Origin of the sequence: Enterobacter sp. AN-K1 (assembly GCF_020971765.1) — a bacterium.
Classification (GTDB): Bacteria; Pseudomonadota; Gammaproteobacteria; order Enterobacterales; family Enterobacteriaceae; genus Enterobacter; species Enterobacter hormaechei_C.
The window spans coordinates 2,288,184-2,402,773 of sequence record NZ_CP087390.1; the positions used below are offsets into that span (position 1 = coordinate 2,288,184).

The 114,590-nt window shown below is 54.9% G+C and carries 111 protein-coding genes and 1 tRNA gene (2 of these 112 cut by a window edge); 52 read left to right on the forward strand and 60 right to left on the reverse strand.

Annotation, left to right across the window (positions count from 1 at the left end):
- The 3 genes from LOC22_RS10960 to LOC22_RS10970 all read left to right on the forward strand — a co-directional run.
- Nucleotides 1–347 carry the 3' end of an MFS transporter gene (locus LOC22_RS10960; protein ID WP_048973083.1) on the forward strand. It extends 964 nt beyond the left edge of the window, so only the last 347 of its 1,311 coding nucleotides appear in the window; its start codon lies off the left edge, out of view; it ends in the stop codon at nt 345–347.
- A 132-nt stretch (nt 348–479) separates the two neighbouring features.
- Nucleotides 480–1,871, forward strand: coding sequence for a hexose-6-phosphate:phosphate antiporter (gene uhpT, locus LOC22_RS10965; RefSeq protein WP_006808805.1), 1,392 nt, complete (start codon nt 480–482; stop codon nt 1,869–1,871).
- Nucleotides 1,872–2,041: 170 nt separating this feature from the next.
- Nucleotides 2,042–3,034, forward strand: a complete 993-nt coding sequence (locus tag LOC22_RS10970) for an alpha/beta fold hydrolase (protein ID WP_230239536.1) — start codon at nt 2,042–2,044, stop codon at nt 3,032–3,034.
- On the opposite strand, the gene LOC22_RS10975 is transcribed toward LOC22_RS10970, so the two are convergent.
- On the reverse strand, nt 3,022–3,924 hold the full coding sequence (locus tag LOC22_RS10975) for a LysR family transcriptional regulator (RefSeq protein ID WP_230239537.1): 903 nt from the start codon (nt 3,922–3,924) through the stop codon (nt 3,022–3,024). The genes LOC22_RS10970 and LOC22_RS10975 overlap by 13 nt on opposite strands.
- Before the next feature lie 99 nt (nt 3,925–4,023).
- Between LOC22_RS10975 and LOC22_RS10980 the strand changes: the two genes are divergently transcribed.
- The 3 genes from LOC22_RS10980 to nepI all read left to right on the forward strand — a co-directional run bounded on the left by LOC22_RS10980 (nt 4,024) and on the right by nepI (nt 6,452).
- On the forward strand, nt 4,024–4,476 hold the full coding sequence (locus LOC22_RS10980) for a DUF1198 domain-containing protein (protein ID WP_045333531.1): 453 nt from the start codon (nt 4,024–4,026) through the stop codon (nt 4,474–4,476).
- Nucleotides 4,477–4,573: 97 nt separating this feature from the next.
- Complete coding sequence (locus tag LOC22_RS10985; protein ID WP_017694007.1) at nt 4,574–5,092, forward strand: SRPBCC domain-containing protein; 519 nt, start codon at nt 4,574–4,576, stop codon at nt 5,090–5,092.
- Between the two features lie 169 nt (nt 5,093–5,261).
- A complete protein-coding gene (gene nepI, locus LOC22_RS10990; protein WP_032672175.1) occupies nt 5,262–6,452 on the forward strand; it encodes a purine ribonucleoside efflux pump NepI in 1,191 nt (396 codons plus the stop codon).
- 48 nt (nt 6,453–6,500) lie between these two features.
- Here the strand turns inward: nepI and LOC22_RS10995 are convergent, their stop codons facing one another.
- The 6 genes from LOC22_RS10995 to LOC22_RS11020 form a co-directional block, all read right to left on the reverse strand.
- Nucleotides 6,501–7,406: an EamA family transporter gene (locus tag LOC22_RS10995; RefSeq protein WP_032103766.1), complete on the reverse strand. Its 906-nt coding sequence runs from the start codon at nt 7,404–7,406 to the stop codon at nt 6,501–6,503.
- Between the two features lie 134 nt (nt 7,407–7,540).
- Complete coding sequence (locus tag LOC22_RS11000; protein ID WP_017694006.1) at nt 7,541–8,920, reverse strand: carbohydrate porin; 1,380 nt, start codon at nt 8,918–8,920, stop codon at nt 7,541–7,543.
- A gap of 136 nt (nt 8,921–9,056) precedes the next feature.
- On the reverse strand, nt 9,057–9,359 hold the full coding sequence (locus LOC22_RS11005) for a PTS lactose/cellobiose transporter subunit IIA (protein ID WP_014168006.1): 303 nt from the start codon (nt 9,357–9,359) through the stop codon (nt 9,057–9,059).
- 5 nt (nt 9,360–9,364) lie between these two features.
- A complete protein-coding gene (locus LOC22_RS11010) occupies nt 9,365–10,741 on the reverse strand; it encodes a glycoside hydrolase family 1 protein (protein ID WP_017383670.1) in 1,377 nt (458 codons plus the stop codon).
- Nucleotides 10,742–10,758: 17 nt separating this feature from the next.
- Nucleotides 10,759–12,084, reverse strand: a complete 1,326-nt coding sequence (locus LOC22_RS11015; RefSeq protein ID WP_023302832.1) for a PTS sugar transporter subunit IIC — start codon at nt 12,082–12,084, stop codon at nt 10,759–10,761.
- An 11-nt stretch (nt 12,085–12,095) separates the two neighbouring features.
- The gene (locus tag LOC22_RS11020; RefSeq protein WP_032668892.1) at nt 12,096–12,410 is read right to left on the reverse strand and encodes a PTS sugar transporter subunit IIB; all 315 of its coding nucleotides are present in this window, start codon (nt 12,408–12,410) and stop codon (nt 12,096–12,098) included.
- A 293-nt stretch (nt 12,411–12,703) separates the two neighbouring features.
- Here LOC22_RS11020 and LOC22_RS11025 point away from each other — a divergent pair, with 293 nt between their 5' ends.
- Nucleotides 12,704–13,654, forward strand: coding sequence for a LacI family DNA-binding transcriptional regulator (locus LOC22_RS11025; protein WP_003861033.1), 951 nt, complete (start codon nt 12,704–12,706; stop codon nt 13,652–13,654).
- Between the two features lie 48 nt (nt 13,655–13,702).
- On the opposite strand, the gene LOC22_RS11030 is transcribed toward LOC22_RS11025, so the two are convergent.
- From LOC22_RS11030 to LOC22_RS11055, 6 genes are all read right to left on the reverse strand, one after another.
- On the reverse strand, nt 13,703–13,999 hold the full coding sequence (locus tag LOC22_RS11030; RefSeq protein ID WP_003861030.1) for a YicS family protein: 297 nt from the start codon (nt 13,997–13,999) through the stop codon (nt 13,703–13,705).
- Nucleotides 14,000–14,081: 82 nt separating this feature from the next.
- The gene (locus tag LOC22_RS11035) at nt 14,082–15,239 is read right to left on the reverse strand and encodes a multidrug effflux MFS transporter (RefSeq protein WP_017383668.1); all 1,158 of its coding nucleotides are present in this window, start codon (nt 15,237–15,239) and stop codon (nt 14,082–14,084) included.
- Between the two features lie 49 nt (nt 15,240–15,288).
- Entirely contained in the window at nt 15,289–16,653 is a 1,365-nt protein-coding gene (locus tag LOC22_RS11040; RefSeq protein ID WP_017694001.1) for an efflux transporter outer membrane subunit, read from the reverse strand.
- Entirely contained in the window at nt 16,653–19,763 is a 3,111-nt protein-coding gene (locus LOC22_RS11045; RefSeq protein WP_230239538.1) for an efflux RND transporter permease subunit, read from the reverse strand. The genes LOC22_RS11040 and LOC22_RS11045 overlap by 1 nt, the downstream gene beginning before the upstream one ends.
- Nucleotides 19,763–20,884: an efflux RND transporter periplasmic adaptor subunit gene (locus LOC22_RS11050; protein WP_017383665.1), complete on the reverse strand. Its 1,122-nt coding sequence runs from the start codon at nt 20,882–20,884 to the stop codon at nt 19,763–19,765. The genes LOC22_RS11045 and LOC22_RS11050 overlap by 1 nt, the downstream gene beginning before the upstream one ends.
- 147 nt (nt 20,885–21,031) lie before the next feature.
- The gene (locus tag LOC22_RS11055; protein ID WP_230239539.1) at nt 21,032–21,601 is read right to left on the reverse strand and encodes a TetR/AcrR family transcriptional regulator; all 570 of its coding nucleotides are present in this window, start codon (nt 21,599–21,601) and stop codon (nt 21,032–21,034) included.
- Nucleotides 21,602–21,786: 185 nt separating this feature from the next.
- Between LOC22_RS11055 and LOC22_RS11060 the strand changes: the two genes are divergently transcribed.
- The gene (locus LOC22_RS11060) at nt 21,787–22,206 is read left to right on the forward strand and encodes a GNAT family N-acetyltransferase (protein WP_017383664.1); all 420 of its coding nucleotides are present in this window, start codon (nt 21,787–21,789) and stop codon (nt 22,204–22,206) included.
- Here the strand turns inward: LOC22_RS11060 and LOC22_RS11065 are convergent.
- Nucleotides 22,203–22,850, reverse strand: coding sequence for a TetR/AcrR family transcriptional regulator (locus LOC22_RS11065; RefSeq protein ID WP_045339536.1), 648 nt, complete (start codon nt 22,848–22,850; stop codon nt 22,203–22,205). The two genes, LOC22_RS11060 and LOC22_RS11065, sit on opposite strands and share 4 nt — an antisense overlap.
- Before the next feature lie 78 nt (nt 22,851–22,928).
- Here LOC22_RS11065 and LOC22_RS11070 point away from each other — a divergent pair, with 78 nt between their 5' ends.
- Together LOC22_RS11070 and nlpA are read left to right on the forward strand one after the other, a co-directional pair.
- Nucleotides 22,929–24,428: an MDR family MFS transporter gene (locus LOC22_RS11070; RefSeq protein ID WP_015570095.1), complete on the forward strand. Its 1,500-nt coding sequence runs from the start codon at nt 22,929–22,931 to the stop codon at nt 24,426–24,428.
- A 228-nt stretch (nt 24,429–24,656) separates the two neighbouring features.
- Nucleotides 24,657–25,457 (forward strand): lipoprotein NlpA, encoded by an 801-nt coding sequence (gene nlpA / locus LOC22_RS11075; protein WP_023302839.1) that lies wholly within the window; start codon nt 24,657–24,659, stop codon nt 25,455–25,457.
- A gap of 33 nt (nt 25,458–25,490) precedes the next feature.
- On the opposite strand, the gene LOC22_RS11080 is transcribed toward nlpA, so the two are convergent.
- Both LOC22_RS11080 and LOC22_RS11085 read right to left on the reverse strand, forming a co-directional pair.
- Nucleotides 25,491–26,171 carry an EAL domain-containing protein gene (locus LOC22_RS11080; RefSeq protein WP_196348369.1) on the reverse strand — a complete coding sequence of 227 codons (681 nt, stop codon included), beginning with the start codon at nt 26,169–26,171 and terminating at the stop codon, nt 25,491–25,493.
- Between the two features lie 75 nt (nt 26,172–26,246).
- Entirely contained in the window at nt 26,247–26,867 is a 621-nt protein-coding gene (locus LOC22_RS11085; protein ID WP_040117023.1) for a LuxR C-terminal-related transcriptional regulator, read from the reverse strand.
- Between the two features lie 569 nt (nt 26,868–27,436).
- Between LOC22_RS11085 and LOC22_RS11090 the strand changes: the two genes are divergently transcribed.
- On the forward strand, nt 27,437–28,072 hold the full coding sequence (locus LOC22_RS11090) for a LuxR C-terminal-related transcriptional regulator (protein WP_015570092.1): 636 nt from the start codon (nt 27,437–27,439) through the stop codon (nt 28,070–28,072).
- A 6-nt stretch (nt 28,073–28,078) separates the two neighbouring features.
- Here LOC22_RS11090 and LOC22_RS11095 read toward each other — a convergent pair whose 3' ends face one another.
- From LOC22_RS11095 to LOC22_RS11110, 4 genes are read right to left on the reverse strand one after another with little or no spacing between them, the layout of a single operon-like run.
- A complete protein-coding gene (locus LOC22_RS11095) occupies nt 28,079–29,143 on the reverse strand; it encodes a fimbrial protein (protein WP_032103777.1) in 1,065 nt (354 codons plus the stop codon).
- Between the two features lie 15 nt (nt 29,144–29,158).
- A complete protein-coding gene (locus tag LOC22_RS11100; RefSeq protein WP_032668887.1) occupies nt 29,159–31,651 on the reverse strand; it encodes a fimbria/pilus outer membrane usher protein in 2,493 nt (830 codons plus the stop codon).
- A gap of 15 nt (nt 31,652–31,666) precedes the next feature.
- A complete protein-coding gene (locus LOC22_RS11105; RefSeq protein WP_015570089.1) occupies nt 31,667–32,359 on the reverse strand; it encodes a molecular chaperone in 693 nt (230 codons plus the stop codon).
- A 52-nt stretch (nt 32,360–32,411) separates the two neighbouring features.
- On the reverse strand, nt 32,412–32,996 hold the full coding sequence (locus LOC22_RS11110; protein ID WP_017383657.1) for a fimbrial protein: 585 nt from the start codon (nt 32,994–32,996) through the stop codon (nt 32,412–32,414).
- 375 nt (nt 32,997–33,371) lie between these two features.
- Here LOC22_RS11110 and LOC22_RS11115 point away from each other — a divergent pair, with 375 nt between their 5' ends.
- The 14 genes from LOC22_RS11115 to LOC22_RS11180 all read left to right on the forward strand — a co-directional run bounded on the left by LOC22_RS11115 (nt 33,372) and on the right by LOC22_RS11180 (nt 47,576).
- Complete coding sequence (locus LOC22_RS11115) at nt 33,372–34,184, forward strand: winged helix-turn-helix domain-containing protein (protein ID WP_015570087.1); 813 nt, start codon at nt 33,372–33,374, stop codon at nt 34,182–34,184.
- A gap of 18 nt (nt 34,185–34,202) precedes the next feature.
- Nucleotides 34,203–34,673 carry a hypothetical protein gene (locus LOC22_RS11120; RefSeq protein ID WP_017383656.1) on the forward strand — a complete coding sequence of 157 codons (471 nt, stop codon included), beginning with the start codon at nt 34,203–34,205 and terminating at the stop codon, nt 34,671–34,673.
- Nucleotides 34,674–34,900: 227 nt separating this feature from the next.
- Complete coding sequence (locus LOC22_RS11125) at nt 34,901–35,524, forward strand: common pilus major fimbrillin subunit EcpA (protein ID WP_003860995.1); 624 nt, start codon at nt 34,901–34,903, stop codon at nt 35,522–35,524.
- Between the two features lie 45 nt (nt 35,525–35,569).
- A complete protein-coding gene (locus tag LOC22_RS11130; RefSeq protein WP_015570085.1) occupies nt 35,570–36,247 on the forward strand; it encodes a pilus assembly protein in 678 nt (225 codons plus the stop codon).
- Between the two features lie 6 nt (nt 36,248–36,253).
- A complete protein-coding gene (locus tag LOC22_RS11135; RefSeq protein ID WP_015570084.1) occupies nt 36,254–38,848 on the forward strand; it encodes a CS1-pili formation C-terminal domain-containing protein in 2,595 nt (864 codons plus the stop codon).
- Nucleotides 38,826–40,424, forward strand: a complete 1,599-nt coding sequence (locus LOC22_RS11140; RefSeq protein ID WP_015570083.1) for a hypothetical protein — start codon at nt 38,826–38,828, stop codon at nt 40,422–40,424. Before LOC22_RS11135 ends, LOC22_RS11140 begins: the two co-directional genes overlap by 23 nt.
- A gap of 6 nt (nt 40,425–40,430) precedes the next feature.
- Nucleotides 40,431–41,084, forward strand: coding sequence for a hypothetical protein (locus LOC22_RS11145; RefSeq protein WP_006812468.1), 654 nt, complete (start codon nt 40,431–40,433; stop codon nt 41,082–41,084).
- A gap of 73 nt (nt 41,085–41,157) precedes the next feature.
- Nucleotides 41,158–41,352 carry a hypothetical protein gene (locus tag LOC22_RS11150; RefSeq protein WP_013094846.1) on the forward strand — a complete coding sequence of 65 codons (195 nt, stop codon included), beginning with the start codon at nt 41,158–41,160 and terminating at the stop codon, nt 41,350–41,352.
- A 23-nt stretch (nt 41,353–41,375) separates the two neighbouring features.
- Nucleotides 41,376–41,561, forward strand: a complete 186-nt coding sequence (locus tag LOC22_RS11155; RefSeq protein WP_001196016.1) for a hypothetical protein — start codon at nt 41,376–41,378, stop codon at nt 41,559–41,561.
- 67 nt (nt 41,562–41,628) lie between these two features.
- Nucleotides 41,629–43,725 (forward strand): peptidase domain-containing ABC transporter, encoded by a 2,097-nt coding sequence (locus LOC22_RS11160; RefSeq protein WP_048973064.1) that lies wholly within the window; start codon nt 41,629–41,631, stop codon nt 43,723–43,725.
- Nucleotides 43,722–44,471: a hypothetical protein gene (locus LOC22_RS11165; protein ID WP_045348449.1), complete on the forward strand. Its 750-nt coding sequence runs from the start codon at nt 43,722–43,724 to the stop codon at nt 44,469–44,471. Before LOC22_RS11160 ends, LOC22_RS11165 begins: the two co-directional genes overlap by 4 nt.
- A 6-nt stretch (nt 44,472–44,477) precedes the next feature.
- On the forward strand, nt 44,478–45,728 hold the full coding sequence (locus LOC22_RS11170) for an HlyD family secretion protein (RefSeq protein WP_126805097.1): 1,251 nt from the start codon (nt 44,478–44,480) through the stop codon (nt 45,726–45,728).
- A gap of 89 nt (nt 45,729–45,817) precedes the next feature.
- Entirely contained in the window at nt 45,818–46,597 is a 780-nt protein-coding gene (locus LOC22_RS11175; RefSeq protein WP_017693987.1) for an MBL fold metallo-hydrolase, read from the forward strand.
- Between the two features lie 25 nt (nt 46,598–46,622).
- The gene (locus LOC22_RS11180) at nt 46,623–47,576 is read left to right on the forward strand and encodes a GlxA family transcriptional regulator (RefSeq protein ID WP_213774920.1); all 954 of its coding nucleotides are present in this window, start codon (nt 46,623–46,625) and stop codon (nt 47,574–47,576) included.
- A gap of 28 nt (nt 47,577–47,604) precedes the next feature.
- Here the strand turns inward: LOC22_RS11180 and LOC22_RS11185 are convergent, their stop codons facing one another.
- The 4 genes from LOC22_RS11185 to LOC22_RS11200 all read right to left on the reverse strand — a co-directional run bounded on the left by LOC22_RS11185 (nt 47,605) and on the right by LOC22_RS11200 (nt 51,137).
- Nucleotides 47,605–48,693: an AAA family ATPase gene (locus LOC22_RS11185; RefSeq protein WP_023295682.1), complete on the reverse strand. Its 1,089-nt coding sequence runs from the start codon at nt 48,691–48,693 to the stop codon at nt 47,605–47,607.
- Between the two features lie 146 nt (nt 48,694–48,839).
- Nucleotides 48,840–49,799, reverse strand: a complete 960-nt coding sequence (locus LOC22_RS11190) for a YbgA family protein (protein WP_032646730.1) — start codon at nt 49,797–49,799, stop codon at nt 48,840–48,842.
- 102 nt (nt 49,800–49,901) lie between these two features.
- Nucleotides 49,902–50,312, reverse strand: coding sequence for a hydroxyisourate hydrolase (uraH, locus tag LOC22_RS11195; protein WP_017693985.1), 411 nt, complete (start codon nt 50,310–50,312; stop codon nt 49,902–49,904).
- A gap of 99 nt (nt 50,313–50,411) precedes the next feature.
- Nucleotides 50,412–51,137, reverse strand: a complete 726-nt coding sequence (locus tag LOC22_RS11200) for a MerR family transcriptional regulator (RefSeq protein ID WP_032103799.1) — start codon at nt 51,135–51,137, stop codon at nt 50,412–50,414.
- 117 nt (nt 51,138–51,254) lie between these two features.
- On the opposite strand from LOC22_RS11200, the gene LOC22_RS11205 reads away from it, so the two are divergent.
- Complete coding sequence (locus tag LOC22_RS11205) at nt 51,255–51,779, forward strand: lipocalin family protein (protein WP_015570073.1); 525 nt, start codon at nt 51,255–51,257, stop codon at nt 51,777–51,779.
- Between the two features lies 1 nt (nt 51,780).
- Here LOC22_RS11205 and LOC22_RS11210 read toward each other — a convergent pair whose 3' ends face one another.
- From LOC22_RS11210 to LOC22_RS11235, 6 genes are read right to left on the reverse strand one after another with little or no spacing between them, the layout of a single operon-like run.
- Nucleotides 51,781–52,788 carry a fimbrial protein gene (locus tag LOC22_RS11210; RefSeq protein WP_017383645.1) on the reverse strand — a complete coding sequence of 336 codons (1,008 nt, stop codon included), beginning with the start codon at nt 52,786–52,788 and terminating at the stop codon, nt 51,781–51,783.
- Complete coding sequence (locus tag LOC22_RS11215; RefSeq protein WP_023295683.1) at nt 52,788–53,306, reverse strand: fimbrial protein; 519 nt, start codon at nt 53,304–53,306, stop codon at nt 52,788–52,790. Before LOC22_RS11215 ends, LOC22_RS11210 begins: the two co-directional genes overlap by 1 nt.
- Nucleotides 53,297–55,822 carry a fimbria/pilus outer membrane usher protein gene (locus LOC22_RS11220; RefSeq protein ID WP_015570070.1) on the reverse strand — a complete coding sequence of 842 codons (2,526 nt, stop codon included), beginning with the start codon at nt 55,820–55,822 and terminating at the stop codon, nt 53,297–53,299. Before LOC22_RS11220 ends, LOC22_RS11215 begins: the two co-directional genes overlap by 10 nt.
- A 23-nt stretch (nt 55,823–55,845) precedes the next feature.
- The gene (locus LOC22_RS11225) at nt 55,846–56,523 is read right to left on the reverse strand and encodes a molecular chaperone (protein WP_032104018.1); all 678 of its coding nucleotides are present in this window, start codon (nt 56,521–56,523) and stop codon (nt 55,846–55,848) included.
- Nucleotides 56,524–56,576: 53 nt separating this feature from the next.
- On the reverse strand, nt 56,577–57,161 hold the full coding sequence (locus LOC22_RS11230) for a fimbrial protein (protein WP_015570069.1): 585 nt from the start codon (nt 57,159–57,161) through the stop codon (nt 56,577–56,579).
- 52 nt (nt 57,162–57,213) lie between these two features.
- The gene (locus LOC22_RS11235) at nt 57,214–57,816 is read right to left on the reverse strand and encodes a helix-turn-helix domain-containing protein (protein ID WP_015570068.1); all 603 of its coding nucleotides are present in this window, start codon (nt 57,814–57,816) and stop codon (nt 57,214–57,216) included.
- A gap of 834 nt (nt 57,817–58,650) precedes the next feature.
- Between LOC22_RS11235 and LOC22_RS11240 the strand changes: the two genes are divergently transcribed.
- The 4 genes from LOC22_RS11240 to LOC22_RS11255 all read left to right on the forward strand — a co-directional run bounded on the left by LOC22_RS11240 (nt 58,651) and on the right by LOC22_RS11255 (nt 61,547).
- The gene (locus LOC22_RS11240) at nt 58,651–59,439 is read left to right on the forward strand and encodes a winged helix-turn-helix domain-containing protein (protein ID WP_230238895.1); all 789 of its coding nucleotides are present in this window, start codon (nt 58,651–58,653) and stop codon (nt 59,437–59,439) included.
- Between the two features lies 1 nt (nt 59,440).
- The gene (locus LOC22_RS11245; RefSeq protein WP_023302856.1) at nt 59,441–59,920 is read left to right on the forward strand and encodes a hypothetical protein; all 480 of its coding nucleotides are present in this window, start codon (nt 59,441–59,443) and stop codon (nt 59,918–59,920) included.
- A 353-nt stretch (nt 59,921–60,273) separates the two neighbouring features.
- Entirely contained in the window at nt 60,274–61,044 is a 771-nt protein-coding gene (locus tag LOC22_RS11250; protein ID WP_223230145.1) for a GlxA family transcriptional regulator, read from the forward strand.
- A gap of 47 nt (nt 61,045–61,091) precedes the next feature.
- Entirely contained in the window at nt 61,092–61,547 is a 456-nt protein-coding gene (locus LOC22_RS11255) for a GNAT family N-acetyltransferase (RefSeq protein ID WP_015570066.1), read from the forward strand.
- Here the strand turns inward: LOC22_RS11255 and LOC22_RS11260 are convergent.
- Nucleotides 61,537–62,574 carry a virulence RhuM family protein gene (locus LOC22_RS11260; RefSeq protein WP_230238896.1) on the reverse strand — a complete coding sequence of 346 codons (1,038 nt, stop codon included), beginning with the start codon at nt 62,572–62,574 and terminating at the stop codon, nt 61,537–61,539. The genes LOC22_RS11255 and LOC22_RS11260 overlap by 11 nt on opposite strands.
- A 50-nt stretch (nt 62,575–62,624) precedes the next feature.
- On the reverse strand, nt 62,625–62,966 hold the full coding sequence (locus LOC22_RS11265; RefSeq protein ID WP_015570064.1) for a SymE family type I addiction module toxin: 342 nt from the start codon (nt 62,964–62,966) through the stop codon (nt 62,625–62,627).
- Between the two features lie 136 nt (nt 62,967–63,102).
- Between LOC22_RS11265 and LOC22_RS11270 the strand changes: the two genes are divergently transcribed.
- Entirely contained in the window at nt 63,103–63,285 is a 183-nt protein-coding gene (locus LOC22_RS11270; RefSeq protein ID WP_072202563.1) for a toxin-antitoxin system HicB family antitoxin, read from the forward strand.
- 485 nt (nt 63,286–63,770) lie between these two features.
- Nucleotides 63,771–65,273, forward strand: a complete 1,503-nt coding sequence (locus LOC22_RS11275; protein WP_058646794.1) for an anti-phage dCTP deaminase — start codon at nt 63,771–63,773, stop codon at nt 65,271–65,273.
- A 358-nt stretch (nt 65,274–65,631) separates the two neighbouring features.
- Here LOC22_RS11275 and LOC22_RS11280 read toward each other — a convergent pair whose 3' ends face one another.
- From LOC22_RS11280 to LOC22_RS11305, 6 genes are all read right to left on the reverse strand, one after another.
- The gene (locus LOC22_RS11280) at nt 65,632–66,330 is read right to left on the reverse strand and encodes a hypothetical protein (RefSeq protein WP_230238897.1); all 699 of its coding nucleotides are present in this window, start codon (nt 66,328–66,330) and stop codon (nt 65,632–65,634) included.
- Between the two features lie 378 nt (nt 66,331–66,708).
- Complete coding sequence (locus tag LOC22_RS11285; RefSeq protein ID WP_230238898.1) at nt 66,709–69,042, reverse strand: primase-helicase zinc-binding domain-containing protein; 2,334 nt, start codon at nt 69,040–69,042, stop codon at nt 66,709–66,711.
- Nucleotides 69,043–69,055: 13 nt separating this feature from the next.
- Entirely contained in the window at nt 69,056–69,376 is a 321-nt protein-coding gene (locus LOC22_RS11290) for a DUF5375 domain-containing protein (protein ID WP_230238899.1), read from the reverse strand.
- Nucleotides 69,373–69,600, reverse strand: coding sequence for a hypothetical protein (locus LOC22_RS11295; protein ID WP_047352670.1), 228 nt, complete (start codon nt 69,598–69,600; stop codon nt 69,373–69,375). The genes LOC22_RS11290 and LOC22_RS11295 overlap by 4 nt, the downstream gene beginning before the upstream one ends.
- Nucleotides 69,597–70,148 carry a host cell division inhibitor Icd-like protein gene (locus LOC22_RS11300; protein WP_230238900.1) on the reverse strand — a complete coding sequence of 184 codons (552 nt, stop codon included), beginning with the start codon at nt 70,146–70,148 and terminating at the stop codon, nt 69,597–69,599. Before LOC22_RS11300 ends, LOC22_RS11295 begins: the two co-directional genes overlap by 4 nt.
- Entirely contained in the window at nt 70,145–70,411 is a 267-nt protein-coding gene (locus tag LOC22_RS11305) for a helix-turn-helix transcriptional regulator (RefSeq protein ID WP_230238901.1), read from the reverse strand. The genes LOC22_RS11300 and LOC22_RS11305 overlap by 4 nt, the downstream gene beginning before the upstream one ends.
- A 537-nt stretch (nt 70,412–70,948) precedes the next feature.
- Between LOC22_RS11305 and LOC22_RS11310 the strand changes: the two genes are divergently transcribed.
- Genes LOC22_RS11310 through LOC22_RS11320 form a run of 3 tightly spaced genes read left to right on the forward strand, consistent with a single transcriptional unit; the run spans nt 70,949 to nt 72,494 of the window.
- Nucleotides 70,949–71,686, forward strand: coding sequence for a glycoprotein 3 (locus LOC22_RS11310; protein WP_230238902.1), 738 nt, complete (start codon nt 70,949–70,951; stop codon nt 71,684–71,686).
- On the forward strand, nt 71,683–71,913 hold the full coding sequence (locus LOC22_RS11315) for an ogr/Delta-like zinc finger family protein (protein ID WP_045352807.1): 231 nt from the start codon (nt 71,683–71,685) through the stop codon (nt 71,911–71,913). Before LOC22_RS11310 ends, LOC22_RS11315 begins: the two co-directional genes overlap by 4 nt.
- Before the next feature lie 14 nt (nt 71,914–71,927).
- Nucleotides 71,928–72,494, forward strand: a complete 567-nt coding sequence (locus LOC22_RS11320) for a phage polarity suppression protein (protein WP_230238903.1) — start codon at nt 71,928–71,930, stop codon at nt 72,492–72,494.
- 455 nt (nt 72,495–72,949) lie between these two features.
- Here LOC22_RS11320 and LOC22_RS11325 read toward each other — a convergent pair whose 3' ends face one another.
- The 4 genes from LOC22_RS11325 to LOC22_RS11340 form a co-directional block, all read right to left on the reverse strand.
- Nucleotides 72,950–74,437, reverse strand: a complete 1,488-nt coding sequence (locus tag LOC22_RS11325; protein WP_230238904.1) for a reverse transcriptase domain-containing protein — start codon at nt 74,435–74,437, stop codon at nt 72,950–72,952.
- Nucleotides 74,438–75,169 (reverse strand): hypothetical protein, encoded by a 732-nt coding sequence (locus LOC22_RS11330; protein WP_202048122.1) that lies wholly within the window; start codon nt 75,167–75,169, stop codon nt 74,438–74,440. It abuts the gene before it with no gap.
- 110 nt (nt 75,170–75,279) lie between these two features.
- Nucleotides 75,280–76,452 (reverse strand): tyrosine-type recombinase/integrase, encoded by a 1,173-nt coding sequence (locus LOC22_RS11335; protein ID WP_230238905.1) that lies wholly within the window; start codon nt 76,450–76,452, stop codon nt 75,280–75,282.
- Nucleotides 76,453–76,614: 162 nt separating this feature from the next.
- Nucleotides 76,615–76,709 (reverse strand) — tRNA-Sec (locus LOC22_RS11340).
- A gap of 288 nt (nt 76,710–76,997) precedes the next feature.
- Between LOC22_RS11340 and LOC22_RS11345 the strand changes: the two genes are divergently transcribed.
- A complete protein-coding gene (locus LOC22_RS11345) occupies nt 76,998–78,389 on the forward strand; it encodes a glycoside-pentoside-hexuronide family transporter (RefSeq protein WP_015570055.1) in 1,392 nt (463 codons plus the stop codon).
- A gap of 12 nt (nt 78,390–78,401) precedes the next feature.
- Entirely contained in the window at nt 78,402–80,720 is a 2,319-nt protein-coding gene (yicI, locus tag LOC22_RS11350) for an alpha-xylosidase (protein WP_230238906.1), read from the forward strand.
- 128 nt (nt 80,721–80,848) lie between these two features.
- Here the strand turns inward: yicI and LOC22_RS11355 are convergent, their stop codons facing one another.
- Nucleotides 80,849–82,543 (reverse strand): AsmA family protein, encoded by a 1,695-nt coding sequence (locus tag LOC22_RS11355; protein ID WP_230238907.1) that lies wholly within the window; start codon nt 82,541–82,543, stop codon nt 80,849–80,851.
- Between the two features lie 118 nt (nt 82,544–82,661).
- Nucleotides 82,662–84,053, reverse strand: a complete 1,392-nt coding sequence (xanP, locus tag LOC22_RS11360; protein ID WP_015570053.1) for a xanthine/proton symporter XanP — start codon at nt 84,051–84,053, stop codon at nt 82,662–82,664.
- A gap of 225 nt (nt 84,054–84,278) precedes the next feature.
- On the opposite strand from xanP, the gene gltS reads away from it, so the two are divergent.
- Nucleotides 84,279–85,481 carry a sodium/glutamate symporter gene (gene gltS / locus LOC22_RS11365; protein WP_006812438.1) on the forward strand — a complete coding sequence of 401 codons (1,203 nt, stop codon included), beginning with the start codon at nt 84,279–84,281 and terminating at the stop codon, nt 85,479–85,481.
- Nucleotides 85,482–85,484: 3 nt separating this feature from the next.
- Here gltS and recG read toward each other — a convergent pair whose 3' ends face one another.
- Genes recG through gmk form a run of 5 tightly spaced genes read right to left on the reverse strand, consistent with a single transcriptional unit; the run spans nt 85,485 to nt 91,351 of the window.
- The gene (gene recG / locus LOC22_RS11370; protein ID WP_230238908.1) at nt 85,485–87,566 is read right to left on the reverse strand and encodes an ATP-dependent DNA helicase RecG; all 2,082 of its coding nucleotides are present in this window, start codon (nt 87,564–87,566) and stop codon (nt 85,485–85,487) included.
- Between the two features lie 3 nt (nt 87,567–87,569).
- Nucleotides 87,570–88,259 carry a tRNA (guanosine(18)-2'-O)-methyltransferase TrmH gene (trmH, locus tag LOC22_RS11375; RefSeq protein WP_003860922.1) on the reverse strand — a complete coding sequence of 230 codons (690 nt, stop codon included), beginning with the start codon at nt 88,257–88,259 and terminating at the stop codon, nt 87,570–87,572.
- Nucleotides 88,260–88,263: 4 nt separating this feature from the next.
- A complete protein-coding gene (gene spoT, locus LOC22_RS11380; protein WP_003860921.1) occupies nt 88,264–90,378 on the reverse strand; it encodes a bifunctional GTP diphosphokinase/guanosine-3',5'-bis pyrophosphate 3'-pyrophosphohydrolase in 2,115 nt (704 codons plus the stop codon).
- A 19-nt stretch (nt 90,379–90,397) separates the two neighbouring features.
- Nucleotides 90,398–90,673: a DNA-directed RNA polymerase subunit omega gene (gene rpoZ, locus LOC22_RS11385; protein ID WP_000135058.1), complete on the reverse strand. Its 276-nt coding sequence runs from the start codon at nt 90,671–90,673 to the stop codon at nt 90,398–90,400.
- Between the two features lie 54 nt (nt 90,674–90,727).
- Nucleotides 90,728–91,351 (reverse strand): guanylate kinase, encoded by a 624-nt coding sequence (gene gmk / locus LOC22_RS11390; RefSeq protein WP_006177710.1) that lies wholly within the window; start codon nt 91,349–91,351, stop codon nt 90,728–90,730.
- Nucleotides 91,352–91,601: 250 nt separating this feature from the next.
- Between gmk and ligB the strand changes: the two genes are divergently transcribed.
- The 8 genes from ligB to etk all read left to right on the forward strand — a co-directional run bounded on the left by ligB (nt 91,602) and on the right by etk (nt 101,668).
- Nucleotides 91,602–93,272 carry an NAD-dependent DNA ligase LigB gene (gene ligB, locus LOC22_RS11395; protein ID WP_230238909.1) on the forward strand — a complete coding sequence of 557 codons (1,671 nt, stop codon included), beginning with the start codon at nt 91,602–91,604 and terminating at the stop codon, nt 93,270–93,272.
- Nucleotides 93,273–93,976: 704 nt separating this feature from the next.
- Nucleotides 93,977–94,273, forward strand: coding sequence for a hypothetical protein (locus LOC22_RS11400; protein ID WP_017693971.1), 297 nt, complete (start codon nt 93,977–93,979; stop codon nt 94,271–94,273).
- Between the two features lie 115 nt (nt 94,274–94,388).
- Complete coding sequence (locus LOC22_RS11405; protein ID WP_023295702.1) at nt 94,389–95,033, forward strand: YjbF family lipoprotein; 645 nt, start codon at nt 94,389–94,391, stop codon at nt 95,031–95,033.
- Nucleotides 95,030–95,767 (forward strand): capsule biosynthesis GfcC family protein, encoded by a 738-nt coding sequence (locus LOC22_RS11410; RefSeq protein WP_039269351.1) that lies wholly within the window; start codon nt 95,030–95,032, stop codon nt 95,765–95,767. Before LOC22_RS11405 ends, LOC22_RS11410 begins: the two co-directional genes overlap by 4 nt.
- Nucleotides 95,767–97,860, forward strand: coding sequence for a YjbH domain-containing protein (locus tag LOC22_RS11415; protein WP_230238910.1), 2,094 nt, complete (start codon nt 95,767–95,769; stop codon nt 97,858–97,860). The genes LOC22_RS11410 and LOC22_RS11415 overlap by 1 nt, the downstream gene beginning before the upstream one ends.
- Before the next feature lie 43 nt (nt 97,861–97,903).
- Nucleotides 97,904–99,037, forward strand: coding sequence for a polysaccharide export protein (locus LOC22_RS11420; RefSeq protein ID WP_032646765.1), 1,134 nt, complete (start codon nt 97,904–97,906; stop codon nt 99,035–99,037).
- A complete protein-coding gene (locus LOC22_RS11425) occupies nt 99,025–99,468 on the forward strand; it encodes a protein-tyrosine-phosphatase (protein ID WP_017693967.1) in 444 nt (147 codons plus the stop codon). The genes LOC22_RS11420 and LOC22_RS11425 overlap by 13 nt, the downstream gene beginning before the upstream one ends.
- Before the next feature lie 22 nt (nt 99,469–99,490).
- Nucleotides 99,491–101,668: a tyrosine-protein kinase gene (etk, locus tag LOC22_RS11430; RefSeq protein WP_017693966.1), complete on the forward strand. Its 2,178-nt coding sequence runs from the start codon at nt 99,491–99,493 to the stop codon at nt 101,666–101,668.
- 26 nt (nt 101,669–101,694) lie between these two features.
- Here the strand turns inward: etk and LOC22_RS11435 are convergent, their stop codons facing one another.
- Together LOC22_RS11435 and LOC22_RS11440 are read right to left on the reverse strand one after the other, a co-directional pair.
- Nucleotides 101,695–102,312 (reverse strand): trimeric intracellular cation channel family protein, encoded by a 618-nt coding sequence (locus LOC22_RS11435; protein ID WP_015570045.1) that lies wholly within the window; start codon nt 102,310–102,312, stop codon nt 101,695–101,697.
- Nucleotides 102,313–102,520: 208 nt separating this feature from the next.
- Nucleotides 102,521–103,384: a YicC/YloC family endoribonuclease gene (locus tag LOC22_RS11440; RefSeq protein ID WP_003860907.1), complete on the reverse strand. Its 864-nt coding sequence runs from the start codon at nt 103,382–103,384 to the stop codon at nt 102,521–102,523.
- 125 nt (nt 103,385–103,509) lie between these two features.
- Here LOC22_RS11440 and rph point away from each other — a divergent pair, with 125 nt between their 5' ends.
- Together rph and pyrE are read left to right on the forward strand one after the other, a co-directional pair.
- Nucleotides 103,510–104,226 carry a ribonuclease PH gene (gene rph / locus LOC22_RS11445; RefSeq protein WP_015570044.1) on the forward strand — a complete coding sequence of 239 codons (717 nt, stop codon included), beginning with the start codon at nt 103,510–103,512 and terminating at the stop codon, nt 104,224–104,226.
- 66 nt (nt 104,227–104,292) lie between these two features.
- A complete protein-coding gene (gene pyrE, locus LOC22_RS11450) occupies nt 104,293–104,934 on the forward strand; it encodes an orotate phosphoribosyltransferase (protein WP_015570043.1) in 642 nt (213 codons plus the stop codon).
- Nucleotides 104,935–105,016: 82 nt separating this feature from the next.
- Here pyrE and slmA read toward each other — a convergent pair whose 3' ends face one another.
- The 3 genes from slmA to coaBC form a co-directional block, all read right to left on the reverse strand.
- Entirely contained in the window at nt 105,017–105,613 is a 597-nt protein-coding gene (gene slmA / locus LOC22_RS11455) for a nucleoid occlusion factor SlmA (RefSeq protein WP_003860901.1), read from the reverse strand.
- A gap of 121 nt (nt 105,614–105,734) precedes the next feature.
- Entirely contained in the window at nt 105,735–106,193 is a 459-nt protein-coding gene (dut, locus tag LOC22_RS11460) for a dUTP diphosphatase (protein WP_015570042.1), read from the reverse strand.
- Nucleotides 106,171–107,382, reverse strand: coding sequence for a bifunctional phosphopantothenoylcysteine decarboxylase/phosphopantothenate--cysteine ligase CoaBC (coaBC, locus tag LOC22_RS11465; protein ID WP_168728665.1), 1,212 nt, complete (start codon nt 107,380–107,382; stop codon nt 106,171–106,173). Before coaBC ends, dut begins: the two co-directional genes overlap by 23 nt.
- 173 nt (nt 107,383–107,555) lie before the next feature.
- Here coaBC and radC point away from each other — a divergent pair, with 173 nt between their 5' ends.
- From radC to mutM, 4 genes are all read left to right on the forward strand, one after another.
- Complete coding sequence (radC, locus tag LOC22_RS11470) at nt 107,556–108,221, forward strand: RadC family protein (protein ID WP_006812419.1); 666 nt, start codon at nt 107,556–107,558, stop codon at nt 108,219–108,221.
- A 217-nt stretch (nt 108,222–108,438) separates the two neighbouring features.
- Nucleotides 108,439–108,675 carry a 50S ribosomal protein L28 gene (gene rpmB / locus LOC22_RS11475; RefSeq protein WP_002436699.1) on the forward strand — a complete coding sequence of 79 codons (237 nt, stop codon included), beginning with the start codon at nt 108,439–108,441 and terminating at the stop codon, nt 108,673–108,675.
- Nucleotides 108,676–108,697: 22 nt separating this feature from the next.
- Complete coding sequence (gene rpmG, locus LOC22_RS11480) at nt 108,698–108,865, forward strand: 50S ribosomal protein L33 (RefSeq protein WP_003024094.1); 168 nt, start codon at nt 108,698–108,700, stop codon at nt 108,863–108,865.
- A 72-nt stretch (nt 108,866–108,937) separates the two neighbouring features.
- Nucleotides 108,938–109,747, forward strand: a complete 810-nt coding sequence (gene mutM / locus LOC22_RS11485; RefSeq protein ID WP_003860879.1) for a bifunctional DNA-formamidopyrimidine glycosylase/DNA-(apurinic or apyrimidinic site) lyase — start codon at nt 108,938–108,940, stop codon at nt 109,745–109,747.
- Between the two features lie 2 nt (nt 109,748–109,749).
- Here mutM and coaD read toward each other — a convergent pair whose 3' ends face one another.
- From coaD to LOC22_RS11515, 6 genes are all read right to left on the reverse strand, one after another.
- On the reverse strand, nt 109,750–110,229 hold the full coding sequence (gene coaD / locus LOC22_RS11490) for a pantetheine-phosphate adenylyltransferase (protein ID WP_015570040.1): 480 nt from the start codon (nt 110,227–110,229) through the stop codon (nt 109,750–109,752).
- Between the two features lie 3 nt (nt 110,230–110,232).
- Nucleotides 110,233–111,003, reverse strand: a complete 771-nt coding sequence (locus LOC22_RS11495) for a glycosyltransferase family 2 protein (RefSeq protein ID WP_015570039.1) — start codon at nt 111,001–111,003, stop codon at nt 110,233–110,235.
- Nucleotides 111,003–112,277, reverse strand: coding sequence for a lipid IV(A) 3-deoxy-D-manno-octulosonic acid transferase (gene waaA, locus LOC22_RS11500; RefSeq protein ID WP_003860874.1), 1,275 nt, complete (start codon nt 112,275–112,277; stop codon nt 111,003–111,005). The genes LOC22_RS11495 and waaA overlap by 1 nt, the downstream gene beginning before the upstream one ends.
- A gap of 66 nt (nt 112,278–112,343) precedes the next feature.
- Entirely contained in the window at nt 112,344–113,333 is a 990-nt protein-coding gene (locus LOC22_RS11505) for a glycosyltransferase (protein ID WP_015570038.1), read from the reverse strand.
- 11 nt (nt 113,334–113,344) lie between these two features.
- Nucleotides 113,345–114,445 carry a glycosyltransferase gene (locus LOC22_RS11510; RefSeq protein ID WP_230238911.1) on the reverse strand — a complete coding sequence of 367 codons (1,101 nt, stop codon included), beginning with the start codon at nt 114,443–114,445 and terminating at the stop codon, nt 113,345–113,347.
- A gap of 2 nt (nt 114,446–114,447) precedes the next feature.
- Nucleotides 114,448–114,590, reverse strand: the final stretch of a protein-coding gene (locus LOC22_RS11515; RefSeq protein WP_015570036.1) for a glycosyltransferase family 4 protein. The gene runs 985 nt beyond the window's last position; 143 of the gene's 1,128 nt are visible here — the last part of the coding sequence; its start codon lies beyond the right edge, outside the window; its stop codon occupies nt 114,448–114,450.

Sequence of the window (114,590 nt, forward strand, 5' to 3'; positions counted from 1 at the left end):
TTGCCGCCGGGATTTTGCTCTCCGTCGGGTCGCTGTGGTTGATGCCGTTCGCCAGCTACGTGATGCAGGCGGCGTGCTTCTTCACCATCGGCTTCTTCGTCTTTGGCCCGCAAATGCTGATCGGCATGGCGGCGGCGGAGTGTTCCCACAAAGAGGCGGCAGGTGCGGCGACGGGCTTTGTCGGGCTGTTTGCCTACCTCGGCGCATCGCTCTCCGGCTGGCCGCTGGCGCGGGTGATCGACATCTGGCACTGGAGCGGGTTCTTCGCGGTGATCGCCATCGCGGCGGGCATCTCCGCCCTGCTGCTGCTGCCGTTTTTGCACGCGCAGGCACCGCGCGAAGCGTGACGCGCCTCACCTTTTGCTGCCGAGACGCGCAAAACTAAGAAATTTTCCCGGTTTCACCTGGACGCTGTCTCAGGCATCTCTCCTGGCTGGTTTTTACAATGCTGCAAAAATCAGCTCAGGAGTAACTCAGTCATGCTGGCCTTCTTAAATCAGGTGCGCAAGCCGACCCTGGATCTGCCGCTCGACGTGCGGCGCAAGATGTGGTTCAAACCGTTCATGCAGTCCTATCTGGTGGTCTTCATCGGCTACCTGACCATGTACCTGATCCGCAAAAACTTTAACATCGCGCAGAACGACATGATCTCCACCTACGGGCTGAGCATGACGCAGCTGGGGATGATTGGCCTGGGCTTTTCCATCACCTACGGCGTGGGGAAAACGGTTGTGTCCTACTACGCGGACGGCAAAAACACCAAACAGTTCCTGCCGTTTATGCTGATCCTCTCCGCCATCTGTATGCTCGGCTTCAGCGCCAGCATGGGCGCGGGCTCCGTCAGCCTGTTCCTGATGATCGCCTTCTACGCCCTGAGCGGATTCTTCCAGAGTACCGGCGGGTCGTGCAGCTACTCCACCATCACCAAATGGACCCCGCGCCGCAAGCGTGGTTCCTACCTCGGCATGTGGAACATCTCACACAACCTCGGCGGAGCGGGTGCGGCAGGCGTGGCGCTGTTCGGCGCGAACTACCTGTTCGACGGCCACGTGATCGGCATGTTTATCTTCCCGTCGATTATCGCCCTGATTGTCGGCTTTATCGGCCTGCGCTACGGCAGCGATTCCCCGGAATCCTACGGCCTCGGCAAAGCTGAAGAGCTGTTCGGGGAGGAGATCAGCGAGGAGGACAAAGAGACCGAAGAAAACGAGATGTCCAAATGGCAGATCTTTGTTGAGTACGTGCTGAAAAACAAAGTGATCTGGCTGCTCTGCTTCTCGAACATCTTCCTGTACGTGGTGCGTATCGGTATCGACCAGTGGTCCACCGTGTATGCCTTCCAGGAGCTGAAGCTCTCGAAAGAGGTGGCGATTCAGGGCTTCACCCTGTTCGAAGTAGGCGCGCTGGTCGGTACCCTGCTGTGGGGCTGGCTCTCGGACCTCGCCAACGGTCGTCGCGCGCTGGTGGCCTGCGTCGCGCTGGCGCTGATTATCGCCACGCTCGGCGTTTACCAGCACGCCAGCAACCAGTACGTTTACCTGGCGTCGCTGTTTGCGCTCGGCTTCCTGGTGTTCGGTCCGCAGCTGCTGATCGGCGTGGCGGCGGTTGGCTTTGTGCCGAAAAAAGCGATCGGCGCAGCCGATGGGATTAAGGGCACCTTCGCTTACCTGATCGGCGACAGCTTCGCCAAGCTCGGTCTGGGCATGATCGCCGACGGCACGCCAATTTTCGGCCTCACCGGCTGGGCGGGCACCTTTGCCGCGCTGGATGCGGCAGCGATTGGCTGTATCGTCCTGATGGCGATGGTTGCGGTGCTGGAAGAGCGTAAGATCCGCCGCGAGAATCGTGCGCAGAAATTAAAAGTAGCCTGAGTGTGCAGGTAACTTCTTTGCCCGGTGTGTGATGCCGGGCTTTTTTATTTTTCACGGCCTGCCTTTTACCTTTACCCCGCTTTACACACCCGCTCCCCCGTATGCTCTACAGTTTTTTTTGCTGCCGCCTTTCGTGCAGCCTTAGCCCCTTTTGCTAACGGAGAGCTTGCATGTTGACCCGACGATTGTCCTGCCTGGCGCTGTTGATGGCGCTGGCCTCCCCCGCAATGGCCGCGAATGCCCCCACCTACGGCGAGAAGCTGGAAGGTTTTGACTACGGCTGGCCGGTAAAACACTTTGCCTTTACCTCGCAGAACCAGCCTCTGGATATGGCTTACCTGGACGTGAAGCCGGAAAAACCCAACGGCCGCACCGTGGTGCTGATGCACGGCAAAAACTTCTGCGCCGGTACCTGGGACGGCACGATCCGCGCGCTTTCAGCCAGCGGGTATCGCGTGATCGCACCCGACCAGATCGGCTTCTACAAATCCACCAAGCCGGAGCATTATCAGTACACCTTCCAGCAGCTGGCGGATAACACCCACGCGCTGCTGAAAACGCTGGGCGTCGATCGCGTGACGGTCATCGGCCATTCGACCGGCGGCATGCTGGCGACCCGCTACGCGCTGATGTGGCCGCAGCAGGTGATGGTGAACCCAATAGGGCTTGAAGACTGGAAAGCGCGCGGCGTGCCGCATATTACGGTCGACCAGTGGTACCAGCGTGAGCTGAAGGTCAGTGCCGACGGTGTTCGTCAGTACGAGAAAAACACCTACTACGCCGGGGAGTGGAAGCCGGAGTACGAGCGCTGGGTCACCATGCTTGCCGGGTTAAACAACGGGCCGGGCAAAGCGCGCGTGGCGTGGAACTCGGCGCTGCTCTACGACATGATTTATACTCAGCCGGTCGTCTATGAATTTAGCGAGCTGAAGATGCCGGTATTATTGATGATCGGCACGAAGGACAACACCGCCATCGGGAAGGATCTCGCCCCACCGGAGATCCGCAAGACGCTCGGCAATTACGCGGTGCTGGGTAAAGAGACGGCGAAGCGCATTCCGCACGCGACGCTGGTTGAATTTAACGACATGGGCCACGCGCCGCAGATGCAGGATCCTGCCCGCTTCCACGAGGCGCTGCTGAAAGGGCTTCAGGCGCGCTGACTGGTCTCCAGCAACAGCCCGCGCAGCCACGCCTGCGCGAGGTTGCGGTGCGTTCTGCCGTGCCAGGCCATGCTTTTGGTAAAACCGGGCACGGGAACCGGCGTCTCGCAGACGAACATCCCCGTCTGCTTTTCCGCTATGCGTGATGGCACAACGGCAATCATATCGCTGAGGGCCAGCACGTCCGGCAGGACTAAAAAGTTACTCACTGATAAGCCAACATGCCGCGTTCGGCCAGTTTTCTCCAGCGCGCCATCCGTTACGCCGCGAAAACCGTCGCCCTCGTAAGAGACCAGCACATGCTCCAGGGCGCAAAACCGGTCTAACGTCATGGGCTGTCCGGCATCCGGATGGTCGGCACGCATCATGCAAACGTACCGTTCATCATAAAGCGCCCGGCTGTGAAGCTCATCTGGCGTGGTGTGCGGGGTGATCAGCGCCACGTCGACAGAGCCTTGTTCGAGCTGGCTGACCAGACGGTCAGATTCCACAGGCACCACGCGCACGCGAATACCCGGCGCCTGTACCTTAAGCGCAGCGATAAACGGCACGACGACCGCGCGCAGGGCGTAGTCGGTCGCGGCAAGCGTGAAGGTGAACGTTGCGGTGAGCGGATCAAAGGCGATCGGCTGAAGCAGCTCGTCGATATCTGCCAGAATGCGTTTGACGGGAGCCGCCATTGCTTCCGCCCGGGTGGTAGGCACGATGCCGTGCGGCGCGCGGATAAACAGCGGGTCTTCAAAGTAATCCCGCAGGCGGTTAAGCATGCCGCTTACCGCTGGCTGGGTCAGGGCAAGACGCGCCGCCGCGCGGGTGACGCTGCGTTCGTCCAGCAGGGCATCCAGCGTTTTCAGCAGGTTAAGATCCAGCGTGTGCAGATCCGCTTTCATGACGTTTTTCCACCTCTTTTCCGTTTACTATTATGGCGCTGCCCGCTGTTGACGCGCTGCGTTTCCCGCTATGATGGGCGGCTAGTCTAAGGAGAACGCATGGTCTGGATAATGCTGGCAACGCTTGCCGTGGTGTTTGTGGTTGGATTTCGTGTCCTGACCTCAGACTCCCGCCGCGCCATCAAACGTTTAAGCGAGCGGCTGGGGATCACCCCGATGCCGGTCGAGTCGATGATTGACCAGTTCGGTAAAACGCCGGGCAATGAGTTTATCCGCTATCTTGAACGCCCCGACGAGGCGCATCTGCTAAATGCCGCTCAGGTGCTGCTGATCTGGCAGGTCTGCATCGTCGACGCCAGCGAAGAGAATCTGCATACCTGGCACCGCATGCTGCGTAAAGCCCGTCTGGCCGCGCCGATCACCGACGCGCAAATCCGCCTCGCGCTCGGCTTTATGCGCGAGATAGAGCCTGACCCGCAGGAGCTTAACGCCTTCCAGCTGCGCTACAACCAGCTTTTCCTGCCGGAAGAGGGCGTGTTTTACCTGCACTGATATCACGAAACGTGATGAAGAGTATAAAGCATCGTCATTAGATTTATATCACCCGCAGGCGCACCATCACCTTATCAACTAACCGATGAGGTGAACCATGAAACAATCCGCCATTATCTGGCCGAACGACTACCTGCCCGGCACCACCGATAACTTTGCCTCCAACGAAATCATCGTCGCCGGGCTGAGCGCAAAAGAGATTTGGGCGCAGCTTAACGACACCACCCTGTGGCCGAACTACTACAGCAACGCCGAAGATATCCGTTTTCACGACGGCAGCGGCCCGGCGCTGAGCGCCAACGCCCGCTTCCGCTTCACCACCTTTGGCTTTCCGGTTGAGGCGCAGGTGACTGAGTATGTTCCGCCCGTGGAGGGCGAAGCCGCGCGTATCGCGTGGCACGGCTGGGTAGAAGGGGATGCAAATTCGCGTCTGGACGTGATCCACGCCTGGCTGTTTGAAGACCTGCCGGGAAACCGCGTGCGCATTCTGACTCAGGAGTCGCAGAAAGGCGTGCCGGCGCAGGAATTAGCGCGCACGGTGCCAAACCCAATGATTAACGGGCATCAGGAGTGGATCGTGGGATTAGCGAATGCCGCTCTTAAGGCTCGCGGGTAATTTTGCCCGGTGGCGCTTTGCTTACCGGGCCTACAAGCCCGTAGGCCGGCGCAAGCGCAGCGCCGCCCGGCATTAAAAAACGACAAAAGTTGTCGAAACGTTAAATTCGTCACACTTTTGATGATAAACTGCGCGACTTTTCCGCACGTTTTTATCTTCAGGTGATGCCATGACAGAACATATCCAGCCCACGACTACACCGCAGGCCAAAGAGGTTTCACGCCCCAACTGGTCGGCGGTTTTCTCCGTGGCATTTTGCGTCGCCTGTCTGATTACCGTCGAGTTCCTGCCGGTCAGCCTGCTGACGCCGATGGCGCAGGATCTGGGCATTTCCGAGGGCGTGGCGGGGCAGTCCGTGACCGTCACCGCGTTTGTGGCGATGTTCGCCAGCCTGTTTATCACGCAGGCGATCGGCACCATTGACCGTCGCAAGGTGGTTATTCTGTTCAGCGTGCTGCTGACGCTCTCCTGCCTGCTGGTCTCTTTCGCTGAAAGCTTCACCCTGCTGCTGCTTGGCCGTGCCTGCCTGGGGCTGGGATTAGGCGGCTTCTGGGCGATGTCCGCCTCGCTGACCATGCGCCTGGTGCCCGCGCGTACGGTGCCAAAAGCCTTGTCCGTTATCTTCGGTGCGGTCTCGATCGCGCTGGTGATCGCCGCGCCGCTGGGCAGTTTCCTCGGTGGAATTATCGGCTGGCGCAACGTCTTTAACGCGGCGGCGGTGATGGGCGTGCTGTGCATAATCTGGGTGTGGAAGGCGCTGCCGTCCCTTCCGGGGGAAGCGGCGCACCACAAACAAAACATGTTCGCGCTGCTGAAGCGCCCGGGCGTGCTGGCGGGGATGACCGCCATCTTCATGGCCTTTGCCGGGCAGTTTGCTTTCTTCACCTATATCCGCCCGGTGTATATGACCATGGCGGGCTTTGACGTGGACGGCCTGACGCTGGTGCTCCTGAGCTTCGGGATCGCCAGTTTTGTCGGCACCTCGCTGTCGTCCCAGTTCCTGAAGCGCTCCCTGAAGGTGGCGCTGGCGGGTGCCCCGCTGGTGCTGGCGATCAGCGCCGCGGTGCTGGTGTTGTGGGGCAGCGATAAGTGGGTGGCTTCGGCGATCGCGATTATCTGGGGCTTTGCCTTTGCGCTGGTGCCGGTGGGCTGGTCGACGTGGATCACCCGCTCGCTTGCCGATCAGGCGGAAAAAGCCGGGTCGATTCAGGTGGCGGTGATCCAGCTGGCGAATACCTGCGGCGCGGCGGTGGGCGGCGTAGCGCTCGACCACCTGGGGCTGACCTCGCCGCTGGTAATTTCCGGCACGCTGATGCTGCTGACCGCGCTGCTGGTGGCGGGGAAGGTTAAGGCGAAGTAGTGCTTTTCTCCCTCTCCCGTGGGAGAGGGTTGGGGTGAGGGCATCAGGCTACGCCGATGTCTGAACCCGTCTTCTCGAATCCATCGAAATCAACACCACCGACGACACAATCAGCAGCGTCCCCAGCCAGTCCGGCAGGGTGAATGCCACCCCCAGCAACACCACCGACAGCAGCGCGCTGCTCAGCGGCTCGGCGCAGCTCAGAATGCTCGCCTTCGGCCCGCCGATCATCTGTGCGCCTTTCAGATACAGGCTGAACGTCAGCGCGGTGCCAATCACCACCAGGTAGAAAAACGCCAGCAGCAGGCCGCCGTCGATCACGAAGGTGGTGCCGCGTCCGGCGTAGAACGGCGTCAGCATTAGTCCCGCAATCAACATACTCCAGCCGACAATCGGCAGCGTGCCGTAGCGGGCGATAAGCGTCGACGGGTACGTCGTATAAAACGCCGCGGCAAACGCCGAGGCGATACCGAAGAACAGCGCGGCCGGCGAGATGGAGAGCGACGTCGGGTCGCCGTGGGTTACCAGCAGGAAGGTACCCACAAGCGACGTGAAAATCGCGGATAAGACAAATATGCCGGGACGCGTTTTCCGCGCCAGCGCAAACCATGCCACGATAATGGTCGGCGACAGAAACTGGAGCACGGTGGCCGTCGCGGCGTTGGATTTTTCAATTGTCAGCAGGAAGGTGAGCTGCACGGTAAGCGCGCCAGCCAGCGAGAAAAACAGCAGGCTGAGGGCGTCTTTGCGGTTTTTGATGACCGAGAAAATCTTGTCGCCGTGAACGAAGGAGAGCGTCAGCAGGATCACGCCGGTAAACAGCAGACGAACCATGGTCAGGTAAGGCGAAGAAATGTGGCTTTTCTCCATGATGTACTGCGCGCAAACCCCGGAACTGCCCCATAAAACGGCGGCGATCAGGACGTTGAGCATCCCTTTGCGTGTGGAACCCATGTTCTCCCCTGTTATGTTGGTTTTTTTGTAGCATAACATGGGATCTTGCCGGGTGGCGCTACGCTTACCCGGCCTACAAAACCTTGTAGGCCCGTGCAAGCGCAGCGCAGCCGGGCGAAACAAACGACGCTCTACTAGAACCACGCCTCCCACATCGCGCCGACGTTGAAGTCGTCCAGCGTTTCATCTTTGGTGTTGTTCACGCGCGCGGTACGTTCGTTATCCACCTTGCCGCCGGTCACGTAGAAGCGCAGCATCGGACGGAACTCCGGCCCCATGGCGATAGACATGTTCTGCGACAGGGTCAGCTTCCAGCCCTTGTTGTCGCCGCCGTTGTCGTAATCCACGTGCTGCCAGCCCGCTTCCAGCCAGGTGGAGTGAACGTCGTTCCACCAGTGCATCGGGCGCACGATGGCGTTGTAGTTCTTGCGGTTGTCGGTCTTATCGCGGCTGTTGTCGTAGTCGTGGAAGGCGAGGAGGTACTCCACCTGCGTCGCCTGGGTGAATTTGTACAGCCCTTCGAAGCTGGCGTAGACCGTGGTCAGATCCTCGGTTTTGTTGAACACGCTGTTGTCCGCGTTATCGGAGTAGCGGGCAATCACCTTGTTCACGCCGCTGTCGTTGGTGTGGCTCAGCACCACGCCGCCCTGCCAGGCGTTCAGACGCTCGTCGCTCTCCACCGCCTTGGAGTCAAAGCCGTAGTTGGCGTACAGCTCCAGATCCAGCGGACCGAGCTTCATACCGTGGATTTTAGACGTCGCGGCGTAGTTGCCTTTGTCGCCCGTGCCGGACCCGCCGGTACAGGTGATGCGCGACGGGTTCGCTTCGTCCTCCATCACTTCCGGGCTACAGGATTCCACCGCTGCCACGGCGGCCACGTCAAACTGCACGCCGCCGATGTCGAAGTTCTTCACCCCGGCGCCCTGACCGTCGTGGTTCATCCAGAAGTAATCGTTGATGCCCTGCTGCGGACGCTGGTGGAAGTCGCGACCCGCCCAGAAGTAGGCGTTCGGGTTGGAGGCCATAATGTTGGTCACGCCGGCGTAGGCTTTCTTGAGGTTAACTTCGTCGCCCCAGTGGTCGATCATCACGTTGATGTCCCAGATGGCGCCGTTTTCGCCCTTGAAGGCTTTAGAGAGCTGGAACTCGCCGCCGTTGCCTTCGTTGCCCAGACGACCAATGGCGGACGCGCCGTTGTAGGAGCCGTCCACCGCCACGTATTTCTGATCGGCGGCCTGGAAGTGCGCGCCGTAGCGGGCGTAGCCGGTAAATTTAACCCCGAACGGGATCGCCATATCCGGAGATTGCGCCGCGCTCTGCGGCTCGGTCACCACGTCCGCTTTTTTCGCGACCGCAGCATCCATTTTGGCCTGACGCTCGGCCAGGGCTTTATCCACCGCTTTCGCCACAATGGCGTCGATTTGCTCCTGAGTGAATTCCTGAGCGAGGACGGAAATTGGGCAAAGCGCGGCGATAACCGCCATGGTTACTGGAAGTTTTTTAATCGTATTCATGGTTATCTCAATATAGTTTAATTTTATTCAGACAATAACCATCCCGCTCCGATCTGACAGAGTATGTCGCTATCATCAGAACAAGTGGATCTCTATTTAGGGTACAGAGGTATTACAGTAATTATTTCGCCATAGACTATCTCTGATATAAATGAATAATTTCTTCGGATAACTCGCGCGCTAATAAGGAATTCATTAAATGATCCTGGGCGTGCACCATAATTAAGGTCATCGGCTGGCGGGCTTCTCCCGCATCCTGCTCGATCAGTTTGGTCTGCATCTTGTGCGCCTGGCGCGCGTAGCCGTCGGCTTCGCGCAGCAGGCTTTTGGCCTCGTCAAGGTTGCCCTGACGCGCCGCGTGCAGGGCTTCAAAGCACAGGCTGCGGGACTGGCCGGCGTTGACGATAATTTCCATTACGGCTTCTTCTAGTGCGATCATCATCATTACTCTTTATCAAAACTATTATTTAAGGCGGTGGCGGCAAACCACTCTCCGCTTTTTTTAATGGTGCGCTGCTGCGTCTCTACATCGAGCTGAATAAAACCGTAGCGATTTTTATACGCGTTACACCACGACCAGTTATCAATAAACGTCCACATATGATAGCCAAGGCAATTGCAGCCTTCGCTAATACCTTTGTGCAGCCACGATAAATGCTCAGAAATAAAATCGATGCGGTATTGATCGTTAATCTGGCCATTTTCAATAAAGCGCTGCTCGTTTTCGACGCCCATGCCGTTTTCCGAAATAAAGCAGCGAGGGTTGCCGTAATTATCGCGCAGGTTAACCAGAATATCGTAAATACCCGGCGCGTAGATTTCCCAGCCGCGGTACGGGTTCATCTTGCGGCCCGGCATCTCGTAATTATCAAAGAACCACTCCGGCATAAACGGCGCCTGCGGGTTCACCGCGCTGTCGCGACACTTCACGCGACGCGGCTGATAGTAGTTAACGCCGAGCAGGTCGATTTTCCCTTCCGCAATCAGGAAACCGTCTTCCGGCTTGCAGGCGGGCAGCTGATCGTAAGATTTCAGCAATGCCACCAGGTCCGCCGGATACTCCCCGCGCAGCACCGGGTCGAGGAAGCTGCGGTTAAACATCAGGTCCGCTATGTGCGCCGCCTTCACGTCCGCCGGGTTCCGGGAGCGCGGGTACGACGGCGTCAGGTTGAGCACGATGCCGATCTCACCCGCGTAGTGTCCGGCGCGGTAAGCCTGAACGGCCTTCGCATGGGCCAGCACGGTGTGATACGCCACGGTGGCTGCCCGACGAAAATCCACCACGTTCGGGTAGTGGAAGTCGTACAGATAACCGCCTTCCACCGGAACAATCGGCTCGTTGAAGGTAAACCAGTGCAGCACGCGGTCGCCGAACAGCTCGAAGCAAATCTGCGCATAGCGGGCGTACGCGTCCACCACGTCACGGTTTTCCCAGCCGCCAATCTCCTGCATCGCCATCGGCATGTCGAAATGGAACAGGGTGATAAACGGCGTGATGCCCTGTTCATTCAGCTCATCAATGACCTGATTGTAAAAATCGACCGCGTCCGGGTTCACTTCACCGATACCGTCAGGGATCAGGCGCGCCCAGCTAATCGAGGTACGAAAGCTGTTGTGGTTCAGCTGCTTTAACAGCTGAATGTCCGTTTTCCAGTGCTGATAAAACGTGGAGGTGTGCTGCGGCCCCACGCCGTTGTGAAAACGGTTCGGCTCGCGGGCAAACCAGTAATCCCACGTGGTTTCACCCTCTCGTGTCCCTTCCGTCTGGAGAGCGGAGCTTGCGCTGCCCCACCAGAAGTTATCGGGAAATGCGTATTTCATGACTCTTCCTCTTTGACTTAATTGCTGGCGGCTTCAGCGTTACCGACGGTCGCCTGAGCTTTCTGCTCTTCGTTTTTGATGAGCGTACGCTCATAGGCACGCAGGAACGGCAGGTACATCAGCGCGGACATCACCATACAGACCAGGCACATCACCACCGGGCTGAGCGCCCAGTTCGCCGCCCACGACGCACCAATCGGCGCGGGGGTGGTCCACGGGGTTAACGAAACCACCTGAGCCAGCCAGCCGAGTTTGGTTGCGCCGTACGCCAGGCAGGCGTTGACCAGCGGAACAAACACGAACGGGATAAACAGCATCGGGTTCATGATGATCGGTGCGCCGAACAAAATCGGTTCGTTGATGTTAAAGAAGCTTGGCACCACGCCCATTTTGCCGATGGTGCGCAGGTGGGTAACGCGGCTACGCAGCAGCAGGAACGCCAGCGGCAGGGTGGAGCCTACGCCGCCAATCAGCAGGTAGTGATCCCAGAAACCTTGCAGATAAACGTGCGGCAGCGCCGCGCCCGCCGCCAGCGCCGCCTGGTTTGCAGAGAGGTTCGCCATCCAGAACGGGTTCATGATGCCGGTGACAATCAGCGACCCGTGGATACCAGCGAACCAGAAGATCTGGCACAGCAGGACGGAGAGCAGAATGGCGGGCAGCGAGTCAGACGCCGACACCAGCGGCTCCAGCAGGTGCATAATCGCCTGCGGGATGATCATCCCGGTCTGCGCTTCAATGAACAGGTTCAGCGGGTGCAGCGTTCCGATCACCACCATCACCGGGATCAGGATCTCAAACGAACGCGCCACGCCGGTCGGCACTTCCTTCGGCAGGCGGATGGTGACGTTGTTCTGTTTCAGCCACGCATAGACGCGAGTGGAGTAGATCGCGGTGATAAGCGCAGTGAAGATCCCCTGACCGGAGAGATACTGGGTCGAAATTTTGCCATCGGCATAGGGCGCGGCGACCAGCAGGAAGGCCATAAAGGCCAGCAGGCCGGACATCACCGGATCGAGGTTAAACTGACGCCCCAGGCTTGCCCCAATCCCTACCGAGATGAAGAAGGTCATCACGCCCATGCTGAGGTTAAACGGCAGCATCAGCTGTTCGCGGTAGGTCTCGGAGAAATCCAGCCAGCCGCGGGCGAAGCTGTTGGTGGTATCCGCCGAAAACGGCGGGAAGATAAACACCAGCATAAACGAGCCGATGATCATAAACGGCAGCGCAGCGGTAAAGCCGTCGCGGATGGCAATCACATACTTTTGCTGACCGAGCTTCGCGGCCAGCGGCGTAATTGACTGCTCAATCACCGCGACCATGGATTGATATAACGAACTCATGTGAACACCTTTTAGTGTGCCGCTTCGATGAGCGACAGAGCATAGTCCAGTACTTTATCGCCACGCTGCATGCCGTAATCCATCATGTCGATGGGCTGCACCGGAATGCCTTGCGTCGCTGCCTTGTCTGAGAGCGTCTTTAACATGTATTTCACTTGCGGTCCGAGAAGCACCACCTGATAGTACGGAAACTGCGTATCAAATTCGGATACGCCATACGCATCTATCTTCACGGGCAAGCCCCGTTCTTTTGCAACATCGATCATTTTGCTGACCAGCAGGCTGGTGGACATCCCGGCAGAGCAGCACAGCATAATCTTGAACATCGACAACCATCCTCAAAATGTAAAAAGTTATTGCGAGGATGATTGGACATGATACGGAAACCGGTTTCCATTTATAAAAGACAGAAGTGTGATAACCATCAAGATCCAATACTTATGAGGCTAATTAACCGGATGTGGGTCACATAATTTGGCTGTTTTGGCATCAAATTGAGTGGAAACGGAAAATCGGTTTCCATGGAAAACGGAAACGGATATACTCCGTTCTGGCTATAATGTGAGCCGTAGCGGTGATGGAAATTACAGACGCCAGTTGCGTCTGACAGGGGAGAGAGATGTCTACAATCAACGATGTATCGCGTCTGGCCGGGGTGTCCAAAGCCACGGTATCACGGGTGTTGAGCGGGTCGCGTGGCGTTAAAGAAGCCAGCCGCCAGGCTGTTCTGAAAGCGGTGGATGAGCTGAACTATCGTCCCAACGTGATCGCCCAGTCGCTGCTCAGCCAGTCGACGGGCTGCATTGGGGTGATTTGCGCGCAGGAAAACATTAACCAGACCACCGGTTACCTGTACGCGCTGGAAAAACACCTCAGCCAGCATCAAAAACATCTGCTGCTGCGTTTCGCACACACAAAAACAGAAGTGATGAACGCCCTTGAAGAACTCTCCTGCGGCTTATGTGATGACATTCTGGTGATTGGCGCGCGTTTCCCGCTGGACGTGGACATGGACAACGTGATTCTGGTCGACTGTATGGAAGCCGATAACGCCAACAGCATTCAGTTCGATCACGCGTTCGCGGCCGAAACGGCCTGTAACTATCTCACCAGCCAGGGGCGTCGCCAGATAGCGCTGATCCACCCGCACGGCAGCGGCTTTGCCGATCAGGTGCTGCTGGGCTACAAACACGCGCTGGAGAAAAACTTCCTGCCCTTTAATCGCAACCTCGTGTTTATGGACGCGACTTCATCGTCCGTTGCGCTTCAGGAATTACTCAACAACGCGTCCACGCTGAACTTCAACGCGCTGCTGGTGGCGGATGAGCAGGAAGCCCAGCGGGTGATCCCGCAGTTACAGGCGTTTAATAAATCGGTACCGGAAGACATCATGGTTTTCAGCCTCGGCGGTTCGCTGCATCTGCCGGGTATTCCGGTGATCCCGGCCATTGAGTATTCCATGGACGCCATGGCGGCGCGCATCGTGAGCTGGCTGACAGAGAAAACGCAGATGCTCGGGTCCTACGTTCTGCGCGGTGATTTGATTATTCCGGATGTGCGGAAGCGTTAAACGTGTGATGTAGGCCGGGTAAGCGCAGCGCCACCCGGCGCTCAACCCTCAGTAATCTTCCATACAATCCACCTGACTTACTGCATCCCAGTAGGCGTCCAGGTTGTCACGCTTCACGGCGGTGATGGCGTTTTTGATCAGCAGCTGATTGGCCTCAGACGACAAAATCATCGCCTGCCAGGCCTTATCGCTCTGCTTTTTCTGCGGGGTACAGGTTTTCTTAACATCTTTCAGGACCTGCTGTTTTATCTGGGCCTCTTTCTCCGGAGCGCTCTTCTCCTGCGCGTGAACAAACGCAGCGAAAATCAGGCAAACGAGCAGGCAAACCAGGTGTGCAGATTTCATCGAAACCTCCTTTGAAAGTCACATGCTTCCCCTGAAATATATCGTTACATTCATCAACGCGATTCAAGCCAAAAGTATGAATTTACGCATTCTGCGTGCGAGATCCGATCGCCAGTGCAATGCCATAGCTTACTAACACCGCGAGACTCATTTTCAGCATCGTTTCTCCGCCGATACCGGCGAGAGGCGCTGCGATCCCGCCGAATAAAAACATCAGCATGCCCAGAATGGCTGACGCTGTGCCGGACTCCTTCGCGTCGACTGCGCTCATCGCTTCTGAACCCGCAATGGTGCTGATCCCGCTGTTAAATGCGACGGTGAAAAAGAGTGCAATCAGTGCCGGAACGGAAAGCTGCATCCACGCAAAGAGCAACGTCAGCCCCGCGCAGGTTAAGGCCAAAACCAGACCTATTTGCATTAACCCTTCCGCCGGGTGTCGGCGTGCCAGACGGGAGAAAATCAGCGCTGAGACGATTAGGCCGATACCGTTCACACCGAACAGCAGGCTGAACTGCATGGCGCTCAGGCCATACTCGTTTTGCATCACAAAGGAGGATGCCCCGATATAGGCGAACAGCCCCGCCAGCATGAAGGCCTGGATCAGGCAGTAGCGCATAAAGCGACGATTTTTAAGTACCGTCCTGGCGGTTTGCGTCAGCGATCCCCCGCCCTGTTTCTCTGTGAGGGACTCGCGGATAAAAAGCTGGCTGGCGATCAGCAGCGCCAGACCCGCCCCTGCCATTACCCAGAACAGCATCCGCCAGTCGAAATGCGACGCGATATAGCCACCGAGTACCGGGGACACCACGGGCGCGATGCCGTTGACCGTCATCAGTAGGGCAAAAAACTGCGTTAGCATCGTGCCATGATAGTTATCACGGGCGATGGAGCGGGCAAGTACGGAGCCGCCCGCCCCGGCAACGCCCTGCACAAATCGCCAGCCGATCAGGGCGTAAATATTCTGCGTGCTGGCACAAAGCACTGAAGCCAGTACAAACAGCAAAAGTGAGAACAGCAGCGGCGTTTTACGTCCGATGCGATCGCTTAGCGGGCCGAAAAAGAGTTGTCCCAGCCCCAGGCCAATCAGCGCCGAGGTAAGAGAAAGCTGCGTCAGCGTTGTGGAGGTGTTGAGCTGGGTGGCGATCTCCGGCAGCGCCGGAAGATAAAAATCGGAACACAGCGGCCCGATAGCCGTCAGCAGGCCAAGGATGGCCGCGAAAGAAAAAGAGAGTTTTGCCATAGGTATTTACTCTGATGGCCGGGCAACGTTGCGCCGCCCGGCAGTGATGTTACTGAATCCCGCCGCCCAGCGACTGCCACAGCGTGATGCGGTTTTCCAGGTCGGTTTGCTGCAAGGCAATCAGTGATTCCTGCGCCGACCACAGCGACCGCTGCGCGGTGAGCACCGTCAGATAATCGCCCGCGCCAGCCTTGTAACTGCGCGTCGCCACATCCAGCGTTTTTTGCTCCGCCGCCACGTATTCACGCTGGGCATCAAGCTGTTCACTCAACGTTTCGCGCCGGGCCAGCGCGTCGGCCACGTCCTTGAACGCGCTCTGGATGGTTTTCTCATAGGTCGCAATTAACCCTTTTTTCTCGGCTTCCGCATAGCGCAGCTGCGCCATATTGTTGCCGCCGCTGAACAGCGGCAGGGTGATGGAAGGTGCAAACGACCAGACCTTCATCCCGTGGCTGAACAGGGACGACAGCGAATCGCTGCCGACACCCGCGCTGGCGGTGAGCGAGATGGTCGGGAAGAAGTTGGCGCGCGCCGCGCCGATGTTGGCGTTGGCGCTCAGCAGGTTATGCTCGGCCTCCTGAATGTCCGGACGACGCAGCAGCGCGCTGGAGCTGACGCCCGCCGGGATCAGCGTGATGGCGTTGTCGCTCAGGCTCTCCAGCGTGCCGGGCAGCAGGTTCTCGGGCACCGTATCGCCCGCCAGCAGGTTGAGAGCGTTTTTGTCCTGCATCACCAGCGTCTGGTAGCTCGCCACGCTGGCGCGCGCCTGCTGGTAAACCGCCATCGCTTCACTGACGTCCGTTGCCGCTGCCACACCCACTTCCTGCTGGCGCTTCACAATCTTGAGTGAGTTTGCGGCGCTCTCCAGGGTGGACTTCGCCAGCGCCAGATTGCTGTTATCCGCCGCCAGCGTCACCCAGGCCGTGGTCAGCTCGCTGACCATCGTCAGGCGCGTGTTCTGCGCGGTGAATTCGCTGGCAAGCCAGGTTTCACGCGCGGCACGCGACAGGCTCTGGTTGCGGCCAAACAGATCCAGTTCGAAGCTGGAGACCGCGCCGTTGGCTTCGTCACTTGTCGCGACGCCGCTCGCCAGCGTGCGGCTGCGGGTGTGGCTCAGTTCCGCGTCCACCGTCGGGAACAGGGACGAGCGCGTTTCGCCATACTGGGCACGGGCGGCGTCGATATCCGCAATCGCTTTTTGCACGTCGCGGTTGCTGTTGAGCGCCATCGTCACCACGCTTTTCAACCGCGCATCATTCATCACCTGCTGCCACTGGCTCACCACGGCGTTGGCTTCGCCATGGGCGCCCGGCAACGTCGCCGGGACGGGGGCGTCCGGGCGCTGATACGTGGGATCTAATGACACACAGCCCGCGCTCAGCAGCGCTAACGTTAATACGGTTACACGAAACATTATGACCTCCGGTTTGCGTGCTTACCGGAGAACAGACGTTTCACCAGTACAAAGAATAAAGGAACAAAGAAGATGGCCAGCAGCGTCGCGGCCAGCGTCCCGCCGATAATACCGGTACCGATCGCCACGCGGCTGTTGGCCCCGGCGCCGGTGGCAATCGCCAGCGGCGTCACGCCTGCGATAAACGCCAGCGAGGTCATGATGATCGGACGCAGACGCGTCTGGGCGGCCCGCAGGGCGGCGCGCGTCAGGGAGTAGCCTTCGGCCACTTTGGCTTCGGCAAACTCGACAATCAGAATGGCGTTCTTCGACGACAGACCGATGGTGGTCAGCAGCGCCACCTGGAAATAGACGTCGTTGTTCAGGCCGCGCAGGGAGGCGGCAACCGCCGCACCCAGCACCCCTAGCGGGATCACCATGATGACCGAAATCGGCACCGACCAGCTCTCATACAGCGCCGCCAGGCACAGGAACACCACCAGGATCGAGAGGGCATAGAGGCTCATTGCCTGACCGCTCGCCAGTTTTTCCTGCAACGACAAACCGCTCCATGCCCAGGTGCTGCTGGACGGCAGGTTATTCGCCAGCTGCTCCATTTTGCTCATCGCCGTACCGGAGCTGGCGCCGCTGGCGTTTTCGCCCTGAATCTCATACGCCGCCGAGCCGTTGTAGCGCACCAGGCTTTCCGGGCCATACTCCCAGCGGGTGGTGGCGAAGGCGGAGAACGGGGTCATGGTGCTGTCGCTGCCGCGCACATACCATTTGTTAAGATCCGATGGCACCGCGCGATAGTCGCTGTCGCCCTGGATGTAGACCTTTTTCACGCGGCCACGGTCAATGAAGTCGTTCACGTAGGTGCCGCCCCAGGCGCTGGAGAGGGTGTCGGTAACATCGCTCAGGGAGAGCCCCAGCGACACGGCTTTGTTGTTATCGATATCCACCTGAAGCTGCGGCATCTGCGGCAGATCGTTGGCGCGCACGGCGTGCAGCGAGTTGTCCTGGTTGGCTTCACCAATCAGCTGGTTACGCAGTTTCAGCAGCGCGTCGCGGTCGGTGCCGCCGCTGGCCATCAGCTCAAAGGTAAAGCCGTTGCTCTGGCCTAAACCATCCACCGCCGGGGGCGTCATGGCGAAAATTGTGGCATCCCGAATGGTGCTCAGCTCCTGCGTGGCGCGCAGGGCAATGGCCTGGGCGGTATTCTCATCGCCTTTGCGCTCTGACCAGTTTTTCAGGGAGACGAACGCCATCCCGGCGTTCTGGCCGCTGCCGCTGAAGCTGAAGCCTTCAATGGTGAAGATCACGTCGGTATTGGCTTTCTCTTTGGTGAGGAACCACTCGCGTACCTGGCGGCTTACCTCGGCGGTACGCACCGCGGTTGCGCCGGCGGGCAGGGTGTACTGCACCATGATTTCACCCTGGTCTTCGGTTGGCAGGAAGCTGCCCGGCAGTTTTAGCATGGCGAACCCCATCGCGCCGCAGAGCAGGGCGTAGATCACCAGCATGCCACCGGAACGGCGCAGGGCGCGCAGCACCTTGTTCTGATAGCCGTGCTCGGTCTTACTGTAGAAGCGGTTAAACGCGCCGAAGAAGCCCTTTTTGTGCGGAGCGGTGTGATTCAGGATCGAGCCGCACAGCGCGGGCGTCAGGGTCAGCGCCACCACCACGGAGAGGAACATCGCCGAAATAATGGTGACCGAGAACTGGCGGTAAATGACCCCGGTAGAGCCGCCGAAGAAGGCCATCGGCAGGAATACCGCAGAGAGCACCAGCGCAATGGCGATCAGCGCGCCGGAAATTTCGCCCATCGATTTTTCGGTCGCTTCCCGGGCGGGCAGCCCTTCGTCGCGCATAATACGCTCGACGTTTTCCACCACCACGATGGCGTCATCCACCAAAAGCCCTATAGCCAGCACCATCGCAAACAGCGTCAGGGTGTTGATGGAGTAACCGAACAGCGCCAGCACGCCGAAGGTGCCCAGCAGCACCACCGGCACCGCCAGCGCCGGGATCAGCGTCGCGCGGATGTTTTGCAGGAACAGGTACATCACCACCACCACGAGGATAATGGCTTCGAACAGGGTCTGAATCACGTCCTCAACGGAGATCTTGATGAACTCGGTGCTGTCTTTCGGATAGGCCACGTCGTAGCCTTCCGGCATCGACTTTTTGAACTCGGCGATCTTATCTTTTACCGCCGTGGCGGTGTTAAGCGCGTTGGCGCCCGGTGAGAGCATCACTGCCATACCCGCCGCCGGGTGGCCGTTCAGCTTCGCGGTGGCGGTGTAATCTTCGCTGCCCATCTCCACGCGCGCGACGTCGCTGATGCGCACCACCGCACCGTTGGACTGGCTCTTGACGATGATCTTTTTGAACTCATCGACCGTTTGCAGACGCGACTGAGCGCGGACGGTGGCGGTCAGCTGTTGGGCGTTCGACGAGGGCAGCGCGCCGATTTTACCGGCGGAAACCTGCACGTTCTGCGCTTCAATCGCGCTCTGCACGTCGGAGGGCATCAGCGAGTACGACGCCAGCTTCGCCGGGTCGAGCCAGATGCGCATCGCGTATTCTGCACCGAACACCTGTAGGCTACCGACGCCATCCACGCGCGCCAGCGGATCCTGCATATTACTCACCAGCCAGTCGGCGATATCCGAGCTGCTGGCGGTGTCGGTTTTGTCATATACGCCCATGATCAGCAGGAAGTTGCTCTGGGATTTTTCGACGGTGATCCCGGACTGCTGCACCTCGGTCGGCAGGCGCGATTCCGCCTGCTGGACTTTGTTCTGCACCTGTACCTGAGCGGTGTCCGGATCGGTTCCCTGTTCAAACGTGACGTTAATACTCACCGACCCGTCCGAGCTGCTGGTGGAGGTGAAGTAGAGCAGGTTATCCAGCCCGGTGAGCTGCTGCTCGATCACCTGCGTCACGCTGTTTTCCAGCGTCTGTGCGGAGGCACCGGTATAGGTGGCGGAGATTTTGATCGACGGCGGAGCCACGTCCGGGTACTGCGCAACGGGCAGCGTGCGGATCGCCAGCATTCCGGCGAGCATGATGAGAATGGCGATAACCCAGGCAAAGACCGGGCGACGCACGAAGAAACGGGAAAACATCAGGCGTTTCCTCCGTTGGTTTTCATCTCTTCAGCTTTCACTTCCTGCCCGGCGGTGACTTTATCGGTGCCTTCCACAATCAGCTTATCGCCCGCCTTCAAACCGCTCAGCACCAGCCATTTGTCGCCGTAGGTGTCACCCGTCTCCAGCTGACGCTGTTCGACCTTGTTGCTGGCGTTCACCACCAGCGCGGTGGCGGTGCCTTTGGCGTCGCGGGTGATGCCCTGCTGCGGGGCGAGGATCGCGTCATTCATGATGCCTTCATCCACTCTGGCGCGGACGAACATGCCCGGCAGAAGCTGATGCTGCGGGTTCGGGAAGACGGCGCGCAGGGTGACTGAGCCGGTAGACTCATCCACCGCCACTTCGGTCAGCGCCAGGCGGCCTTTTTCGCTGTAGCTGCTGCCGTCTTCGAGAATCAACGACACGTTCAGCGTATCGCTGTTGCTGGCGAGGGTTTGCTTGCGTAAACGCAGCAGATCGGCGCTGGAACGGGTTAAATCGACGTACATACTGTCCAGCCCGCGAATGGTGGCCAGCGCGGTATCCTGCTGGGCGGTCACCAGCGCGCCGGGGGTCACAGAGGAGATGCCGATACGTCCGGCAATCGGCGCGGTGACGGTGGTCCAGTTGAGGTTAATGCGGGCGCTTTCCAGCGCGGCTTTCTTTGACTCGACGCTGGCCTTGTCCTGCGCGCAGGTGGACTTCGCGTCTTCCGCATCCTGACGTGATACGCCGTCGTCCTTCACCAGCTGCGCATAACGCCGGGCTTTCTGGCAGTCGGCCTGCACCAGCGCCTGCGCCTGTTTCAGTGCGGCGGCGGCTTCATCATACGCGGCGCGGTAGCTGGAAGGATCGATCTGATACAGCGCCTGCCCGGCCTTGACCGTATCGCCTTCGGTGAACAGGCGCTTCTGGATAATGCCACCTACCTGGGGGCGCACTTCGGCGCTCATTGCGGCGGCGGTGCGGCCGGTCAGCTCGCTGACGACGGACACCGGCTGGCTCATGAGGGTGACAATCCCCACTTCCGGAAGAGGACGTTGAGGAGCAGATGTTTGCGCATTATCGCACCCTGTCAGGAGGAGTAATGCCGCGATGGAGGTTGTTATGGTTTTCATAATCTTTTTCCAGGGTGAACGAAGCCTGCCCTGTTAATCGCTTAACAGGGAGGAGGGCTAATTAAAAGCACAGCGATCCCGCATCTCTGGCTGAGCCAGAAATGAAAAAAGGGAAATTACTTATTTCCGCTAATTATTCACATGCGATTACTTCGCAGAGAAAATCATATTTAAAATATTCTGGTATATAGGCTCTAATTGTTCTGATGGTACTTTTAAAGGCGTGAGTCGACGGTAAATCGTGCCTTCGATCATCACGGCGGTAATCTCCACGCAGCAGCGAATATGCTCATTGCTCAGGTGAGGGAACTGCTTTTTCAGGTGCTCACAGGCGTTGGCGAACATGCGGGCTTCGGCTTCGATCAGCATGTTTGCCACCAGCGGATTGCGCGTGGCCTCTGCGGACATTTCGAGCATCAGCGCGTCATCGTCTTCGTTAAGCGTCTGGCGCCAGGCAAGCGCCTGCGGCATCCCTTCAACCAGGGTTTTGCCCTGCATCTCTTCAATACGTGAGTCGATAATGCGCCGGATCATCTCTTCAATAATCGCGTCTTTGTTACTGAAATAGCGATAGATTTGTCCGACGCTGAGCCTGGCTTCGCTGGCGATCTGCGACATGCTGGCAGCGTGAAATCCACTGGCGCGAAAGCAGCGGCGCGCGGCGGTAATGATTTCGTCCTGCCGCAGTTTTTGTCGTTCTTCCAGCTTTGTACTCATTGTCGGCTACCGTAAAAAGTGAGAATGATCGTTCTCATTATACGTTTTCGGAGACTATTGGAAAGGCTTTTTTTATTTACATATTGAATGAATATTTCCAGGTATAAACAATGGAGAAAATAAGGAGTTTTTATGAAGGTTAAGCTGTGAGATATTCAGATTGCGCTGAAAATAAGGAGAGAATTATGCATCTGAGCATTACAGATAATGTCACAGCCGAAGAAAAAGAAGAATTATTAACGGGGCTAAGAGCCTATAACGCGCAGTTTTTAGATCTGTCGACGTTTGGCGGCGATATTGGCGTATATATGCGAGACGACAATGGCGTCATGCTGGGCGGGTTAATCGGCGTACGGAAAGGCGACTGGCTGAACATCGACTATCTGTGGGTCAGCGACAGCGTGCGGGGAACGGGCGTGGGAAGCCAGCTTATCAAAACGGCTGAAGAGGAGGCCCGTCGCAAAGGCTGTCGTCACGCGCTGGTGGATACGGTCAGCTTCCAGGCGCGTCCGTTCTATGAAAAACAGGGTTATCAGGTGCAGATGTCCTTGCAGGACTACCCTTATCAGGGAATGCAGAGACACTATCTGTCCAAAAATCTTTAACCGCCGATCCCGGTGCCTGTCACGGCTAACACGTGGCGCACCACGATCTCCGGCGAGAGGGCGCTAAGCCTCTCGTCATTGCGCATGCGGGAGAACGGCACCAGCACCAGGCTCAGCAGCGTAGTGAACAGCAGTTCGGGGGCCAGCGCCGGATTCAGCTTTCCTTCCTGCTGCCAGCCTTTGATGGTTGCCAGCGTGGTGTGATATTTCTCATCGCCAAAGCGTGCCTGCAAATGGGTGCGCAGTATCGGCATCTCGCCAATCACCTCCTGCATCCACAGCGGGGCAAACCAGCGATACTTTTCCGCCAGTTCGGCCAGCACCCTGACCATTTCCGTCAGGGCATCCACCGGCGAATCCCGGTTGTCGGCGAAAATCGCCCCGATCCGCTCGCGTAACGGCAGGAAGCGCTCCTCAATCATCGCATCCAGTAACTGTTCTCTGGAGTTGAAGTAGTAGTGCAGCATGGCGGGCGTCACGCCTGCTTCGCGGGCAATAGCGTTCAACGACGTATTGGCGATCCCCTGGCGGGAAAAGAGGTTCAGGGCGATGTCCAGCAGCTGTTCACGGCTGGCGGTAACGCGCTTGCCGCCGCGTGGCCGACCGGGGCGGCGGGGTTCAGAATTGTCCTTTTGTGCTGGCATGGTCACCGTATCTCTTGATCTTATTCATCACTTCCACAAATATTAATTATACGATTAATTAATTTCAAGTGATGTCTTATGGAGTCCGACGTAATGACTCAACCTGCGAAAAAGGCGCCGTCGATTAAGCTGCTGTTCAGCGCACTCCTGCTGGTGATGCTGCTCTCGGCGCTGGATCAGACCATTGTCTCCACCGCGCTGCCGACCATCGTCGGTGAGCTGGGCGGGCTGGATAAGCTCTCGTGGGTGGTAACGGCCTATATCCTCAGTTCGACCATCGTGGTGCCGCTGTACGGCAAATTCGGCGATCTGTTTGGCCGAAAAATCGTTCTGCAAATCGCGATTGTGCTGTTTCTTGTAGGGTCCGCGCTGTGCGGTCTGGCGCAGAACATGACCCAGCTGGTGCTGATGCGCGCCCTGCAAGGGCTGGGGGGCGGCGGTCTGATGGTGATCAGCATGGCTGCCGTGGCGGACGTGATCCCGCCTGCCGATCGGGGTCGCTATCAGGGGTTGTTTGGCGGCGTGTTTGGCCTGGCGACGGTGATAGGGCCGCTGATCGGCGGGTTTATCGTTCAGCACGCATCCTGGCGCTGGATTTTCTACATCAACCTGCCGCTGGGGCTGTTTGCCCTGCTGGTGATTGGCGCGGTTTTCCACGGCAGCGCGCGGCGCAGCAAGCATGAGATTGACTACCTGGGGGCGATTTACCTCAGCATGGCGTTGCTGTGCATCATTCTGTTTACCACCGAGGGTGGGACTATCCGCCAATGGAGCGACCCGCAGCTGTGGTGCATTCTGGCCTTCGGCCTGACGGGGATCGCCGGGTTTATCTACGAAGAGCGGCTGGCGTGGGAGCCGATTATCCCGCTGTCGCTCTTCCGCGACCGCAGCTTCCTGCTCTGTAGCCTGATCGGTTTTATTATCGGCATGTCGCTGTTTGGCTCCGTCACTTTCCTGCCGCTCTATTTACAGGTGGTAAAAGACGCCACGCCGACGCAGGCCGGTTTGCAGCTGATCCCCCTGATGGGGGGGCTGTTGCTCACCTCCATTATCAGCGGGCGCATCATCAGCCGTACCGGGAAATATCGTCTGTTCCCGATCCTCGGCACGCTGCTCGGCGTGGTGGGGATGGTATTACTGACGCGCATTTCAATCACCTCCCCAACCTGGCAGCTGTACCTGTTTACCGGCGTGCTGGGCATGGGGCTGGGACTGGTGATGCAGGTGCTGGTGCTGGCGGTGCAGAACAGCGTGTCAGCCGATCAATACGGCGTCGCGACGTCTGGGGTGACGCTGTTCCGTTCCATTGGCGGGGCGATTGGCGTTGCGCTGTTTGGCGCGGTGTTCACCCATATTCTGCAATCAGGCCTGATCGACAGGCTGCCGGAAGGGGCGGAACTGCCGCGCGAACTTAATCCCGTTGCCATACACCATCTGCCTGATGCCCTGCGTCTGGACTATCTGGATGCGTTCGGCTCGGCGATCCATGCGGTATTCATGCTGGCGGCGGGGATTATGGTGCTGGCGTTTGTGCTGTCGTGGTTTTTGCGCGAAGCGCCGCTGCGTCGGCAGGCGTGAGGGAAGCGGTTCTGCTTGCGCCTGGACTACCGTAGCCTGATGCCCATCGCCCGTGGCGCTACGCTTACCGGGCCTACACTTCGCCCGTTACGTAGGCCGGGTAAGCGCAGCGCCACCCGGCAACAGGCCGCATATAACTTAACCGTCTTACTGATTCCTTTTCGTTTTTTAGCCTGCCGTCTCGTTGTCGATATAGTCTTCAAAACGTCTATCAAAAGGAACTGTCTCGTGAAACTTCGATTGGGTGCGCTTCTCCTGACTGGCCTGCTGCTCGCGGGCTGTGATCAGGGCGGCAATGATGCCAGACACATTAAAGTCGGCGTGATCAATGGCGCTGAGCAGGACGTGGCGGAAGTCGCCAAAAAGGTGGCAAAGGAGAAATACGGTCTGGATGTTGAGCTGGTGGGTTTTAGCGGCTCGCTGCTGCCCAACGATGCCACCAACCAGGGCGAACTGGACGCCAACGTCTTCCAGCATCGCCCGTTCCTCGCAGAAGATAACAAGGCGCACAATTACAAGCTGGTCGCCGTGGCCAATACCTTCGTCTTCCCGATGGCGGGTTACTCCCGAAAGATTAAATCGGTCTCTGAGCTGAAGGACGGCGCAACCATTGCGATTCCAAACGATCCCACCAACCTTGGCCGCGCGCTGTTGCTGCTGCAAAAAGAGAAGCTGATTACCCTTAAACCGGATGTTGGGCTGCTGCCAACGGCGCTGGATATTACCGCGAACCCGAAAAACTTACAGATTATGGAGCTGGAAGGGGCGCAGCTGCCGCGCGTGCTGGACGATCCGAAAGTGGATGTGGCCATCATCAGTACCACCTATCTCCAGCAAACGGGGCTTTCTCCGGTACACGACAGCGTCTTTATCGAAGACAAAAACTCACCCTACGTGAATATTGTGGTCACGCGTGAAGAGAACAAAGACGCCGAAAACGTGAAGGAATTTATCCAGTCCTATCAGTCGCCGGAAGTGGCGAAAGCGGCGGAGACCCTTTTTAACGGTGGCGCGGTGCCGGGCTGGTAAGCCCCGGTAAAAAGGCCAGCGCTCCGCTGGCCGTCAAAGCGTTACGCGGGCATCGGTTCGGCTTTCGGGCCACAGAAAACCCTGACCAGACTGTGCGCCGGACGCGCGGGCGCGCGCCAGATCCCGCGAGTTTTCGATGCCTTCTATAAGAATTGATTGCGCGATACCTGCCCTGACCTCCTGTACAAACGGGGCAAGCGGCGCGCGCTCGCGCAGCGCTGAGCGGTCAATTTTCACCCCATCCAGCGGCAGCGCAAGCCGCGCGAACGCCTCCGCCAACTCCCGGGTTAAATCGTCCAGCCAGATTTGCCATCCCGCCTCTTTTAAACGAACAAGCGTGGCATGAAGACGACGTTGCTCATCCTCGCCCAGCCGTGTGATGGTGAGGGGATCCTGAATTTCAATCGTTAACCGCTGCTGATGGCGTAACGCCAGCAACAACCGGATAGCGCGTTCGTTGAGAAGGTGTTCTGCCGGAAGGTTTAGCCAGTAAGCGTCCCGGGCGGGTATCTGTAACAGGGTGTTGGCCTGCCAGAAGAAGATTTGCAGCGCGCTGCGCGAGGGCAGCGAGGCAAACAGCACCTCAAGATTGACGTTATGGATCTCCACGAGAACTTCATGCGCGAACACCTGGCCCGAATGAAGATCGACAAGAGGCTGGAATCGCAGCCCTGAGATACGTTGCAACAGGGGAGAGGGAAGAACGATATACATGGAACAGCCTTCAGGAAATGAAAAAAGGTTCCCGCGGACACGGGAACAAAAGGCAAACGACACACGGTCAAATTCTTAATTCAGGATCCAGCGAATGCTCTGGTAAAACGAGGGGCCACGCACGGCCTTAAGCTTGTTCATGGCGTTGTTCTTATAAAAGTAAACCAGCCTGACGTTACACCCCAGCTGACGGGCGATTTGCTTGGTTTTGAGATTACAGGAATAGCCGCGCAATACGCTGGCCTCCTCGCTGGACAACCTCGCCGGGGTGCGTAAGCGGGTCGTCATGCCTACGTTGTAACGGCCAGACTCTTGCGGCGTCTGGCTCATCAGTATTTGCCACAGCGCTTTGATATCCCCCAGGGAGACTCTTTTGCTGATGACTCCATCAACATGTTTGAATTTCAAATAGCCGGCGGATAACGAATAGATATAGATCTTCGCCGTCACTTGTTTCTGTTTAATACAGAGAATGTCGTCATTCGTCGTCACCCGGAAATGACGCGTATTCAACGGATCATAAATGATGATATCAAAGAGTTGTTCACTCAGAGCAAGTTCTTCGATATGGGTAAATCCATGGAAAATAACGTCGTGTTTTTCATCAGGCTCACGCTTTCCAAGCGATTGCAGGCCAATCATCGTGAATTCGCAGCTGTCAACAACGGCAACGTGAATTGTTTTTTTATTTTGCATTGGCATTCTCCTTTCGCTGAGTAAACAGTCCATATAAGAGAAAATGGCGGTTCGCACTCTCTTATTAAAAGAATAGCGAGCACTTTTTAAATAACGCGATGCGATGGCATCAATGTAAGCCAATACAAACCGTCGAGTAAAGCTGAAGCCAATTATTAGCGGAAGATAAAATTGAAAAATGGTTTTAATGGTATATGCAATTGTTTTAATCTTCTAATAATATTCATGCCAGATTTTTATTCTGTAAATGAGCGGATAATAAGCATCAGAAGGTTGATTAATGGGGTTAATCCACCGTTTTTTCAGTGATTTACTGCTGTTCCTGTAAGAAAAATTGTGATCGTGGCAGGATTATCGACAGGGCTTTATCTGCGAGGGGAAACGGCGTGCAGAATAAAATAGAATTTTTTCTATGAATTTAATGTCCTTGTTCAGATTTTTAAGCCTGAGAAGGATAAAATCCTGGCGCGAAGAGGTTGTGAGTGGTGAGTACATAAACTATTATCATTTTCCTCCGGTCACGAGAATTTAGAAAAGACATGAATAATACTGAACGTATCGTAAGGGTAATGGTGTTTTACAAAATAAATATATTTAAAGAGATAATATTCCGGGCGCTCCAGGATCTTTTACCCGATTACGTACTGAACATTACTCAGGTCGATTCCACAGAACAGGCGCTGGCGGCGGTGGCGGATAATAACGTGGATGTTTTCTTCACTGAATTTAATTATCTGCTTAATCATAAAGAGTGGAGTGCGGAGGTCAGCAGCCGTTTTACATCTTTATGTAAAACCCATCACGTCAGGCGTGTTCTGTTGGTGCCCGAGCTGCCTTACGGGCTGTTAAAAAAAGTTCTGGAGATGAAATTTGAATTAACCATCAGTCAGCAGGATGAATTGACTGAACTGAAAAAGGAATTACCCGCGTTGCTCATGGCGGACGGGCAAAAACCGTCGATCTCTTCGTGGCTCAGGCGGGTAATGCGGTCCGGCTCCCGGGCGCGTTCCATCCTCTCGGCCAGAGAGTGGGAGGTGCTTCATCTTATCGTGGAAGGATTTTCAACGACGGAGATTGCCCGTCATCGAAACCGTTCGGTCAGTACCATTGCGACACAGAAACACAATGCAATGAAAAAGCTGAATCTTTCCAACCACAGCGAACTGATTAAGTATGTGCAAGCGGTTGGAAAGATGGAGGAATAGTTCACATCAGGGATAGATAATATTCAGCGTAGCCGATGTATTGATCTTACCCTGGCTCACCTGGGCGGGCGCCCACACGTAATAGTACGCCGCCATCGGAAGGGTGAAATGTTCGTCCAGCGCCGCGCCAGCCGCCACGCTGAAAATCATCGTGGCGTTGCCACGGCTGGTGGTTGAGGTAGAGAAGGTCACCGGCGTTTGCGGGGCGTCACGTTTTATCAGGCGGAGCCCCACGCCCTGCGCCGCGCTACTGCTGCTGTCGATCAGCACCGAGCTGTCGGTTGAGAGCAGCTGCGTGCTGGACAGAAACATCTCAATTGCCCGATCGGAATTGCCATTAACCCCGACGTTCTGACAGCTCATGTTCAGTGAAAAAGGCGTCAGCCCCGGCTGTGAGGATGCACTGAGCTGGGGAATGCCGAGCGTCGGCAGCGCCACGGTCAGCCCCGCATTATCAAAGGAACAGGTAGTCAGTTTCGGCGCGTATTTGATGATCATCGGTTGACCAAACATATCTCGGTTGTCGTAAGGCCACTTGAACCCGCTGAATAACCACTGCGCTATCTTGATGACCTGATTGATTGGCCAGGTGATGATTTCCCAGATGGATAACCCGCTCATATCGCTGACGAACAGAACGTCGCTCATGTTCGCCGTATCCCCCGTCAGGGTGGTACCGCTCTGGTTAACGAGGGTGAAGCGAACCGTAAACGGTGTGTTCAGCTCAGACGCCGTATGGCTACCGCTGGCAGACAGGGTTTTATTGGCCGGGGGATCGGTGATCTCCGCCCGCACCATATACTTGTTATTGCTGAACCCGAGGATGGTCGCGTATTTGCTGTCGGTCGAGAGGATCGGCGTGTAAGAAAATTCACTGTTACCCGTCGTACAGTTGAACGAACCGCTGTACTGGGTGCTGAAGCTGCCGGTCCATGTGGGCGTGGCCGGGCTCAGCTTATCCGATAAATCAATGGTAATCGGTGTGCCATAAACGATGCTGCTGCCGGAGCAGGTGGCATAGCTCATCCCGCTAATGCTGGTGAGGAGCAGGAACATGAATGATCGTAACATTTTGATAATCCGTAATTAATGGCAAACCGATGAGGGGCTGTTCAGCCCCCAGGTCGGGGAGGAGATTTCGCACTTTCCGCTGCGGAGATGCACGTTGAGCGCGCGTGGCGGCTGTTCAGCACGGATATACAGTACGCTGGCCTGGCCGACATACCCGACAGATCCACCGTGTTCATCCAGCACTTCAGTGCCAAAGGGCAGCGGTTTGCCGTCGGTGCGCGTCGCATGAAGTACCCATGACTGGCGCTTATCGGTGTCGAAGCGGATATAACTCACCGCCCCGTCGTAAGGAGCCACGTTAGCCATATTGCCGATCACCTCCGCGCCAGCGCTGTTTTCCGTTTCAGTTAACGTAATGGCGTTTTTGCGATACGGGGTGGCGTAAGGGACCAGCGCCACGCCATCGCGGTTCGTCATAATGCTTTCATCGCCGTTCACCATCAGTCCCTCCGCCTTTGGCGCATCGACGATAGTCATGGTTGTGCCGGTTTCGTTTGAGGCGAGAACGTGCCACGGGTAGGCCACCAGGCTTCCGCGCCCGCTGAGCCCGGTCTGGCGGTAGTCGGAGGATTCGCTGTAAGAGCCACCGAGTGTCGCGAAGTTCGAACGGTACGCGGCGTTAACGCTTGCCGCATTTTTACCCCCACGCGCATTACTGCCGGAGAGGGTATAGCTCAGGCGGTTCGACGCCAGCGCGTTCCCGCTCATGCTGATATTGCTCTGTTCGTAATGCGAATCGCTGGCCGTCAGGCTGGAGGTGATCCACGCATTATTATCAAACAGCGAGAACGGCAGGCTGAGGGAGAGGTAAAGGCGCGTCTCTTCTTCACTGTCCCTGTTCCGTACCCGGCTGGCCGACAGGGTATAGCTGGCGCGACCGATGGCGTTGGAATAGCCCATCTGATATTCGCGCGTGGTTTGCTGTGAGTTCCAGTAATCGCGCTGTGTGCCGGAGACAAACACCGTGCCCCAGTTATTGAGCAGGCGCTGATTAAGGTTAAGCGTAAAGGTATTCTTGGGCTGCGCCGCGCGCAGGGCGTCCCAGGTGCTTAGCGACATGTCGGGCGCAACGCCAAACCGATCTTCATAGTCGTCGTACTGCGCTCTCAGGCGCTGATACCCTTCGCGCGAATAGAGCGCGTCGCTGAAGCTGTAATAGCCTTTAGTGGAATAGCGATAGGCCGCCAGGGTGAAGTTGGTGGCGGTGGTATCGATAAATTTGCTGTACGACACGCGATAACTCTGACCGCTGCTGGTGCGATCCTGTAGGGTGGTTTTGGCGTGGGTGACATCAAACGAAACCGCGCCAAAAGGAAGGTTCCACCCGGTACCGACAAGCCCGGCCTGGTAGTTATCGCTAATAATCGTCCCGGTATACCCGGTGATGAGGTTATTAAACCCGTAGCGCAGCGTGGCCTGCATGAATGCGGGTTCGGCATCGAGCGTGTTCTGATGCACTTTACCCGCCACTACGCTGTACTGGCTCACCCCTTCTTTTAGCATCCCGGGCACGGCGGAAAACGGCACCGTGAAGGACTGCTGTGAACCGTCCGCTTCACGCACCACCACCAGCAAATCGCCCGCGGACCCGGTAGGTTGAATGCTGTCGAGGGTAAACTGGCCCGGCGGCACGTTCTCCTGATAGATCACGTTGCCATTCTGGATAACTTTCACCAGGGCGTTCGTCCGTGCCACGCCGTGAACCACCGGTGAAAAACCCTGCTGTGAATTTGGGCGCATCTTCATATCCGACGCCAGCGACACGCCGCGCACGCGCAGGGAATCAAACAGATCGCCAGGAATATAAAAGTCACCCAGCGTCAGGTTGGATTTCAGCGAGGCCAGGGGACGGCGCAGGTAGCGGGTATTATTCTGCCAGCTACTCTCTCCGCTGGCGGTTTTCCGCCAGGCGCTGCTGTCGCGAAACTGCCAGCCGAACAGATTGGCGCCGGAATCCAGCCCGGCATAAAAATCATCATTTGTGTCTTTCGCAGTGCCTTTCGCGCGGGTGTTGTACCAGGTCGTGTTCCACGAGAGCATCAGCGCCGGTATCCCCTCGTCCCAGAACTGGGGGGCAATGTAACCTTCTTCAGTACGCTGCACGGCCGCCTGCGGAACGGTAAGCGCCAGACTCAGGGTGCTGGTATCGGTTTTGACTTCACCGCCCTGAACCAGATCGCGCAGCTGGACCTGCCCGTGCGCAATGGCGGGCGCAGGCACGGATGTGGTGTTGATGCCCAGCGACCGGGCATCTTTCCAGGCAAGGCGGATGTCGTCACGCTGCTCGCCGTAGATGACGGTATAACGTCCCTTCCAGCTGCCGTTTACGTAGATATCCATCTCCTGACTGCCGGCAGGCATGGCGTTGTTTTCGGAAAAGCGAGACAGATCGGACTCACCGGATGCGCCAGCAAGCAGGGAGGGATCAAACGAGACGGCCCCTGATTTATGCGAAAGCAGAAGCGTGCAGACTGCCAGCAGACAGAGTCTGTTTTGTTTCATTTTCATGGTGAGTCTTTCCGATCACTGACTGGTGAAAGTCCGGGTTTTATACGCGCCAAGATCGTCCACATACATCAGCTGGAAGGTCTGTCCGCGCTTAACCGTATTTTTGGCGGCGACCGTCAGCTGCCCAAACGGGGAAACCATCGGGGACTCCTGGAGCAATTTCGTTTTACCCAGCGAAATATTGGCGACCGTAATATGGAACGGACTGTTATTTGTAATGCGAAAGCGATCGCCGTCGGCGGCGAGCGTCAGTTTCGCCACCGCGTCATCCAGCGTGCCTTTCAGCGCAGCGGGCCGATAAAAAAGTTTGATACGGGATTTAATCGCCAGCTGAACGGTATTCTGGTTTTGCAGATTTTCAGGTCTGGGCGGAATGTCGAGGACATTCAGGAAAAAGACGGATTCGCGATCCGCAGGCAAGCTGGACGGCAGCTTTTTAATACGAAGCTGTTGACCATTATGTTCGTTAACCTTTATCACCGGCGGCGACAACAGAAACGGCACATTGGCTGTTTCCGGCGTGGAATTAATATCACCGTCATCTATCCAGGATTGTACCAGAGCCGGCGCATCGCCCGTATTCATTAACTGGACGATCACCTCTTTGTTATTTTCAGGATAAAGGACACGGGTGCCATTAATGACAATATTGGCCCATGAGTGACCCGTGCTTAGCAGTAAGCCTGCCAGCAAAATTGCCTTGCGCATGATTGCAACCTTAAATACAGGCTCTGCGAAAACAGAGCCTGAATAATCACTATTACAGGTAGGAAATGGTATACGTTACGTTGGAGCTTAACTCGCCCACGGTGGCGGCAGCGGCGTTTGTTTTATAGTAATAAACGTCCAGCGTCAGCGTTTCGGAATCTGGCGCGGTCGCTGTACCCATAATATTTGTCGTGTAAGGCTGGTTCAGGGTAATAGGCGTAGACGAACCTGGCTCCACTAACGCAAAGCCGACATTACGTGCCACGCTGGCATCGCTTTCGTTCACGCTGTTATTCAGCAGGTATTTACCGTCAGTGGAAATATTATCCGCGCTGGAGAAATAAACTTTCAGCGGGGTACCGGTCGTTCCGGCTGCTGGTGAGCAACCAGAGAATGTCAGCGCAATAGATTTTTTATTTCGGGTGATCAGGCCAACCGTTGTGCCCGCATCTTTTACCGAAATAGGGGAAAGCGCAACGGTAAAGTCCGCGCTTTTACCGCCGTTAATGGTACAGGTTGTATCGGTAATAGCGCCGGTAAAGTTAATGATACCACCCGCCGAATTGTCTGCGGCCACTGCGCTGGTAGAGGCAATAGCGGCGGCCAGCAGTGATACGGTCATGATCGATTTGAACATGATAAACTCCATGAAGATTTGTGTTATTTAAAATGAATGTTAATCGGCTACACATGTCCCTGATGTACCGGCTAGACGCATGGCGACTCGGGAGAATGCTTTGACGATATTATGTTGCACTAAAAAAGTACATAACAAAACATTATTCCAACAACTTCTAAAGTTTAAGATTATAATCTTGTCAGTATGTTTTTTTTTAATGTTTTAACCTAAATGCGTTGGTTCGAAGATTTTTATTAATGCTTTAATAATCGTTAATTAATGAAGCTTTATGAATTCATCTCTCAATTAATATCACGCGACTTGACCACACAAACTTTAGACTTATTATTGCCTGGCAAATGCACAAAAATTTAACAATGGCGTAATAATAATATGAAGTATCTCATTGATCTTACAATGCTTTATGAAGTCGACACCGGTATGATCATGATTAATGGAGAGGAAGAGTCATCCATTAAGTTATCTAACCAGGCGGGTCGTCTGCTTTATGAACTTATCATCAATAATGGTAAAACACTCGACAGAGACGACCTGATAAAGAAGGTCTGGGAGGATCATGGTTTCTCTGGTTCTTCGGTGAGTCTGAATGTTGCCATAAGTGAAATCAGAAAAGCATTTCGTACATTAGGATGCGACCCTTTACTGATAAAAACGATACGTGGCAAGGGATTTAGCCTTGCCGCGCATATTGAACACCACACGGTCAGGCCGCCGGTTATTTCAACGCTTAGCGAAGAATCTGCCTCTGAAGCATTCGATACGCTAGCGCATAAGAAAGATGCCGATCCGCCTAAACAAATAATATCGCTGCACAGACTCTTTATTTCTCTCTGCACGTTATTACTGATTATTGTTACCGGCACCGCTGTTTTACTGTTGCACCAACGGGATTCCTATGCCGAGAGCCTGAAAGATTCTGATATGCATCTGCTCGGTAAAGTGGACAGGTGTACGATATACCTGATCGATAAGAATATGTATCAGCCGCGACAGCACTACTTTAATCACGTAAAAGAGGTCATCGCCAGTCAACATATCGACTGTCAGCATCAGGTTGCAGATGCTTACTATTCCAGGTTTAAAAAGTCGCAGATAGAAAATTATTTCCTGGCCATCTGTTATCAGCAGGACAGTATCGACGATTATAAGAACTGCATTTCTTACAGAAGCCTGACCGGGAGTTAAAATATGTCAAGGACTAAAATGAGTGTACTGTTCAGTATCGTACTGGCGCTGTCTGTCATCGCGTTGTTATGGGTCTATTTTACCAGAACGCAGGATGAGGGGTTTGGCTGCCAGTCAGATACCATTTCCTGGAAAACCTATTCCACGGGTGAGTCAACCGATATGTCGCTAACCACGCTTTTCCTGTTTAACAACAAAGATGTTGTGACGGTTATTCATAAAGGCGTACTCAAGAAAGAGGGCAAAAGCTACCTGATTGACAGAAATTACACGCTCAGCGTGGAAAAAGTCGACGGCAGCAATATCTTTTATATTAAGGATAAAAAGCTGAATAAATCTGAAGATGATGCGGCGCCGGATGGCGTTGTAAACGAAATGTTACTTGATAATATCAACTTCTTCTATATTACCAGCGTAAAAAAACATGCGTGGTTAATTAAGGGGCTGGTGTTGCCTGTAATGATGTGTGTGGCTGTCCCGACGTCCTGATATTTCTCTTTATTGAAAAATCGATATTTATCTATTACTCGGGAAATTGAGTAATTTACTCAATACGTAACAATAAGATACGAGAAATTTATTTATATTTTTATTGTTACTCTCCGTCGAGTGAATTTTTCTGTATTGCCTCGTTATTTTGCGGCTGTCTATACTCCGCCTCGAAAAAGGGGCTCCCCTTTTTATACACGTGGATTCTTTTTTGAAGGACTAAATAAATGAACAAACTGAACGCTATCGTTCTGGGCTCCCTGCTGTCTGTTTCTGCCCTGAGCGCAGTTAATGCAGCTGAAACGACGGCTTCTGCCACCTGGCAGGCAACCGCGACCAAAGACAGCGAATCCGATCTGGTTGTTACGCCAACGCGTGCTTTGAACTTCGTTTACAGCGCCAATACCAAATCTTTCAACACCGATACCGGTCTGTTTGATGTGGCTATCCGTGGCGATCACTCTACGGCGACCAGCTTCAAACTCGAAGCTATCCTCGACGATTCAAACAACACGCTGTTCAGCGTGGGTGGTGAAGCGACCAAGCTGAAAGTGGGTGCGCGTTGGGGCGGTAACGACCTGGGCTCTATCGGTGGCACCGTGGGGGCGAAATCGACCGCATGGACCACGCTGGTTGATTCTTCTTCTAACACCGGCGTCTCTTCTGGCCTGTGGAACCTGACCACCAGCGCAGGCGCGGCGGCAGATACCGAAATTACCGGCCAGGACAAATTCGTCTTCTACGTTGACTCCGCTCAGGACAACGCGGGTACTGCGAAAGAGTTCAAAGACCTGACCAACAGCCTGTGGGAAGGGACCGTGTCTGTTGCGTTCCGCGCAACCTGGGGCTAAGGCCTGATCGATCCAGGGGCGCAAGCCCCTGTTTAGGGAAATAGCATGTTTAACCTCAAATCCACCTTCTTATTTTTATTATTTATCTCTTCCTCCGCGCTGGCCATTAATGTGGGAAAAGTCACCACCATTATTTCTGCGGATGCTGACTCCACCGCCAAGGAAATAAAAAACGAAGCAGACAGCGTGCGTATTGTTTCTGTTCGCGCACAGCGGATCAGCAGCCCAATGGATGAAGGGATCGTCATTAATCCGGAGAAAGTGGACGAACTGTTGCTGACGCCCACGCGCATGGTAATGCCCGCCGGTACCAGCAATATCGTCAAATTTTACTATCACGGGAACGCCGATAACAAAGAGCGTTACTACCGCATTACCTTCACGGATGAAGGGGTAAGCGAAGAGGTGGACAGCGGTTCGCCAAAAAACGGCACCGGGATGACGCGTGCGGTGGTGAGCACCATTCTGGTGGTTCAGCCCCGGGATAAGAAGATTGATTTCGTCTATGTGGCGGGAAAAATAACCAATAAAGGGAACACCTCGTTTCGCGTCAATGCGACCGGGACCTGCCTGAAGCCGAATCCGGAATCCCCCGGCACGCCGTGTAGCAAAAACTTCTACCTGATGCCAGAGACCTCGCGCGCTATCGAGGATATCAACGTTACGGATAACCATTTTCATCTCGGAATATGGGACCTGAAACAGTTCATTCCTGTTAAGTAAGGATGCATGGTGAAAAATAAATTAGTGTTGCCGGTGATGATGGCTTGCGCATCCGGCACGCTGCCCGCGCTTGCGCATGCAGCCTCAAGCTCCGTGGTTATCGCTAATTACCGTTTTCCCGACTCGCTTTATGCACTGCTGGAGCAGGGGATCAAAATTCCCGTCTATCTGGTGAATACGCGTCCACACTCAGCACAACAAGGGAACCACGAAGGCACGGCGAACGAATATGTTCGTATCGGTGACGTGACGCTCTTTGCAAAAGATCTGAAGCTGGGGCTGAGGGATGTTCAGGTCCAGGAGTCTGATAACGGCATTCGTCTGTCAAAAGAGATGCGGGCGTTACTGCAAAGCATTAACGATAAGCAGTTTGATGACCAGATGCGTATTCCGGTTAGCGCGGGTTCGGCGTTCGAACTGGATCAGAAAAAAATGCGCCTGTTGCTGAATCTTTCGCAGAGTGACTACGGGGTGAATATTCGCCCGCGTGAGGTGGACATTGATGCGCCGGAGTCTGACGACCTGAGCGGCACGTTCTCCTACAACCTCGGAGCGTATCACACCGAGAGCGGCTACGGTGACAGCTGGTCGTCGGGCTATCTGAACGCGAGAAACTGGATCTCAATGGGCGTCGATCATGTGCTGATCGACGGCTCTGGCTACGTCAACGAGAACAGCAGCGATACCCAGATGAACGCGGTTATGTGGGAGCGCGACTATCAGGGGATGCGCTACGCCGCGGGCATGCTGAACGGCTGGGCGATGCAGTCTCTGGCGAGCGTCAGCGGGATTTCCGGCGGTGAAGTCTACGGCGTTTCCATGGGCAACCAGGCCAACTCCCGCAAGCGCGATAACACGCTCTCTCTGACGCCGGTGGTGGTCTATTTTCCCACGGCGGGCGAGGCCCGTATTCGTCGTGACGGGCAGCTTATCGGCATTCAGCGCTTTGACGTCGGCAACCATGAAATTGACACCAGCAGCCTGCCCTACGGGATCTACAGCGTCGAAGTTGAAGTGGTGAGCGGAAGCCGCACCGTGTCGCGCAGCATGTACACCGTAAATAAACCGTTCTCCAGCAACGTGTCGGAAACGCTGCGCTGGCAGATGTGGGGCGGGATGTATAGCCGCGATAAATCCGTCGTCAATTATAAAAAATACGCGAAACGCAAAAACGAGCAGGATAACACCTACTACTACGATTACGACACCAAACATAAAGACACCATGTCGCTGGTGGGAGCCTCGTTCAGCAAGCGCAGCGGGATGGTCGACTGGAACGCCTCTACCTACATGATGCGGGAACACATCGTCAGCGAGCTGTGGGCCTCCCTGAACCTGACGGGCTATTTCTCGGTGAATACCCAGACCATGGCCGCCTCCGACGGAACGTATCGCGCCAACTATGGGGCGAATCTCAGCCTGCCGTGGCAGATCGGCTCGGTGTGGTACTCCCATGAACAGCTCTCCAGCGGCAAGTTCCTGGATATCTATGAGAGCAAGGGCAACACCTGGGGCGCTTCCTTTAGCCTGCCGTCATTCGGCCTGCCCTCGGCAGGCAACCTGAGCCTGATGCGTCAGGAAGACGACCTCTATCGCTATAAACGCTATCAGCTGGACTACTCCCAGGGGTTATACGCCGGTCGCTACGGTACGGCGCGCCTGCGGGTGGGGATGTCGCGCAACAAATACGACGGGTATTACGAAGAGAAAGATCGTTACGTAATGCTCGATTTCGCCATACCGCTCGGCAATACCGTGTCGGTTGGCGTTTCCCACAATCGCGATACCGGCACGGCGTTGAACGTCAGCGCCAGCCGCCAGTTTGAGGGCGATTACCTGAAATCGGCTACCGCCAACGTCTCGAAAGCCTTTAACAGCCGCCAGGATCGCAGCGTAAGCGGCGGCGGCAGCGTGAACTTCGACACGCCGTGGAACAGCAACATCCTCAGCGTCCAGAGCGGCATGAGTAAAGGCTGGAACTCCACGCTGACCAGTGACGGCAGCGTGGGCTGGTCCAAAGAGGCCATCGCCGCCGGGAAAGGCACCGAAAGCGCAGGGGTGATTGTCAGTACCGGTCTCAAATCTGATGAAGCGCTGACCCTGAAGCTTAACGGCCGGGCAGAACGCATCAAAGGGGATAAAACCTGGCTGTCGCTGCCGGCATACCAGGCTTATGACCTGGAAGTGATGAACAGTGAAACCGGTACGGAAAGCTATGAGATTGGCGCGAATGCGCGTCGCCATATCACGGTTTATCCGGGTAATACCGTGGTGATGAAGCCGCAGGTGAAGAAAATCGTCACCCTGTTTGGTCGTCTTGTGGATGCAAACGGGGCCCCGGTTGGCGCCATGCAGATCAAAAACCATGTCGGGCTGACCCGGACGGAAAACGACGGACGCTTCGTGATCGACGTTGATAAGAACAACCCTGTCCTGAGTATCGCCACGCCGGACGACAGCGTCTGCGAAGTGCGCCTGGACATCGAGTCTAACCGCGGTGCGCTGTGGCTCGGGGACATCTCCTGCGACAAAGGCGATTTCGTCTGGCAGGAAGCAAAAGGAACGCAGGAACGTGACGATGAAAAAGATATTCGCTCTTAATTTACTGCTGATGAGCGCGGCGGCCCAGGCGCAGGAGCTGCCCTATTTAGCCATTAATAACCCGGACAATAACGGTACGGGAAACAGCGCGGGGCTGTTTAGTCTGAACAGCACGTCGACCGCGTTTTTACACGGTTCGCGCGAGTGGCCGACCCTGAGTGCGAAAACGAATAACGGTATCGCCACTTACATCCCGGACAACAGCTACAGCGGTCCGGCAGGCAGCGCGCTGACCATCGACTTTTCGGTGACCGGTTCCAGCGCCTCTCCGTTCTTCAAAGGGACGGCGTGTTCCTCGTCCTGCGGCAACACGGGGTACACCCCGACGACCAGCTATACCGACACGTCGATGGTGGTTAAGCCGCCGGTGATGGAGCCCGGCACGTCATACGGGCGCTGGGTACTGGGCGATCCGTTCTTTAACTATCTGCTCAACGCCGCGCCAGGGGATGAAGTGACCATCACCTCCACGCCGCAAATCAGCTCCATCAACAAAGTGACCACCACCAATACGCTTCACAAGGTGGGCACGCTGACCATGACCAACGCCAGGGCGCTTAACCTGGGGATTGATCCGATCAGCGGTGAGGTGACGATTGTCGATGGATCAACGGGGGCCACCTGCACCAAATACACCCGCAACACGGTCTCTGGCGTCCTGTGCGACCTGCTCGAATACACGTTTGTTGGGGAGGACATCTCCGGTTACAATGGGGGGCTGGCGCTCACCTCTTCCCGCGTCAACAGCGTGCTGCAATCGCACATGAGCGGCGGCACCGGGCTTGCCGCCGAGCTGACCTTCGATGAAAACACCTGGTACAGTATCTCCGGCGGTATCCTGAGCGATACGCGTGTCCTGGCGAACACCTTCCTTGCAGCGCCGCAGAAAAACGGCGGCAAAGCGTCCCTTAAAATCTTTTTGCCGAAAGCGTTAATTCTGAGCGTGGCGCAGGCGGGGGACGGCAGCAACATTGGCAATATCGTCAGCCTGTGTCTGACGCCCGGCAACAGCTCGCTGGCGGCGGATTTCTGCTTCCAGCCGGGGGGCGGCCTGGTGATTAACCCTATCGAGCCCGGGCTGGAGATTGTGCCAGACAACCCGGATTACACCCTCGATCCTGACGGTCTGGGCGGCTCCGGGAAAGGCATTATCGGCGAAGCGCCCATTGAGATCCCCTACACCATCACCTACAGCGGGGCGCAAAAAGATGCGGCGATTGCGGTCACGGTAAAAGTCACCGGGCCTACCCAAAGCCTGAATGGGGTGGACTACTGCGCCTTTAGCGGCAACGGCTTCACGGTTCCCATTCCGGGCAACGTGCTGGTGGGGAAAAGCCAGACGCTTATGGCGCACAACTGTAAAGGCGAAGTACTGTCGATCCCGGCGCCGGCCACCCATGCGGAAGAGTGGGACAAAATGAGTTCCGGCGTGACCGATATGTGGCTCTGGAAAACACCGCTGGTCCTCCAGTTCGTTATGGATAATCCGGTATCGAAAACCACCTATGACGGAAATAGCTGGTTTGGCGAAGTGACCGCGCAGGGAAGAATAGATGTTAGCGCATCCTGGAATTAATCAACCATGACTGGAAAATTCCTGGCTATTTTTGCAATAAATTGCTTCATTTCCACAGGGGCAAATGCTTTAATTATCGAAAGTCTGAATATTGATTTTCTTCCCGAAAGAGAAGTTGTTTTTCAGCCGATAAAAAACGATACCAGCGAGCGTCAGAATTATACCGTTTCGCTTATTCAGGTAGACGTTCCTAAAGAGAAGGGAAAAGAAACCGAAATAAAAGATGGCGAAGTCATGTATTCGCCTAAGCAATTAACGCTGGGGAGCGGTGAACGCGCGGGTTTTAAATTTTATTATACCGGCCCGCATGACAACAAAGAGCGATACTATCGCGTAAAATTCACCGAGACGCCGCTCCAGGCAAAGGTTATCACGCGCAAAGGCCAGCGCATCCAGTCGGATGTGGTGGTCTCGCTTGAGGCTATTTTGATTGTCCGTCCATGGACACGACATTTTGATTATGCGTTTAGCAACGGGGTGGTGAGTAATACCGGGAATACCTATTTTAAATATGTTTCCTCGGTCGGGTGCAGTACGCAATACAACAATTCAAAATATATTCCGCCGGGGCAACGGCTGGAAATAGATAATGCCGGGCAGGCTGCAAGGCGGATGATTATTTATGGCAATAAAATCATTCCGCTTACCACCTGCCCGTAGCAACCGCTTTCCTTCATAAAAGGAAATTAGCCTTTAGCATCATGCTAAAGATCCATCACTACAGGAGATAAAAATGAAAGCGATTTCATTCGTAGAAGCGAAAGACATTATCGGTGGCGCGTTAAACCCGTTCGCTGGTCTGGTTAAAGGTGCACAGCTGGGTTACGACACCGGCGCAAGCATCATGGGCATGGTTGGCGGTGTGGTTGGCGGAATTCTGGGTGGCGCAATGGGCTTCCTGGGTGCGCTGGTTGGTAGCTACAACTAATTCACGTTAACAGGAAAAGACTCATGCAAGTTATCGATTTCAAAAAAGCACAGGCCATCATCGGTGGTTGGGATCCGTTTGCTGCCGCTATTCAGGGCGCAAGCGCGGGCTATAACGCGGGCAGCCAGATGTTAGGCGCGCTGGGCGGCACCATCGGCGGCGTGTTCGGCCTGGTGGGCGGCTTCATCGGCGGTTTCTTCAGCGCCTAAGCGAGAAGCACGTTGTACGCATGGCCCGCATTGCCGGGCCATTTTTTTATTTCAGCCACGGATCATTATGTTTTCGCTCTTTCAGTATAAAAAACAGGGTAAGACCCCTGTTATTCGCCAGCATGAATTTACCGAATGTGGACTGGCCTGCCTGGCGATGGTGTTGGGGCACTACGACCACCATGTCTCCGTCAGCCAGCTGCGCCGGGAGATTTCCGTTTCCGCCGATGCGGGAACCTCAATGGCGGAATTGATGACCCTTGCCAGCGATAAAAATATGTCTGGCCGGGTGCTTAAAGGCGAAATCACTGAAATAGAAACGTCTGAGCTGCCGCTCATCGCCTTCTGGCGCGGCAACCATTTCGTGGTCATCGTGAAGATCGACAGCCGCAGCGTGACCGTTCACGACCCCGCCAGCGGCGTGCGTCGTTACCGTCTGAAAGAGGCGGAAAAACTCTTTTCCGGCTATGTTCTTGAGCTTAAGCCCACGCCGTGCTTCAAAAAGAAATCCCCGGATGAAAAGCTCACGCTTGGCCGGTTAGCCAATAAATCCCCGAGCCTGTTCCAGCGCCAGCTGCTGCTGTTTGTGCTCTGTATTTTTACCCTCATCACCATGCTGGCAAGCCCCACCTACGTGCAGCTGATTATGGATGAGGCCATTTCCCGAAGCGACAGCGATCTGGTGATCCTGCTCACCGCGATCTTCGCTATTGTCTTTATCTTTGAAGTCATCGGTAAATTCCTCAAGCAGCTGCTTGAGATCCTGATGCGTAACATTGCCTATGACGATTTAAGCCAGTCCGTGCGCCACTACATGCTGCGCACCCAGACCAGCTGGTTCCGCTCGCGCCCGCCGGGCATCGTGCTGGCCATTGAAAAATCGCTCCACGCCTGCGCAGAGTTCATCAGCAATGGTTACGTGCAAATTCTCTTTTCCAGCCTGATCGCCGTCACCAGCCTGCTGTTTATGCTGCTGTATAACGTCAAAATTGCGCTGCTGACGATGCTGCTGATGGGCGTGTTTTTCCTGATCCGCTTTTCGCTGATCGGCCCCTATCAACGCGCGGTGGATGACTCCATCGAGCGCACCGCCCAGTATGAATCCCTGCTGGTGGAGACGCAGAAAGGGATCATTACGCTCAAAGCGAACAATATGGAGCAGGCCCGGGATGCGGTGATGGATAAATCCCAGCGCGAACACATCGCCGGGCTGATGCGTAAAGAGCGGCTGCTGGCCCGCTTTGACGTGGCTTCGCTGCTGGTGATCAATGCCGAGCAGCTGCTGGTGGTCTGCTTTGGCGCGTGGCTGATCCTGGAAGGGCAGATGAGCATCGGGATGCTTTACGCCTATATCAGCTATAAGCGCTATTTTTCCGATGCCATGGTGCAGGTGGCGCAGAAGCTGCTGGACAAAAATGCCCTCAAGGGGCCGCTGGATCGCGTGGGCGACCTGCTGTTTGCCCCCTCTGAAACCAGCCAGTTTGGGAAGCGGATTGTCACCTCGCCGGTCTGTCTGCAATTTGAGGATGTCTCATTTGCCTATCCTGGCCGGGAGGCCACGCTACAGCATATCAATATGACCCTGAAGCAGGGCGAAGAAGCGGTGATTGTGGGCCAGAGCGGGTCGGGAAAAACCACGCTGCTGCGTCTGATCTCCGGCATGTTGCTGGCATCGTCTGGCACGCTGCGGATCAATAAGATCCCCATTGAGGAGTGCGATCTTTCCTCGCTGCGTCAGCACATCCGCATCGTCCATGCGGACGATATTCTCTTCACCGGCTCGATTCTGGACAACATCGCCTGCTTTGACAGCGCACCGGATAAAGAGCAGGTCATTGCCGCGTGTCGGCTGGCGGAGGTGGACCACGTTGTCGCCAGGCTGCCGCACGGCTACGAAACGGAGATGCTGCCGGGGAACACTTTTTTCTCTGCCGGGGAGATGCAGCGTCTGGTTCTGGCGCGCGCCCTGTACAGCCAGCCTAAGCTTCTGCTCTGTGACGAAGTGACGGCGAACCTGGATAAAACGACCGCGCAGAAAGTGCTGGCGAACCTGCGTAGCCTGGGGATTGGCCTGGTGTTTGTTACCCACTCGCCGGACGTGGTGGGCTGTCAGGGGCGTCTCTATACCATGGAAAACGGCACCCTGCGGGAGAATGAGCAATGATGTTTCTGCCGCGTCTCTATGCGCGCCTGTGCGCGCGCCAGGCCGGGCGCACGCTGCTGGCAAACCGGATCACGCAAAACTACAGCCAGTTTATGCGCTGCCCGGAGGCCGATGTCCCGGCTGATTTTCTGCATCAGAACGCCCATGAGCTGAGCGGGTTTAACTTCGTGGAGCAGATCTTCCCGCCCGCGCTTTGGGCGCGCAACGTCCGCTTCGATCTGCACGCGTACGTGGCGCAGTGGACGCAGGAGCAGGCGTTTTACAGTTCATCTCGCACCCTGCTTCTGGGAATGCGCTGGGCGGGCTTTGGTCTGATCGTGGATGCGCTGCTCGCCACCGCGCCAGCCGATGTGCGCTTTCAGTTTATTACCCGTCACCCTGCGCTGCATAAGCTAATGGCCGCGCACGAAGGCCGACGCGCCAGCTCGTTTTTCGCCCCTCACCGCCTGGTGACGGTGCTGCTGATGGACGAACGCCTGCCGGATGCGCCGCTGTTCTCCACCCAGGCTGGGGATCAAAAGGCGTGGTTAACGGACGTCTCAACGCGGTTTTTATCGCGCTATGGCTACAGCGTCCGAACGCTGCTGCCGATCTGTTCGCTGCACACGGCGGAGTTTGGGCTGGAGAGTCAGGCGTATGCGCCAGAGGATTACCGTCAGGCCGCCGCCGACACGCTGAACGCGCTGCGCAAAACCCCCACGCTCTGGAGTGCATGGGACGATCTTTCAGTGATTTATCATGGATGACATATCGTGAAATTAAAAAACCGAAGCCGACAGCGGCGGGCGCTGATCCCGCATCATTTCTCAAAAAGCTATCACATCAACGCGCCACGGCTGAAAGCCGTGCTGACCTTGTTCATCACCTTTTTTCTCTGCCTGCTGGTCTTTGCGATTGTCTTTAACTTTTCGGAAACCACCCTGGCGCGCGGGGTGCTGATCCCGGCGCAGGGCGATGTGGAAGTCCGCGCCCGGGAGTCCGGTACGCTTGTGGATTTTGCCGTACGGCCAGGTCAGTACGTGAAGGAAAACGATCCGCTGTTCACCGTGTCACAGGACTATGGCGGCAAGCAGGGCTCGGTGGTGCAGTTTGACCGCCAGCAGATGGAAGCGGAGAAGAAGCGCAGCGAGCAGCGCATCCAGGCCATTGAGGACTCGATTGCGTCGTATCGCAAAAATCTGGCGCAGCAGCTGGCTCTCACTGACAAGCAGATCGCCGTTTCCCGCGATAAGGTGAAGAAGCTGCGCGCGTTGTTAAAAAACAGCACCGACACCTACGAGGCGTGGAAATCCGTCTCCGGGAAGGGCTATGTCTCCAAAGTGGATCTCGATAAAAGCCACAACGATGTGCTCAATGCGCAGCTCAACCTGACGCTGGAGGAGAGCACTATTCTTGAGCTTGAGGCACGAAAAACCAGCCTGACCGACAGCACCCAGTCGCAAATTGACTCTCTGAGCGAAGAGCAGCTGTATGTGAAAAACCGCATCAGCGAAATTGACCGCAACCTGTCCAGCCGGGGAAGTTCCACCATGGCGATGCTGGCCCCTTCCGACGGTTACGTGGTGGCGATTAACTTCCCGCCTGGCCGGGCCATTACGCAAAATAGCGAGGTGGTGGTGGTGATCCGTAAAAATACCGCGGCGACGATGGAGGGGTACCTGTATGTTCCGGCAACGGGGGTGGGGCGCGTGGCGAAAGGCGATAAGGTCAAGCTGCGCTTCGACTCCTGGCCCGTAGACAAATACGGTTCCGTGGAGGCGACGCTGTCCGATTTCTATGAGGTAAACATTGATGCCCATTCGGCGCTGATCCCGCTCCAGGAAGGGCAGAACTACTACCTGGCTAAAGTGCGCGTCCCCTCCTGGTTTACCGACCCGGACAAGCAAAAGCGCATGCTGATGGGCGGAATGACGGTGAACGCCGATATCGTTATCGATCGTAAGCCGCTTATCAATCTGCTGATTGCGCCGCTGGAAAGGGTGCGCAAGCGGTTTATCGATTGACCCGATTTCATCGATCATCGCCCTTTAGCCCACATTCTTCACGGTACCCTGGGGCTATTCTCCTTCTCATACCAACCGGAGGATAGCCCATGAACATTACGCAAATTCGCAATGCCACCCAGCTGATCACTTACGCGGGAAAACGCTTTTTAATCGACCCAATGCTGGCGCCAAAAGGCACTTATCCGGGTTTTCCCGGCACGGCGCGGGCTGATATTCGCAACCCGATGGTCGATCTTCCCGTTGACGTTCAAACGCTTCTGGATGCTGACGCGGTGATCGTCACCCATACCCATGCCGATCACTGGGATCAGTACGCCGTTGAGCTGATCGCCAAAGGCAAGCCGATCTACGTGCAAAATGATAGCGATGCCGCGCTGCTGCGCAGCCAGGGATTTACCAACCTGACGATCATGACCGGGGAAACAACGTACGGCGATATCCGGATAGTGAAAACCCACGGCGGCCAGCACGGTACTGACCGCGCTTACGCCGTGCCGGAGCTGGCAGAGTTTCTGGGGGAAGCCTGCGGCGTGGTGTTCCGTCATCCCGATGAGAAGACGCTTTATATCGCAGGGGATACCATCTGGCGCGATGCGGTGGCGGCCGATCTGCAAAAGCACCAGCCGGATATCGTCGTGCTCAACGCCGGTTACGCTCATGTCATTGGGTTTGGGCCGATTATCATGGGGGAAGAAGATCTGCTTAACGTGCATTTCCTGCTGCCGCAGGCGAAAATCGTGGCGACCCATATGGAAGCTCTCAACCACTGCCTGCTGACCCGCCGCGCGCTGCGCGAGTATGTTGATGCCAACGAGGCAGGTGACGCGGTGAGCATTCCCCAGGACGGCGAAACCGTTATATTCTGACTGTTAAAGGGGACAGGAGAGACAGATGCCGCTTATTAACGTTGCCATTGTCGCGGTGGACGGGTTTAGCCCGTTCCACTACTCCGTTCCCTGCATCCTGTTTGGCGACACGGTATCCGGGGAAAAGCGCTTTAACGTCACGATCTGCGCTGAAAAACCGGGATTCCTGAACTCGAAAGACGGTTTTGCCCTGCATGCGACGCAGGATTTTTCCGCGATCGCATCGGCTGAAATTGTGGTTGTACCCTACTGGCAGCACGTTCTGGAGCGCCCGCCTCAGACGCTGCTCGACAGCCTGGTTCAGGCCAGAGACAACGGGGCGGAAATTGTTGGGCTGTGTCTGGGATCGTTTGTGCTGGGCTATGCGGGCATACTCAGCGGCAAACGGGCCGCCACTCACTGGGAGTTTGAACGCCAGTTCCAGTCGCTATTTCCGGACGTCCGACTGGATATCAACGCCCTCTACGTAGATGACGGCAATGTGATCACTTCAGCAGGTACCGCCGCCGCGCTCGACTGCTGTTTGTATATCATCCGCCAGCGCTTTGGCAGCGTCGTCGCCAATCAGATTGCCCGCCGGATGATCGTCCCGCCGCACCGAGAGGGCGGGCAGGCGCAGTTTATTGCGCAACCTGTGCCGAAAGATACCCGTGATGGGCGGATTAACTGTCTGATTGACTACCTTCAGCAGCATATTTCCGAACCGCATAACCTGGACTCTCTTGCGGAAGTGGTGTCGATGAGCCGGCGCACGCTGACCCGCCATTTTATCAAGGCGACGGGCATGAGCGTTGCCGACTGGCTTACCGCCGAGCGCCTGCGGCGCAGCCAGATCCTGCTGGAGTCCGGCAACCTGCCAATCGAAAACGTCGCCGGGCAGGTGGGGTTTTTATCAGCGGTGACGTATCGGCAGCAGTTTAAGGCGCGCTTTGGCGTCAGCCCGGCGGAGTGGCGCAAGACGTTTCGTACTCGCCAGTAGGCCAGGTAAGCGTAGCGCCACCTGGCAATTACCCCAGCCTCTCCATCCTCGTCTCCCCCTCCGCCATCGACAGCTGATACAGCGAAAACGATCGGTGCTTCTCAATCAAATGCGCCAGCTCCGGCGAATGGCTGGTGAGCCAGATCTGCGAATAGCGGCTGGCCTCGGCAATGAGGCTTGCCAGGGCGGGCAGCATCTGCGGATGCAGGCTGTTTTCCGGTTCGTTGAGGGCGATGAATGCGGGAGGGCGCGGGCTTAACAGCGCCACCGCCAGGCACAAAAAACGCAGCGTGCCGTCGGAGAACTCTGCCGGTTCCAGCGGTCTGCTCAGCCCCTCGCGCTGCATCATCATGCGGAAGCGCCCGCCGGTGTTGTCGCTGTAAAACACGCAGCCGGGGAAGGCCTGGTCGAGAATGCGCATCAGCAGCAGCTCGTCGCCAATTTCGACAATGGTCTGAAACGCGGCGGCCAGGTTCGCGCCGTCGCTGGCCAGCACCGGGGAACGAAAGCCCACCTGCGGGGCACGGATCGCCGAGCCGGATGAGACGGAAAACTCGTGATAAAATCGCCAGTTACGCAGTGACTCGCGCATCTGCGACACTTCGGGGTAGAGGTGCGGTTCACCGAGCTGACCGAACACCGACTCGTTCTCATACAGCGTACCGCTGTGGGTCACTTTTTCGTGATGCACGTTGTTCAGGAATACCGCCTGATTCTTACGCTTCATCAGCTGTGACGACGGGCGACGGTGCTGTCCGCCGAGCCAGATAGATTCCTCTTTGATCACCGGATCGAGCTGAAACTGTGAGGGGTAGGGCAGCTTTTCCACGAACCCGACCTGAAGCTCATATTCATAGGTTTCCGTTTCCACCGCCAGGTTCATGCGTCGTAGCTGGTCGCTGCGGGTTTTGCCCGCCCAGAACACTTTCAAAATTCCCCCCTCGTTCGCCAGCGCCTGGGAGAATTGCCCCTGCGCCGCGCTGTGCATCAGGTAAATCGCTTTATAAATATTGGATTTTCCGGTGCCGTTGGGGCCGAACACGATATTGAGCTGTTCCAGCTCAAGCGACATATCGCGAATTGAGCGGTAGTTCTGAATATGCAAATTTTTGATCATCGGGGTACTCCGCTGTGCACGCTTAACCTGTACAGAATCACAGTATTTTACGCTGAGCGCAAAAAAAAGACGACAGTGAGGGTGTCGTCTAAACGGGGTACTGCTTTGGGCCTCTGTGGGTCAACAGGGCCTTCGCTTCTTTCTTATCAGGTAACGGCCAGACGCAGACCCAAATCATCAGGATAGGGATCAAAGTAGTTTTGCGTCATCAGATACCGGTCAGGGTATTCAGCCAGATAATGCTTCAGCAGCGTCAGCGGCGCGAGGATCGGCAGCAGCCCGTCCCGGTAATGCAGGATCACATCCCGCAGTTCTCCACGCTGGCGGCTGTTCAGCTGGTTACGGAAATAGCCCTGAATGTGCATCAGCACGTTAGTGTGATTCTTCCGCGAAGCGGGTTTTTTCAGAATGGTCATCAGCTTGTCGCGATAGGCCACGAAAAACGCGTCCAGATCGTCCCACTCGTGCAGTGATGCCACGAACGGGCCAATTTCACGGTAGCCTGCCTGATGGTGCGCCAGAAGCTGAAGCTTATAGCGGCTGTGAAAGTCCAGCAGGGCACGGCGCGTCAGGCCATTTTTACGCATTACGTTCAGTTCGTGGAGAGCGAAAACGCGCTCAACAAAGTTTTCCCGTAGTACCGGATCGTGCAGGCGACCGTCTTCTTCGACGGGCAGCCAGGGGAAAGTTTCAAGGAGGGCGGCGGTGAACAGCCCGACACCCTCCTTGCGGCCCCGGTTGCCGTTTTCGTCGTACAGCCGCACGCGCTCCATGCCGCAGCTGGGGGATTTTGCACAGACGATAAAACCCGCCAGATCGCCGATTTTCGGCAGATAATCTGCCGTAAATGCGGCCATCTTCTGCGTGACGTCATCGTGCGGCGCTTTGCTGAACCGCATTTCTGTCTCGCCGCCGGTGGTCATCACCAGACGCAGCGCCGGACGAGGCGTGGGCAGGCCGATAGCCATTTCAGGGCATACCGGACGGAAAGCGACCCACTGCGCCAGCTCATCCATCACAAAGCCCATACGCTTATGCCCGCCGTCAAAGCGAACGGCGGAACCGGTCAAACATCCGCTAATACCCAGCACAGGTTTTGTTGTCATGGTGTGCACCTCCCGATCTCATACCTAAAAGTTACACAACAATGCGTATTTGTCCAAGTATTGGCGGGGTTATTTTTAAATCGTCTTTAAAATCAAGAGCAATCAGCTGCCCTTGTAGGTTGAGTAACCGTACTGGCTGAGCAGAAGCGGGATGTGCAGTTTTTCATTGGTGCGGGTGACGGTGAACAGCACCGGCACTTCCGGGAAGAAGGAGTCCAGCTTTTTACCGTGGAAGTAATCGGCGGTTTTGAAGGTCACTTTATACACGCCAGGCGCCATATCCTGATCCTGCGGATAGAGCGATTTGATGCGCCCGTCGTGGTCGGTTTTACCGCTGGCAATCGGGGTCCACTTGTCCTGCTCCTGCTTCTCCAGCGTGACGGCCACATCCGCTGGCGGCATACCGGTTTGCTGGTCCAGAACGTGAACGCTCAGGGTGCCTGCCGGGGCGCTGAACGCGGCAGGCGCGAAAGCCATTGCAGCGAGCATCATCAGAGGGAGTGTCTTTTTCATCGTGTTTTCCTGTTGAGTTGTCGGTGACAGGAAAACGTTAGCACTCGCTGTGCGAAAAAATATTCAACTTTTCGTGAAGATTGCCTCAGCAGAAAATAATCAGAGGATAATCACCTCAAGGGAAACCTGCTGCTGCCACTGCGCAACCTGCTTTTTCCGCACGGCGGTAAGTTTACCGCTGGTGACCAGCAGCCATTTGCGGTCCGGGAAAATTTCCGGGGCCAGCGCGGCAGGGGGAACCGGCAGTATGTCGATGCGGTGGCCCTGGCCGGTGCGCGTCAGAGCTTCTAGCCAGATCTCACAGGGGTCGTTCAGATGCCAGCCGCTGATGAGGATGTTATCGCCCGGCGCTTTTTTATCGCCCTCAAGGCAAAACGAGGTATAGGCGATGAGGATGCCGTCGAGGATCTCACGCAGCGTCATGGCGGCGGCGACGTTGGCCGATATCTGGCTGCGCAACGGACGCAGCACGTTAGTGACCAGCTCTGGCCTTGGGTATTCGCGTCCGGCGTCGTAAATCATCTGACGCAGGGACTCAATTTTCCCCTCCTGCAACTTTTGCAGCATGGCCTGTTGCAGGGTTTGCCAGTTATTGGCGCGGCGCGGCGCAGGGCGTTCCAGCAGTGATTTTACCTGACCGATGGGTACGCCTTTTTTTACCCAGTCGAGGATTTTCAGCGCCTGCTGAACGTCCTCATCGCTGTACAGGCGGTGACCGCCGTCCGTACGCTCGGGTTTGAGCAAGCCATAGCGTCGCTGCCACGCCCGCAGCGTGGTGGCGGTGATGCCGCTGAGTCTGGCGAATTCGCCGATGGAGTAAGCCATGTCTGCATCCGAAGAGAAGGAGTTGTCTCAATATACTACGAATATTCCCCGACGGGATGAAGCGCCGCACGGGTGCGCTACACTTAACGTCCAACCGCGTAAATGAAAGGAGTTCTCATGAGGCTATGGCCTGTCGTTACCGGTGTCGCCATTGCGCTGACGCTGGTTGCCTGTAAATCTCCCACGCCGCCGAAAGGCGTGCAGCCCATTACCGGCTTTGATGCCAGCCGCTATCTCGGCAAATGGTATGAAGTCGCCCGACTGGAAAATCGCTTCGAGCGCGGTCTGGAACAGGTCACCGCGACGTACGGCAAGCGCAGCGATGGCGGTATCAGCGTACTGAACCGCGGCTACGATCCGGTGAAGAAAAAATGGAATGAGAGCGAAGGAAAGGCGTACTTTACCGGCGAACCGACCACGGCTGCGCTGAAGGTATCGTTCTTCGGCCCGTTCTACGGCGGCTATAACGTGATCAAGCTGGATGATAAGTACCAGTACGCGCTGGTCAGCGGCCCGAACCGCGACTATCTGTGGATTTTATCGCGCACCCCGACCATTCCGGATGCGGTAAAACAGGACTACCTGAACACCGCACGCGAGCTGGGCTTCCGGGTCGATCAGCTGGTGTGGGTGAAGCACTAACCTACTGATACGAAAAGGTGATGCTTGCCAGGGCGTTGGCCGAGCCGGGGACCAGTTCACCGGTTCGGATGTACTGCGCCTGGAACGGCAGGGACAGCGTTTGTGCCGAGCTGGTGGTCTGGATGAAAAACTGTCCCGTCGTACCTGCGGACGAGCTGTCCGGCCCCATCATCAGCGGCCCGGTACCGTTATAGAAAAACTGTACGCCAATGCCGGAGGCCGTGGAGTCCCCGGTCAGCGTCACGACCGACGAGGTATTTGACGGTGTGGTCTGATCGGTCATCACTGCGTTAACCGCCACGTTCTCATCGCAGGTCAGGCTGACGTTAAACTCCCCCGACGGCGAGGTGCTGCCTACGCTGGGCAGCGTGTGAATATCAATGGTGCCCAGGTCGACGTTGGCGCTTTTTGTGCCTACCGTGCAGCCGCTTGCCGTCACCGTGATGGTGGTGGGGTTGATGATCACCTGCGCGGTTTTCACTTCGTTGTTATAGGCCGTCAGGATCGCCGCGTTAATGGTCGGGGTCTGGTATACGCCGGATTTCAGCGGAACGCCGGTCTTGATAAACGTCACTTTTGCCGACCAGCCCAGTGCGGTGGCGTAACCGTTAGTCCCATCGGCCGGATAGCTCTGCGTAATGCCCGTCTGCATCGGGACATAGGTGGTGCCGTTATAATCTTTAAGCCCAAGAATGAAGCCGATGCCGGGCACGCCCGTTTCAAATACCATGTAATTTGCGCCATCAAGAATAACCGTGATGCCGGTGGCGGTTATACTGCTGCTCGGCTCCAGCGTCCCTTTGGAGCAGGTAAATACCAGGCCGCACCAGAACACTTCCGAGACGCTCGCAGAGGCGCTCCATTCAGAGCCGATCGTCTTTCCAGGCACGATGGAGTCTGCCGGGCCGGACCACGACATGGGCGTTGGCGAAAGGGTGATATCCGATGTCCAGGAGAGGGCAAGTGCCTGAGAGGACATGAAAAACAGGGCTAAAAACAGTAAACGCATTATTGATACTCCGTCGTCCAGGTCGCCACTGCCGAAACGTCTCCGGCATTGACCGGCGCACCCGTGGCGGCCAGTCGCGCATAGAAGGTCATTTTTACGCTGTCATCCCCCGCCGCGCCGTAAGCAGCGGTTTGGGTGTCCAGCGGGATAAGTACGCTGTCTTTATCCAGAATCTGCACCGCCACGCCGGTCGCGCCGCTGTCAGCGACTTTCAGAAGCTGCGGGTTCTCGTCATCCGGCGTACCGCTGAAGCGGATTTTCACGCCAGCAAAGGTGGGGCCGCATGCTTCAAGGGTGAGCGTGAAGGGCGTTTTGATATTGCTGACCGCGCCCGCCTCGCTAAATTGCTTCACGCCGAGGGTGCCCAGCGGCACGTTTTGCTCCTTCGAATCTTCCGAGACAATGCAGGTATTGCCGATCACGTTGCCGGTCACGGAAACCAGCACGTCATAGCCGCGCGCGGGAACGGTGATGAACATCAGCAGGATCAGGGGGAGGAACCGGATGGTTACTGACATATGACCTCCTGGGAATAAAGCCCGGTGCGGGCGTGATAATTCTGCGGGTTCAACGCATAGCGGATCGTGCAGCGCTGGGCGCTGTTGCGCCCCCATACGGCATGCAAGGTTCCCTCCGCTGACAGGCCGGTCAGATACACGCTGCCGCCGTCGCCGACGATACCGCTGGCTTTGTCATCCTCTGACGAGACCAGCGTGCCGAAGGGGAGCACGTCTTTAGCGTGACGTACGATAAACATCGCTTTTGCCCCCTGACGCGTGGTGAGGGTGGCGCGAACCAGTGCCCCGTCGGTGGGGATTTTATTGGCGATGGCGTTCTCAAGTTCCACGTCATTGCCCACGGTGGTGACATCCAGCGCAACCTGATTAACGCGATACGGCGTGGCGTACGGGATCACCGCATAGCCCCGGCTGTCGGTTTTGATGCCCTTGTGGTTGAGCACGGCGACATGGCTGGCGCCCGGGGCTTTCACCAAAATATTGGTGTTCCCGAGCGGCTGGCTCAGCGTCAGACCATCCTCATGCAGCACCGCACCGCCGCTCATCCCGTAACTGAGGTTGCGGGAGTCACCGGCGTAGCTGTAGCCCAGGTTATAGTCTCCCCACGCGCCCTCGTATTGCAGCGCGGCATCGCCGCCGTAGTGCTGCTGCGCGCTGTAGCGCTGGTTGACGCTATAGAAAAGATTCTCCTGCCCCGGCAGATAACCACTGACACCGGTACTGGCGGTGGTGCCAGCGGGATCCGCATGGGTAGCGGTAAAACGGAGACGGGTCGACAGCGCCGGGTTACCCAGCGGCACCGACAGGGACAACGCGAGGATATTGTCTTTCTTGTTGTCGTACAGGCCAGAGCTACGCTGGGCGCTGATGCCAAGCGACAGGTTACGAAACGTCGCGTTCCACGCGAACTGCAAACTTTGCGTGGTTTTTGACGTATTCCAGTAGGTTTGTTGATCCCAGGACAGCGACAGCGCGCCGTATTCGCCCATCGGCTGCGACAACAGAAGCTGATTTTTTGCCTTACGCGACATATGCAGGTTGTAAACCGTGTCGTAGTGAGTGGTGACGGTGCCATCGTCTTCCACGGTCTGTTTTGGCGCTCCGCCCGCCATGCCTTTGTAAGTGGTATCGCTGAGGGTATAAAACCCTGCCGTTGAGTAACGCAGCGAGAAGAAATTGACTCGCGTACCGATATCGTTCAGCAGCTTGCTGTACCGCAGGCGCACCGAATCACCGGTGTAGTGCTGATTATCAGCCAGCTGGCTGCGGGCATGGGTGAGGTCGAGGGAGTAGGCGCCAAAGCGGCCGAGATTCTGCCCGATACCGAAGGCCAGGCCGTTGTAGCGATCGGAAAACTGCGCCCCGCCATAAAACGTGAGGCCGTATCGCCAGCCCAGGAACAGCTCGCCCTGCGCGAAGGAGGGCGAGATCTGATTGCCCGCAGGGCGGTATTTCCCCGCCCCCAGAGCATATTTGACCTGACCGTTACGCACCAGATTCGGCACGCTGGCAAAGGGCAGGGTGTATTGCGTCTGGCTACCGTCGCTCTCCTGAATGGTGACCGCGAGATCGCCGCCGGAAGAGGTCGGATAGAGATCTTTCAGCACAAACGCCCCCGGCGGAACGGAGGTTTGATAGATGACGTTACCGTTCTGGCGAACCGTCACCGTGGCATTGCCGCGCGCGATGCCACGCACTTCGGGCGCGTAACCGCTCAGGCTGGCGGGCAACATATTGTCATCGGTCTTCAGGGCAACCCCACGCAGGCCAACGGCGTCAAACACCTGCGATGAGGTGAACGTTTCACCGGCATAAACCTGGGCACGCAGGGCGCGGATATCCCGCTGTAGCCAGGTCTGGACGTGGGTGAGCTCGTTACTCTCTTTGGTCCACGTGGTGAAATCACGCAGCCGCCATGCGCCCAGGTTGGCGCCGCTGTTGAGGCTCACAAACAGCTGTTGTTCCCGCGTGCGCGTCTCGCCCCGGTAGTCATTATTCGCGCCATTGACCACATAGTTCAGCCAAGCGGCAGGGATGCCGGACTCCCAGCTCTCCGGGCTGACGTACCCGCGCGGCAGAGCGCGCATCGCGCTTTGCGGTACGGTGAAGTTGAGGGTAAGCGTCCTCTGGTCAAAATCAAACCGGGTATCGGCGAATGACTGGGTTAAAAAAATGCAGCGCTGCGCAGGCGGCAGCTCACCCCCTTTAGCCTGACGGCTGTCGATGCCAAGTGCGGCGAATTGCGCAGGCGTAAGGCACGGCAGGGCTTCACCGGCGGTGTTTTCAGCGACGCGAAACGTGACGTTACCTGTGAACGCGAACTGGGTGTTGATATACACGTTAAGATTGTACTCGCCCGGCGGCAACGCGCTCCCGGCGTTGACCCAGGCGAGATCGGCGCTGTTGGCGCGCTCGCCGTTGAGAAACGCAGGATTAAATTGCAGCTCGCTTTCGGCAGCCACGGCTTGCCGAATCACCAGGGCGATCGCCGTGGCGCACAGGATTTTAATTTTCATGTGGTCACGCCTTACTGTTTTTATTATTGGGACAATGACGTGCGGGTAACGGGCGTCCAGGCGCCATAATCGTTAATCGTCTGGTAGCTTAAGCTGCTCGCATGGCTGAAGGTGTCTGCCAGCGTCACGCTGGATTTCGGCGGCACCATGACGGGCGACACCGGCCTGCCATCAATTTTCACGTTAATGGTGGTGAGGTAATACGGCGTTGGGTTGGTCAGCGTGACCTTGCCCGCGCGGTAGGCGCCGGCAAGGTTTTTCCATGCCTCCCCTGCACCTTCCCTGAGCCGCTCCGGGCGATAAAAGACCTTGATGCGGTTGGCAGAGGCGAATTGCAGCGAATTGCCGGAACCGTTTTTAACCTGCTGTGGGATAGCTTTGACCGTCATCCAGTACAGCGTCTCGCGATCGGCTGGCAGGGCGTCGCCGCTGAACATGATTTTCACCGCGCTTTCGCTGGCGGGCTTCATGACGTACAGCGGCGGCGTGATGACGAAGTCGTTGGTACGGCTCCCTTTCTCGTCTTCCATCCAGGACTGGATCAGAAACGTGGCATCAGGGTGGGTATTTCTTACCTGCATCATCGTCTGCGTAGCCGCGCCGGTGTAGATCAGCCGCGTTGCGCCTAACCCCACGCCGCCTGCGTACACGGCGGATGAACATAACGTGCCAGCCAGACAAATCCATGTGTTTACGCGCATAGTGCGTCTCCTGAAAGCTGAGTCAGACCCGGCCAGCAGACCGGGCCTGAAGATTACGAATAGGTCACGGTGTAGGTGGCGACCGCGCTGGCATCACCCGCCGTGGCGTTGCCCAGTGGGGAGTAATATTTCGCGCTGAAGTTCAGGATGTTCGCCCCCGCACGCAGGGGGATCGCTGCTGCCGGCTCACCCAGCCTGACGACGTTGCCCTGTTCGTCATAAAGACGGATAGCGACATGCTGCGCCGAGCCCGCGCCGCCGTTTACTCCCGCGGCCAGGCTATTCACATCGGTACTGTCCGGTGTACCGGTGAAGGTGATAGCCACGGTCGTTGCGGCAATAGGGTTATCTTCCGTGGACGCCGAGGTATCGGCGATTTCGCAATCTTCCAGGGTGATGGAGAAGGCTTTTGCGGTACTGGCTTCACTGCCTGCGGCAGCCAGCGTGGCGGTACGCACTTCACCCATGTCGACGTCGATATTGGCGCTACCGGCGCTGATGGCACAGGCGGAGGTCACCACTTTACCGCTGAAGTTAACCGTGCCGCCGCTGGTGGTGGCGGCCAGTGCTGAGCCCGCTGGCAGCAGGGCGGCAATGCTTAATGCCAGCAGAGAATGGCAAGTAAGGCGTGCTTTCATTTCATAGTTCCTTGATTTTTTTATTACGAGATTTGCTCTGAAAGCGGCAGGTCTAACTGGTTAAAAAGACCAGCAAATCTGTCTTATTCCTGAGCCCGAGTTTCCTTATCGCTGAGCTTTTTAAGGCGCTCACGCGGCGATAAGAAAGTTTCTCCAGTTCTGCGATGTAACGTATATCCAGTCCGTTCCTGAGTTCCTTTAATACCCTCCTTTCTCCAGGCGTCAGCGATAACGCCGCTGGCTGCTTTTGGGGCCGATAATGGCTATCGACCATTTTTGCTAGCTTTATCCGCCACTGATAAACCGTGTTCTGTAGCGAGATATAGGCATCAATATCTTCCCGGACCCATAACAGGGAATGGGCAGAGGTTGAGTACAGGCAGATAATCACTTCAGGCTGCGTGACTTTGATTTTTTTTAAATATTTCAGTGAGTCATACCCTGTATGGTATTTCTCTGCGCCGGATATAAATAAGATATCGATACGAATCGACGACAGCGCCTTATCCAGTTCCTGATAACCTCCTTCGATGATAATGATGTGAAGGTCGTCGCGGATGCTGCTTAATAACGTTTTAATGCCGTTTCTTGCATAATGATCGCCGCCCATCAGTGCAACAGTTATATGCTGTGTTATTTGGCTATTGTTCGTCATGTTATTCCTCGATTTATAATAGTAATCAGGCGAATTATTTATAAGGTTATCGCCAGTATTCTCGAAGCAATGACGTATTGCATACTGTAGGCCTACTATACGTCGGCCAATAAAGAGGTAATCTGAATTAATCTAAAATTGTATTAATTACTAAGATCGAGACCGGTTACGACGCTTCCCTCTGATTGGTCTTATTCCGCTTCGCTTTCTGTAAATTATGATAGCCGCTATTTTTAATGAAAATTTAGCTTTGATAAATGTTTTGTAAGGAGTTTGTCGTCTGGTGTCAGTGCGGGTGTGAAGTTGCTGACGGGGAATAACAATTTACGAATGTTATCATCGATAAAAACTGATAGAAAGGTGGCTTAAAAGCATACAAAAACCATGTAAGTTATTGATATTGGTCAGATTGAGAAAACTTAAGGCTTAAGGATGCTGAATATTTCAGACACGCATGTCCGTGGCGTACAATGTTTTTTTATGTAGATATTTGTCAATGTCAAGAGGCGAGGAGCGCACCAAAAGATGAGGCCCTGATAAATGAGATGCTGCCGGTAGTCAGATACTTCTGTGGAGCAGAAATTCACTTCACAAAACATCATAATGAGGATGATCGCGGATGAAGCGGCTCTGCAAGCCGCATTCTACAAGGGTTGAGTTCTTATGCAGGTTCAGTGAAGCTTAAGGGATGAAATATAAATTAAGATTTTTCGCCAATGGCGAAGATATACAGCATGACGTTAATCAGTCACATTAATCCCGACGTGAATGTCATCCCATACATGCGGTGACCCAGGTTCAACATCTGTTAACCGGAGAATTCATACTGCCCCTATGCATAAGCATTACATTATAAATAATATCGTCGAATTTCATCCTGCGGCCAGCACGTTACGTGATATCAACAATCCTGACCGTGTGGTTGTGTTAAATTCGCCAGCAGGCCGATGCCTGTTGTTATTAATCGACAGAGCGGGGTCGATTGTCACTCAGCAAGAGTTCCTTGATATTGTCTGGCAAAGCCGCGGCATGCTTGTCTCCTCCAATACCTATTACCAGAACATCTCCATCCTGCGCAAAGGGCTCAAAAAGATTGGTTTTGAAACTGACCCTATCGTTACCATTCCGCGGATTGGGTTGACGCTGGCAAGCGACACGCAAATAACCGTCAGAGAGTCTTCACCCGTCGCGCCTCAACCCGCAGAGGGACAATGTGTAGAGGCGCCAGCGATCGAGGAGGTCTCTGCACCCTCCGAGCCAGCAACGCCCGTTGCCAGGAAGCCCACGCGCTGGCTGGCTGTTGTCATGGGGCTGTTGATCATCCTGGCCGGGGCAGGCGTGACGGGATATATGAACGCCTCAGAAAACCGTTTTGTTGAGGATTACCGTTTTGCGGCATCCGTCGGAGCCTGTCGCGTTTATCTTGCGAACGACATTCAGACCCACGCTGAACGCGCTTCCGCGCTGACCTATGTGGAACAATTCAAGGCTGAATGCGCGCAATATCCCTGGGTTTACATCAGCTGGTACGCTCTGCTTCCTCGTGCGTCGGTTATTCGCTGCGACCAGCCAATGAAAGAACCGAACCGCTGTATATCTGATTATTTCCTGAAGGATAGCTAGCATGACTCGTTTTCGGCAGATGCTGTATATCATCGTGACGGGCCTCGTCACGGCAGGCGTGCTGACGGGCTATTACCTGTGGCACCGAACTTACGTTCAGCCTTTTTCATGCCAGGCTAATCTGGTCCAGCACCATCCGGATGAGACGCTGACGGTCTGGCTGAATTACACCTTCGACGGGAAATTCGGCACCCTGAGCATGAATGGCCGGGCAAAGAGCGATCCGGGTAAAACCATCGACAGGAAAATTTCCTTTCGGGTGGATAGACAGGATCATCTCTATTTGCTGACGTCAGAAAAAAATATGACGTTCCCGGACGATAATGTCGACGACAGCTGGCTGGAAAAATATGAACCGCAATTCTTTGTCTATCCGGGCAAGAGTATTTATATGCGGATCAATGAACAACATAATGGTAACTATATCTTTACCTTAGGAACATTACCGACATATGTGTGTCGTGGCTCAAAAAAAGAATGATATAAACGAGAAAAACATTATATTTTCCTCCCGTCTCATTTATGCTTGATTTAAAATATCAGGATTACCTTAGAAATAAAAAGTGCGACAGATCATGTTGCGATAATGTAATTAATTTTAAATTTGGCAAGTAAATGAAAAGTGTATTTGACTCCTCCGATGGGGGGAAATCAGTACCGGAAAAGTGTCTGCATATTGGGTTGATATTATGGCCCCGTTATTCACTCCTGGCCGTCTCCGGGTTGCTGGAGGCGCTGCGTTATGCAGCGAAAGCTCAGGATAAATTAGCATTTAAAATCAGCCTGATAAGTGAATTTCCTGATATCCCGATTATCAGCAATGCGGGGATTATCATGAGACCGGATTCTCCCCATGCGCCGCCGGACAGTTTTAACTACCTTGCTGTTATCGGCGGTGAATTGCAGTATCTGGACTTAGGGTATCAGGGGGATAAAGCGTATCTGGCACATGCCCACCATGCCGGGGTTCCGCTCATTGGCATTGGCACCGGCAGTTTTGTCCTCGCACAGGAAGGATTGCTGAATGAACGACGAGCGTCCATCCATCCTTTCCACCTTGATGCATTTCGGCAGGCTTTCCCGCTGGTTTATGCTGAGCAAGGGTATGATTTCATCGACGATGGCGATGTGCTGACCTGCCCGGGCGGTATTTCCACCCTGACGCTGGCAACTGAGCTTATCCGCGCCCATGCCGGGGATGATATCGCCAGCACCACCTGTCAGCGTTTGTCGCTCGTTCCGCATGAAATTGCCACCCCGCGTCCGGCGAATTTTGCGCTTATCCCTGACTCGCGGTTGCGCCGCGCCGTCATGCTGATAGAACAGTTCCTGACCCGGCCGCTCACCACCGCCGGGCTTGCGCGAGAAGTGGCATTGAGTGAACGCCAGCTCAACCGTCTGTTCCACGCAGAATTCGGCAAAACGGCCCGCGAATTTATCCGCAGTGCCAGACTGCGCTATGCTTGCTGGCTGCTGAAGAACTCACAGCAAAGCGTGACGGATATTGCGCAGCGGATGGGGTTCAGCGACTGCGCGCACTTTATTCGTCATTTTCAGACGGAGTATGGTTGTACGCCTGGCGTGTGGCGCACGTCGCAGAGCTGAATATCATTACATGCTGCCCTGAAACTTTACTCAACCGGAATATCATCATGAAAATAGAAGCCGCACACCCCTCACAATTTGAACGCCTCGTCGCAGTCTGGGAGTCGTCCGTTCGCGCCACGCACCGCTTTTTGCAGGAAAGCGATATCGCGGCGCTGCGTCCGTTATTGCTCAACGCATATTTGCCTAATCTCAGGGTTGTGATTGCCCGGGATGACGTGGGTATTATTCACGGCTTTTTGGGCGTGGATAAAAATCGCATTGAAATGCTGTTTGTGGATGATGCGAGCCGGGGGAAGGGTATCGGGAAAATGCTGCTGCAATATGCCATTGCAGAATTCGGCGTAAATGAAGTGGATGTGAACGAGCAGAATCCGCAGGGGGTGGCGTTTTATCGCCATATGGGGTTTGAGCAGGTCGGGCGCTCGGAGCTGGACGGGCAGGGGAATCCGTTTCCTCTGTTGCATATGAAGCTGAGCAGAAATACCGGGATTAGCGCTTAGCCCGCTTATCCCATTTTAATAAGCCGACAATATCTTTCTCACCTTCGGCCTCTTTCAGCAGGCGCTGCTTTTTTTCATATTCGATGTATTCTGAGCACGCCTTTTCATCAGCCGCTTTCTTGCTGCTTTTTCCTGCGCCTTCTAAAACGTCCCGGTCGTTGAATTGCAGGAACTGATCGAGCTTGGTTTGCCAGTCTCGTAAAAATACCTGCTTGCGGCGTTTGGCCTGATCTTCGGCAAAATCGAGCCACATATTAACGACGCGATTAAGCTCGCTCACCTCATCCTGAGACAGATAATTTTTTGCGGTGGTGACATCGCTTTTACGGACTTCTTCGCCTTTATAGCTGGTCAGCCCCATATGCGGTTGAGTGGCGTCCGCACGTTGGTGAATCAACTCAGCAGCGGTGTGCCCAGTGCAGGCAAAATGCAGTTTATTCTGGATGGTCTGAAAGAATTGCGTGGTTTCTTTGAGCGACGGCTGATAGTCAGCAGCTAATGCGAAAATCTCCCTCACGCGAAGATAGACCCGGCGTTCGCTGGCACGTATATCGCGAATGCGTTCCAGCATTTCATCGAAATAGTCAGGGACGGCGGAAGATCCCACAGGCGGATTTTTCAGGCGCTCGTCGTCCATAACGAAGCCTTTAACCAGGTATTCCTGGAGCGTTTGGGTGGCCCACTGGCGGAACTGCGTACCTCGCGTGGATCGGACGCGATAGCCGATGGCGAGAATGACGGGCAGGCTATAGTGAAGTGTGTTGCGATTGACCTTGCGCTGACCTTCTTGCTGAACTTGTAAGTAAGCCTTACAAGTTGCTTTTTGTTCAAGCTCACCTTCTTCGTAAATAGCTTTAATATGCTGAGTAATAGCTTGAGGGGTGACCTGGTAAAGAGACGCAATGGCTGCTTGCGACAGCCAGAGTGTTTCATGTTCAAAGCGACATGTGATGCGAACCGTTCCATCATCACTGGCAAACATAACAAATTCGCCTGCCGGGGATTGGATTACGTCTTTATCTGCCATGTCGCCTCCACATCTAATGCACCAGGCAGGTAGTATGCCAGAAACAGCCGCTAAGCCAGGTGGTTTGTATTTGATTTTGCGAGGCGCTTTCCAGCATGTGGAATTTGGATCGCTGCAAGCGCGTTCTCTATCTCAATAAGCTTTGCTTTCGTCCGTTTATAATCATCCTGCAACCTCTGCTCCTGCTCGTTATACGCCATCAGAACGATACACCCTTTCATGATCTTTACCGTGACCTGCTGCCCGGTATCAAACCCCGCCGCGCGCAGCCACTTGCCGGAAAGGATGATTTTCGGCGTGGATTTGTCGAAAACATTCGGGCGGTATCCCACAATTAACGAACGCTCGGTTCCGGATTGGTCGGTGTCTGGGGTAGAATGCGAATCAGCCATAATCAACTCCTTGATAGTTGGTGAGGTTAGCTCTCGTCCGGTATTGCGAGTACCCGACGAGGGCGTTTCAATTTGAGGTTTTTGTATGATAAGGTACGTACCTCAGTGAAGATATCTTGCTCTTGTAGGTACGTACATGTCAACAGCTAAACGCGACCCTAATCAGTCAAAATCCGGAAAAGCACCGACGTTTCAAATTCGTATTACGCCGGAGTTGAAGGAACAGTTTGAGGCTGCGGCAAAATCTGAGGGAATGAGTTTGGGGAATTGGCTTAAGTCTTTGGGTAGGAAGGAAATCGAGCGAAGAAAATTGTCGTAGTCCTTGATAATAAATTTCTTTTTTTGCATGAAATCTTAAAAATTTGAATCCAAAACCAAGTATCTATATGTAGGCCTTAAGGTTCGATAAATTACTACATATTGATTTTTACAAAAAAAACACCCATATTTTCTTGCCCAAACGTTTTTTGTGATGTAAAGCATAAGGTGAGCATTGAAAAAAAATGCTGCAACTGTATAATTGTGCAGTTTTTATGTTCCGGGGTATAAGGAAAAAAATGACTAACATTGTGCGTATAACGGAAGAAAATAGAAACGATAAAGAATCTAACGATTCCGTCGCTCGCCGTTCGTCATATGTTAATAATATTGAAAGTATCACTGAGCGTCGAATTAAAAAGACGTCCTCTTCTGTAAGAAATAAAATACTCAAAGCAGCTTCAAAAATCAATTGGTAAGTTCTAGCTAATTAAATTCAGTTTAAATATATTCGCCTTGATTTTTTAACTATTTCGGAGTAATGTCATGGCTGATACAGCAGAAAATATTATACCTGTCCATTGGGAAAAAAATAACTCGGACAGTATTAATGATATTAAAGGCCGTCGTTCTCAAGAGCTAATTGTAGGTTTGTGTGGAGCAATGGGTTCTGGAATAAAAACATTAAAAGAACAAATGGTTTTATGTTTGAAACAGAATGGCTACCATGTAGAACATATTAGGATTAGTGATTTAATAGCAGCATATAGCAAGAGTAAAACGCACCATTTAGATAACTATGAACGTTACAATACTCTCCAAGATTTAGGTGATGGATTACGTGGAAAGCATGGCCATTTTATATGTGCAGAATTGGCAGTTCTATCTATACAAGAAAAGAGAGAGATTATATATGGTAGCGATACTTCAGAACTTACAAAAAATACGAAAAAGACTGCTTATATTATAGACCAAATCAAGCATCCTTCAGAAGTTGAACTTTTTAATCAAGTTTATAAAAATAATTTTTACCTTGTAGGGCTTTTAAGGACTGTTTCTGAAAGAATACAGAATTTGAAAGATGAGGGAATTAATCCAGAAAGCATAGCTAAAATTATAGAGCGAGATAGAAAGTCAAAAAACAAGAACGGCCAGCAAGTCGAAGAAACCCTTCAGTTAGCTGATTATTTCATCAAAAATTTAGATACAGATGTGATGAAAAAATCAGTTTCAAGGTTTATAGATTTAATTCATGGTGTTAGCCATATTACGCCATCTAAAGATGAATCAGGAATGTATAGCGCATATTCCGCATCATTAGGTTCTGCATGTTTATCTCGTCAAGTTGGCGCTTCTATAATGGATACTGAGGGGAATATAATTGCAACGGGTCGTAACGATGTTCCCGCATTTGGTGGTGGATTATATACTGCAGAGAGTAATAAAGATAAAAGATGTTTTAACAAAAATGGTTGTCATAATGATAAACATAAAGCCTTGTTAAAAAATGAAATTAAAACTATTCTCTCAAAATATAGCTTAAATGAAGCCGATGTCTTGGCTGATGAAATAATGAATGAGACAAAAGCAAAATATCTCATTGAATATTCTAGGGCTGTACATGCCGAGATGGATGCAATTGTTTCTTTAGCACGTAATACAAACATTGGTACAATAGGGAATACTTTATATTGTACTACGTATCCTTGCCACGTTTGTGCGAGACATATCGTTGCCGCTGGGATCAAGAGAGTCGTCTACATAGAGCCCTATGAAAAAAGCCTCGCTCTACAATTGCATGATGATACCATCTGTCAACCAGATCATTCGCCATCCCCAGAGAAAGTTTTATTTGAAAACTTCGAAGGTGTTGCACCTAAGCGGTATGCTAAATTCTTTGCCTATAACAGGAAAAGAAAAGATGAACAGGGTAAACCAATAAACTATAGCATCGAAGAATCTTATCATGTAGATACGCAATATCTCGATAGCTATGGTGATTATGAGTCTAAAGTCATCAGCAATTTAAGAACTAAGTTCGATCTTTAGTTAGACTATGGTAGATGTTATACCATCAAAACAGGCAATACGAATAATTCGTGTTGCCTTTTTTATTAAGTGAAATTCAATGATATACACCCCTTATCTATAAACTTAATATAAAACTAATACGAACAGCTAAGAGAGAAATAAATTACTTCAATGAAAAAATAGGATCACAAATAGATAATACAAAGGGTGCCTAAAAAATTTTAAAAACAAAAGAAAATTTTTGGCGGAGATCACAGGAGTTCTGATTCAGATGTAACTTTATGTTTTTATTGTGTTTTGTTTTGAGGTGGTATTTTAGTTATACACATCGCTATACACATTGTTCCAAGTGTATGGTTCAATCTGACGGATAAAGCTAAAGTCCCTTCATCATCTCTAGAGCTGTTTCAATTAACTCTTCTGAAGGTTTAAATCTAGACATATGACGGACACATATTACAGGGATTTTCACATCATTTAGTACGGCTGAGAAAGCGAAAGTTGTGTAATAACCCTTCTGCTGCGTATAGATGAGAGTGCTTGGATCACCGAAGTGTTTTAGCAAAATATTTGCTGCTGAAAGGGATTGTAGACTGTTGCTATAAGCGATAATCAGTTCAGGCTTACACAGAGGGATTGTGACATTCTCAAAAAATCTTGCGGAGTATTTTACGAGTTGTTCGACAGTTAGTTTGTGTCGACTCGCCTCCTGTTTGAGTGCTGAGGCATTGGTTGAGCACATCATTAGAGCATTCGTAAATACTACGTCTTCCCATCTGTAACCGAGGCTGATAGGTATCTGTTGTAGTCGCTTAGCTAGGTGAGTAATTCCCCATTCCCCCTGCGTCCCTAAATGGACATTCGAGACAAGAGGCTTTGAATGATCCTGAATAATAGACTGGCTGTTGGTCATATGGGAATCAGCTGACGAACCATTGAAGCCCATCACAATGAGGCGTTTGCGTATAGGTGGGGAGGCTATTAATTCAAAAGCAGAATCGTAAGGTCTGCCGGGCAAATCAGCCAAGCCAAAGCGAGAAAGCCCTCCAAGAATAAAGTCTCTAGTCTTATCCATTATTCAAATTCTCTTGTGAAGCCTCATACCGACATCATACGCAAAAAAACTTTTTTTGCATTTAACTGTTCACACTGTTCACCTCGCAATTTTATCTTTTTAAATCATAATGTTAAGTGGTGATTAGTTGGTGAAGAGTGAACAGTCGACTCTTCACCTTTGTGATTTTTGCTCGCTCAGGTTTCGCCGGGTCAGACAATGAGGGGGGGGGTAAAAAAGTTTTTTTAGGTTTTACTGTTCACACTGTTCACCTTTCATTTTTATACAGTAATTTCATGGCGTTAAGTGGTGAACAGATGGTGAAGGGTGAACAGTCGATTGTTCACCTCAGGGGGCAATCAGACATAAAAAGACCGGCGGTTGCCGGTCTGAGGTAGGTTATGTCGCTGCGGTTTCGTCGCATTTCGGCAGCCAGTCGCCGTTGCTGTCTTCCCTTAGCGTCAGGTTGGTCTGTGTCCCCTGCTTGGTGTGCCGCTTGTCATAATTCAGCCCGTACTCTTTCAGCATCATCGGCAGCCCCAGTCCGAACATTTTCAGGCTCAGCACATGCTTGTAACCGTTCGCCTCCATATAGACCAGATAGGCGTGATAGAGATAGTTACGGGGTTGTCGCGGGATAATATTGGCGTTCCCCATAAACATCCCGTTCGTCTGCGGCAGTGCTTCCAGATAGCCGCAAAAATCAAATGTCGGGTCAGCATCGCGCTTGATGCTGAGTGCCTCGTCGGAGTTCTGCTGTGACTGGAGCAGTGCGCGGGCGCTCATCGGGTCGCTGAACTGCTGCATAAGCTGGCGCACGATGACGGCCAGCTCCTGTGCGATTTTGTCCTTAAGCTGCGGGTCACGCTCCTCCGGGGCGATTTGTTCGGGGAAGTGGATGATTACCCGACGACGGGACACGCCGCCGCTGCGGTCGGTGAAACGCATCGGGTTATTATTCACGGCCAGAATCACCGCCGGGATATAGGCCGAATACGCATCGCGGTATTTCGGGTCGACTGACACTGCATCGCCGCCGGTGATGGCCTTAAGTCCCGCGCCATCCCCGCTCCATTTCTCCTGGTCAGGCAGGCGTATCAGCGAGAAGCCAATCAGCGCCGCGCGTTCGCGTGGTGATTCCAGCGTCTCAATGGTCGCTGACGTGGCGTTATCCTCCCCGGCGAGCAGGGTCGCAATTTCGGCCAGAATACTTTTACCGCTGCCACCCGGCCCGGTCACTTCGAGAAAGAGCTGCCAGTCGTAGCGGTTCGCCAGCACCATAAACAGCGCAGCCAGAATAACGTCCCGCTTTTCAGCGTTGCCGCTGGCCGCCCGGTCAAGCCAGCGCCAGAAATTTGGTGCATGGGTTTCCAGCGTTTCACCCTCCACCGGCGGCGTAAAGTCCACATCGCACAGCGTGCGCAGCCAGTGTGATTTGCTGTGTGGGCTGAATACGCCGGTGAGGGTATCGAGCACGCCGTTGCGAAAACCAATCAGACGGCGCGCCGGGGCGGCCTGCTGCGGGATAATCAGTTTCAGGGTATCCACCACCGAGGCAATGCTCCCCGACGAGAACGGGGCGCGCAGGCGCTGGAACAGCCCGGCCACATCGCGTGCAAAGTCCGATGGCGGGATGATTTTCCATGTCCCGGCTTCATACCGGGACAGGAGCTGGCCGTTGGCGTCCACGGCCAGCGCTTCACCGTAATGCTCGTGCACCCGCATGGCCTTTTCACTGGTACTCATGGCGGTAAATTCCGCCTCGCTCATGGTGTCGAACGGGCTTTGCGCCGGTGGCCGGATGGCACCATAAATCGCCTTACGCGTGACGTCCTCGCCCTGCTGCATAAACGCATCATTCCAGTCACCGAACACCGGCGGGAGGGCAACCGTGCCCTCGCAGGCCTGTGCCGCCGCTGCGGCTTTTGTCTGGCCGTTCCCGCTGAGGTCGCGGTCGGCGGCGAGCACAATCTGACAGGCCGGGTGTTTCTGTCGGGCAAGGCTCGCCAGAGAAAGGAGGTTCACGGACGAGAGCGCGACCATGACGGTTTCACCGGTCAGGTGATGCACGGTGAGCGCGGTCGCATAACCTTCCGCTATCCACAGCCGTTTCCCTGCCTCTTTTTTCCCTTCGAGGGTGTGGCATGTCCCTTTTACCGCGCCGCCTTTCAGGGTGCGTTTGAGGCCGTCAGCATTGATGAGCTGCACGTTAACCAGCACGCCGGTATCGTCATACAACGGCACCGCCACATCGCCGGCGTGGAACGTCACGCCGCCGGTTTTGTGTGTACCGGTCAGCATGACACACTCATGACCGGGGAAGCCCTTGCGGGTCAGGTAGGCGTTGCCGGTGGCCGTGCGGGTTTTCTCCAGAAGCTTTGCAGCAAGCGTGGCTGCCGCCTTGCGGTCGGCATCAGTTTCAGCCTCAGCGGCGGCAATAATGTCCTCAGCAACCGGCGGCAGGCTGCCGGTCAGGGCGTTCACCTTTCCGGCGGCCTCGGAGGCCGACACACCGAACACCTTCTCAACCAGTTTCAGTCCGTCACCCGCGCCGCACTGGTTGCAGAACCACGTCCCGCGCCCCTCTTTATCATCAAAGCGAAAGCGGTCAGAGCCGCCGCACACCGGGCAGGCCTGATGCCGGTTTTTCATCACTGTCACACCCAGCGCCGGGAGAATGCGCGGCCAGTGACCGCACGCCTGTTGTACGGTGTCCGTTACGTTCATTTTCATCGTTATTTTTCCCTCAGTGCAGTACAGGCGATGTGATATGGCGGGTGCAAAGCTCATCCATTACGGCGAGCCCCAGAAAGGACAGCGACGGCGCGGCTTTAAGTGGCCCGGCTTCCATTAAATCCTCCAGCAGCGCACAGGCAATCAGACGGCCTTTTTCCTCTCCGTGCTGGTGCAGGTAGAAGCCCTCCAGCTCGTCGGCAATGGCGCTTTCCAGCGCGTCGAGGGTGAGGTGCGGGTGGCGGTGCTGACGTTCGCACACCGACAGCCAGGCACAGGCCACAGCGCGGCGATACAGGGCGGCGCGTAATACAGGCGATAATGGCTTTTTCATGCGTTAGCCTCCCCGGTCAGCCAGCGCTGATTACAGCGTTCGACCACGCCGTCGAGCTGGGCGGTCATCAGGTAAATCACGGAGGTGAGCTGCGACTGTTGTGCCGGGTCGCGGCGAAGGGTGGTGCAGTCCTGCTCCTGCATCAGGGCATTCACGAAGTGGCCGACATTGCGCAGATGTTCCAGGCATTCGAGTTCCTGAATGGTGATGGTGGTGTGTTTCATGCGCGCACCTCCGCCACCGGCAGACGGCCAGCAAACGAAAGGACGTAATCGCGAACGAGGGAAAGGCGTGCAGCGTGCTCGTCACCGGCAACGGTGCGGAGCATACAGATACGGGGCTTGCGGTCTGCGCGGCGAACGGCAGCAAACACGAAGACAAACTGCGGGTGTGACGGGGTGAGGATCGTAGCCATAAGGGCAACCTCCATAGTTAGCTGGTTACAGCCACCACCGGAGTTCCTACGCTCATTGGTGGTAGCCCAGACGGGGGTAGGAATACCGGTAACTATGAGAACCGGCCAGCCCGAAGGCTGCCCCGCCTGAGCCACCATTACATGATACCCACAATGGCGAAAAGACCATTGTGTATTGAATGGGTGCATCAAGGCACAGACACAAAAAAAGACGCATGGCGCGTCCGGTGTCGCCATAGTTAAACACGGGTTCCTACGCCCGGCTGCCGATTTTGCGACAGCGGGAAAACTGTACCAGGAAACACACAACAGAAGCAAGCCAGAAAAAGGGGCTGTTTGCTGAACGGTCATCATCATGCGTCGTAACCCCGGTTACGCTCAGCAATGCGATCCGCCATCCATCCGGTGATTTCTGACTGTGCCCACGCCACGTTTTTCCCGCCCAGTGAGATTTGTTTCGGGAATGCTTCCCGGCTGATGAGGTCGTAAATCGTGGAGCGGGACAGGCCGCACAGGTGCATCACTTCGGGCAGACGGATAAAGCGTTCCTGAACGGCGTCAGAGACCGGCATCAGCGGTGCGGCAGGAGAAGAATACGGGGAAGAAAAAGCGGTGTGCATCGGGCTACCTCATAAAGTCCATACAGTGCCGGTCGTGTCCGTCCGGCTTCGGGTAGCTCCTTATTATGTCTATATTTTCCCTCAGGTCATGTGAGATTTTCGGGGAAACAAACATTGACTTTTCGCTATGGCAAACAAAGGCAAACGCTGGCAAATATATGCAAATCACTGCATCAGAAAGCACCAATTTCTATTGCTTTTAGTTATACATTTTTAGTTTTTAATCGAAATAAAGTCTAAATGGTATGGTCAGAGCAAAACAGAAGGGTGAACAGTGGTGAACAGACGGTGAACAGTCATATCCTCAACTGTTCACCCTTTAATTCACTGTATTACTTATCTTTTTTCTTATGGTGAACAGTAGTGAACAGTAAACAGTAAAAAAACAAATGATGAGTAAGGTTTTCCTGAGACCTTTCTCTGGCAAGCCCGGTTTTTGAGTGCTGTTTGTGCCAGCGCTGCCACAACTGCAACCGGTCGCGATGTTGTGTGGTGCACGGCAGAATCTCTTCATCTTGATATCCCGAGGAGAAAACCATGACTGATTCAACCATTCCTGAAAATCTGAAACCTGCGTTTAACCGTCTTGATAAGGCAAAAGCCGTCCACACTGAAAATGCCCGCAATCTGGATGAAGTCACCACGGCCATCACCCGTACTGTGGAGCAAAAAGCAGGGCTGGAGCAGGAGAACGGCATCGATACCGGCGAATGGCGCAGTGCCTTCCGCGCCGCCGGTGCAGTGCTGACGGATGAACTCAGAAACCGTCATCTGATGCGCGTGGCTTCCCGTGAGCTGGCACAGGAATGTGACGCGATGGCAGAAGTGCTGAATTTTGAACGCGATAAACTGGAAGCGGCCTGTAGCGTTTCGGCACGGGACTACCGCCAGGAGCATTACGACCTCCTGAGAAAATATGCCTCCGGTGAGCTTGATAAGGCACTCAGGGAAGCCTGTGGGCCGCTCATCCGGGCGATGAAGCTGAAAATGCTGTCACGCAGTGGTGAGCCTGAAAGGGAAGCGGAAGCCGCACTGGGGTATGTGGAGCCGGAGAAGGAAATCATGCAGGAGGTCGTGTCCTGGCTTATGGATGCGGCCACGAAACATCATATTCGCCTCAGTGATGAACCCGTACTTTATCGCGCCGGGCTGTCGGCCGAAACACTCCCGCACATGGATTATAAGACAGCCTCAACGCCTGCACGCCGCACCCGATTCTATAACGAGCTGCGTGAACGTGAGGCCGACCTTAAAGCGCGTGGCCTGCTGCCATGATGCACTGTCCGTTCTGCAAAAGTCCGGCGCACACACGCAGCAGCCGATATTTGTCGGAAAAGGTGAAACAGAGTTATTACCAGTGCACGAATATTGTGTGTTCGGCTTCTTTCCGGGCGATGACGGCAGTGGACAAAATCATACAGTCACCGGCACTGGCCGACCTTAGCGATGACGAATTTATCGTGTGTGAGTCCGGTAAAATTAAAAAACAACGTTTTCATTAATCACGGGGATTTCGATGACAACCTTAACGCTGGAGCAGGCTTATGAAGCCTGCCAGAACAACAAATCCGCCTGGCTGAATCTGAGGGCAGAGCTGGCCGCGACCGAAGAGGAATACCGCGAACAGCTTCAGGCGGATACAGAACATCCTGCCGGTCGTCTTCAGGTACTGCGCGACACAATTGAAGTCAGACAGTGGGAAATTAACGGCGCGGCCGGGCGCTATATACGCTCGCATGAAGCCGTGCAGCATATCAGCATCAGTGACCGGCTTGATGAGTTTATGCAGGCGCACGGCGATATGCTGGCCTCCATTCTGGCACCGGAACTGATGGATATCAGCGGGCAGTCAGACCGGATGAAAGAGCGTGCGGTTGACCGGTCACTGATTTATCTGCGTGAAGCCCTTCTGGTCTGGCTGACGGAAGGAAAAAAAATAGAATATTGTGCACAGGACAGTGCAATTTTAACGGCCATCGGATTCAGGCCTGACGCGGCTTCCCGGGTGGATAATCAGGTAAAATATTCTCCCGCAAAAAACATGATTTTTGCCCGCCTTCGTGCAGAACTGGCCGCGCAGTAGCCCACTAAATAAATCCCCGAAAATACCGCTATTTTTCCGAAAAAAAGCCATGCATGTCTAAGGTGCATGGTTTTGCATGAGTTTTTACGTCACTGAATCTCTCTCCTGCGCCAGTACTGGCGCGCCCTGAGCACTATCATGCACCTGCATTAAAAGCGCCCCGTTAAGCGGGCAGGCGTGGCGGGGAGAGCATTGCGCGCCAGCATTAAAGTTATTATTTTTCATGGCCTGAACGGATCACCGCGCCGTACGGGGCCTCGGGAGTGTCAAAAGGGTTGAGGTCGTGACGAATCTTTGAGGAGTGGAAATAAAAATCAGCCATAAGCCGCAGAAATTATCTTCCATAAGTTTGTTCGATTGCTATTGAATTGGATAAATAATCAATAAGTACTTCGATAACTTACATAGTGGATACAATAACGCCATCCTAAAATGGCGTTGTAAATAGTGATGTTTTACTTTTTTGTTAATTTTTCAATGATTAATGAATATTTAGTTTCTTCAAAGCTGAAGCCATATTTTTTGAATGACTGTAAATAATTTAAATGCCCCTTTAACGCATTAATTGTTAACGAGGTTTGATCATTTGACTTTATTGCTTGATCAAATATTGCTCTAACTCTTCGGCGATATGCTCTAGGTGGCCTTAGTGGGCCGTTAATTAAGATCCCAGTAACCGCTTGTCTGTTGTTATATGAGAGCAGCCTATATTTTGCATTATTTAAGGTAAAGCCCATGGAGTTTATTTTATTTTTCGCGAGGCTGACAAGTTCTTCTATTAAGTGTCTATTATCGCCACTTATAGTTATATCGTCAGAATATCGAGTGTATACACAGTCTCTAACTAAAGCTTGGTTTGTCATTAATTCATCGAATTCAAACAATATGGCATTTGATATATTAGGACTAGTAGGTGCACCCTGTGGTAAAGTACCATAGAGAGTTGTTAAACCTGCAATAGTATTAACTATATGTTCAGATATATTATTTCTTAAAAGACAGTTCTTTATCATGGTTTTATTAATGGAACCAAAATAGTTTTCAATGTCTATATTGGCAATGAACTTATTATTTTGATGTGGATAAGCATTGTCATGAATACTGATCCCCTTTCTATATGAGAAACATGAGGAGTGAATATTTAGTCTATTCAAAAAATAATCATTTATCCAATACTGTGTTACCTTCATGAATTTCCGTGGTGCTGATATTTTTCTAACACCACCGCTCTTTTTACGCATATCAAAAATCCGATAATATCTATCTGGATTTTTTATCATAGAGCTTATAAGTCGTGGTGTAAGTCCGATACAAGATGCGACCGTTAAAATGCCGTTATTTTCGAAAAGGGGACTGTTTAGTGACTTGTAAGAATAGAAAATTGGAGCTGCGATAATTTTTTTTTCGGGAATTAGGCTATCACTATCTTTTGAAAGGATGCTAGCCTGACTACTGGACATTGAACCAATTCGTAATTGCTCAAAGATCCGCACCCAAGCCTGTCTTGGGCGGCTGGGCAAGGTCCCGGACGCCCAAGACAGGCTTGGGTGCGGAACCTCTTTTATGTAAGGCCTTAACTGCAAAGACGGCGGTGCGCCGTCCATATTCTTTGTATCAGTAGAGGCTAGCACACCCAATTTAGTGGATTTATGGCATTTGTCAAGAAGGAAAATACGCAACTTGTCTCTTAGTTTTTTTAAATTTGCTGAAAGTTTTTCATCGCCAGAGGGAGTTATAGAATACAGCTCGTTTTTAATGGAAACTAATTCCACATAGCCAATTTTATGTAATTCTTTAAGGTGCTGTTTCAATGAATCAATGTTTGGTAATGCTCCGTCATCTGTTAATATTAATCTCAAGTAATATAATATCTCAGATGGGGCTGCAGGTTGAATAATTGAGGTGGCCCATAAAAGTAAGCGAAAGTTTATTGAGTTAGACATTTATCCTCCCAAAAGGCCTTTATTTTTAGAAACGAGTTTTTTATTCCTGACTCGTCTAATAATATTTTCAATTTTTTCATCTTCAATATCGGATATGTCAAATATTTTAATGCTGTTATCGTCACAATATTGAAGAACACCTAATGAAAAAAAACGATCGAGATTTTTTATTTTGTCATTGCAGATGACTATCAAATCTGGATTTTTAATATCTTTAGTTATTTTGTAATAACTTATTAAAGTTATCTGTGATAGGGTTAATTCATCTAAGACGAATATGATGATACTATCACACTTTTTGTTAATAAAATCTAATTCCGCTATATGTATATACACACTTTCAGTATCGGGCAGAGTTTGCTTTCCTCCCCCCTCATAAATCACAGCATCTATTTTACTAAGTTCGGTTTTAAGATTGTTGATGCAAGAGTCAAATAATTTATCTTTCAAAATGTTCGGATAGCATAAAAAAACATTAAGCTCAGAATTAACTAATTCGCCCTCTAGGGTATCTATTATATTCTCTCTAAGTTCATTTGTAATTGACAAAACATCATTGGCGTAAATTGAAATGTTGAATTGGTTGACCTTGGTTTCATTATTTGAACCAAGAATGTTTACATTTGATTTTTGAGCGTTGCTATTGCTCATTTTTCTGAGTATTTTTTGTTTTATTATTCGACCCAATTGAAAACATGCAAGATTTTTGTTTATTTGATTTAATCCCATCATTTTTAGACCGAAAGAAGATTTTTGCGATAACAGTAATAGCTAGCAATCCTACGCCAGAGAATAGCCATTCTTTATTTAATAAAACCCAATTAATTACATCTTGCATGAAATCAATCCCTTTTTAGAATGTAGTCAGCGTACCATTGTAACATTTTTCTTCTATTTTGTTCGTAACTGGCATGATTGTAAATGCCACGAATGCTGTTTTTATCAACATGCGCTAATTGCATCTCAATCCATGCACTATCAAACCCTTGTTCATGCAGGATTGTCGACATCGTATGTCTAAAACCGTGACCGGTAGCACGTCCTTTGTAGCCAAGTAACTCAATCACTTGTGACACGCTCTCCTTCGAGATTGGTTTGCCATGATTGTTCCGCCCAATAAAAATATAGGGATAATGGCCGGTAATAGGTTTGAGCTGCTTAAATAGCTCAATTACCTGAGTAGATAAAGGAACAATGTGAGGCCTACGCATTTTCATACGTTCCGGTGGTATCTCCCATATACCTTTTTCGAGGTCTACTTCTTCCCACGTAGCAAAGCGCATCTCTTGGGTTCGTACACCGGTCAGCATGACGATTTTTGTCGCATTCTTAGTGATGATGCTGCCGGTATACGCTTCAAGATCCCGAATAAAATGAGGTAACTCTTCAGCGGATAAAAATGGATGATGTTTTTGCTTCGGAACGGCCAAAGCAATAGCCAAATCAGGAGCAGGATTGTATTCTGCGCGGCCAGTTATGATTGCATAGCGATAGACCTCGCCGCATCTTTGGCGCACTTTTCTGGTCTTCTCTAGTGCTCCACGCTTCTCTATTCGTCTCAATACTTCAAGCAGTTCTAACGGTTTGATTTCACTGATAGGGCGTTTACCAATGAACGGGAACACATCTTGTTCAAATGTCTTAATGATTTCTTCGCGATAGGCCACTGTCCAGCGGTCAGCTTTGTTTGTGTGCCATTCTCGACATATGGCTTCGAATGAATTCTCTGCTGAGAGTTGCTGTGCCAGCTTTTGGGCTTTACGTTCTTCTACTGGGTCTATGCCGTTTGCTACCTGCTTACGAGCTGTATCGCGTTTCTCACGTGCTTCTGCGAGGCTCACAAGGTCGTAGCTGCCAAATGACATTAGCCGTGCTTTACCGGCAAAACGAAAGCGGAAGCGCCAGCCCTTTGAGCCGTCTGGATTGATGAGTAATGACAGGCCTTGTCCATCGTTCAATGTGTAGGGCTTGTCTTGGGGCTTTGCTCGTTTAATTTGAATGTCTGTGAGTGGCATGTGTATAAGTCAAAAATGTGTATAAAAGATCTATACACATCACTATACATATTTTTCACGGATTCAGGGAGATCTTGTCGGACGGCTACGGATGATTAGCCCATGATGATGATTGAAAATAAAGGGTTTTTAAGACTTTCTCGGATGGATGAGGAGGAACTTTGGCGGAAGATCACAGGAGTCGAACCTGCCCGGGAACGCTGGCGCCCCCAACTGGATTTGAAGTCCAGCCACCTCACCGGAGATGACGATCTTCCGCGCCTGCATTGCTACATGGAGGCGGGGCGCATTATAGCTACTTTCAGGCATTTACCACATACCTCACACCACTTTTTTCACCTCTCTTTTGACCTTACCCCCCCTGTTTCAGCTAATTCTTAAGAAAATCCTCAGGTTAGCATTTCGTGCTCACCAACTTTTATCCCGATCACAAAAAACAAGAAACGTAATCTCTTAACCAGAAAACGCAATACCCGCTCCTGAAACAATGGTTTAAAACCAATGCAACCGGTCTCAGCGCCCCCTACAGCGTGAAGGATAAAAATATGAGCGAAGTACTGTCAGTAAAAGAGAAGATTGGCTACGGCATGGGAGACGCCGCCAGCCATATCATTTTTGATAACGTCATGCTTTATATGATGTTTTTCTACACCGATATTTTTGGTATTCCCGCCGGGTTTGTCGGCACCATGTTCCTGCTGGCCCGCGCGCTGGATGCGATCTCCGACCCGTGCATGGGGCTGATTGCCGACCGCACCCGCAGCCGCTGGGGCAAGTTCCGTCCGTGGATTTTGTTCGGCGCGATCCCGTTCGGCATCGTCTGCGTGCTGGCGTATACCACGCCGGACCTCAGCCTCAACGGTAAAATGGTTTACGCCGCCATCACCTACACCCTGCTGACCCTGCTCTATACCGTGGTCAACATCCCGTACTGCGCGCTGGGCGGCGTGATCACCAACGACCCGACGCAGCGTATCTCCCTCCAGTCCTGGCGCTTTGTGCTGGCGACGGCGGGCGGCATGCTCTCCACGGTGCTGATGATGCCGCTGGTGAACCTGATTGGCGGCGACGATAAGGCGTTCGGCTTCCAGGGCGGGATCGCCGTGCTGTCGGTGGTCGCGTTCCTGATGCTGGCGTTCTGCTTCTTCACCACCAAAGAGCGCATCCAGGTGCCGCCGAGCACCACCTCCATGCGTGAAGATCTGCGTGATATCTGGCAAAACGACCAGTGGCGCATCGTCGGCGTGCTGACCATCCTCAACATCCTCGCCGTCTGCGTGCGCGGCGGCGCGATGATGTACTACTGCACCTGGATCATGGGCTCGCCGGAGGTGTTCGTCGCCTTCCTGACGACCTACTGCGTCGGCAACCTGATCGGATCCGCGCTGGCGAAACCGCTCACCGACTGGAAGTGCAAGGTCAGCATCTTCTGGTGGACCAACGCCGCGCTGGCGGTGGTCAGCGTGGCGATGTTCTTCGTGCCGATGCATGCCACCGTGCTGATGTTCGGCTTCATCTTCGTTATCGGTGTGCTGCACCAGCTGGTGACGCCGATTCAGTGGGTGATGATGTCCGATACCGTCGACTACGGCGAATGGACCAACGGCAAACGTCTGACCGGCATCAGCTTCGCGGGCACGCTGTTCGTGCTGAAGCTCGGCCTGGCGCTGGGCGGGGCGATGATCGGCTGGATGCTGGCAGGCGGCGGCTACGACGCGGCAGCCAAAACCCAGAACAGCGCGACCATCAGCATCATCATCGGCCTGTTTACGCTGGCTCCGGCGATCTGCTACGTGCTGAGCGCCATTATCGCCAAACGCTACTACACGCTGAAAACCCCCTTCCTGACCAAAATCCTGCGCGAGCTGGCGCAGGGCGCGCGCCGCAATCAGCAGGAGTTTGAAAACCTGCCAGTCAGCAAAGAATTGCAGAACTAAGAGGACGTAAGCATGAAAATCAGTGATGGAAACTGGCTTATTCAACCGGGCCTGAACGTGACGTATCCGGTGCAGGTGTTCGACGTGGAGCAGCAGGGCAATGACCTGGTCGTGTTTGTGGCGCCGCGCGACGTGCGCGAACGCACCTGGCAGCTCGACACGTTGATGTTCACGGTGCGCCTGTTTGCCCCGCAGGAAGGGATCGTCGGGGTGCGCATTGAGCACTTCCAGGGTGCGCTGAACAACGGCCCGCACTATCCGCTGAACGTTCTGAAGGATGTAAAAGTTGAGATTGAAAACAACGCCGAATTTGCCGAGCTGAAAAGCGGCAGCGTCAGCGTGCGCGTCGCCAAAGGCGAGTTCTGGGCGCTGGATTTCCTGCGCAACGGCCAGCGCATTACCGGCAGCCAGCTGAAAAACAACGGCTACGTGCAGGACAGCAATACCGATCGCAACTATGTGTTTGAACGTCTGGATCTGGGCGTGGGGGAAACGGTCTACGGTCTGGGCGAGCGCTTTACCGCGCTGGTACGTAACGGCCAGACGGTCGAAACCTGGAACCGCGACGGGGGCACCAGCACCGAGCAGTCCTACAAAAACATCCCGTTCTACCTGACCAACCGCGGCTACGGCGTGCTGGTGAATCATCCGGAAAATGTCTCGTTTGAAGTCGGCTCCGAGAAGGTCTCCAAAGTACAGTTCAGCGTGGAAGGGGAATATCTGGAGTACTTCGTGATCGACGGCCCGACGCCGAAAGAGGTGCTGAACCGCTATACGCAGTTCACCGGGCGTCCGGCGCTGCCGCCTGCCTGGTCGTTCGGCCTGTGGCTGACCACCTCCTTCACCACTAACTATGACGAAGCGACGGTGAACAGCTTTATCGACGGCATGGCCGAGCGCGACCTGCCGCTGCACGTGTTCCACTTCGACTGCTTCTGGATGAAGGCCTTCCAGTGGTGCGACTTCGAGTGGGACCCGGTGACCTTCCCCGATCCGGAAGGCATGATCCGCCGCCTGAAAGAGAAAGGGCTGAAGGTCTGCGTGTGGATCAACCCGTACATCGGCCAGAAATCGCCGATCTTCCGGGAGTTGAAAGAGAAGGGCTACCTGCTCAAGCGCCCGGACGGCTCCCTGTGGCAGTGGGACAAATGGCAGCCGGGGCTGGCGATCTACGACTTCACCAACCCGGACGCGTGCAGGTGGTATGCGGACAAACTGAAAGGCCTGGTGGAGATCGGCGTCGACTGCTTCAAGACCGACTTCGGCGAGCGTATCCCGACGGAGGTCCAGTGGTTTGACGGTTCCGATCCGCAGAAGATGCATAACCATTACGCCTACATCTACAACGAACTGGTGTGGAACGTGCTGAAAGAGACGGTGGGAGAAGAAGAGGCGGTGCTGTTTGCCCGTTCTGCCTCCGTGGGTGCGCAACAGTTCCCGGTACACTGGGGTGGCGACTGCTACGCCAACTATGAGTCGATGGCCGAAAGCCTGCGCGGCGGGCTGTCGATTGGGTTGTCCGGCTTCGGGTTCTGGAGCCACGATATCGGCGGGTTCGAAAACACCGCTCCGGCGCACGTCTACAAACGCTGGTGCGCGTTCGGGCTGTTCTCCAGCCACAGCCGCCTGCACGGCAGCAAATCCTACCGCGTGCCGTGGGCGTACGATGACGAGTCCTGCGATGTGGTGCGCCACTTCACGCAGCTGAAATGCAAGCTGATGCCGTACCTGTATCGTCAGGCGGCGCTGGCGCACGAGTTCGGCACGCCGATGCTGCGGGCGATGATGCTGGAGTTCCCGGACGATCCGGCGTGCGATTACCTCGACCGCCAGTACATGTTGGGGGATTCAATGATGGTGGCGCCGGTGTTCTCCGAGGCGGGGGACGTGCAGTTCTACCTGCCGGAAGGGCGCTGGACGCACCTGTGGCACAACGATGAAATCGAGGGTAGCCGCTGGCATAAGCAGCAGCATGATTTCCTGAGCCTGCCGGTCTATGTGCGCGACAACACGCTGCTGGCGCTGGGTAACAATAACCAGAAGCCAGACTATGCGTGGCACGAGGGGACGGCCTTCCAGCTCTTCAACCTGAGCGATGGCGCAACGGCGGTAAGTGAAGTGCCTGCGGCGGACGGCTCTGTGGTGTTTACGCTGAAGGCGTCACGTCAGGGCGACGTCGTGACCTTTACCGGCGCGGGAGATGCGCAAAACTGGTCGGTATGCTTGCGCAACGTGCAGAAGGTCGGCGGCGTAAAAGGCGGTTCACATGCGGGCAGCGAATGGGGTGTGGTGGTGAAAGCCGAGGGGGATGAGGTGGTGGTTCACCTCTGAGCTGGAAAAATGCCCGGTGGCGCTTCGCTTACCGGGCCTACGGTAATTATGCGGTCTGATGCCCTCACCCACGGTAGAAGGAACCAAAACCTCGTAGGCCGGGTAAGGCGAAGCCGCCACCCGGCTTTTTACTGTGCCGGAGCCACCGTCGACACCATCCCGCCGGTCATCTTCTGTTGCACCTGCCGTTTATCCATATTCACCGCGCTCAGCTTCCCATTCACCGTCGGCTTCAGCGGCGCATTGGCCTGCACGCTTCCGCTGGCGGTGAGCTGAATATTGCCGTCGCCCGCAATCGGCAGCGCTGGCCAGCCCCACTGCTGCATAACGTTGAGTGGTACACCGCGCCCGTTCAGGCTCACGGTGGTTTGTCGCTGTGGCAGCTGTGACACGGTGGCGGTCGCTTCCAGGATCCCTTTCTCGGTAAAGGCGCTCAGCTCGGTAATATTTACCGTTGCGGCGTTGGCATTCAGCGCCAGCGACGGGCGACGCACGTCGACGCGGTTAAAGGTTGCTGCCGCCCCGTTGAGGGTTGCGTTACCGCCCCACACGCCCCACTTGTGATCCTGCGCCAGCCGCAGATTAGCGCCATAACCGTCGAGGGAGGTGATCTGCCACGGGAACGCCGGATCGATGTCGATCACCAGGTTGCGGCTCAGGCCGAATTTTTTTAGCGTCACGCTGTTCAGCCATGCCGGAAGCGGGTCCATCCACAGCGTTTTCCAGTTTTCCGGAAGCGTATATTCCAGCCCGGCAATGGCAACGTCGTCCAGCACCAGCGCCTGACCCTCGCGCAGCCAGTTGCCGGAGGTACGCACCATGCCCCCTTCCCAGCGGGAGGTGAACTGACGCAGCGCAATGCCCTGCGGGGAGAATTCCGCATTCAGGATAGGGTCAAACAGATGCAGCGAGCCGTAGATAAATTCGCTGGCGTTCATGGATAACCGTCCCTCCTGGCTTTGCCAGTCACCTTTACTCAGGGTGAGGTTACGCAGGCTGAGATCGAGGTCGGTTACCGCCCAGTCTGGCCCCTGTAGACGGGCATCGGTCACTTCCAGCCGCCCAATCTGTAACGAAGGCAGGGTGGAGAGAGGGGCGAAGAAATCCAGCAGCGATTTGTCGCTTTGCAGGCGGATCTCATTCAGACGCAGGGTGTTGATAACCCAGCCACCGTCGGCATTACGCAGAGCCGAGCCCGTCAGCGAGCCGCGCGCCATATCGGCACCGATGGTATTCAGCACCACCTCTTTGCCGTTGAGTTGTCCCTGAATCAGCACGTTGTTGGCCGGTATGCCGTTGAGCGTGAGCGACCCGGCGCTCATCTGGATTTGCGCATTTTTCCCGAGTACGTTCCCCGCCTCGGGCTGCCACGGGCTGACGCCGCCGGTCACCTTTTGCGCACTGAGATCCCACTCCGTATTCGGGCTGTTAAAGGCCATGTTATTCAGTTGCAGACGGTCGGCCTGGAACGGCAGCGGCGCCGTCTGCGGCGATAAATTCAGCGTGCCATCGAACAGGGTGATGGCATCCATATGCAGCGGGTCGGTGATCTGGCGGCTGCTTAAGCCAATATCCACTTTTTTAGCGACCAGCGTGGCCGGTTTGCCATCTCGTCCGAAGGTAACGTTTTCCAGAAGGATGTGAGAAGGGGATGAAAAGCGGTGATCCATCAGGTCAAAGTTGAGCTCGTAATCGGTATTCACCGTGATCCAGCTGCTGACCTGCGATGCGCCCCAGCGGGTCTGGAGCAGAAAATAAAAGGCGAGCACTACAATGAGCAGGGCTACCAGAAGATAGATAAGCAGCTTTCCAATAAATTTCATGGTCTTCCTTCCCGCGAAACGCACATAAGGGTGTTATGCACGATTTATGCGCAATGCTCAAGGCGGGAATGGTGTAAAGAGATGTCACGGCAGGCATTGACAGCCTGCCGTGTGGGGATCAGTTCTTTTCAGGCGGGAAAATGAGATTCAGCACAATAGCGGTAATACCGCCCGCGGCGATGCCGGAAGAGAGCAGGTTTTTCACCCAGTCCGGGGCAAACTGCAAAATCATCGGCTGCTGGGAGACGCCAAGCCCTACGGCGAGAGACAGCGCAATAATCATGATTGCGCGGCGGTTCAGCGGCTCGCGGGAGACGATACGCACGCCAGAGGCCGCGATGGTACCGAACATGACCAGCGTCGCGCCGCCCAGCACCGGCTCAGGGATGTGCTGCACAAACCCGCTCACCGCCGGGAACAGGCCGAGGACCACCAGCATCAGCGCTACCACGAAGCCCACGTAGCGGCTGGCCACGCCGGTCAGCTGGATCACGCCGTTGTTCTGGCCAAAGCAGGAGTTCGGGAAGGTGTTGAACACCGCCGAGACAAACGAGTTCAGTCCGTTCGCCAGCACGCCGCCTTTCAGACGTTTCATGTACAGCGGGCCGGAGACCGGCTGCTCGGACACGTCGGAGGTGGCGGTGATATCGCCAATGGTTTCCAGCGAAGTGATCATAAAGACCAGCATCAGCGGCAGGAGCAGACTCCAGTCAATGCCCAGGCCGTAGTAGAGCGGCGTTGGCACGGTAATCAACGCGCTGTTGGTTGGGGTGGTGTTTTCCGGCAGCATGCCCAGCGCCCACGCCAGCAGGTAACCGGCCGCCATGGCGATCACCAGCGATGCCACGCGCAGGTACGGGTTACGCTGGCGGTTAAGCAGAATAATGATCGCCAGCACCACGCCTGCCAGCAGCAGGTTTTTCGGCGCGCCGAAGGTATGGTCGCTCATTGCCGCGTAGCCGCCCCCGATGGAGGTCAGACCCACCTGGATCAGTGACAGGCCGATAATCATCACCACCACGCCGGAGACCAGCGGGGTGATCACCCGGCGCGCCAGGTGCAGAACGCGGGAAATGATCATCTCTGTGCAGCTTGCCAGCATCAGGGTGCCGAAAAGCGCCGCCATCATCGTCGGGACATCTGCGCCGCCGGTTTTCAGTGCCGTACCGCCCATGATCAGCGGCGCCACAAAGTTAAAGCTGGTGCCCTGAATCGACAGCAAACCCGAGCCCACCGGACCCCAGGCTTTAATTTGAATGATGGAGGCCACGCCGGAAGCGAACAGAGACATACTGATGATGTGTTGCGTATCCTGCGCCGGTAACCCCAGCGCCTGGCAAATCAGCAGAGCCGGCGTGATGACCGCAACGAACATCGCCAGCAGGTGCTGGCAGGCGGCAAACAGGGTTTGAGGCAGCGGGGGACGATCTTCAAGGCGGTAAATCAGTTCGCTGTTTTGCTTCTGCGCAATCGGTTGCGCATCAGCAGACTCCAGAGTGTTAACAGACATCGGCGGCAATCCCACGGTGGAAAAGCGGGCATTTTAGCTGACCACCTGGTAAAAGCAAACGATTGCCAGCAAAAAAAAGAGAGAAAATCTGCCGGTGTGAGCAGGTTTTCTACAACGAACAGGAAAAAAAAATTACACTTTTCGCGCCGGCGGCTCATGACGAGCATCACCCGGCCCAGGATAACGCCGCGTGTGTATGGAACACGCGCATAACAGGAGCCTTTTATGATTCATCTCGATACGTTGTCGACCCTTGTTGCCGCAACGCTGGTTCTTCTGCTTGGTCGCAAGCTGGTACACAGTGTTTCCTTTCTGAAAAAGTACACCATTCCTGAACCTGTCGCCGGTGGATTGCTGGTGGCGCTGGCCCTGCTGGTACTGAAAAAAAGCATGGGCTGGGAAATCGATTTTGATATGTCCCTGAAAGATCCGTTGATGCTGGCCTTCTTTGCTACTATCGGCCTGAACGCTAACCTCGCAAGCCTGCGTTCGGGCGGCAAGGTGCTGGGCGTGTTTCTGATTGTTGTGGTGGGCCTGCTGCTGATGCAAAACGCCATCGGCATCGGTATGGCGTCGCTGCTGGGGCTGGATCCGCTGATGGGTCTGCTGGCGGGGTCGATTACCCTGTCAGGTGGCCACGGAACGGGCGCGGCGTGGAGCAAGCTGTTCATCGAACGCTATGGCTTTGAAAACGCAACGGAAGTGGCAATGGCCTGCGCGACCTTTGGCCTGGTGCTTGGCGGGCTGATTGGCGGCCCGGTGGCGCGCTATCTGGTGAAACACTCCACCACGCCGGAAGGCAGGCCAGACGATGAAATGGTGCCGACGGCATTTGAAAAACCGGACGTTGGCCGCAGCATCACCTCGCTGGTGATGATTGAAACCATCGCCATGATTGCCATCTGCCTTACCGTGGGCAAAATCGTTGCGCAATGGCTGGCGGGAACGGCTTTCGAACTGCCAACCTTTGTCTGCGTGCTGTTTATCGGGGTGATCCTGAGCAACGGTCTGGCGCAGATGGGCTTCTACCGCGTCTTTGAGCGCGCAGTGTCCGTGCTGGGGAACGTCAGCCTGTCGCTGTTCCTGGCGATGGCGCTGATGAGCCTCAAGCTGTGGGAACTGGCCTCGCTGGCGCTGCCGATGGTGGCGATCCTGGCGGTGCAGGCCGTGTTCATGGCGCTGTATGCCATCTTTGTTACCTGGCGCATGATGGGCAAAAACTATGATGCGGCGGTACTGGCTGCGGGCCACTGTGGGTTTGGTCTGGGAGCGACGCCAACGGCCATCGCGAATATGCAGGCGATCACCGAACGGTTCGGCCCGTCGCACATGGCGTTTCTGGTGGTGCCGATGGTGGGCGCATTCTTCATTGATATCGTCAACGCGCTGGTCATTAAGCTCTACCTGATGCTGCCGATGTTTGGCTGACCGTCAGGCGTTGGAATACCGCTCGGTTTCCGGCATCCAGCGTTCAATTAACGCTGCCGCCTGTTCGGGGTAGCGTTCATGAATATGACGCGCAAGGCGTTGTACTTCGGGGATCATGGCCTGATCGCGCAACAAATCCGCCACTTTAAATTCGGCGTTACCCGTCTGACGCGTGCCCAGCAGTTCGCCCGGGCCGCGGATCTCCAGATCTTTTTGCGCAATCACGAAGCCGTCATTGCTGTCGCGTAATACCTGCAAACGCATCTGCGCGGTTTTCGACAGCGGGGCTTTGTAGAGCAGCACGCAGTGAGAGGCGATCGCGCCACGGCCGACGCGCCCGCGAAGCTGGTGGAGCTGCGCCAGGCCGAGACGCTCCGGGTTTTCGATAATCATTAGGCTGGAGTTCGGCACGTCCACGCCCACTTCGATGACCGTGGTCGCAACGAGTAAATGCAGCTCGCCCTGTTTGAACGACTGCATCACCGCCTGCTTCTCGGCAGGCTTCATGCGCCCGTGAACCAGACCGACGTTCAGCTCCGGCAGGGCGAGCTTTAACTCTTCCCACGTGGCTTCGGCAGCCTGCGCTTCCAGCAGCTCAGACTCTTCAATCAGGGTACAGACCCAGTAAGCCTGACGCCCTTCCTGGGTGCAGGCGTTGCGCACGCGGTCAATGATATCGCTGCGGCGCGTGTCCGGAATGGCGACCGTCGTCACCGGCGTACGGCCCGGCGGCAGCTCGTCGATGGTGGAGGTATCCAGATCGGCATAGGCCGTCATCGCCAGGGTGCGCGGAATCGGCGTGGCGGTCATGATCAGCTGATGCGGGTGGAAGCCCTGTTGCAGACCTTTCTCCCACAGCGCCAGACGCTGATGAACACCAAAGCGGTGCTGTTCGTCGATAATCACCAGCGCCAGGCCGTTAAACTGCACCTGTTCCTGGAAAATGGCGTGCGTGCCGACAATCATCTGCACCTGCCCGCTGGCAATGGCGTCCTGCTGCGCAAGGCGCGCTTTGCCCTTCTGCTTCCCGGCCAGCCAGCCCACTTCGATTCCCAGCGGGGCAAACCAGTTACGGAAATTGTTGGCGTGCTGCTCGGCCAGCAGTTCCGTCGGCGCCATCAGCGCCACCTGCTTACCGTGGGCGATGGCGCGCAAAGCGGCCAGCGCGGCGACCAGCGTTTTACCGGAACCCACGTCGCCCTGCACCAGGCGCATCATTGGCACATCCAGCGCCATATCGCGTTCGATCTCGGCAGTCACCCGCGCCTGGGCGCCGGTGGGTTTAAACGGCAGTGAGGCCAGCAGCTTATCTTTGAGCTCATCACGCTGGCTTAATGGCTGCGCGTGGAAACGCTGCGCACCTGCGCGCAGGGCCAGCATGCTCAGGTTGTGAGCCAGTAATTCCTCAAGGATAAGACGCCGTTGGGCGGGGTGTTTCCCGCTCTCTAAATCAACAAGCTGAAGCGTTGGCGGTGGACGGTGCAGGGTGCGCAACGCCTCCGGCAGGCTCATCATGCCCTGCGCCAGCTCCGGCGGCAGCAGCTCGTTAATGGCGCAGGTATCAAGCAGCTCCAGCGCCTGGTCGGTGAGCTTGCGCAGCGTAGCCTGCTTAATGCCTTCAGTGGTTGGATAGACCGGCGTGAGCGTCTCCTGTAGCTCAGGTGAGCTGAGATCGCCCTGCACGCGGTATTCCGGGTGGATCATCTCCGCGCCGTATTTGCCCCGTTTGGCTTCACCGTACGCAAGTACGCGTCGTCCAGTGGCAAGGCTATTTTTCATCGCCGCATTGAAGTTGAAAAAGCGCATGGTGAGAATGCCGGTGCCGTCGCTGATCTGGCAGGTCATCATCCTGCGTCCGCCAAAGGTGATGTTGCAGTTCAGCACTTCCCCTTCAACGGTGGCGTAAATAGCGGGCAGCAGATCGCCAATCTTATAAAGCTGAGTACGGTCTTCGTAACGCAGGGGGAGGTGGAGCAGGAGATCCTGCACGGTGTGCAGGCCTATCTTCGCCAGTTTACTGCTTTGTGCCGCGCCCACGCCCGTCAGGCTGTTGAGCGGTATGGCGTCCAGCAGGCGGCCTTTCATGATTTACCCCGCGTACTGCATGGTGGACCACCACTCGGCATCGGCTTCAATTTCGCCCTGCGCGTTGACGTGGGGGTAAGGCAATTTCTTCTGCTTCGCAACGCGAGCCAGCACCGGATAGCCACCTTCAAACAGCAGGCGCTGCTGCTCCTCTTCAGGCAGCATGCTGTTGCTGCGCTCGTACATTCCGGCATTCTGACGCTGGCGCTGCGCTTCATACAGGATCAGCGCTGAGGCGACCGACACGTTGAGTGACTGGACCATGCCGATCATTGGAATGATGATGTCCCGATCGGCCAAATCCAGTGCTTCCTGCGTGATCCCCGTTTTCTCCTGGCCCATTAAAATACAGGTCGGACGGGTGTAGTCGATCTCACGGAAATCCACGGCTTTAGCAGAGAGGTTGGTTGCCAGAACCTGCATGCCACGCCCTTTCAGGTGCGAGACCGCTTCACCAATAGTCTGGTGAGTTTTCACGGATACCCAGCTGTTGCTGCCTGCGGCGGTGGAGGCCATGGTACGCATACGTGCGCCAGGCCAGACGGCGTGGACTTCATGCACGCCGACGGCATCTGCGGTGCGGACGATAGCAGAGACGTTATGAGGTTTATGGACCTGCTCCATGCAGACCGTCAGATCAGGCTGACGCCTGGCGAGCATTTCGCAGATTCGCTCGTAACGTTTTGAATTCATAATGCTAGTTTCGGTTACGGGTGACTTTAATGACGTCCGGCATCACGCGGATCTTGCGCATAATATTGGCCAGATGCACACGGTCACGGGCGGTCAGGCGAATAAAGGCGCTATAAACGCGGCCATCTTTTTCTTCCGTATTCAGGCTTTGAATGTTGGATGAGGCGGTGTTGATCGCTGCCGTCAGGTTCGCCAGGGCACCCTGGTGGTTGAACATATCCACCTTGATTTCAGTGATAAATTCCTGCGCCGTCTCTTTATCCCACTCGACCGCCATGAACTTCTCAGGCTCTTTCTGATAGCCACGGATGTTACGGCAGGATTCATGGTGGATCACCAGCCCTTTACCCGGGCTGACGTGCGCAATAATCGGGTCGCCCGGGATAGGACGGCAGCATTTGGCGAAGGTGATGAGCACCCCGTCAGCGCCTTTGATCGGCAGGTGACCATGATTTTGCGTGGTGGCAGGAACGGCTGTCGTTTCGCCTTGTTGCAGATTCTTCGCCACGACCACGCTCATGGCGTTGCCGAGACCAATCTCTGCCAGCAGGTCATCCAGCGAGGCGAGCTTCATACGCTCCAGCTCATGCTGAATGTTTTCTGGCGGGATCTCTGCCAGCTTGCGGCTGCCACCCAGCGCGTGATTGAGCAGACGACGCCCCAGGCTAACGGAGTCGTCGCGCTTGAGGTTTTTCAGCAGCTGGCGGATTTTTGCGCGCGCTTTTGAGCTCACGACAAAGTTCAACCAGGCGGCGTTAGGACGTGCCCCCGGCGCGGTAATGATCTCCACCGTCTGTCCGCTGAAAAGCGGCTGCGACAGCGGATAAGGCTGCCTGTCGACGCGGGCACCTACGCAGGCATGGCCGATATCGGTATGCACGGCGTAAGCGAAGTCGACCGGTGTCGCGCCCGCAGGCAGTTCGACAATGCGCCCTTCCGGCGTGAAAACGTAAATTTCATCCGGGAAGAGATCGGATTTAACGCTCTCGATAAATTCAAACGAGCTACCTGCGCTCTGTTGCAGCTCCAGCAGGCTCTGCATCCAGCGCTGGGCGCGGATTTGCGCGGTGGTGCTGCTTTCGCCGCCGTGCTCTTTATAAGCCCAGTGCGCCGCGACACCCATCTCCGCCATCTGATCCATATCTTCGGTACGAATCTGCACCTCAACAGGGACACCGTGCGGGCCAATCATGGAGGTGTGCAAAGACTGGTATCCGTTCGCTTTTGGAATGGCGATGTAATCTTTGACGCGCCCCGGACGCGGCTTGTACAGGCTGTGCATCTGCCCCAGCACGCGATAACAGGTGTCTGAATCGTGGACGATGACGCGGAACGCGTAGATATCCATAATCGAGTGAAAACGCTGCTCTTTAAGCACCATTTTGCAGTAGATAGAGTACAAATGCTTTTCGCGACCGCTCACGCGGCACGGAATGCCCGCTTCCTGCAAACGCCCTTCGATTTCAGAGAGGATCTTTTGAATCATCTCTTTACGGTTACCGCGAGCGGCTTTCACCACCTCTTTAATCACGCGATAGCGGTTCGGGTACAACGCCTCAAAACCCAGCTCTTCCAGCTCGGTTTTAATGTGATGAATACCTAAACGGTGCGCCAGCGGACTGTAGATTTCGAGGGTTTCACGGGCGATGCGGCGACGTTTATCCGGGCGAAGTGAGCCCAGCGTGCGCATATTGTGGGTGCGGTCCGCGAGTTTGATGAGAATGACGCGGATATCCTGCACCATCGCCATGATCATCTTGCGAAAGTTTTCGGCTTGCGCCTCTTTCTTGTCGCGGAATTTTAGCTTATCAAGCTTAGAGACCCCTTCCACCAGCTCGGCAACGCTTTTGCCAAACAGCTGTTCCATGTCCTGGTAGGTGGCAGGGGTATCTTCAATCACGTCATGCAGCAGGGCGGCCATCAGCGTTTCGTAGTCGAGTTTCATCTCGGCCAGAATACAGGCCACCGCTACCGGGTGCGTGATATAGGGTTCACCGCTTGAACGTGTCTGGCCCTCGTGAGCGTCACGTGCAACGAGATACGCCTGCTGAAGACGCTTAATCTGGTCTTCAGGCAGGTAGGTTTGAATCAGTTGATTCAGGCTTTCAAACAGATACAAGGGCGACCCGCAGGTTTAATTAACGACGACCTTCAGCAATAGCGGTAACAGCTTGTAATTCAGCGGCTTCCTGCTCTTGCTGCTCCTGGCGCTCACGCACGTCGAGGATCTGGTTGTTGATCAGACCTTCTTCGATTTCGCGAAGTGCAATAACGGTGGTTTTATCGTTTTCTTCCGGTACCAGCGGATCTTTACCGCCTACCTGCATCTGACGAGCGCGACGCGCGGCGACCAGCACCAGGTCAAAACGGTTACCAATTTTCTCTACAGCGTCCTGAACAGTTACGCGTGCCATACTTAAAATGCTCCACAGGTGAAGAAATGACTGGGCATGATACTGAAAGTGGGTTCAGTCTGCCAACAGTTTGGTGATTAATGCGTCATGTCGCTGCTTCTGGCGGCTCATACGCAGACGTTCTGCGCGAAGGATAGTTTTGAGATCGCTCAGCGCGGCATCAAAATCATCATTCACAATAAGGTAATCATATTCCGCGTAATGGCTCATTTCTGCAACAGCTTGCGCCATACGCTTCGCGATAACTTCTTCGCTGTCCTGGCCGCGACCACGCAGGCGACGATCCAGTTCATCTTTCGATGGCGGTAAAATAAAGATACTGCGCGAATCAGGCATTTTCTTACGAATTTGCTGCGCGCCCTGCCAGTCGATATCCAGGAACACGTTCACGCCGGTCGCCAGAACCTGCTCAATGGTTTCACGCGAAGTACCGTAGTAGTTACCGAAAACTTCTGCGTGTTCAAGAAACGCGTCTCTGCCAATCATCGCTCTGAATTCGTCGTGATTCACAAAGAAATAGTGTTCACCGTGCACTTCACCCGGACGCGGTGCTCGCGTGGTGTGAGAAACAGAAACCTGCGTATCGTACAACGGTTGGGTTTTTAACAGTGCCTGAATAAGGCTGGATTTACCCGCGCCACTAGGGGCAGAAACAATATAAAGCGTGCCTTGAGCCATGAGAGTCTTTTGTATGTGTTAACGAAGAAGTCCTACATACGGGCTTATTATACACGTCGCCGCTGTGTGACGTAGCCTTTGTCACACTTTTTCCCCTGGATGATTAAATTTTGCGTGCCGTTTTCAGCTTTTACCTTCTTTTTGCTGCAATAAAAACAATGCGCTGAAGCGCGCTCGTAAAATGCAATTTTGCAGCTGGTCTGCGGCTCCCGGGCAGGGTATACCCTTCGCAAAACAGGGAGGGGTAATAATGGTGAAATGGATAAGCATACTGATGATCTTCTTAAGCAGCGGGGCGATGGCTATCTGCCCGGTCTGGTCACCGGCTAAAGCCGGGCAGGAGATCGCGGCCCTGAAGGCGCAGCTGACCCGCTGGAATGATGATTACTGGAAGCAGGGCCGCAGCGAGGTGAGCGACGACGTTTACGACAGGCTTAACGCCCGCTTAAAACAGTGGCAGCGCTGTTTTCACGATGAACCGCTGCACGACGATCTTCCAGCTGCCAGTGGGACGGTGAAACATCCCTTCGCCCATACCGGCGTGCATAAGGTAGAAAGCAAGCAGGCGCTTAGCCGCTGGATGGCGACGCAGCAGGATCTCTGGGTACAGCCAAAGGTGGATGGCGTTGCGGTCACCCTGGTCTACAAAAACGGCAAGCTGGTGCAGGCGATTAGCCGGGGCGACGGCTTACAGGGGGAAGAGTGGACGGCACAGGCGCGAATGATCCCCGCTATTCCGCAAACGCTGGCCGGGCCGCTTGCCAACAGCGTGTTGCAGGGTGAACTTTTTCTGCTGCGCGACGGGCATATCCAGCAGCGGATGGGGGGGATGAACGCGCGTGCGAAGGTAGCGGGAGCGATGATGCGCGCGACCGATCGCGCAGCGCTGAAGCAGACAGGCATTTTTATCTGGGCCTGGCCGAACGGCCCAAAAGCGATGAAAGCACGCCTTTCCGCGCTGGCGGAGGCAGGTTTTACCCTGACGGCCCGCTATACCCTGCCGGTTAAAAACGCGGCTGACGTGGAGGCGCAGCGGACGGCCTGGTTTAAGGCTTCGTTGCCCTTCGCCACGGATGGCATTGTGGTCCGCGCCTCGGCAGAGCCGCCGGGCGAGCGATGGCTGCCGGGGGAAGGGAGTTGGGTCGTCGCATGGAAATACCTTCCTGTGGCCCAGGTGACGGAGGTCAAAGCGATTCACTTTACCGTTGGCCGTACCGGGCGGATCACCGCGATTGCGCAGCTTGAGCCGCTGATGCTCGACGATAAACGCGTACAGCGCGTCAGCTTAGGGTCGGTTAACCGCTGGCAGAGGCTGGATATTGCCCCCGGCGATCAGGTGCTGGTAAGCCTGGCGGGACAAGGTATTCCCCGGCTGGATAACGTGGTGTGGCGCAATGTGGATCGCCGTAAACCGCAGCCGCCCTCATCGCGCTATAACGGCTTAACCTGTTTCTATGCCTCTCCGGAGTGCATGGAGCAATTTTTTGCCCGGCTGACGTGGCTAAGTTCCAGGCAGGCGTTAGATATCGAAGGAATGGGCGAATCAGGATGGCGGACCCTCTATCAGGCGCATCGGTTTAAGCACCTCTTCTCCTGGCTACAGCTCACGCAGGCGCAGCTCACCGCGACGGCGGGGATATCGGCATCGCATGGCGCTGCGCTGTGGCATCAGTTTAACCTGGCGCGGGAGCGACCTTTTATCCGCTGGATCACCGCGATGGGAATACCGCTGGCCCGGTCGACGCTCAAGGCGGCAGGGGATCGCACCTGGCAGGCGCTGATTCAGCGAAGCGAAGCGGAGTGGCGGATGCTGCCGGGTGTCGGGCAGGAGAAGGCCCGCCAGATCGTAAACTGGCTGCATCAGCCTCAGATTGATGCCCTGGCAAAATGGCTGGCCGCAGAGCACATCGGTGGATTTTAATCTGCGTGCGCTCCTGAACAGACTGGCGAGGGGGCACACTTCCGCTGCCGTGAATAGCGTATTTATGAGACGCGGTTTATATACGCAATAATTATGAATATAAATGAATTATTCATGGCAAATATATTTTGAGGAAATATTATCCCTGAACCCAATTTCAGAATTTGCTCTGCTTGCGTTTTTATTTTCTTTGAGAGAACGGCTTAATTGATCTCAATCACTATTAATCGAGAGCAATAGCCGGGAATGAAGGAGTTATAGGCAATGCAGTCTGAGTATTGTTCGTATTTTTGCTTTTAATTTCAGTTTGTTAATTATTTTATTAATAATATGTTGAGTGTTTTCTGGTTAACAATTAGTCATATTTATTCTGCCGGAAATCATTGCGTCAAAATATTATAAGAATTATCTTATCAAAAATTTTTAAGGTAGTTACCGCTGGGGTGCATTTCGCATCACTTCTGCGTTTTCCTTTCTTTTTGCACCTCGTGAGGGAGTTAACTATCTGAACTCCAATTGAAGCAATTAAGGGTACCGAAATATATCCTGGCGGTTTATATGCGCTGGTGTTCAGAGCCCAGGGCTTTTACATGGATGATTTTCCGTCCCTGTCGGGCCGGAATTCAGCCCCGGGCTTTATGCCCGTTAACCGGGACCTGGTTTCCAGGTGCTCATATTTTCCTTCATTTGAATGAGGACCAAAAATGAAAAGGACGCTTTGTACAGTGCTGACGGCACTCACGCTGGCGACTGCCCTGCCTGCTATAGGCGCTACCACCGAAGCAGGTAGCACCAGCGCAGCAACAACCGGTACAACAACCGGAGCAACGGTGGGAACTACCGCTGGCACTACGGGGGGACTGGCGGCAGGCGCGATTGGGACAACCGCTGTTGTCACCACCGCTGCGATTGCCGGCGTAGCGACGTTAGCCGTTGTCGCGGTAAGCGACAGTGGCGATGACTCAGGCAATGGTACTTCCACGACGACAGTTACCCGCTAAGGCTGGTGCGCAAGGCGATATAGCCTTGCGCTGAACAGCGCAACGACTTGACCCGGTGGCGATATCAAAGCCGGGTATTTAATTGATTTCAATGTTATTTAATCAAGGATTTCTGGTGAGACTGTTTATTCTGCTCATCATGACTCTGCTGATCCAGGGATGTACGCCGAGCCAGCAGAGCATTATTGAGACCTTTAACGCCAGCCTGGACGGGCGCCAGGATGTGACGGTAACGGACGGGCAGATTCAGGTGCTCCCATACTCAACCATGTACCTGCGTCTGGATAATGGCCCGAGGATCCTGGTGGTTCTCGGATACATCGAGCAGGGAAACAGTAAGTGGTTATCGCAGGATAATGCGATGATCGTCACGCATAACGGTCGCCTTATCCACACGCTCAAGCTCCCTTATAACCTGCTTGAGGTAACCAACCTTGAGCACGATCCGCTGCGCCACACGCCGCAGCTCCGCGACGGCAGCCAGTGGTCGCGTGATGTGCGCTGGCAGGAAGAGGGGCGGTATCGCTCCGCACACCTGACCTCGCGCTTCTCCCTGAGCGGGACGGAAAACCTGACCCTTGCCGGAAACACGCTACGTTGTCAGGTCTGGCAGGAGACGGTGCAGGCCGACGGCCTCGATCGTCGCTGGCATAACACCTTCTGGATTGATTCCGCCACCGGCCAGGTACGCCAGAGCGAACAGATGCTCGGCGCGGGCGTATTCCCTGTCACCATGACGATGTTGAAGCCCGCCCCATGAACAGACTCAGAAAATGGTTACCTGGCGTAGGGCTATCTCTCTTCAGCCTGCCCGCCTTATGCGCAAGCGTCGTTACCGTGCATCAGCCGGGCAAAACGTGGTCTGCTGGACAGGCCGATACGCTCTCCCGGCTGGTCACCCAGCCGCAGTTGAACAACGTCTGGTGGCAGGGCGCTGTCATCGCAACCCCTTCCGCCACGCGGCGAGCGCAACAGACGCAACAGCAGGTGCTGGCGTCGCTTTCAGCCTGGCAGAATCGTGCCGATGACGAGCAGATCGCGACCATTCGCGCTGTCGCTACACAGATCCGCTCCCTGCGGATCGTCGGGCGGCAGTTTGTCAGCCTCGATCCAGACGCCGTGCGTACCGACGCCCGCGGCGATCGTTCCCTTGAGGGCCGTTACGATCTGTGGCTCTCGCCTGCGCCCCGCACCGTCACGCTGATGGGGGCGGTCGCCACACCGGGGAAACTGGCCTGGCGACCGGGCGCAAGCATCAGGGATTACTTACAGGGGCAGCTGCGGCTGGCTGGCGCCGACAGGAATAACGTGACCGTTATCGATCCTGACGGCAGTAGGGTTGTTGCGCCGGTGGCGTACTGGAACGCACGCCATATTGAAGCAGAGCCGGGCGCTGTTCTGTGGGTGGGGTTTGATCCCCGGGCGGTGCCGGACGATTTTACCGGTCTGAATGAGCAAATCGTTGCGCTCCTGACGCGGCGGATACCTGACTGATGAACAAACTTTTTTTACTGAGCGGCCTTGCTCTGGCGATCTCTTCTGCCTGCCACGCGGAGCTGCGTACCTGGCCCGATCCGACCGGACCTTCACAGTCCGACTTTGGCGGCACCGGCCTGATGCAAATGCCCGACGCGCGCTTTGGTCGGGAAGGGGAATTCAGCGTCAACTACCGCGATAACAACCAGTATCGTTTTTACTCCTCTTCGGTCGTGCTCTTTCCGTGGCTGGAAGGGACGATTCGTTATACCGACGTCCGCACCCGCAAATACAGCAGCGACGAGGATTTCAGCGGCGATCAAAGCTACAAGGATAAGTCATTCGATTTTAAGGTTCGTCTGTGGGAAGAGGACTATAGCCTGCCGCAGGTGGCGCTCGGCAAGCGCGATATTGCGGGCACCGGCCTGTTCGACGGTGAATATCTGGTTGCCAGTAAAATGGCCGGACCGGTCGATTTTACCTTTGGAATAGCCTGGGGATATCCCGGTAATAGCGACAACGTGGGTAACCCGCTGTGCCACGACAACAATAAGTATTGCACCCGCGGCGAATCACATGATGCCGGGGATATCAGCTTTAGCGATATGTTTCGTGGTCCGGCGTCGCTGTTTGGCGGCCTCCAGTATCAGACGCCCTGGCAGCCCCTGCGCCTGAAGCTCGAGTATGACGGCAACAATTATGCCGATGATTTTGCCGGCTCCATTAAGCAGTCGAGCCATATCAACGTGGGGGCAGTCTATCGCGTTGCCGACTGGGCCGATCTCAACCTCAGCTACGAGCGCGGCAATACGCTGATGTTTGGCTTCACCCTGCGGACCAACTTTAACGATCTGCGCCCCGCGCTGCGTGATAACCCGAAACCGGCCTGGCAACCGGCACCGGCAGGCGAGACGCTGGACTATACCTCGGCGGCAAACCAGCTCACCGCGCTTAAGTACAACGCAGGCTTCGATGCGCCGGAGATCCTTCAGCACGGCAATACCTTATACATGACCGGCGAACAGTATCGCTATCGCGATCCGCGCGAAGCGGTGGATCGCGCCAACCGTATTCTGATCAATAACCTGCCCGACGGGGTCGACACGATCGCTATCACCCAGCGGCGTGACCATCTGCCGCTGGTCACGACGCAAACCGATGTCACCAGCCTGCGCAAACAGCTGGCGGGAGAGCCGCTCGGCCAGGAGGAGGCGCTCAAACAGCAGCGCGTCGAGCCTGTGGATACTACAGCGTTCGGGCGCGGCTACCGTATTCGCGCCGATCGCTTCAGCTACAGCTTCAAACCGACGCTGGCGCAGTCGCTGGGCGGTCCGGAAGATTTCTATATGTTCCAGGTGGGGGTGATGGCCAGCGCCAGCTACTGGCTGACCGATCGTCTGCTGCTCGACGGCGGCGTGTTCGCCAACCTCTATAACAACTACGACAAGTTCAAATCCTCGCTGCTTCCCGCTGACTCCAGCCTGCCGCGCGTCAGAACCCATATTCGCGATTATGTCAGCAATGACGTCTACATCAACAACTTACAGGCCAACTATGTCGATGCGCTGGGGCACGGCTTCTATGCCCAGATTTATGGCGGCTACCTCGAAACCATGTACGGCGGCGTGGGAGCAGAGGCGCTCTGGCGCCCGCTTGATAGCGACTGGGCGCTGGGCGTGGATGCGAACTACGTCAAGCAGCGCGACTGGGACGACATGATGCGCTTCACCGACTACAGCGCGCCAACCGGATTTATCACCGCCTACTGGAACCCGGCGAAGCTCAACAGTGTGTTGATGAAGCTGAGCGTCGGGCAGTACCTGGCGAAGGATAAAGGCGCCACCCTCGACGTCGCGAAGCGATTCGACAGCGGCGTGACGGTAGGCGTCTGGGCGGCGCTGACCAACGTCTCGAAAGAGGATTATGGCGAAGGTGGCTTTAGCAAAGGCTTCTACATCTCGATCCCGCTTGATCTAATGACGATCGGCCCAAATCGCAACCGGGCGGTGGTCTCGTGGACGCCTCTCACCCGTGATGGCGGTCAGATGTTAGGCCGTAAATATCAGCTCTATGACATGACATCAGAACGCGAAACCCCGGTAGGGCAGTAGTACCGGATGAAACAGGCATTACTTAACCAGATGATTTTCCTGAATGAAAAACGTTAAATTTTCCGTGCTTGCGTTGGCTATGATGGCGTTAAGCGGTTGTACTATCGTACCGGGCCAGGGACTTAGCACCCAGGGCAAAGATATTATCGATCTGCCTGACAGCAATTACGATCTGAATAAGATGGTCAACGTCTATCCGCTCACGCCGGGGCTGGTGGAGCAGTTGCTGCCTGGCAAAGTCGACTCCCGCGCGAATCCTGAACTGGATCGCCAGCTCCAGAACTACCAATATCGCATCGGCGTCGGCGACGTGCTGATGGTTACCGTCTGGGACCACCCGGAGCTGACCACCCCCGCAGGTCAGTACCGTAGCGCCAGCGATACGGGCAACTGGGTGAATGCCGATGGCACGATCTTCTATCCCTATATCGGCAAAATCCGCGTCGTCGGCAAAACGCTGGCCCAGGTGCGCGATGAGATCGCCGCCCGGCTGGACTCGGTAATTGAGAGCCCGCAGGTGGATGTCAGCGTCGCGGCGTTCCGCTCACAAAAAGCCTACGTGACGGGCGAAGTGGCTAAGTCGGGCCAGCAGCCCATCACCAACATTCCGCTGACGATAATGGATGCGATCAATGCGGCAGGCGGCCTGACGTCAGAGGCGGACTGGCGGCACGTGGTGCTGACCCATAACGGCCAGGATACGCACATTTCGCTCTACGCGCTGATGCAGCGCGGCGATCTCACCCAGAACAAACTCCTCTATCCGGGCGATATTCTCTTCATTCCCCGTAATGACGACCTGAAAGTGTTTGTCATGGGTGAGGTGGGTAAACAGAGCACCCTGAAGATGGACCGTAGCGGCATGACGCTGGCGGAAGCGCTGGGTAATGCGCAGGGCGTAAATCAGGATATGGCCGACGCCACGGGGATCTTTGTGATTCGTCCGTTGCAGGGCAAGCAGAACGGCAAAATCGCCAACGTCTACCAGCTTAACGCCCGGGATGCCACCGCGATGGTGTTGAGCACCGAATTTCAGCTTGAGCCTTACGACATCGTCTATGTCACCACCGCGCCGCTGGTGCGCTGGAACCGCGTGATCTCTCAGCTTGTGCCGACCATTACCGGCGTACATGACCTGACTGAAACAGGGAGATATATCAGAACATGGCCAAACTAACGTTTAACGCCATCCTGGTGATCTGTACCGGCAATATCTGCCGCTCCCCCATTGGAGAACGGCTGCTGCGCCAGCTGCTTCCCACCGCCCGGGTCGATTCAGCGGGAATTTGTGGCCTGGAAGGGCGCACCGCCGATTCACAGGCGACAGAGATCGCCGCCGAACGCGGCACCCAGCTTGAGGGCCACGTGGCGCGCAGGCTCACCCCCGCCATGGTGCGCGACTACGATCTGATTCTGGCGATGGAGCTGGAACATATCGAGCAGGTCACGGCTATCGCACCGGAGGCGCGCGGCAAAATGATGCTCTTTGGTCACTGGACGGGCAGAAAAGAGATCCCGGACCCCTACCGTAAAAACCGGGACGCATTTGAATATGTTTATGGGCTGCTGGAGCAGGCCAGTCTGGAATGGGCGAAACGGCTCAGTTAATCACACGGGATAGTTACGTTTTATGTCAACAAATAACCTTCATGCCCATGATGCGTCTGCCGCGAATAACGAGATCGATCTGGTGCGCCTGTTGGGTGAGCTGCTCGACCACCGAAAATTTATTCTCATCCTTACCACGCTGTTCACGCTGGCGGCACTGCTTTATGCGCTCTTTGCCACACCGGTTTATCAGGCCGATGCGCTGATACAGGTGGAACAGAAGCAGGGCAACGCGCTACTCAGTAACCTTAGCGAGTTCATCCCTGACTCCTCGCCGGAGTCGGCGCCGGAGCTTCAGCTTCTCCAGTCGCGCATGATCCTCGGTAAAACGATTGATGACCTGAACCTGCGCACGCAGGTCAGTGAAAACTATTTTCCCCTTGTCGGACGCGGCTGGGCGCGGCTCACCGGGCAACAGCCTGGCATCCTCGATGTCAGTATGCTCAATCTTCCCCCTGTCGCGGGCCGGGCGCAAAAGCTGACGCTGACCGTCGGCGAGAAGGGCCACTATCAGCTGGAAGGCGATAACGTGACGTTACAGGGCGTTGTGGGACAGCCGCTGAGCGCGGCGAATATCGCCATTACCATTGCCGATATCCAGGCGAAGCCGGGTACGCAATTTACAATTACACAGCTGAGCGAGCTGGAGGCCATTGACGCGCTACAGCTGCGTTTTTCCGTGAGCGAGCGCAGCAAGGACAGCGGGATGCTTGGCCTGACCATCACGGGGGAAGATCCCGATGAGATGGCGCGCGTGCTTAACTGCATCGCCGATAACTATTTACAACAGAACGTGGCTCGCCAGGCGGCGCAGGATGCGAAAAGCCTGCAATTTTTGAAGCAGCAGCTTCCGCAGGTGCGCAGCGAGCTGGACCAGGCCGAGGAGAAGCTCAACCGCTATCGCCAGCAAAATGACTCCGTTGACCTGAACCTGGAGGCAAAAGCGGTGCTGGAGCAGATTGTAAATGCGGACAATCAGCTCAATGAACTGACCTTCCGGGAAGCGGAAATTTCGCAGCTCTACAAAAAAGATCACCCCACCTACCGGGCGCTGATTGAGAAACGCCAGACGCTGGAGCAGGAAAAAAACCGCCTGAATAAACGGGTATCGTCCATGCCGTCGACCCAGCAGGAGGTGTTGCGCCTGAGCCGTGATGTGGAGTCGGGACGCGTTATCTACCAGCAGCTGCTTAACCGCGAACAGGAGCTGAGCATCGCCCGGTCGAGCGCAATTGGTAACGTCCGCATTATCGATCCGGCCGTGACCCGGCCGCAGCCAGTCAAGCCGAAAAAAGCGCTGGTCGTCGTTCTGGGGGTTCTCCTGGGTCTGTTCGTCTCTGTGGGCTGGATCCTGGCGCGCAGTATGCTGCGTATGGGCATTGAAACGCCGGAGCAGCTGGAGGAGCATGGGATTAACGTCTATGCCACCGTACCGCTGTCGGAATGGCTGGCTAAAAAGATGCGTTTGCGCAAAAAAGACTTTATGTCCTCAGGGCTGCGCCATAAGACCAAACATATCCCCTTCCTGGCGGCGGATAACCCGGTCGATCTCTCCGTGGAGGCGATTCGCGGCCTGCGCACCAGTCTGCATTTTGCGATGATGGAGTCAGCGAACAATATACTGATGATCTCTGGCGCCACGCCTGACAGCGGTAAAACCTTTGTCAGCAGTACCCTGGCGGCCGTCGTGGCGCAGGCGGGCCAGAAAGTGCTCTATATTGATGCGGATATGCGTCGCGGGTATGCCCATGATCTGTTTAAGCTCGACAATACCTGCGGCTTATCGGAGATGTTGTCCGGTAAGGCGGAGTATACCCAGGGCGTTCAGACCTTCGATAAAGGTGGGTTCGATACCATCGTGCGCGGGCAGATCCCCCCTAATCCGGCGGAGCTTCTGATGCATACGCGTTTCCAGCAGCTGCTGGACTGGGCGAATGAACGCTACGATCTGGTGATTATCGATACGCCACCGATCCTGGCGGTCACCGACGCGGCTGTTGTCGGTCGTCGCGCAGGCACCACGCTGCTGGTCGCCCGCTTCGGGATGAACAGCGTGAAGGAGATGCTGGTCTGTGTACAGCGTCTGGAGCAGAGTGGCGTCAATACCAAAGGGGTGATTCTCAACGGCGTCGTTAAGCGGGCAAGCAACGCTTACGGCTACGGCTATCATCACTACGGTTACAACTATTCGAGTAATTGATTATCCGGCGCCTGCCCGTTCTGACATTAATGCGCATTGTGTTTGTAATGAAAAACGGGCAGGCCCAGCTTAAGGCGCAATGCCAGCATACGCGCGGTGAAGCCAAACAGCAGGGTGGAGATAACCACCACATCGTGGCTGGTGACATAGTGCTGCAAGGCGACATAAAGCACTGCCGCGGCAAAGGAGATGCCGGCATACAGTTCCTTCTGGAAAACCAGCGGGATACGTTTGCAGAACATATCCCGCAGCACCCCGCCAAACACGCCCGTGATCACGGCAGCAATGGTGGCGATAACCGGGCCTTCACCCATATCGAGAGCGATTTGTGCGCCAATGATGGAAAAAACAATCAGCCCAAGCGCATCCAGCACCAGGAACACGCGGCGCAGATGAGGCATCACCGGGGCCACAATCGTGGTTAGCACGGCTGCCGTTGCCACGATAATGACGTACTCAGGGTTTTTTACCCAGCCGAGCGGATAATGGCCAAGCAGGATATCGCGCACGGACCCGCCGCCGAGCGCGGTGGCCGTGGCAATAATAATCACGCCGAAGGTGTCCATACGGCGACGTCCGGCAGCGAGCGCGCCGGTCATGGCTTCTGCGGTAATGCCAATAAGATAGAGAATGTGAAGCAGCATAAACCCTCCGGAATGAAGAGGAGGAGATTAGCGATTTGTGCGGAAGATCACGATTGAGATTTTCTAAGGCGAGGGGGTTTGCCCTACAGAAATTTATCAACGCATGCCTGGCGGGCTTGTGATAAGGCGGGAGGAAAAGAAAGTAAGGCTAAATAAGGATTAGAAAAAGTAATGGGTGGTGTGCGAGGCAACACCACCCTGAAAGGAATTACTCGATATTCTGGATCTGCTCGCGCATCTGCTCAATCAGGACCTTCAGCTCAATCGCTGAATTGGTTACCTCTGCATTGATAGACTTAGACGCCAGCGTGTTCGACTCGCGGTTGAACTCCTGCATCATAAAGTCGAGACGGCGGCCTACCGCTTCTTTCTTCTTCAGAATGTTGTAGGTCTCTTTAACGTGCGCTTCCAGACGATCCAGCTCTTCAGCCACGTCCACACGCTGCGCCATCAGCACCAGCTCTTGTTCCAGACGGTTGTTTTCCAGCTGAACTTCCGCCTCTTCCAGTTTGGCGACAAGACGCTCACGCTGCCATTGCAGCACTTCTGGCATATGAGCGCGCACTTTAGCGACTTCGGCGCTCACGCCTTCAAGGCGTTGCTCAATCATCGCTTTCAGCGCCTGGCCTTCGGTTTCACGGGCAACGATAAAGTCATCCAGCGTGCCGTCGAGTGCAGCCAGGATCTCAGCGGTAATCGCGTCCAGATCCTGCTCTCCGGCGGCCATCACGCCAGGCCAGCGCAGAATATCAACCGGGTTGATCTCGCCTTCATCGCTTTGCATTTTGACCCAGTTCGCCGCATTAACCAGCTGTTTTGCCAGCTTTTCGTTCAGGATCAGTTCACCCTGCGCGCTGGCGTCGGGCTCAAAACGCAGGTTACATTCCACTTTCCCGCGGGTCAGACGCGTACGGATACGCTCACGCACCACAGGCTCCAGGCTGCGGAACTGTTCCGGCATACGGAAATACGTTTCCAGATAGCGCTGGTTTACCGAGCGCATTTCCCAGGTAGCGCTACCCCAGCTACCCTTGATTTCACGCCGGGCGTAGGCGGTCATACTGCGGATCATAGACATTCCCGTTTTTAAAGGAGAGATGGGGGGATTATAGCTTTCAGGGGCTTCTCAGGATAGGAATAAGCGTCCTTTATCCGTATAATGCGCAGCCACATTCGTTTCAAGCCGGAGAATCCATCATGCGTCCAGCAGGTCGTAGCGCCAACCAGGTGCGTCCCGTCACCCTGACCCGTAACTATACAAAACACGCTGAAGGCTCCGTGCTGGTTGAGTTTGGTGACACCAAGGTGCTTTGCACCGCGTCCATTGAAGAGGGCGTGCCTCGCTTCCTGAAAGGTCAGGGCCAGGGGTGGATCACCGCCGAATACGGTATGTTGCCGCGCGCAACCCATACCCGTAATGCCCGTGAAGCGGCAAAAGGTAAGCAGGGCGGCCGTACTATGGAGATCCAGCGCCTGATCGCGCGTGCGCTCCGCGCCGCGGTTGACCTGAAAACGCTGGGTGAGTTCACCATCACGCTGGACTGCGACGTGATCCAGGCCGATGGTGGCACGCGTACGGCCTCTATTACCGGTGCCTGTGTGGCGCTGGCAGATGCCCTGAACAAGCTGGTTGCCGCCGGTAAGCTGAAAACCAACCCAATGAAAGGGATGGTTGCTGCTGTCTCCGTTGGTATCGTTAACGGCGAGGCGCTTTGCGATCTGGAATACGTTGAAGATTCTGCCGCAGAAACCGACATGAACGTGGTGATGACCGAAGATGGTCGCATCATTGAAGTGCAGGGTACGGCAGAAGGCGAGCCATTCACTCACGAAGAACTGCTCACCTTGCTGGCGTTGGCCCGAGGGGGAATCGAATCTATTGTAGCGACGCAGAAAGCGGCGTTAGAAAATTGATTTTAAGGCGACCAATGAGTCGCCTTTTTTTTGCCTGTAAGACTGAAAAGACAAAGGAGCAAATCCATGAAATCGTATCAGCGCCAGTTTATTGAGTTTGCGCTTAACAAGCAGGTACTTAAGTTTGGCGAGTTCACGCTGAAATCCGGGCGTAAAAGCCCGTATTTCTTCAACGCCGGGCTGTTTAATACCGGGCGCGACCTGGCACTGTTAGGCCGCTTCTATGCCGAAGCGCTGGTGGATTCCGGGATTGATTTTGACCTGCTGTTTGGCCCCGCGTACAAAGGCATTCCAATTGCAACCACCACGGCGGTAGCGCTGGCGGAGCACCATGACCGCGACGTACCGTACTGCTTTAACCGTAAAGAGGCCAAAACCCACGGTGAAGGCGGCAATCTGGTAGGCAGTGCGTTGCAGGGGCGTGTGATGCTGGTGGATGACGTGATCACCGCAGGTACCGCGATCCGTGAATCGATGGAGATTATCCAGGCTAACGGCGCAACGCTTGCGGGTGTGCTGATTTCGCTCGATCGTCAGGAGCGCGGGCGCGGCGACATCTCTGCTATTCAGGAAGTGGAGCGCGATTATGGCTGCAAGGTCACGTCGATTATCACGCTGAAAGACCTGATTGCGTATCTGGAAGAGAAGCCTGAGATGGCTGATCATCTGGCGGCGGTGCGTCAATACCGCGAAGAGTTTGGCGTATAATTCAATTGCCCGGTGGCGCTACGCTTACCGGGCCTACCCGTTCGTAGGCCGGATAAGGCAAAGCCGCCATCCGGCGATGGCGTTACTGTAACTGAGCAGCCACTAACGGCCAGCGGGCGTCAAAATCGTCCGTTGGTCGATATTTAAACTCGCTGCGCACAAACCGGGAGAGCATCCCTTCGCAAAATGCCAGGATCTGGCTTGCCAGCAGGGTTTCATCCGTATTATATCCCTCGCCCTCCCGCATTTTCTTCTCGCGCAGAACCTGACGCAGCTGGGCTTCGATACGCTCAAAAAGCTGGTTTATACGGCCTTGCAGACGATCCTGTTCAAACATCAGCGCGTGGCCGGTCAGAATACGGGTCAGACCCGGGTTACGTTCACCAAAGCCCAGAATCAGCAGCACAATCAGACGCAGACGCGTGCTGGTGTCTTTTTCATCCTTCAGAATCAGGTTGATGCGCGTGATCAGGCTGTCTTCGATAAACTCGATCAGGCTGTCAAACATCCGGGTTTTGCTCGGGAAATGACGATACAGCGCCGCCTCTGACACGCCCACAGAGGCCGCCAGTTTTGCGGTGGTGATGCGTTGACTGCCGTCGCTGGATTCAAGCATCAGAGCCAGAGATTGAAGTATTTCTTCGCGACGATTCCTTTTCGCGGTTTGTTTTTCTGCCATGTTACAAAATACCCCTGAAAATAAGCACTTGTCAGGCTGGCAACCACACAGCGACCCGCAAACTGACGTTTGCGGTTTGTTATTGCATTATGGCGCTGTGAGATGCGTGTTTGTCGGGCAGTTATTTGCGCCCGGAATGGCCGAAGCCGCCTTCGCCACGGTCGGTAGCGTCGAAGTCTGCCACCAGGTTAAATTCTGCCTGCACCACCGGTACAAACACCATCTGCGCGATACGCTCGCCCGGCTCAATGGTGAAGCTGTCCTGGCCACGGTTCCAGACGGATACCATCAGCTGACCCTGATAGTCAGAGTCGATCAGGCCGACCAGGTTACCCAGCACGACGCCATGCTTGTGGCCCAGGCCAGAGCGCGGCAGGATCACCGCTGCCAGTGACGGGTCAGCAATGTGAATCGCCAGCCCGGTCGGGATCAGGGTCGTTGCACCCGGCGCCAGTTCTACGGCGTCATCAAGACAGGCGCGCAGGTCAAGACCGGCAGAGCCGGAGGTGGCATACGTTGGCAGCGGAAATTGCTCGCCAACGCGCGGGTCCAGAATCTTAACGTCGATTTTTTTCATCATAACGGGTAACGATCTCGTCCAATAAGTGTTGGCCCAGGAGTTCTTTGCGCTCAAGCGGTAAGACTTTATCTCCATCCTGCCAGAAAAGGTGCAATGCGTTGCTGTCGCTGTTAAATCCTTGCGTGGACAGCGATACGTCGTTCGCGCAAATCAAATCGAGGTTTTTGCGGGTACGTTTTTGCCGGGCATATTCTTCCACATTATTCGTTTCTGCGGCAAACCCAACAACGTAAGGTCGATGAGTTTTCAATGCGGCGACACCGGCAACGATATCCGGGTTCTTCACCATTTTTATTGTTAATTCATCACCTTGCTTTTTAATTTTAGCGTCGGCAATGGTTTCGGCGCGGTAATCAGCGACGGCCGCACAGCCGATAAAAATATGCTGCTGTTGAGCATGTGCCTGTACGGCGGCTTCCATTTCCAGCGCGGTCGTTACATCAATACGCTGCACAAACGCAGGGGTGGTAAGCGACACCGGGCCGCTCACCAGCGTGACGTTCGCGCCGCGTTTGGCTGCCGCGGCAGCAATCGCAAAGCCCATTTTGCCTGAGCTGTGGTTGGTGATGTAACGCACCGGATCCAGCGGCTCGCGCGTGGGGCCCGCGGTAATCATGATGTTGAGATGTTGCAGATCGTTGACAGGCGAGAAATGGGCGGCGGCCATATCAACAATCGTCAATGGGTCGAGCATACGCCCTGGCCCAACGTCGCCGCAGGCCTGGCTGCCACTGTCCGGTCCCCAAATCAGCAGGCCGCGCGAGGCCAGCGTGTCCAGATTATGCTGGGTAGCGGCGTTGCGGTACATCTGCTGGTTCATTGCGGGCACAACCGCGACGGGCGCAGGCGTGGCGAGGCAAATGGTCGTTACCAGATCGTTCGCCATACCGGCTGCCACGCGGGCAATTAAATCTGCCGTGGCGGGGGCAAGGATAACCAGATCGGCCCATTTCCCCAGCTCAATGTGGCCCATTGCGGCTTCGGCCGCCGGGTCGAGCAGGCTGTCGGATACCGGGTATCCCGAGACGGCTTGCAGGCTCAGGGGGGTGATAAAGGCTTTGCCGCCTTCGGTGATCGCGACCCGTACGTCGGCCCCGCGCTCGCGCAAACGGCGCACCAGGTCTGGCGTTTTATAGGCAGCAATACCGCCGCTGACGCCAAGAACGATTTTTTTACCGGCCAGGCTCATCATGATTCTTTCCTGTTGGGTTTCACCAGAGAGCGGGCATTTTATCACAATCCCTAAAACGGGGTGATGATGTCCTTAATTCACTTTGCGAGGCGTTACGCAAGAACGAAATGCCAGCGTCGAACCCCGAATTTGCCTGTGGCAGCATAATGGCAAACAGAAGGAGGCCGGGCATGGAAGAGACTGAACTGCTGCTACCGCGTGAAAAAATGCTGCGTCATGGCGTCACGTTGTTAAAGGACGACGAGCTGCTGGCGCTCTTTTTACGCACAGGCACGCCGGGGAAAACGGTATTTACGCTGGCGAAAGAACTGATAGACCATTTCGGTTCACTGTATGGATTGCTGACCGCTGAGCTGGAGGCGTTTACGCACGTTGAGGGCATTGGCGTGGCGAAATATGCCCAGTTACGGGGCATTGCCGAGCTGGCCCGGCGATTTTACAACGTGCGTATGGAGGAAGAAGACCCGATCCTCACCCCCGACATGACCCGCGAATTTCTGCAAAGCCAGCTCTCCGATCTGGAGCGGGAGATCTTTATGGTGATCTTTCTCGACAACAAAAACCGGGTACTGAAACATACCCGCCTTTTTTCGGGAACATTGAGTCACGTTGAGGTGCATCCGCGTGAAATTGTGCGGGAAGCGATAAAAGTGAATGCAGCCGGCGTGATCCTCGCGCATAATCACCCCTCTGGCTGTGCAGAACCAAGCAGAGCTGACAAAGCAATTACCGAACGTATTATCAAATGCTGTCAATTCATGGACATTCGTGTGCTGGACCATCTGATAATTGGCCGCGGAGAGTACATTTCTTTTGCCGAACGTGGCTGGATTTAGGCCTTTTCTCGCGATCCATCGGGATCTTTGTCTGTTCGGGACTTGAGCACACCGCCGAGTCAGCGTATACTACGCCACCTTTGAGAATCTCGGGTTTGGCATTTGGGCCTGGCAATCGAGAGTTCAATAGAACTATGCGATGACCGGGCTGTAAAGCCTGACGAGGCGCCGATACCCCATACGAAGCTCGAGCTAATTTGATTTTTGGAGAATAGACATGTCCCGAGTCTGCCAAGTTACTGGCAAGCGTCCGGTGACCGGTAACAACCGTTCCCACGCACTGAACGCGACTAAACGCCGTTTCCTGCCGAACCTGCACTCTCACCGTTTCTGGGTTGAGAGCGAGAAGCGTTTTGTCACCCTGCGCGTATCTGCTAAAGGTATGCGTGTAATCGATAAGAAAGGCATCGATACAGTTCTGTCCGAACTGCGTGCCCGTGGCGAAAAGTACTAAGTACTTAAAGAGGAAATAAATCATGGCTAAAGGTATTCGCGAGAAAATCAAGCTGGTTTCTTCTGCTGGTACAGGTCACTTCTACACCACCACGAAGAACAAACGTACTAAGCCGGAAAAACTGGAACTGAAAAAATTCGATCCAGTTGTACGCCAGCACGTACTGTACAAAGAAGCTAAAATCAAATAATTTTAGTCTCCTTGTATTGAAAAACCCCGCAACTGCGGGGTTTTTTGCATTCTGCATCTCAACGGAGGAACCATGCCTGAATTACCAGAGGTAGAGACCAGCCGCCGCGGCATTGAGCCCCATCTGGTTGGCGCGACTATTCTTCATGCTGTCGTTCGCAACGGGCGTCTGCGCTGGCCGGTGTCCGATGAGATCCACGCGTTAAGCGACAAACCCGTCCTGAGCGTGCAGCGCCGCGCGAAATACCTGCTGCTGGAGCTGCCTGACGGCTGGATCATTATCCATCTGGGCATGTCGGGAAGCCTGCGCATCCTCACCGAAGAGTTGCCTGCGGAAAAGCACGACCACGTTGATCTGGTGATGAGTAACGGCAAAGTGCTGCGTTACACCGACCCGCGTCGCTTTGGCGCATGGCTGTGGACCAAAGAGCTGGAAGGACACAACGTGCTGGCGCATCTCGGACCTGAGCCGCTGTCAGAGGCGTTTAACGCGGATTATCTCAAAGAGAAGTGCGCGAAAAAGAAAACCCCGATTAAACCCTGGCTGATGGATAACAAGCTGGTGGTGGGCGTGGGAAATATCTATGCCAGCGAATCGTTGTTTGCCGCCGGGATCCATCCCGATCGGCTGGCCTCCTCGCTGTCGGCGCAGGAGTGCGAGCTGCTGGTCAGAGTAATTAAAGCGGTACTGCTGCGCTCAATTGAGCAGGGCGGGACGACGCTGAAGGATTTCCTGCAAAGCGACGGGAAGCCGGGCTATTTTGCGCAGGAGTTGCAGGTTTATGGCCGTAAGGGTGAGCCGTGCAGAGCCTGCGGGACGCCGATTATTGCCACGAAGCACGCTCAGCGCGCCACGTTTTACTGCCGTCAGTGCCAGAAGTAGGGTTACTTTAGCTTTTCCATCAACGCCTGGTGGACGTTAACCGGCAGGAAGTGGGTAACGTCCCCGTGATGGCGCGCCACCTCTTTCACCAGTGAGGAAGAGATGAAGGACCACTCTTTGGAGGGCATCAGGAATACGCTCTCCAGCTCCGGCATCAGATGGCGGTTCATGTGTGCCAGCTGCATCTCATATTCGAAGTCTGCTACCGCGCGAAGACCGCGGATCAGGATATTGGCCTGCCGGTCACGGGCAAAGTTTGCCATCAAGTCGCTGAATCCGACGACCTCAACATTCGACAGATGCGAAATCGCATCGGTGGCAAGCTGCACGCGTTCGTTCAGGTCGAACATCGGCTTTTTGCTCGGGCTGGCGGCAATGGCCAGAATCACCTTGTCGAACATACACGCCGCACGGGTGATGATATCAAGATGACCGTTAGTGATCGGATCGAAGGTACCCGGATAAATCGCTTTTGTGCTCATGGCTCACGTTTTCTCTGAGTAGCCGCGGTTCAGCGCCCACAGCTCGGTGTATTTGTTGAAAGTATACTGGGCATTCACTACGGCCAGTAACCAGCCCTGTTTGCCGTCCAGCACGCCGCCACGCAGCAGCAGCGTTTTCAGAAACGCGCCCAGCGTGTGGGTGAAGATGCCGGTCAGCGTGGCCTTCTTGCCGCGCGTATGCCGCTCCTGTGCCCAGGCGGTGGCATAGTTCAGCTGTTTCCGCTGGAAGCTGGCGAAATCGCGGCAGGTCAGATGAAGCAGATCGCCCGTCAGAGGGATGACCTGAGCGCTATCGCAGGCCAGAGATTCATGGACCAGGTTGTCGTTGTACTGATAACGCTCGCGCGCATAGAGGCGCATCACGCGGTCGGGGTACCAGCCGCTGTGGCGCATAAAGCGGCCCAGGAAATAGTTACGACGCGCGATACTGTAGACCGCGCCGGGCTGTGGCGCGGCAAGCACCGTTTGAATGGCCTGTCGGAGTTCTGGGGTGACGCGCTCATCGGTATCGATCATCAACACGTAATCGCCCGTGGCGTAACCCTGCGCACGCTGGCGCTGAATACCGTAGCCCTGCCAGTCGGTGTCGGTAAAGACTTTTGCCCCGGCTGCACGGGCAACGTCCGCCGTGTTGTCCGTACTTCCGGAGTCGAGAATGACGATTTCGTCAGCCCAGGCAACAGAGGCCAGGCAATCCGGAAGCAGGTCGGCGGCGTTTTTGGCGATCATCACGACCGACAGACGCGTTGACATTAGTGGCTCCGCTGCGGCAGGTAAGGTTGCAGAAGTTGCAGCAGACGGGTCAGTGCGCCCTGGTTCTGATGCAGGACTTCAACGGCGTGACGACCGTACCACAGGCGGTAATCTTCGTCAGTCAGAAGGGTAGAGACCTCTTTGACCACCGAATCCGCGTCGGTCACGGTGATTAAGCCATCGGCTTGCTGCAATTTCGCGCAGATATCTTTGAAGTTAAACGTGTGTGGCCCCATCAGTACGGGGATGGCGTGGGCTGCTGGCTCCAGCGGGTTATGACCACCGCGCTCCACCAGGCTTCCGCCAACGAATGCAAGATCGGCGATCCCGTACAGCAGCATCAGTTCGCCCATCGTATCGCCAATCACCACCTGCGTGCTGCCAGAGGGGATTTCGCCGCTGCTGCGCAGGGTGAAGCTGAAACCGCCTTTTTGCACCATCTCGCGGGCATCTTTAAAACGCTCAGGATGGCGAGGAACCAGAATCAGCAGTAAATCAGGGAATTTTTCCAGCAGCTGGCGGTGAGCCTGAAGAATAATGGCTTCTTCGCCGTCATGGGTGCTGGTGGCAATCCAGACCTGGCGACGCGGCGCCCACTGACGACGCAGTGTTACCGCACGGGCGGCGAGTTCAGGGGTGACGGAAATATCGAACTTCAGGCTACCCGTGACCGCAAGCTGGTTGCGCTTCAGGCCGAGGGCGATAAAGCGCGCGGCATCTTCTTCGTTCTGCGCGGCGATCAGCGTGATTTTGCTGAGCAGGCGACGCATAAATTTACCCAGCTTGCCGTACCCTTTCGCAGAGCGTTCTGACAGACGCGCGTTGGCGATAACCAAAGGAATTTTACGGGCATGCAGGGCGGAAATCATATTCGGCCACAGTTCGGTTTCCATGACGATCACCAGTTTAGGGCGCACGGTATTCAGGAAACGGTTCATGGCGCAGGGGAGATCGTACGGCAGGTAGACGTGATGCACGTCTTTACCGAAGGCAGACATCACGCGCTCTGAGCCGGTTGGCGTCATCGTGGTGACGGTGATGGGCAATGACGGATAACGGTGGCGCAGGGCACGCACCAGTGGAATGGCGGCCAGCGTTTCCCCGACTGACACGGAATGCAGCAGAATACCGTCCGGCGCCACTTTATTGCGGCAGTAGCCATAACGTTCGGCCCAGCGTTTACGGTACGCAGGCGCTTTACGGCTGCGAAGCAACAGTCGCAGCCACACCAGTGGCTGAATGATGTAGAGCAGGGCGGTATACAACAATTCCAAGCGATTATCCGTTTTTTTAGTTTCGGCCGGGAAATTCTAAGCATTTAAGCGTGCTAAAGCTATCTCTTATGCCAGATACCGTTTTAAACGGAAGTAGCGCCGGCCCAGGCGCCAGCGCAAACGCGGGCTTTTGGCACTTTTCCAGATGAGCTTCCAGATCCCGGTGTCGAAGAACTCTTTGATTATCATTGATTTCTTCGCCTCATCCTTCATGTTGTCGAAGGTATGAATAATTCCCAGACCCTCTTTAGCGATTTGCCAGTAACAGGCCGGGATATTTTTCACTTTATCCGGGTAGCGCTGGTTAATGGCATCAAGCATCTTCAGGATCTTCATATAATGGCGCGCAGAGCGAATCAGCGTGTCGTCATTATCCGGGGTGTGCGATACCGAGGCGGAGTGAATGTAGTAGTCGTAAAAGCGTTCGCTGGTGTACTGAACGCGTTCCGCGGCAAGCAGCACCTCAGTCGTCCACGGGATATCCTGATGGCGCAGGCCTGGCTCGAAACGGAAGCCGTGCTGACGAATAAAATCGTGACGATAGATATTCAGCCAGGTCACATGCAGGAACTTACGTGAATCCAGCGCCTTTTTTAACCATGCCGCGCCATTCATGACGCCCGTTGAGGCGAGCTTATCTTCAGGGAAGATAGGGCGAGACGGTTTTTTGTTATTTTCCCAGACGTAGTTGCCATTGCAGGTGGCGACATCCAGGTTCTGCGTGACGGCCATATCCAGCAGACGCTGGTACATGCCGGGTTTGAAGACATCATCAATATCCGGGAAAGAGAGATACTGCCCGGTCGCAACGGCCAGGCCAGTATTACGCGCGATGGACACGCCCTGATTAGGTTGTTCAATAACCTGCATCTGTGGCAGCTTTTCGCGCCATTTTTCGACAATCTGCATCGAGCGGTCAGTGGAACCGTCATTCACGATGATGACTTCCATACTGTCGATGTGTTGATTTACAAGGCAGGTAAAGAACTGATCGAGAAAAGCTTCACCGTTATAAACGGCCACCACCACGCTTAATAAAGGCGCTGAATTTTGCATATGAAACCTGATTATTTTTGGTTGTCGACCAAAGCAATGTATTGCTGGCAAATGGCGTTGATACCGAACGATGCGATCGTTTCGCGATCAACAACCGGCGGAGAGGCATACAGTTCTGCCAGTGTTTTCGCCAGTGATTCGTCGGTTAACGCTGTCAGACCACGCGCCAGGGGGCCAGTAAGGATCTCAGCAGGGCCGCCAGGGCAGTTTGTACTCACCGGTGGGGTCTGACAGATAATGGACTCTACCAGTACATTACCAAAACCTTCGCAGTCGGAACTTAACACTAAAAGGCGTGCCCCTTTGATCCACGGGTAGGGGTTGGTTTCGAACGGGCGGAAGACGATCTTGTTTTCAATTCCCAGCTTAGCGGCAAGCTGTTTGAGCTGATTTATTTTCGCGTCAGAACCTTTGCCCATCAACACCAACGATGCGTCGATCTTGCTCAGCGCAAACGCCCGCAGCAGCCTGTCGTGACGTTTGTGTTCATGAAAACGGCCAACGTGGATAATGTAATCCTGCCCCTGCATCTCAAAGGGCGCTTCCGCCAGACGCTGAATTTCAGGGATATCAAAGGGGTTATGGATAACCGCTTTGCGCCGCAGGGGGATCGCGAGTACTTCAGACAGATCGTGCAGCACGGCGCCGGATACCGCCACCACGTTGCGGTTTTCATAGGTATGACGGATTTTATAATGCTTAAACCAGCGAGAAATCCCGCTGCGATGGCGCAAATAGGAGAAGGAGAACATCCCGTGTACGCAGAACCAGACTTTATCCCGAGCCAGCACGCGGCTGTGCGCCACGATACGGTCGGTTTTATGCAGATGTGAGAAGACGACATCAAATTTACCGCTGCGTTCTGCCTGCTCGATGGCGCGATCCAGCAAACGGGCGCGACGCGGGATCTCGGTCAGCTTCCGCCAGGGTTTTTTACAGGTATCCTGCACAATCTGAAAATCGAAGCCTTCCGGAATGGCGTAGTCGCACACCTTCCGTAAGGAGAAAAGGGTGACCTGATGCCCCAGTTCTGTCAGTCCGCTGGAGAGGGTGAGAACCGTTTTTTCGGCTCCTCCACCGGGTAAACCATCAATAATCATTAGGATGCGCATTATTAATCCAGTAATTTTTGATAAAGCGAAATAAGCTGACTTGATAGTTTTTCAGGGGTTGCTTCTCTGACGCGTTCACGCGCCGCAAGCCCCATATTGTTATTTTTTTCCAGTGAAGGGATGGACATGACGGCCTCCTTCAATG

Coding starts and splice junctions, on each gene's coding strand:
- uhpT (WP_006808805.1), top strand. CDS start 480: ATGCTGGCCTTCTTAAATCAGGTGCGCAAGCCGACCCTGGATCTGCCG.
- LOC22_RS10970 (WP_230239536.1), top strand. CDS start 2,042: ATGTTGACCCGACGATTGTCCTGCCTGGCGCTGTTGATGGCGCTGGCC.
- LOC22_RS10975 (WP_230239537.1), bottom strand. CDS start 3,924: ATGAAAGCGGATCTGCACACGCTGGATCTTAACCTGCTGAAAACGCTG.
- LOC22_RS10980 (WP_045333531.1), top strand. CDS start 4,024: ATGGTCTGGATAATGCTGGCAACGCTTGCCGTGGTGTTTGTGGTTGGA.
- LOC22_RS10985 (WP_017694007.1), top strand. CDS start 4,574: ATGAAACAATCCGCCATTATCTGGCCGAACGACTACCTGCCCGGCACC.
- nepI (WP_032672175.1), top strand. CDS start 5,262: ATGACAGAACATATCCAGCCCACGACTACACCGCAGGCCAAAGAGGTT.
- LOC22_RS10995 (WP_032103766.1), bottom strand. CDS start 7,406: ATGGGTTCCACACGCAAAGGGATGCTCAACGTCCTGATCGCCGCCGTT.
- LOC22_RS11000 (WP_017694006.1), bottom strand. CDS start 8,920: ATGAATACGATTAAAAAACTTCCAGTAACCATGGCGGTTATCGCCGCG.
- LOC22_RS11005 (WP_014168006.1), bottom strand. CDS start 9,359: ATGATCGCACTAGAAGAAGCCGTAATGGAAATTATCGTCAACGCCGGC.
- LOC22_RS11010 (WP_017383670.1), bottom strand. CDS start 10,741: ATGAAATACGCATTTCCCGATAACTTCTGGTGGGGCAGCGCAAGCTCC.
- LOC22_RS11015 (WP_023302832.1), bottom strand. CDS start 12,084: ATGAGTTCGTTATATCAATCCATGGTCGCGGTGATTGAGCAGTCAATT.
- LOC22_RS11020 (WP_032668892.1), bottom strand. CDS start 12,410: ATGTTCAAGATTATGCTGTGCTGCTCTGCCGGGATGTCCACCAGCCTG.
- LOC22_RS11025 (WP_003861033.1), top strand. CDS start 12,704: ATGTCTACAATCAACGATGTATCGCGTCTGGCCGGGGTGTCCAAAGCC.
- LOC22_RS11030 (WP_003861030.1), bottom strand. CDS start 13,999: ATGAAATCTGCACACCTGGTTTGCCTGCTCGTTTGCCTGATTTTCGCT.
- LOC22_RS11035 (WP_017383668.1), bottom strand. CDS start 15,239: ATGGCAAAACTCTCTTTTTCTTTCGCGGCCATCCTTGGCCTGCTGACG.
- LOC22_RS11040 (WP_017694001.1), bottom strand. CDS start 16,653: ATGTTTCGTGTAACCGTATTAACGTTAGCGCTGCTGAGCGCGGGCTGT.
- LOC22_RS11045 (WP_230239538.1), bottom strand. CDS start 19,763: ATGTTTTCCCGTTTCTTCGTGCGTCGCCCGGTCTTTGCCTGGGTTATC.
- LOC22_RS11050 (WP_017383665.1), bottom strand. CDS start 20,884: ATGAAAACCATAACAACCTCCATCGCGGCATTACTCCTCCTGACAGGG.
- LOC22_RS11055 (WP_230239539.1), bottom strand. CDS start 21,601: ATGAGTACAAAGCTGGAAGAACGACAAAAACTGCGGCAGGACGAAATC.
- LOC22_RS11060 (WP_017383664.1), top strand. CDS start 21,787: ATGCATCTGAGCATTACAGATAATGTCACAGCCGAAGAAAAAGAAGAA.
- LOC22_RS11065 (WP_045339536.1), bottom strand. CDS start 22,850: ATGCCAGCACAAAAGGACAATTCTGAACCCCGCCGCCCCGGTCGGCCA.
- LOC22_RS11070 (WP_015570095.1), top strand. CDS start 22,929: ATGGAGTCCGACGTAATGACTCAACCTGCGAAAAAGGCGCCGTCGATT.
- LOC22_RS11080 (WP_196348369.1), bottom strand. CDS start 26,171: ATGTATATCGTTCTTCCCTCTCCCCTGTTGCAACGTATCTCAGGGCTG.
- LOC22_RS11085 (WP_040117023.1), bottom strand. CDS start 26,867: ATGCAAAATAAAAAAACAATTCACGTTGCCGTTGTTGACAGCTGCGAA.
- LOC22_RS11090 (WP_015570092.1), top strand. CDS start 27,437: ATGGTGTTTTACAAAATAAATATATTTAAAGAGATAATATTCCGGGCG.
- LOC22_RS11095 (WP_032103777.1), bottom strand. CDS start 29,143: ATGTTACGATCATTCATGTTCCTGCTCCTCACCAGCATTAGCGGGATG.
- LOC22_RS11100 (WP_032668887.1), bottom strand. CDS start 31,651: ATGAAAATGAAACAAAACAGACTCTGTCTGCTGGCAGTCTGCACGCTT.
- LOC22_RS11105 (WP_015570089.1), bottom strand. CDS start 32,359: ATGCGCAAGGCAATTTTGCTGGCAGGCTTACTGCTAAGCACGGGTCAC.
- LOC22_RS11110 (WP_017383657.1), bottom strand. CDS start 32,996: ATGTTCAAATCGATCATGACCGTATCACTGCTGGCCGCCGCTATTGCC.
- LOC22_RS11115 (WP_015570087.1), top strand. CDS start 33,372: ATGAAGTATCTCATTGATCTTACAATGCTTTATGAAGTCGACACCGGT.
- LOC22_RS11120 (WP_017383656.1), top strand. CDS start 34,203: ATGAGTGTACTGTTCAGTATCGTACTGGCGCTGTCTGTCATCGCGTTG.
- LOC22_RS11125 (WP_003860995.1), top strand. CDS start 34,901: ATGAACAAACTGAACGCTATCGTTCTGGGCTCCCTGCTGTCTGTTTCT.
- LOC22_RS11130 (WP_015570085.1), top strand. CDS start 35,570: ATGTTTAACCTCAAATCCACCTTCTTATTTTTATTATTTATCTCTTCC.
- LOC22_RS11135 (WP_015570084.1), top strand. CDS start 36,254: ATGGTGAAAAATAAATTAGTGTTGCCGGTGATGATGGCTTGCGCATCC.
- LOC22_RS11140 (WP_015570083.1), top strand. CDS start 38,826: ATGAAAAAGATATTCGCTCTTAATTTACTGCTGATGAGCGCGGCGGCC.
- LOC22_RS11145 (WP_006812468.1), top strand. CDS start 40,431: ATGACTGGAAAATTCCTGGCTATTTTTGCAATAAATTGCTTCATTTCC.
- LOC22_RS11150 (WP_013094846.1), top strand. CDS start 41,158: ATGAAAGCGATTTCATTCGTAGAAGCGAAAGACATTATCGGTGGCGCG.
- LOC22_RS11155 (WP_001196016.1), top strand. CDS start 41,376: ATGCAAGTTATCGATTTCAAAAAAGCACAGGCCATCATCGGTGGTTGG.
- LOC22_RS11160 (WP_048973064.1), top strand. CDS start 41,629: ATGTTTTCGCTCTTTCAGTATAAAAAACAGGGTAAGACCCCTGTTATT.
- LOC22_RS11165 (WP_045348449.1), top strand. CDS start 43,722: ATGATGTTTCTGCCGCGTCTCTATGCGCGCCTGTGCGCGCGCCAGGCC.
- LOC22_RS11175 (WP_017693987.1), top strand. CDS start 45,818: ATGAACATTACGCAAATTCGCAATGCCACCCAGCTGATCACTTACGCG.
- LOC22_RS11180 (WP_213774920.1), top strand. CDS start 46,623: ATGCCGCTTATTAACGTTGCCATTGTCGCGGTGGACGGGTTTAGCCCG.
- LOC22_RS11185 (WP_023295682.1), bottom strand. CDS start 48,693: ATGATCAAAAATTTGCATATTCAGAACTACCGCTCAATTCGCGATATG.
- LOC22_RS11190 (WP_032646730.1), bottom strand. CDS start 49,799: ATGACAACAAAACCTGTGCTGGGTATTAGCGGATGTTTGACCGGTTCC.
- uraH (WP_017693985.1), bottom strand. CDS start 50,312: ATGAAAAAGACACTCCCTCTGATGATGCTCGCTGCAATGGCTTTCGCG.
- LOC22_RS11200 (WP_032103799.1), bottom strand. CDS start 51,137: ATGGCTTACTCCATCGGCGAATTCGCCAGACTCAGCGGCATCACCGCC.
- LOC22_RS11205 (WP_015570073.1), top strand. CDS start 51,255: ATGAGGCTATGGCCTGTCGTTACCGGTGTCGCCATTGCGCTGACGCTG.
- LOC22_RS11210 (WP_017383645.1), bottom strand. CDS start 52,788: ATGCGTTTACTGTTTTTAGCCCTGTTTTTCATGTCCTCTCAGGCACTT.
- LOC22_RS11215 (WP_023295683.1), bottom strand. CDS start 53,306: ATGTCAGTAACCATCCGGTTCCTCCCCCTGATCCTGCTGATGTTCATC.
- LOC22_RS11220 (WP_015570070.1), bottom strand. CDS start 55,822: ATGAAAATTAAAATCCTGTGCGCCACGGCGATCGCCCTGGTGATTCGG.
- LOC22_RS11225 (WP_032104018.1), bottom strand. CDS start 56,523: ATGCGCGTAAACACATGGATTTGTCTGGCTGGCACGTTATGTTCATCC.
- LOC22_RS11230 (WP_015570069.1), bottom strand. CDS start 57,161: ATGAAAGCACGCCTTACTTGCCATTCTCTGCTGGCATTAAGCATTGCC.
- LOC22_RS11235 (WP_015570068.1), bottom strand. CDS start 57,816: ATGACGAACAATAGCCAAATAACACAGCATATAACTGTTGCACTGATG.
- LOC22_RS11240 (WP_230238895.1), top strand. CDS start 58,651: ATGCATAAGCATTACATTATAAATAATATCGTCGAATTTCATCCTGCG.
- LOC22_RS11245 (WP_023302856.1), top strand. CDS start 59,441: ATGACTCGTTTTCGGCAGATGCTGTATATCATCGTGACGGGCCTCGTC.
- LOC22_RS11250 (WP_223230145.1), top strand. CDS start 60,274: ATGAGACCGGATTCTCCCCATGCGCCGCCGGACAGTTTTAACTACCTT.
- LOC22_RS11255 (WP_015570066.1), top strand. CDS start 61,092: ATGAAAATAGAAGCCGCACACCCCTCACAATTTGAACGCCTCGTCGCA.
- LOC22_RS11260 (WP_230238896.1), bottom strand. CDS start 62,574: ATGGCAGATAAAGACGTAATCCAATCCCCGGCAGGCGAATTTGTTATG.
- LOC22_RS11265 (WP_015570064.1), bottom strand. CDS start 62,966: ATGGCTGATTCGCATTCTACCCCAGACACCGACCAATCCGGAACCGAG.
- LOC22_RS11270 (WP_072202563.1), top strand. CDS start 63,103: ATGTCAACAGCTAAACGCGACCCTAATCAGTCAAAATCCGGAAAAGCA.
- LOC22_RS11275 (WP_058646794.1), top strand. CDS start 63,771: ATGGCTGATACAGCAGAAAATATTATACCTGTCCATTGGGAAAAAAAT.
- LOC22_RS11280 (WP_230238897.1), bottom strand. CDS start 66,330: ATGGATAAGACTAGAGACTTTATTCTTGGAGGGCTTTCTCGCTTTGGC.
- LOC22_RS11285 (WP_230238898.1), bottom strand. CDS start 69,042: ATGAAAATGAACGTAACGGACACCGTACAACAGGCGTGCGGTCACTGG.
- LOC22_RS11290 (WP_230238899.1), bottom strand. CDS start 69,376: ATGAAAAAGCCATTATCGCCTGTATTACGCGCCGCCCTGTATCGCCGC.
- LOC22_RS11295 (WP_047352670.1), bottom strand. CDS start 69,600: ATGAAACACACCACCATCACCATTCAGGAACTCGAATGCCTGGAACAT.
- LOC22_RS11300 (WP_230238900.1), bottom strand. CDS start 70,148: ATGATGATGACCGTTCAGCAAACAGCCCCTTTTTCTGGCTTGCTTCTG.
- LOC22_RS11305 (WP_230238901.1), bottom strand. CDS start 70,411: ATGCACACCGCTTTTTCTTCCCCGTATTCTTCTCCTGCCGCACCGCTG.
- LOC22_RS11310 (WP_230238902.1), top strand. CDS start 70,949: ATGACTGATTCAACCATTCCTGAAAATCTGAAACCTGCGTTTAACCGT.
- LOC22_RS11315 (WP_045352807.1), top strand. CDS start 71,683: ATGATGCACTGTCCGTTCTGCAAAAGTCCGGCGCACACACGCAGCAGC.
- LOC22_RS11320 (WP_230238903.1), top strand. CDS start 71,928: ATGACAACCTTAACGCTGGAGCAGGCTTATGAAGCCTGCCAGAACAAC.
- LOC22_RS11325 (WP_230238904.1), bottom strand. CDS start 74,437: ATGTCTAACTCAATAAACTTTCGCTTACTTTTATGGGCCACCTCAATT.
- LOC22_RS11330 (WP_202048122.1), bottom strand. CDS start 75,169: ATGATGGGATTAAATCAAATAAACAAAAATCTTGCATGTTTTCAATTG.
- LOC22_RS11335 (WP_230238905.1), bottom strand. CDS start 76,452: ATGCCACTCACAGACATTCAAATTAAACGAGCAAAGCCCCAAGACAAG.
- LOC22_RS11345 (WP_015570055.1), top strand. CDS start 76,998: ATGAGCGAAGTACTGTCAGTAAAAGAGAAGATTGGCTACGGCATGGGA.
- yicI (WP_230238906.1), top strand. CDS start 78,402: ATGAAAATCAGTGATGGAAACTGGCTTATTCAACCGGGCCTGAACGTG.
- LOC22_RS11355 (WP_230238907.1), bottom strand. CDS start 82,543: ATGAAATTTATTGGAAAGCTGCTTATCTATCTTCTGGTAGCCCTGCTC.
- xanP (WP_015570053.1), bottom strand. CDS start 84,053: ATGTCTGTTAACACTCTGGAGTCTGCTGATGCGCAACCGATTGCGCAG.
- gltS (WP_006812438.1), top strand. CDS start 84,279: ATGATTCATCTCGATACGTTGTCGACCCTTGTTGCCGCAACGCTGGTT.
- recG (WP_230238908.1), bottom strand. CDS start 87,566: ATGAAAGGCCGCCTGCTGGACGCCATACCGCTCAACAGCCTGACGGGC.
- trmH (WP_003860922.1), bottom strand. CDS start 88,259: ATGAATTCAAAACGTTACGAGCGAATCTGCGAAATGCTCGCCAGGCGT.
- rpoZ (WP_000135058.1), bottom strand. CDS start 90,673: ATGGCACGCGTAACTGTTCAGGACGCTGTAGAGAAAATTGGTAACCGT.
- gmk (WP_006177710.1), bottom strand. CDS start 91,351: ATGGCTCAAGGCACGCTTTATATTGTTTCTGCCCCTAGTGGCGCGGGT.
- ligB (WP_230238909.1), top strand. CDS start 91,602: ATGGTGAAATGGATAAGCATACTGATGATCTTCTTAAGCAGCGGGGCG.
- LOC22_RS11400 (WP_017693971.1), top strand. CDS start 93,977: ATGAAAAGGACGCTTTGTACAGTGCTGACGGCACTCACGCTGGCGACT.
- LOC22_RS11410 (WP_039269351.1), top strand. CDS start 95,030: ATGAACAGACTCAGAAAATGGTTACCTGGCGTAGGGCTATCTCTCTTC.
- LOC22_RS11415 (WP_230238910.1), top strand. CDS start 95,767: ATGAACAAACTTTTTTTACTGAGCGGCCTTGCTCTGGCGATCTCTTCT.
- LOC22_RS11420 (WP_032646765.1), top strand. CDS start 97,904: ATGAAAAACGTTAAATTTTCCGTGCTTGCGTTGGCTATGATGGCGTTA.
- LOC22_RS11425 (WP_017693967.1), top strand. CDS start 99,025: ATGGCCAAACTAACGTTTAACGCCATCCTGGTGATCTGTACCGGCAAT.
- etk (WP_017693966.1), top strand. CDS start 99,491: ATGTCAACAAATAACCTTCATGCCCATGATGCGTCTGCCGCGAATAAC.
- LOC22_RS11435 (WP_015570045.1), bottom strand. CDS start 102,312: ATGCTGCTTCACATTCTCTATCTTATTGGCATTACCGCAGAAGCCATG.
- LOC22_RS11440 (WP_003860907.1), bottom strand. CDS start 103,384: ATGATCCGCAGTATGACCGCCTACGCCCGGCGTGAAATCAAGGGTAGC.
- rph (WP_015570044.1), top strand. CDS start 103,510: ATGCGTCCAGCAGGTCGTAGCGCCAACCAGGTGCGTCCCGTCACCCTG.
- pyrE (WP_015570043.1), top strand. CDS start 104,293: ATGAAATCGTATCAGCGCCAGTTTATTGAGTTTGCGCTTAACAAGCAG.
- slmA (WP_003860901.1), bottom strand. CDS start 105,613: ATGGCAGAAAAACAAACCGCGAAAAGGAATCGTCGCGAAGAAATACTT.
- dut (WP_015570042.1), bottom strand. CDS start 106,193: ATGATGAAAAAAATCGACGTTAAGATTCTGGACCCGCGCGTTGGCGAG.
- coaBC (WP_168728665.1), bottom strand. CDS start 107,382: ATGAGCCTGGCCGGTAAAAAAATCGTTCTTGGCGTCAGCGGCGGTATT.
- radC (WP_006812419.1), top strand. CDS start 107,556: ATGGAAGAGACTGAACTGCTGCTACCGCGTGAAAAAATGCTGCGTCAT.
- rpmB (WP_002436699.1), top strand. CDS start 108,439: ATGTCCCGAGTCTGCCAAGTTACTGGCAAGCGTCCGGTGACCGGTAAC.
- rpmG (WP_003024094.1), top strand. CDS start 108,698: ATGGCTAAAGGTATTCGCGAGAAAATCAAGCTGGTTTCTTCTGCTGGT.
- mutM (WP_003860879.1), top strand. CDS start 108,938: ATGCCTGAATTACCAGAGGTAGAGACCAGCCGCCGCGGCATTGAGCCC.
- coaD (WP_015570040.1), bottom strand. CDS start 110,229: ATGAGCACAAAAGCGATTTATCCGGGTACCTTCGATCCGATCACTAAC.
- LOC22_RS11495 (WP_015570039.1), bottom strand. CDS start 111,003: ATGTCAACGCGTCTGTCGGTCGTGATGATCGCCAAAAACGCCGCCGAC.
- LOC22_RS11505 (WP_015570038.1), bottom strand. CDS start 113,333: ATGCAAAATTCAGCGCCTTTATTAAGCGTGGTGGTGGCCGTTTATAAC.
- LOC22_RS11510 (WP_230238911.1), bottom strand. CDS start 114,445: ATGCGCATCCTAATGATTATTGATGGTTTACCCGGTGGAGGAGCCGAA.